We start from the raw sequence: 113,886 nt of genomic DNA, 5'->3' as shown, positions 1-113,886 counted from the left end.
CGACTGCGTAGGGGCGACCCCGCGCGCCAGGCTCAGCGGCGCCGCCCCACCGACCAGCCTGACCACCACCGCGGCCAGCAACATGACGATGATCGCTGCCGCGATCACCTTGGCGCCACTGATACCGACGAAGTCGTTCGCCGCCGTCGCCCCGGCGGAGAAGACGAACACCGCCACGTAAAACCCGCCCGGCAGCCGTGCCGCCCGTGTCGTGCGCTCCTGGTGCGCCTGCATCAGCGCGAGCGCCTCCTGTGCCTGTCGTTGATCCTCGCCCATCTCATCTCTCCCATCGACTACTTGCCTGATTGGAAACTACACACTTCTTTCCGTAGAGGCAAGCAGTAAACCGGCATGCGCGCCCATGCTCATCGATGTCGAGGCGTTGCCGGATGGCTGCGAGACAGAGTTCGTGGAGCCGGGTGAGCGTGGTCGGGCCGGGATTGGCGAAGGGGGCAGACACCTCGGATGCGCTTGGTTGGCTGCGGCCTCGGAGCCACCCGCCGCAGTCTGAACCGAGCCGGGGTACGCACGAGTGCTGGGCCGCGGTGGCCACGCTGAGCGGCCTGTTCGAGGACCTGTTCGCCGGTACGGGCCGCTGCCACCGAGGACGAGCATCAGTCACGAGGGTTGCTCCGCGGTCGGTTCGGGGTTCAGGCGGCGGTCGCGCGGTCGGCGATGGCGGCGGCGAGTTCGCGGGCCCGGTCGTGGGCGCTGGCCATGGAGGCTTCATGTTTCGGCAGCAGCGCGGCCAGGGCCGGGGCGTGGGGCACCATGGTCAGCTCGGGGATCACGGTGGTGACGTCGAGGCCGAGCATGTCCTGGCGGCCGAGCACGGCTTCGAGGGTGGGCACGACGTAGTCCAGGCCGTGCTTGGGTGCGCCGGGACCGTAGCCGCCGCCGCGCGCGGAGATCACCACGGCGGGACGACCGGCAGACGGCGCGGGCCCCTCGTGGCTCATGGTGCGACCGAAGACCATGAGCTGGTCCAGCCATGCCTTGAACACCGACGGCATCGTCAGGTTGTACATCGGCACGGTGAAGAGATAGGCGCTCGCGCCGAGGAACTCCTCGATCAGCGCGTCTTGCATCGCGGCCGCCTCGGCCTGTTCGGTCGTGTGCTGAGCGGGGTCGGTGCCACGTGCGCTGATACCGGCCGCGGACAGATGAGGCACGGGCGAAACAGCCAGGTCGCGGTGGACGACCTTGCCGCTCCAGCCGTCGAGGAAAGACTGCGCGACCTGACGCGAGACCGAGGCCTCGCCGAGCGAGGAGGAGTCGATGTGAAGCAGGTACGACATGGTTGGGTCCTTTTCTGAGTGGTTGAGGGCGTGCTCGGGTGATTCGAGAGCGGGCCTGTGCCATGGGGGTTGTTGTCGTGGATTGGTGTGGTCGCCGGAAGGGTGTTACATACTGGTAGTGCGGTTGCACCCCGGATGAGAGGTATTTGTGATGGCGTCAGCGCGACAGATCGCTGGTCCGTGCCAGACATGGCCGCAGGACAGCGCGTTCATCCGCGAAGTCCTCGACCGCATCGGCGACAAGTGGACCGTGCTGATCGTCAGCACCCTGAGCAGCGGTCCGTTGCGCTACTCGGACTTGCAGGCGAGCGTCCCGGGGATCTCCCAGCGGATGCTGACCCAGACGCTCAAGCACCTCGAACGTGATGGGCTGATCACCCGGACCGCGTACCCCGAGGTCCCGCCAAGGGTGGAGTACGAGCTGACCGATCTGGGCCGGTCGCTGATGGACGCGGTCATGGCGATGGCCGGCTGGGCCGCCGCCCACCACCGCGAGATCGCCGCCCACCGGGCCGCCAGCGAGCTGACCGGAGTCGGCCGAGACAAGACCCCGGTCAGCGCGTAGACGAACCGCGGAGGTGGTGTTCACCGCGCGTCGTGCGTGGCCGTCTCGTCGAGAGCCGCAGCGCCGACTGCCTCGTCGGTGGGGTCGATGTGGCAGACCCCGGTGTCGGGCTCGCACCACCCACCGGCAGGGGCCGCCACGATCTGCAGGGCATTCTTCGGCTCGGCTGTATCCACTGTTCGCTCGCTCATGACACACGCTCGCCCGGCACTGGCCCGGCCACCTGCTCCAGCAACTGGCCGTAGACCGGAACCTTCTGGGCCCCAGGGGCGGCAACCCGCCGGTCGAGCACAACGAACGGGACACCGGTCGCGCCCAGCTGCACACCTTCGGTCCGGTCAGCGCGCACACGGTCGGCGTACTCACCGCTCGCGAGGATCGCGTGCACTCGCTCACCGTCCAGCCCGACCGACTCCGCGACCCCGGCCAGGGCGTCAGGGTCGTAAGGGTTGAGGGTGCCGGCGAAGAAGCCGTCCTGGACAGCCGAGAAGAACTCGAATCCCAGCCCCTCGTCGTTGGCGTACTGCACCACGCGGTGCAGGTCGAAGGTGTTGGCACTGAGACGGTCCAGCGTGAATTCGAGGCCCTCCTTGGGGGCGATCGCCTGGATCCGGCGCTCTGCCGCCAGGAAGTGGGCGGCGGTTCCGCCGTGGGCACGAAGGAAGGCTTCCTGGACCGTTTCCGGCTGCTTCGGCGCGGCCGGGTTCAGCTCGAATGACCGCATCACGACCGTGAACCGATTCGCGTCCGGGCGCTGCGCGATCGCGGTCCGGAGCCGGTGCTTACCGACATAGCACCACGGGCAACCCAGGTCGGACCACATCTCGATGACGATCTGCGCTCCCTCGGGGTGCGCTAGCTGCTCAACCATCTTCCTTCCTCACCTCACTACTAGTGCGTAACACCATCATGAGTGAGTAACAGAGGGCTTACAAAAGGCACTTTCAAGTGCGTGAGCATCACCCGACAGGCACTACACCCTGATCTGCGAAGAGCCGGCAAAGATTGCTCGTCATTGCCACCGCTATGGGAACCGGCTGGTACGACATGACCAATCGCCTGAGCGCCCAGGTTTATGCGGCCGGGATCCTGGAGAGAAGTCACAATGCCGGTGCGGTGGCGGCGTAATTCAGTATCCGCCACGGGGGTCGCAGCTGGACCGTTCACACCGTCGGCGGTGCCGCTGTCGGCGGCTCGGGGGACTGCTTCCGGGAGGGCTCCAGCAACGCGCTGATCATCGCTGCGGCATGCCAGCGTTCGAACGCGCGGTGGCTCCAGCCGCGCTCGGTGACCAGGCGGCGATAGTTCGTCGGCTGGATCTGCAGCCACAGCACGTCGGCGCAGTCACGGCGGGAGAGGTCGTGGCGCAATGACCCTATCGCCTCCACAGCCGCGACGACGCTGCGCGCGCACGTGAGCACCTCCTGCTGGCTGGACTCCAGCAGTTGCGCCAGTTCGGGATCGGTCTGGGCGGCGTGTTCGAGGACAAGTTGCAACGGCCCGAGCCGACGCGACATGGCAGCGGTGAACGCAGCGAACTCCTCGAGCAGTCGGTGTGGATCCGCTATCGCCAGCAGCGTGTTGAAGCGGTCGTCCTTGACGGTCAAGTTACCGCCGGTAGTCGCGTCTTGATGGGCGAGCGCGAACAACCGGGCCTTGTTCCCGACACCGAAGACCGTCGCGCGTGAGACACCGGCCCGCGCCGCTATCTGCTCGCTCGTGGCGCCGGCGTATCCCTGCTCCACGAACACCACCGCGGCGGCCTCGACCACGGCCGCCTGGGTGCGCCGTGCGGCTTCCTCGCGCATCGGCGAACGGTATGTGCGTTCGGATCTTTTGACGTCGGCCATATTTTTGGCGACACTCCCAGTCTATTCATTCGGCTGCTGGTCGAATAAACTATATAGGAGCACGTAGCCCAGGAACCGTGTTGATCTTGAAAGAAGCCCGTGGCTGATGATTCTTCCTGCTACGGAACGAATCTCACACAGCTAAGGGCCGAAGGCTGCCACCAAGTTCCTCAACCGGGATGGCCTGGTGCTGTCATGTCGCATCGACCGGCGGTAGTTTCAGCGCGGCGGCGGGGCGGGGTGGATCTCGAAAACCGCGACCCGGTCGGCGGCCGCGGCGAAGGCGTCGGGATCGGGGCTGCTGACGATGCCGACCTGGGCGAACATCGGTGCTCCTCTCGGAACCTCCCGCGGATAGGCGCGCATGACCTGCTCTTTCAGCGCGCTGTCGGTGACCTCGACGAGCGTCACGGGCTCGCGGCGGCGTCCCCGGGACAGGTGGCCGTGCCCGGCGGCCCGGACGTTGCGGGCCCAGTCGGAATCCGGCAGCCCGGCCACGACATACCGACGGCCGCCGAACGTCAGCGGCGAGACCGCGGTGGAACGCGGCTTGCCGGTGCGCCGTCCCGGCACCGTGAGCACACAGACCGGCCCCATCGTGAACCCGAAGCGCGACAGGACGCCGACCGCGCGGTTGGCGGTGCGGAACCAGCGCGGCAGGGGCTTGACGTCTGGCATGGTAAAGATCCCTTCGATCGCTGGATCGGCGGCATGGACGTGGGGCCGCCGGACCCGGATAACGTCGTCGGGCCGCATATGAGGTCAGGGGGCCACGGTCAGCGGTTCTCCGGGGCTGATGACCGTGACCGGGACGTCGGTGACGAGGCGGCGGACGGCCTCGACGAAATGAGCGGGATCCTTGTCGCTCATGAGGAACAGCCTGTCGCCCATCGCGCCGCCGGTGAAGGCGTAGTGCTGCGGCACCGCCAGCTTCGGGCGCAGGGCGGCGGTGAGCTCGGCCGCCTCTTCGGCGTTCATGACGACCTGCTTGTTGCCCGCCATCCGGATGCGCAGGCCGTTGACGGGAAGCAGCGCCACGTCCAGCGGGCCGTACCGCTCGGTCAGAGTACGCAGCTCCGGGACGAGCAGGGTGTCCCCGGCGAAGTAGACGCGACGCCCACCGCCGCTGATCACATACGTCACCTCGTAGCAGCCGTGCTTGCCGGGGGCAGCGGCGATGGTCAGGTCGCCGACCTGGGCCGACTGCCATGGCTCCAGCGCGCGGACGTTGGTGAATCCCGCCTTGCGGGCCAACTCGACCACCGGTCCCGCGACGAGGAAGGGCACGTCCTTGTCGGGGTAGCGGCGGAAGGCGTCGAGGTCGCAGTGATCGTAGTGCTCGTGGCTGATCACGACCGCGTCCAGGTGCGGCAGGGTCTCCGGCTGGAAGGCGATGGGCTCGCCCGGGTAGTAGAAGAGCTTCTGGCTGAACCAGGGGTCGGTGAGCACGGTCAGGTCGCCGAACTGGATCAGGTGGCAACTGTGGGTGACCCGGGTGATGACGAGCGGCTCGGTCATGACTGTTTCCCTAAGTTTGTAGGTGTCCGGGGTTGGTGCCCCGGATGCCCGGGGTGGTGGGGTGTAGCTGATGACTGTTTGCCTGCTGGTGAGGCTTGAAAGGACTGGCTGCCCCACCGCCTGGGACGCTCCGGCCGCTGATTGAGAGCTGATGCGGATCGTCGCTGTTTAGGGATCTGACGGCGGGGTTGTCCAGGGGATCGAAGCGCAGTGGCAGGAGTGTGTGGGTGGTAGAGCGCCCGGAGATCTGGATCGGGATCGATGTCGGGAAGCAGGCCCATCACGCCTGTGCGGTCGATAGCGCGGGCAAGAAGGTGTTCAGCCAGAAACTGCTCAACGACCAGGCCGCGATCGAACAGCTGATCGTCCGCGCCCGCGATGCCGCGCAGCAGGTGCGGTGGGCGATCGATTTGACCAGTCCGATGGCGTTGCTGCTGATCACGGTGCTGCTGTCCGCTGGTCAGGACGTCACTTATGTGCCCGGCCGGGTGGTGAACACGATGACCCACGGATTTCGCGGGGAGGGTAAGACCGACGCCCGCGATGCGCGGGTGATCGCCGAAACAGCCCGCATGCGCACCGATTTCACGCAGGTCAGGATGCCCGACGAACTGATCGCTGGGCTCAGGACGCTGACCAGCTACCGTGCCGACCTGATGGACGACTGGGTCGCGGGCGTCAACCGGCTGCGGGCACTGCGCGGATCGATCTTCCCGGCGCTCGAGGCCGCGTCCTATCGCATGTTGAGCCTGTGGATGACTGATCGCGGGTTCACCGTCCCGGACGATCGCCACGGCGTCGACCGGCCCGCCGAGCTCATCGCGTTGTACGACGCCGTCCACGCCTGGGCCGGTCTGTCACCCACAGGCGACCTGCCACACCGGGAGGACCCTGAAGGAGAGACGATGCGGGAATTCATCGTCGAACTCGTCACCACCGTCCCCGAGGACACCGCGCAGCCCGAAGTGGACGCCCGCCGGGCAGCCGAGAATCTGCGCGTCAGGGAACTCACCGCGGCCGGGCACCTGGGCCGGCTGTGGTGGCAGGCCGGTGAGTGGCCGACGGGTCAGCGGCGCAGCATCGGCGTGTGGCGGGCCGCCGACGAGGCGGACCTGCTCACCAACGTGCTCGGCACCCTGCCACTACGGCCGTGGATGGACGTCAAGGTCACCGCGTTGCGGACCCACCACAACGACCCGGGCCGGGCCTGAACGCATCGGTGGGCCGCCCCTCCCAATGAGTCGGCTGTGGAGTCGGCCTGGGGCGCGGTTCCGGTGTTGCCACCGGTCCGTTTCCCCACGCCTCGCCGCCCTCGGATTGGTAGAGAGCAGGCGCTCGGCGGCTTCGAGGTCCTCAAGGCGCCCATGTGAACACCGTCTCGCCGGCGCGCACCGACTGTGAATCGATCACCGCCGCAGTCGGATCCGGATCCCGGCCCTCGGCGATACGGACCAGATCGCGCAGATCGCTGTGCACGGCCAGGACATCCCCGGAGGTCCACCAGCGGGTGAACGCGGCGTGCACGGTGTGCCAGGGCGGGAAATCCGCAGGCAGGTTGCGCCATTTGCAGCCGTTATCGGCCAGGTAGAAGATCTCGTCGATCACCTGCCGGCGGCACTCCTCGGGGCGGCCCCCGCCGCCGTCGAGTCACACCGGCCACGGCAACACCGGCCCGAGCACCGCCCACTGCTCATCGGTAGTGTCGGAGGTGTAACGACGCTGGTGCGGCAGGGTGTTTCGTGCCGTGGCCGAACCGGCCCGCGACACATCCTCAACAGGTGCCGGTGGTTTCGCTGCCAACCTCGGCAGCACAAGGGTGCAACGACATACGGCACCTTCTGGTGCAACAAGTGGATCGGAAACTCCGTTGCTACCAGAGGTCTCCCCTTTCCAGCCCCGACACGCAGGCCCATCCGGCAAGCTCACCGCAAGCCCCTGGCCCGTCCCCAATGAATGAGACCGCTCGGTATTAGAGTCCTGTTGGCCCTGGTAGGGGCCAGAAGGGACGATTGGGATCATGGCTGGAGGACGGAAGCGGCATTCCGCGGAGGAGATCGTGCGGAAGCTGCGCCGTGCCGATGAGCTGGCCGCGGCCGGTAAGTCGGGCGAGGAGATCGCCGCAGAGCTGGAAGTGTCGGCGGCGACGTTGTACAACTGGCGCCGCTCTTCGGTATGGATACCGATGCGGCGAAGGAGCTCAAGGAGCTGCGGGAGCAGAATTCCCGGCTCAAGCGGCTGCTGGCCGAGGCGGAGCTGGAAAAGGACGCCCTGCGGGAGATCAGCCGGGGAAAATTCTGAGCCCAGCGTCCAAGCGCCGTGCCGTCGACATGCTCACAGCAGTGAAGGGCGTGTCGGAACGGTTCGCGTGCAAGGTCGTTGGGCTTGCTCGTTCGACGTATCGGCGGCTGCCCCTCGCGCAGACCCCGGATGATCCGGACGCCGGTTTGCGGGCCTGGCTGCGCTCGTATGCTACGAAGAACCCGTGTCACGGGTTCCGGCGGGCGTGGGCGCGGTTGCGGTTCGACGAGGGCAGCTCGGTGAACAAGAAGAAGGTGCATCGGCTCTGGCGGGAGGAAGGGCTGCAGGTGCGTGAGCACCAGCCGCGTAAACGGGCCGGCGTTTCGTCGATGCCGCCGGTCGATGCGGATGCACCGAAGGTGGTGTGGGCGTTGGATTTTCAGTTCGATTCCACCATCGACGGCAGAGCGGTGAAGATCGCGTCGATGGTCGATGAACACACCCGTGAATCACTATTGCATCTGGTTGAACGCTCGATCACCGCCGAGCGGCTCGTCACCGAGCTCGAGAAGGTCTTCACCACTCATGGTGGTGGCCCGTCCCCAATGAATGAGACCGCTCGGTATTAGAGTCCTGTTGGCCCTGGTAGGGGCCAGAAGGGACGATTGGGATCATGGCTGGAGGACGGAAGCGGCATTCCGCGGAGGAGATCGTGCGGAAGCTGCGCCGTGCCGATGAGCTGGCCGCGGCCGGTAAGTCGGGCGAGGAGATCGCCGCAGAGCTGGAAGTGTCGGCGGCGACGTTGTACAACTGGCGCCGCTCTTACGGCGGTATGGATACCGATGCGGCGAAGGAGCTCAAGGAGCTGCGGGAGCAGAATTCCCGGCTCAAGCGGCTGCTGGCCGAGGCGGAGCTGGAAAAGGACGCCCTGCGGGAGATCAGCCGGGGAAAATTCTGAGCCCAGCGTCCAAGCGCCGTGCCGTCGACATGCTCACAGCAGTGAAGGGCGTGTCGGAACGGTTCGCGTGCAAGGTCGTTGGGCTTGCTCGTTCGACGTATCGGCGGCTGCCCCTCGCGCAGACCCCGGATGATCCGGACGCCGGTTTGCGGGCCTGGCTGCGCTCGTATGCTACGAAGAACCCGTGTCACGGGTTCCGGCGGGCGTGGGCGCGGTTGCGGTTCGACGAGGGCAGCTCGGTGAACAAGAAGAAGGTGCATCGGCTCTGGCGGGAGGAAGGGCTGCAGGTGCGTGAGCACCAGCCGCGTAAACGGGCCGGCGTTTCGTCGATGCCGCCGGTCGATGCGGATGCACCGAAGGTGGTGTGGGCGTTGGATTTTCAGTTCGATTCCACCATCGACGGCAGAGCGGTGAAGATCGCGTCGATGGTCGATGAACACACCCGTGAATCACTATTGCATCTGGTTGAACGCTCGATCACCGCCGAGCGGCTCGTCACCGAGCTCGAGAAGGTCTTCACCACTCATGGTGGGTCGCCGACGGTGTTGCGGATGGACAACGGGCCGGAAATGATTTCCCATGCGCTGCAACAGTTTTGCGCAAACCGGGTCGGGATCATCTACATCCCACCGGGCACGCCGTGGAATAACGGATTCGTCGAATCGTTCAACCGTCGGCTGCGCAAAGAATGCCTCGACCGGAACCACTGGACAAGCCTGCTCGAAGCCCGCGTCGTCATCGGCGACTACAAGGTAGACCACAACCGACGACATCGACATTCGGCGCTGGGCTATCTGACCCCGGCCGAGTACGCTGCCCGCTGCAGCCACAGCCACCACCCGGTGGCCTGCGGCATCAACTGAATACGGATCGAAAACAACCTGGCTCTAAAACCGGGTGGTTCCGTCATCGGGGACCGGTCAGTGGGTCGCCGACGGTGTTGCGGATGGACAACGGGCCGGAAATGATTTCCCATGCGCTGCAACAGTTTTGCGCAAACCGGGTCGGGATCATCTACATCCCACCGGGCACGCCGTGGAATAACGGATTCGTCGAATCGTTCAACCGTCGGCTGCGCAAAGAATGCCTCGACCGGAACCACTGGACAAGCCTGCTCGAAGCCCGCGTCGTCATCGGCGACTACAAGGTAGACCACAACCGACGACATCGACATTCGGCGCTGGGCTATCTGACCCCGGCCGAGTACGCTGCCCGCTGCAGCCACAGCCACCACCCGGTGGCCTGCGGCATCAACTGAATACGGATCGAAAACAACCTGGCTCTAAAACCGGGTGGTTCCGTCATCGGGGACCGGTCACCCCCTACGCACCAGCGATCAGTTTGTAGACGGGTACTCAGCACCACAGCCCAACCGACTTGTGTCGCCTCGCGGTCTTTGCGAGCTCGGCCATCAGCTGTTCGCGCTGGACCGCGCGGCCTTCTAATTACCGTGACTCTAATAGTTGTTTTTTGGTACTGGTCAGCCCGTGTGGCCCGGGATCACTCGGATGACGCCGGTGGTGCGCGCTGCGCGGCTCTGGGTCTTTACTTATCGGGATAGGAAGAGGTCCGGGCGGGATTCGTGCGGTGCGATCAGCAGGGGGGTGTCGCGGAGTTCGTCCAGGGTGCGGGGCAGCCCGGCAAGGGCGCAGATCATCCGCATCGTGATCCCGTCGTCGAGATCGGTATCGATGGTGCCAGCGGCCTCGGCTGCGGCCCGCACCTGTGGCGGTAGGTCGTCGTCGAGGTCGGCTAAGTCGAAGTCGAAGCCGGTGTCGGAGTGTGACACCAGGAGTTGCCCGTCGACCGCGTAGGCGAAACCGATGGGCCCGGTTATCGCGACGCTTCCGGTGGCGGCCACTGTCCCCGTGGCGGACAGGGCGGCGGTCGTGTCGACCGGTGGCTCCTGCTCGAGGTGCCACAGACAGCCGGTCTCGCCCAGATCGTCGTAGATGAACGTCCACTCACCGATGCGTCCGGCGATGAGCACCACGATGGGGTACAGCGGGGCGATGGCCATCCTGGCCAGGGAGGTCTGGTCGCCGGGAGCCTTGGTGGGCAGGACACAAGGCCTGATCATCTGCCGGTCCACGCCCAGCACCTCGAGCGCATCAATCGGGTCGAGATCGCGCACGACGTGCACCATATGGTTCGGATCGTGTTCCTCCCCGGCGAGTACGGTGAGCCAGGCGGGACTGCCGAGTTCGTCCAGGTGATGCAGGGAGAAATAGAGCTCGGGCATGGCATCTCCGATGAGCTGGTGTAGTGGTCGGCTGCGCTGCCGGTACGTCCGTTGATCCTCAGCGAAGATACGGGAAACGGGCCCTGCCGCGCACGGGGATACACACGCCGGAACCGGGGGAAGTCATCCCGGCGAGAGTGCGGTGTGATTCGGTCCCGGGCGTGATCGGGGAAATGGGCGAAGAAAATAGACGGCGAACCGCAGAACAACGAACACACCACTGGCCACCGAAGCCCACAACGGACAGCTCGAGTTTCCAGGATGGACACCGCTGTATGATCGGGTGACAGGTTCGGTCACTAGGGCAGCGAGGCCATGAACACTGAGGACCGTGAGGCCATTACCCGTCTCATCAATCAGCACGGTTATCTGATCGACACGGGCCAGCTCGATCACCTGCACGAGATCTTCACCGCAGGCGTTGCGTACGACGTGAGGGACTTCGGCGGCGGAGTAATCAACGGGCTGGATGCCATGCGAGAATGGGTCCTGGCCCTTGGCGACAGGAACCCGGTAGGCCACCACGTCACCAACATCGTCCTGGACGAGATCACCGATGACGTCGTGCACTGCCTCTCGAAAGGGATCGGCATCACCGTCGAAGGGACTGTGCGCAGCGTCACCTTTGACGATCACATCGAGCGATCTGACGCAGGGTGGCGCATCACCCGCCGCGCTGTCAAGGCCCGACGATCGCCCCTACACCCATAAATTCCATTGTCGGACTTCCGGTACGACACCGGCTTTGCCGTCGTGTGCTGTCGACTTGCCGTGGATGACCGAGAAATGATCAGGACCTGTGGATGGCCGGGAAGCGTACCTTCCCGGATGATCTACGAAGCCATAGGTATTTGATCAAGTCCAGCGCGCCAACGCTGGCGGGAAGGTACGCCGGTGCTCAAGGTAGTTCACGATGCGGCGGAGTCCAACGATCCCGGTGTGTCCTGCGCCCGGTCGTTGCTCGATGAGATTGTTCGCGACGGTGCCCGCAAGATGCTCGCCGCAGCGTTGCAGGCCGAGGTCGCGGCCTATATCGAGCGGTTCGCCGACCAGGTCGACGACGAAGGCCGGCGGCTGGTGGTCCGCAACGGCTACCACGTCGAGCGGGAGGTCCTGACCGCCGCGGGTGCGGTGACGGTGAAGGCACCGCGTGTCAACGACAAGCGTGTCGACCCCGAATCCGGTGAGCGGCAGCGGTTTTCCTCGGCGATCCTGCCCGCGTGGGCACGAAAATCGCCGCAGATGACGGAGGTTCTGCCGTTGTTGTACCTGCATGGGCTGTCCAGCGGCGATTTCGGGCCGGCGTTGGAGCAGTTCCTCGGCACGGGCGCGGGCCTGTCGGCGGCCTCGATCACCCGGCTCACGACGCAGTGGCAGGACGAAGCCCGCACCTTCGCCGCCCGCGACCTCTCAGGCACCGACTACGTGTACCTGTGGGTCGACGGCATCCACCTCAAAATCCGGCTCGACCAGCAGAAACTATGCCTGCTGGTGATGATCGGGGTTCGCGCCGACGGCCGCAAGGAGCTCGTCGCATTGACCGACGGCTATCGCGAGTCGACCGAGTCGTGGGCCGATCTGCTGCGTGACTGCCGCCGCCGCGGCATGACCGCGCCGGTGCTCGCCGTCGGTGACGGCGCGCTCGGATTCTGGAAGGCGCTGCGTGAGGTATTCCCCCTGACCCGAGAGCAGCGTTGCTGGTTCCACAAATCCGCGAATGTCCTTGCAGCGCTGCCGAAGTCGGCGCATCCTGGCGCGTTGGCGGCGATGAAGGAAATCTACATGGCCGAGGACATTGACAAGGCACAAGTCGCGATCAAGGCCTTCGAGATCGACTACGGCGCGAAATACCCGAAAGCGGTCGCCAAGATCGTCGATGACGCCGACGTGCTGCTCGAGTTCTACAAATACCCGGCCGAACACTGGATCCACCTACGCACCACAAACCCGATCGAAAGTACTTTCGCCACAGTGCGTTTGAGGACGAAGGTCACCAAGGGGCCGGGTTCCCGCGCGGCCGGGCTCGCCATGGCCTTCAAGCTGATCGAGGCCGCTCAAACGCGCTGGCGGGCCGTCAACGCCCCACACCTAGTCGCACTCGTCCGGGCCGGGGCCGTATTCCACAAGGGCAAACTCCTGGAACGGCCCGCCGACATCACCCCGAACACACCGACCAGCCCGTCATCAGCCGAGGCGGAGGAGGTCGCCTGAAACTTGCTGATCCACAGGTCTTGACAATATCTCTGGATGACGCCGGGTATATGCCGGGTGCGGTAGTGAATCCGTCAGCGCAGTGTCATTCGAACTGCCCGGCTGTCGTCTGCGGCCGTGTGACGCCTTCGCGCCGACGAACCGCAGTGTCGAACAATCGCACTGAAAGTGTCTGCCTGTCCTGGTCTTTATCAATGCGTGAGAACATCAATCATCCCAGTTCAGCAGGCACTTTATGCATTTCAGCACACCCCAACCCCGGATTTCATTCGGTGGATCGAGGCTAAACTCGAATGGCCCGAACAGCTTTCAGGTTTCCTCGACGCACCCGAAGAATCATACCGGCATCTCGTCGACGAATATACCGCCGTCGCATTGAACGCGAAATCCGGGCTGTTCGGCCCCAACGAAACCTTGACCGAGCGGCTACAGGCCGCGGGCGCGAACTCGATCCTCGATCTGGCCACCCACGAAATCTTCCACAGCCCATGGGCGCTATACCGGCTGCGGCGGGTCTACTTCGCTCCCGCCACCGCCGCACGATCGGTCGACGTCGCACTCCGAGGCACCCCCGAACACAACCAGCAGATGCTGGATCGACTGAGCACGGCCCTCGAGATCCCGGCTATCACCGATGCCCGCCACCACACCCGCCTGTGGCTGGCCCAACGCCCACCCGAATCGACCACCTACCCGCAGGTGGAGCACTTCTTCGTCGCCGCCCCCGCCCTCGTGGTGGACAAACAACAGCCCGGATTCGAAAAGAGCTGGGTCACAAACACATCCGACCAATTGCGCGAACTCGATCTGGCCGCCGCCGACCACCTGCACCACCTCATGAATCGGTCCACCAACCCGCCGCCCGCAGCCCTGATATCCGCTCGCGCGTAACGCTGCATCCGCGACGCGACCCGACCCGCGGCGCGCATCGGCGTGCGCCGCGACCATCTGCGTTACCGCGTGAACCGACGCCCTGAATCCCCTCGATCCAAGGAACCCCGTGTGAATTCCACCCGCGACCACCAGTGCGGCCGCGAGCCCACCACCGATCCCCATCGACTCGCGTGGGCGCTATTGTCCGTGGCCGCCCACGGCCCCTCGAACGCGTTGTGGCAGCTGGTCGCCGCGCACGGCGTCACCGACACCGCCGCGGCGCTCGCGTGCAAGACCGCGCGCGTCGACCGTTCAATCCTGCTACGCGCCAACGCCAGCCACACGGCACAGCTCCTGGCAGACCATTACACGGCCGGGGGCCGCCTCATCACTCCCGACGACCCGAGTGGCCCACCACCATGCTGCCCCCGTCCCCCATCGCCGGCCAGGACACCGAGCTCGTGCCGCCGCTGGCGCTGTGGGTTCGCGGGCAACCGTCCCTGCCTGAACTAGCCGCCCGCACGATCGCCGTGGTCGGTACGCACCTGCCTCCCGACGTCGAGGTCATCGACGCGACGGTCGAGCACCTGCACCGCCAAGGCTGGGGCATCAGTTGCACCGGCGCATTCGGCACCGGGGTGCGTGCCCTGACCACAGCGCTGCGCGTCGGCGCACCGACACTGATCATCCAAGCCAGCGGCGCGAACCATCCGCACCCCCACCAACACCGAGCACTATTCGACAACCAGCTCGCAGCAGGTGGGCTGCTCGTGAGCGCCTACCCTCCCGACACACGATTCGAGGGCCTCATAAAGAACAACCAAGCCCAACTCATCGCCGCACTGTCACAGGCCACCGTGCTCATCGCCTCCCGAGAAGGCGGCGGCGCGTACGCCACTGCCCAATGGTCCCGGCGACTCTCGCGTCCGGTGTTCGCCTACCCGGGCCCAGACACCGAGCCCGCCTGCAAAGGCAGCAACCAGATGATCGGCGACCGCACCGCCACCCGCGTCAGCGCCCCCGCCGACATCACCATCACCCCCTCCGATCATCCATTCGCCTCCACCGGGGCGACCGTCGCATCGAGTCCTGTCGGCAACGACTCCCCTTCCGAACCTCGAGGCCACGACGCGCCTGCGCCTGGCTCGCCAGCGAAATGCGAGGAATTCCAGGTGTCCTGGACCGCCGCCGTCACCGCCGAGAACCCGCGCGCCGCAGCCCGCGAGGCGCTGCGCATCCAGCGGAGCGCTGCGCTGATGGCCCCGGTGTTCGACGTCTTCGACGCCCATGGCACACCCCATCGAATCGACCTCCGCGAAGACGACGACCCGGCCACCGGCCCTCGATGACCACGCCACTCGTACCCGCTGCCTACACACGGCAACGAATCCGACCGAGGCAACTCGCGGCACCCCCGCCCCTCCACCGTTTCGACCGCACCGCAGCGGGTTCGACACATCTTTCGACAGCGCCGACGGGCGATGTCGCGCAACGCCTTTCATGGCCCAGCCGTCGCGCTCGGGCCGACGGACTCAGGTTCACCACTACAGCTCGAGGATATTGCTGATGCCCACACTGCTTTACGACCGCGACCACGTCACCGCTGACCTCCAGCACGGCGGCAAGATGGCCGAGATCGCCGAACGCCTCCAGCAGTGGCAACCCACCGACGACGGCAACGGACTTCGTCCTCGTGCGCGACCTCGTGGATGCCGCTGGTGGTGAGAATGCCCTGTGGCGGCTGGACGTCGACAACGCCGACGTCACGGTCCTGGCCGCGTTCAGCTGTGACGAGGACGGCTTCTTGGTCTGCAACGGCGAGTTGACGGACCCCACCTCGATGATCAACATCCTCTGCGAAGACCACGCCACCATCGTCGTCACCGTCCACCACCGCAACGGCGCGGTCAGCGAGATCCGCATCCACGACGTGCCCGACCCAGCTCGAGGTCGTCGCCGACATCGCCCAATCGGTCTCAGCCGTCGTCACTGTCGAGGACACGACCCACGTCCTCGACGCCGACCGTTGACACCGCAGTGCAGCAACCGGTCGCGGCTCGAACGGTTGCCACCGTAGTCGCCGGCAGACCGGCCTCACCGATCTCGACCACTCCCACATCGACAGCCAAATCCACAATCGACAGGGACCGTGCAATCTCTCGGAGGAAGCGGGACACGAAGCCGTGCCCTGCATCTGAAACCTCCTCGCACACACGGTTATTCGAGAGTGCCACCCCTCGTGGCTCGTCGCGTGATCGCAACCGCCGGACCCGGACCCAGCCGTTGACACCGTTCGATGCCAGCCATCGACGTCTCCGTTCTCGCGCACCGAACACCTCAGGCTTCGTCCCGACGCCTGCCCCAACCCGCATCTATGCCGGTCGAACGAGGGGCAGACCGCACGCATCCATCCGCCGGCCGTCTCGACGGCTACCGACCCTGTCCCGAAGGAGAGAACACGCTCATGATCACCACCGAACTCGATCCCGCCGATCTCGAACAGATCGTCGAGCTGACCGAGCCGCGCAGCTCCGCGGACGTGCTCGCCGAGCTCGAACTGGCCTACCCCACCTATTTCGCTCCCTCGACGTTGCTCGTGCGCGGCCCCAACCGACCCGAGAAGCCCGATGATCCCGACTTCGACGCCGATCTGGCCAAGAACGGCAACGACGTCCCGATCATCGTCACCGTCATCGACGGGAAACTCGTCGTGGAGGACGGCTGGCACCGCACGCGCGCATTGCAGGCCGCGAGTCGCACGGCCTGGATCATCGCGCTGCCCGAGGACACCGAGGCCGACGAGAAGCAGCGGGTCATCGCCCGGGTCCGGCGCCAGTTCTCCACCGGCAAGTACCGCTTCACCCAGACCGACGCCGACCGCCTCACCGCGGCCGCAACGCTGTTCGAGGCCAGCGTCGGCGAGATCCGCGAGCACCTCGGATTGACCACCGACCAAGTCAAGGCGTATCGGAAGGTCGCGAAATCGGCGACCGCGACCGCGGCGGTCATCGCCCACCAGTTCGACATCTTCCACGCCGCCGATGCCGACCGCTACGCCCACGACCCCGAGGCCACGGCCCGGCTCGTCCAGGCCGAACTCGACGGACAGTTCGAGTACGTCTTCGCTGAGATGGCCGCCGAAGACCAAGCGCGTGCCGCCGAAGAGCAGGCACGCGCGCAGGCCGAGGCCGCTGCGGTCCGGGTGGCCGCGGCCTACGACGCCGCCGTCACCGAATACACCGCGCGGGGCTTCCACGTGTTCGAGGATCCGCCGGAGGGACTCGATGTCTGCTGGCCGCTGGATCACCTGGTCACCGCCACAGGCGCGCCCGCCACCGACGCCGACGCCACCGCCCGCTCGGACGCGTTCGTGGTCGTGCTCACCCAGCGGCTGGTGCATGTCGATACCGGGGAGTTCGTCGACCCCGATGACGTCGACCCCTTCACCCGCGCACACCCCGATGCGCAGGCCATTGCCGGGCAGGTACACGCGCAGAAGGTCCGCGCGGAGGAAAGCTTCGATCCGAGCTACTTCTGCATCGATCTCGACGCCGCCGGCCTGAGCGTCGATCCTGCCAGCATCACCGAAGCCGACGACAGCGACGACACCGACAGCCAGACGCCCGCGGCCCCGGCCGAATCGATCGAAGAACGCTACGCACGCCACGAGCGTGACGCCGAAGCCGACCGCAAACGGTTGGCCGACAGCAACCAGACCTGGGCGATGAACGTCAAATCTGTTGCCTCAGCGCAGCGGCGGCGCAATTGGGGCATGAACAACTGGTTCACCGGCAAGAAGACCATCCCGGCAGGGATGGGAGAACTGATCGGGCAGGCCCAAGCGGTGCCGGGCCTGCTCGACCGTTACGCCGCCCGAGTGCTGACCAACGAACTGGGTAAGAACATTCCGACCGCGCCGGTCGGCGACGGAGTCAAGGCTCGTGACAACCATGGCCTGCTCTACACCGCCTTGCGGGTCGTCGCCGCGCTCGAGGCCGATATTCTGCCCAACCCTGAGCTTGATTTTTAACCTCTAACTGGCAGCCGTGGTGGTCTTACCGACCGCCTGGTGTGGTGCGCGTCGGATGTTTTTTGCGCCGGGCGGGCGTCCGGGACCCGGCCGTGAGGGTTTCGGCGCGCGGGCCGGAAGAGCGGTTGTCGGGCGGAGGTGGCGAAATCCCCTGCGGACGCGGGCTGGGGTGAGGCGGCTGGGGCTGGTTGGTTTTCTCTCCCAGGGGTGGCGGAGGTCTTCGGTGAGTCCTCGGGCGAGGCGGAGTTGGGTGTGTGCGGCGATGATGAGCCAGGTCCAGCGGTCGGCGGCGGCGGAGTCGCGGATACGCGGCTTGGTCCACCCGAGGGTCTGTTTCAGGAACCGGAAGGTGTGCTCGATGTCGAAGCGCCGCAGGAAGGTTCGCCAGATTCGGTCGATAATGGCGGGGTCGGCGATGTCGGGTTGCGAACACCATAGCCACAGTGGTTTCGGGTTGCGGTCGCCGGGTAGCCGGTCCACCCGAAGCCCGATGACGACGCCCTCGATGATCGGCAGTTCCCCGTCGTGGTAGGCCCAGGATCCTCGGCGGGCGAGTTTGGGGTGCAGACGGTTCCATGCCGTCGCACGCACGGCGCCGTAGCGGTCGGTGTCGGTGGTGGTGACGACAGCGGGCTCGGGATGGGTCCCGGTGTCGGACAACGCGAAGTCGGGGCCGTGCTTGGCGGGACGGCCCCTCTTGCCCGCACGGGGTTCGGCGGGGAAGGCCAGGACGCGGTCGGAGCGTATTCGCCCGATCAGGACCACGGGCAGATCCGCGAGCTCGTATGCCAGGCATGTGATGTCGTAGCCCGCATCGAACACGATCTTGATGTGCGGGTCGCCGGGAACATGGAGGTCGGCGGCTTGCAGGCGTTGCACGACTTCCCGGATCTGGGCGGCGGTGACCTCGGTCGCGTCGTCGTCGGGGTGCAGCCGTATCGCGTCGAGGATCGTGGTCCAAGAGGTCCGGCCGGGCTCCAGCGCGGCGACGTAGGAGAACAGCCAGCCCGGGATCATCTGCGCTTGCCCCCTGCCACGGCCATAGACATGGCAGAACGATCGATCGGGGCTGGTCGCCGCGTCGGGACGCAGCCACGGACTGGCATCGACGGCCAGCATGATCGCACCTTCGTCGTCTCGCCCGACCGTGGTCGTGGCGGTGATCGCGCGCCGGAGCCGGGCGATGTCGATACTTCCGGCGTTCAGACCGTCGTAGAGGGCGCCGTGGCCGCGTCGATATTCCCCGGTCAGACACAGTCCGACCAGCGTGGTGACCGGTCCGTCGTCGCACAGCACCGCGTCGGTGAGTTCGAACAGCGCGTCGGCGCGCGCGGTCAGGCTTTCATAGAACGAATTGCGGAACGCCGCAAGCGATTCCGGTCCCGACGGGCGCGCCGACTCGACCGGACGAAATACTTCGGGCACACTGACAGGCACGGCCACCACAACTTCTCATCAGGCTCTTTAGCGGGAACCCGACGATGATGATGCGGTGGCCGCTCCATGTCACGGCGACACGCCGAAATTCGTCCCTAAATCAACACGGCAGCAACACGTTTCGATGATCGAACCGCTCCAACACCGACCCGGACGGTCGGCGGGCAGTGACCCGGAGGTTAAAAATCAAGCTGAGGCCAGTGAGGCCAAGGCGAAGAGCTGGCGCGGCAGCGTGTGTGCCGCAGCCAGCGCATTCGCTGACTGTGTCGCCGCCATCATCGACGTATCGCTGGTACAACCGTGCGCCGACTCCGAACCGCCGACCACTGCGGCGTTGACCGCGGCCGCCATGAAGGAGTTGCCAGCGTGACTTCCGAGGTGCAGATTGAACAGCTGTCGTGGATCGTCCAACGCGGGGACGTGTCGGAAGCCTCGGTTTCCGGCGCGCTGCGGGCGACGGTGACCGCGGTCGATATCGCCAAACATCCATCGTTGTATGTCCTGGTCGTCGACGATGAGCGCAGCCGACGCAGCCACGCGTATTTCCACGCGCGCCCGGCTGCGTTGTGGCGTGTCGCCGAGTCGATCCTCATATTCGGGTTTGCACCGAGCATGCAACCCGAGCAGGACCTTCGATGCGCTGGGGCCCTCGCCGTTGCCAGCGCCTATGCGGCCCAACGCCACCCTGACGAGTTGAGCGACCTGTATGTCGCGATGGTCCTTGCGCGGTGGATCCACCGCGGCCACGGCGCCGAACCGTTGGACGGTTCGACGATTGCGACGAGCTGGTGTGCGCCATGGATGGCTGCGAAGTCGATCCGAATTGCGGAGACGGCTACGACGGCTACTGCGCCTCCCACGCCGACCAACTCGACCAGGCAGGCCACTGGGACCAAGGGGCTGTAATGCCCGAAACAATCTGCCCGACATAGCATTACCTGAGGGGATGTTTACCATGGCGATCGAGTTCAAACCGATCCCACGCGACCTGTACCGCAGCGTCGAATCAGAGGCTGGAACCGTGCTGCCGGCGTTGACCGGCCGCATGAAGGCCAGCCGCCCGACTGAGCCCGAGAGGCGGTTGGTCGGCAGACGGACAGCGCGCGACCGGAGAGGACCGGCAGGCGCTGCTGGATGATCTGCTCACGATTCTTACCGACCCGCAGATCCCCGACGAGGACATCGGCGGGTTGATCCGGGGCGAGGGCATCGGGTGGGAGCGGCTGCGTGCCGCGATCGCCCAGGCCCGTCCGCGGCTGCCGCGCGATCATGGGCACCTGGCTGCCCTGGATGCGTCGTATACGTATCTGCGGCGGTTCACTCCGGCGGTGTTGTCGGCGGTGCGGTTCGCTGGCGGCACTTCGGCGACCGAGCTACTGATCGCGGTGGACATGCTGCGCGAGCTGAACGCGACCAGTCGCCGGAAGGTGTTCGACGCCGCGCCGATGGGGTTCGTGCCGACCAAGTGGCGTGGATACCTGGACGAGGCCAGCAAGACCGGGAATGCCGTTGCCTACCGGCATTTTTGGGAGCTGTGTGTGCTGGTCGGACTGCGGGACGGGCTACTGACCGGTCCCCGATGACGGAACCACCCGGTTTTAGAGCCAGGTTGTTTTCGATCCGTATTCAGTTGATGCCGCAGGCCACCGGGTGGTTGACCGGTCCCCGATGACGGAACCACCCGGTTTTAGAGCCAGGTTGTTTTCGATCCGTATTCAGTTGATGCCGCAGGCCACCGGGTGGTGGCTGTGGCTGCAGCGGGCAGCGTACTCGGCCGGGGTCAGATAGCCCAGCGCCGAATGTCGATGTCGTCGGTTGTGGTCTACCTTGTAGTCGCCGATGACGACGCGGGCTTCGAGCAGGCTTGTCCAGTGGTTCCGGTCGAGGCATTCTTTGCGCAGCCGACGGTTGAACGATTCGACGAATCCGTTATTCCACGGCGTGCCCGGTGGGATGTAGATGATCCCGACCCGGTTTGCGCAAAACTGTTGCAGCGCATGGGAAATCATTTCCGGCCCGTTGTCCATCCGCAACACCGTCGGCGACCCACCATGAGTGGTGAAGACCTTCTCGAGCTCGGTGACGAGCCGCTCGGCGGTGATCGAGCGTTCAACCAGATGCAATAGTGATTCACGGGTGTGTTCATCGACCATCGACGCGATCTTCACCGCTCTGCCGTCGATGGTGGAATCGAACTGAAAATCCAACGCCCACACCACCTTCGGTGCATCCGCATCGACCGGCGGCATCGACGAAACGCCGGCCCGTTTACGCGGCTGGTGCTCACGCACCTGCAGCCCTTCCTCCCGCCAGAGCCGATGCACCTTCTTCTTGTTCACCGAGCTGCCCTCGTCGAACCGCAACCGCGCCCACGCCCGCCGGAACCCGTGACACGGGTTCTTCGTAGCATACGAGCGCAGCCAGGCCCGCAAACCGGCGTCCGGATCATCCGGGGTCTGCGCGAGGGGCAGCCGCCGATACGTCGAACGAGCAAGCCCAACGACCTTGCACGCGAACCGTTCCGACACGCCCTTCACTGCTGTGAGCATGTCGACGGCACGGCGCTTGGACGCTGGGCTCAGAATTTTCCCCGGCTGATCTCCCGCAGGGCGTCCTTTTCCAGCTCCGCCTCGGCCAGCAGCCGCTTGAGCCGGGAATTCTGCTCCCGCAGCTCCTTGAGCTCCTTCGCCGCATCGGTATCCATACCGCCGTAAGAGCGGCGCCAGTTGTACAACGTCGCCGCCGACACTTCCAGCTCTGCGGCGATCTCCTCGCCCGACTTACCGGCCGCGGCCAGCTCATCGGCACGGCGCAGCTTCCGCACGATCTCCTCCGCGGAATGCCGCTTCCGTCCTCCAGCCATGATCCCAATCGTCCCTTCTGGCCCCTACCAGGGCCAACAGGACTCTAATACCGAGCGGTCTCATTCATTGGGGACGGGCCACTACGCACCGGGGACGTGTTCGTGCCGGGGTCGCGCCGCTACGCCGACCCGGCCGCCTATCTGCTCACCCGCGAGCAGTGGGAGCCTGCGCGCGCCGAATTCTGCCGTCTGGTCGACAAAGCGGCTGATCCGGCTCGCGCGCTGGCCACGATCATCGACGAGTGGCATGAGGCGGTCGGCGAGCTGGAAAAGGTCCTGGCCACCGGCGACGGCCCGGTCCGCCTCGACGAGGAGGGTGATCTGGTGATCTCGCCGTTGTCGGCCGAAGACATCCCGTCCGAAGCGACGGCGCTCAAGGCCGAGCTGACCGAGATGCTGCCGTTCGCGCCGATCGTGTCACTGCTGATCGAGCTGGACAAACGCACCGGCTACCTGGACTGCTTCACCCACGCCGGTGGCAAGCAAGCTCGCAGCCCCGAGTTGAAACGGAACCTGATCGCGGTCCTTTTGGCCTACTCCACCAACCTCGGACTGACGAATATGGCCGAAGCGTCCGGTATCTCCTACGACATCCTGGCCTGGACAGCGGAGTGGCATATGCGGGAGGAGACGCTGCGGGCGGCGAATCTGGCGATCATCGGCTACCACCAGCGGCTACCTCTGACCAGTGCTTTCGGTACCGGAACGCTGTCGTCGTCGGACGGGCAACGGTTCCCTACGCGCGGCAAGTCCACCACTGCTCGCGTGGCCAATCAGTGGTTCGCGGACGAGGGGCTGTCGACCTACACCCATGTCACCGATCAGCACACCACCTACGGCACGAAGGTCATCGTCACCACCCGCCGCGAAGCCCACTACGTGCTGGACGAAATCCTGGGCAACGCAACGGATCTGCCGATCACCGAGCACGCCACCGACACTCATGGCGTGACGCTGGTGAACTTCGCGTTGTTCGATCTGCTCGGGATGCAGCTCTCGCCCCGTATCCGGGATCTGGGCCGGATCACGCTGTATCGGCCGGGCTCGCGCGCCGACGCCGAGGCCCGGTTCCCTTGCGCGGGGCCGTTGCTGACCCGCAAGCTGAATTTGGACCTGATCGCCGAGCACTATGACGATCTGCTGCGGCTGGCCGGGTCACTGAAGTTCGGGCACGCGACCGCGTCGCTGCGGGTTGGCAAGCTGTCCGCGTCGACCCGTCAGAACGCTCTGGCCGCGGCGCTGAAGGAGTACGGCGCGATGCGCAGGACCATCTACGTGGCCCGTTACCTGTCGGATCCGGACTATCGGCGCAAGATCTCCCGCCAGCTCAACAAGGGCGAGTCGATCCACGCGCTCAAACGTGACCTCATCTACGCCCACGAGGGAGCGTTCCGGGCCCGGCACCTGGAAGCCCAGACCGAACAGGCGTGGTGTCTGACCCTGGCCACCAACGCGGTGATCGCGTGGACCACAGAATATTACGGGCTCGCGGTCGAGCAGATGCGCCGCGAGGGCCGCCGCATCGACGACGACGTGCTGTCCCACATCTCCCCGGCGCACAGCGAGAACATCAACTTCTTCGGCGCCATCGAGGTCGACATCGACGCCGAACTCGCCGCACTCGGCCCGACCGGATACCGGCCGCTGCGGGTCCGCGACACGCTGTTCTGACCTCGCTCACCTGCGGTTGCCAGCCCCTCGTGGACACCTGGGTGAGGACCTGTTCGATGGGCATTCGTCAGCGCAGCGGAGAGGTCTAGTTGTTGCGGGGCAGGACGTTGATGACGCGGATCAAGCTGAATCGCAGTCTGCATTGTCATGCCGTCCGGGCTGACTCGATGGTCCCTGCCAACAGAGTTCCTGCGCGCAGAAGAGCGAGTGCGCGTTGGGCGATGGCCTCCAGCCGTGTGTCGAGCGCGGCGATCGAGTGGCTCACTTCGTTGAGGTCGCGGACCGCTGTGATCGTCGTCTGGACCTCTGGGATGCGGTAGTTACCGGCTCGGAGGGCTGCGGTGATGCGTGCTTCCCGGATGGCGGTCAGGGTGTAGCACCGCGCTGTTCCCGCTCGCGTGGTGACCCGCTCAGGCGCCACCAGACCGACCTTTTCCCAGTAGCGGAGCGTGGACGCCCTGACTCCGAGGGCGTGGGACAGTTCGGTGATGGTCATCGAGTCCCCTTCGACCGGCTTCGCATCGGTTGTCGCCTCGGCTCGGATCGACTCCAGCGCAAAGCGTGCTGCGAGTGCCTGCTGCCGTTCGTCGTTGAGCCTGGTGTGGAACCCGCAGATCAGCGCCGCCCCTTTGTCGCGCGGCAGGAGGCGAATCTCTCGCATTGCCCGTCGCGCCTCGACAGGCCCCACAGCATGAGCGAGGTTACGGTACGCGCGAAGGGCGTGGACGTGCTCTGTTGAGAATCGTCGGTACCCGTTGCGTGACCTGGCTGCAGCGGGGATCACGCCCAGAGCCTCCAGATCACGCACCTGTTGCGCGGAGTATTTCGACGCTGCCGCGACGGCAGCGGTGTTCATGGGTGGCGCCGCTTCGTTCGCTCGGGTCATCCGAACCCTCCATAAGCACTTCAACTACACACTTGAACCATGAGTATGGACCGACTTCTTGAAACGATCCGAGCGTTCGACGGGTTACTTGAACTTGCCCCCGGCGAGGGCAGCGCGTTCCCGGAGATCGCTTTGGGCGACCACTTCTTCTATTACGCTCCCGACGGCCAAGTGCCACAGCGCGAGCAGCCCTACGCCACGATCGTGACGAAGAACTACCCCGACGATGCCTCGTGCGATCTTGACCGTCCCGATCGTTGGCGACTGAACATCCACGTCGGCACGGACGCATTCGTTGAACTCACAGGTGAGAACCCCCGGGCCGAGGCGATACCTCGTGACTACGCCGCTACCGACGTCGTCCTTCCTCACCCGGTATATCGCAGGCAAGGTTGGGTGTCGATCACCAACCCAGGCGTAAGCACACACGTGCTGGCGGCCCGCCTTCTTCGTCAGGCACACGAGGACGCCAAGCGCCGAGCAGAGCGCCGGAGAGCCAACAGGCAGCCAGGTGGTGATGTGCGCCCAGTCGGTGAGCGGTGACGCACCGCAACGCACCCCTCTCGGCCGAAGGCAGACGCCGACTTGTCCAGCGCCCTGGACATGGCCGACGGCACGCTACAAGGCATCGTGTCCGGTACTCGGTCATTCACACTTCACCACAGGACATGCCTTCGTACTTCGCCGAGTTCCGTCGCGTTCTCGCGCCCGGCGGCCACCTCTTGCTCGCCTTCTTCGAGTCGGAGAATGACCCGGTGACAGAGTTCGACCACAAAGTGACAGCAGCCTACCGGTGGCCGATCGACGACCTCGCGACGCTGGCCGGCGAAGCCGGATTCATCGAAGTCGGACGGATGCTGCGCGAGCCGCGCGAGAGGGAGCGGTTCCGTCGGGGACGTCTGCTGATGCGCCAAGGCACGCAAGTCGAGTGATCGCCGCCCGCCGACAAAGGTTGTCGGGCAGTCGATCAGGCCGTAGTCGTATCCGTCGAGTTTGTCGAGCTGGCGCGCGAGACATTTGCGCGAGCCTGATTGCACTGGGCCTGTGTGGGTCGAAAACGAACGTTATCTAGAGCCTTCAGGGCTGTGTCGTTGGTGTTGAGCACGAGGGTCTCGGCTCCCTGGATTCGTGTGGTGGACGTGGTTACCTACAGCTCGTCCATCTCGCGGATTGCTTTGGAGGAGCGATGCATGTGGTGCGTGTGCTGTCCCCGATCTCGCGGCGTGAGTCGTGGACGGTCCTCGGCGACGACGGGCCGGTGGCTCCGGTCGAGCGGTATCTGGCGTATTTGGCCGATATCGAGCGATCGCCGAACACCGTCAAGGCGTATGCGCATGATCTGAAGGACTGGTTCGTCTTCCTCGGTCGACGTGAGCTGGACTGGCAGGCGGTCCATCTGGAGGACGTCGCGGAATTCGTGTCCTGGCTGCGTCGCCCGCCACTGGCCCGGGACGGGGCGGTGGCCGTGCTGCCGTCGGTGGAGCATCACTGCGCGGAATCGACAGTGAACAGGAAGCTGTCGGCGGTGAGCGCTTTCTACCAGCACGCCGCCCGAAACGGTGTGGACCTGGGCGAATTGATGGTGACGTGGCAACCGGGCGGGCGGCGCGGAACCGGCTGGAAGCCGTTTCTGCACCACATCACCAAAGGCGAGCCGCACGCACGGCGGGCGATCGCACTGAAGGCTCCGCGGAAGCTTCCACGGGTGCTGACCGTCAACGAGATTCAGGCGATTCTCGACGCGTGTGACCGGTTGCGGGACCGGTTCCTGTTTGCCCTGCTGCACGAGACCGGCATGCGGGTCGGTGAAGCTCTCGGCCTGCGCCATGAGGACCTGGCCGCCGCCGAACGGGAGGTCGTGGTGGTGCCGCGAGACAACGACAACGGCGCACGAACCAAATCGCAACGGCGACGGTCCATTCCGGTCAGCGCCGAGCTGATCCGCCTCTACGCCGACTACCTGCACACCGAATATGGAGACCTGGACTCGGACTATGTGTTCGTCAACCTCTGGGCCGCACCGCACGGACACCCTTGGTCGTATCCAGCGGTCTACGACCTGGTTCGTCGACTGCGCCGGCGGACCGGCATCGACTTCGATCCGCATTGGTGTCGACACACCGCTGCCACCCGGATGCTGCGCGACGGAGTGCCGATCGAGGTCGTCTCCAAGATCCTCGGTCACGCTGATCTGACCGTCACCTCGACCGTTTACGGGCACCTCACCATCGAAGACGCTCGGCGAGTTCTGGAACAGGCTGGCTGGTTCACCGGAAACGAGGTGAAGCTGTGAATCCCGTCGCCGAGGTCACCAGCATCACCGTGGCCAGCGGGGCACGGCGAACCCCGCTGGCCGGTACCGGCCGCCAGCACGATGACCCCTGGGTGGATGAATACAGCCGCGATATCTGGGATCTGCGTCGCCTCGGAGCCCGCCGCCAACCCAGCCACCAGTCTTACCTCCATTTCGACGTGATTCCCCAGCCCTGGCTGAAAGAGCTGGCCAAGCGCTGGGCTCGGTGGCGAATATCGACTGGGAAGACCGCAGCGACAGCAGCATTGGGAACCAACGCTGTCACGCAATTCGCCGTGTTCCTCGCCTCGCAACCGACTCCGGTCGACTGCTTGGCCGATGTCGACCGGCCCCTTCTCGAGCGCTATCTGGCCTTTCTGCACGCGACCTGCGGCGGGCGCGTCATGCACCGGCACCTGATCGGTCAGCTCAATCAGTTCCTGACCGCGATCCGTCAACACGGCTGGGACACAACACTCCCGGTCAACGCCATGTTCTTCCCCGAGGACTATCCCAAAGAAGGTGAATGGCTGCCCCGCGCGCTCAGCGACCATGTCATGGCGCAGCTGGAGCGCCCCGACAACCTCGACCGCTGGAACATCCCCGCCTATCGGCTGGTGACCCTGATCCTCATGCGCTGCGGACTCCGGGTCATCGACGCACTCGGACTGACCGTCGACTGCGTGGTCCGCGGCAGCGACGGCGCACCCTACCTGCGGTATTTCAACCACAAGATGCGCCGTGAAGCGCTGGTGCCGATCGACGACGAACTGGAGCAGTCCATCACCGGACACCTGCAACAGTTGAAAACCCAATGGCCGCAGGGCGTTTCGAGGTTGTTCCCGAAACCTCGGAACAACCCCGACGGCCGACTGCCGATGGACGGGTCGGCATACCGCCGCGCCCTGCAGCGCTGGCTGGCCAGCTGCGCCATTCAAGACGAGCACGGTCAGCGAATTCGGATCACGCCCCACCAATGGCGGCACACCCTGGGGACGCAGCTGATCAACCGTGACGTTCCGCAAGAGGTTGTCCGGCGGATCCTCGATCACGACTCCCACATGATGACCGCCCGCTATGCGCGGCTGTCCGACACCACCATCCGCCGGCACTGGGAAGCCGCCCGCAAGGTCGGAATCACCGGCGAGACAGTCACTCTCGACCCCGACGGCCCACTCGCCGAAGCGGCCTGGGCCAAACAACGCGTCGGACGAGCAACCCAGGCTCTTCCCAACGGATATTGCTCATTGCCGCTGGTGAAGACCTGTCCGCACGCCAACGCTTGTTTGACGTGTCCGATGTTCGTCACGACCGCCGAGTTCCTTCCCCAGCACCGGCACCAACAGCAGCAGGTCATCGAGCTGATCTCATCGGCCGAGGCGCGCGGTCAACAGCGCCTCGCCGAGATGAACCGGCAGGTGCTGGGCAACCTGACCAACATCATCACCACGCTTGAAACTGAACCCGACCCAGCAGCGCAGGGAACGCCGAATGCGAGCTGACAACACCCGTCACCTTCTCGCCGCCGCCCGCCACCGGCACGAACTGGCCCGCAGCAAGGCGATCCGAGCCATCCGTGAACTCGACGCCGCTGGAGCGGCCGTGACGTTTCAGACCGTTGCCGCCGCAGCCGAGGTGTCACGGTCCTGGCTCTACTCCCAGCCCGATATCCGAACCGAAGTCCAACGCCTTCGTGAGCTGAATCGCCGCGCACCGGCCACATCGGTGCCAGCGCATCACCGCAGCAGCGATTCCTCGCTAATCCGCCGCCTGGAAGTCGCCAACGCCCGCAACCGGGAACTGGCCGAGGACAACCAGCGGCTACGCCGACAACTCGCCCAGGCTCTTGGGCAACTACGGCATGCGGGCATTCGCCCCGTCCCGGAAGCCACCGCGCCCCCACCGACCCGCAGCCGACATCGCACTTCCATAACGATCAGGCCCTGCTGACCAACCCTCTTCACGCCTGGCATCTGTTCGTCGGAGACACCGTCTCCGACGAACAGAGCCAGGTCAGCAGTCCACGACCGCAGAAGGCTCTAGATAACGATCGTTTTCGACCCACACCAGCCGAGGCGACACCCGTCGGGAAACCGGCAGCTCACACCCAGCCCGCCTTGCGTCATAACCCGTGGGCGAAATCTGCGGGACGAAACCCGAGGTGTCGGCCCTTTATGGGACAGTTCCGCGCATGGGACGGTTCGGATGCGCGCGAGTGTCCACGCGCGGGCAGAAGGACGACTCCCAGATCGACGCACTGCACACCGCGGGGTGCGAACGGATCTGGGTCGACAAAGCATCCGGCAAGCTGGCGCGCCGTCAGGAGTGGGACAAATGCTTCGAGCACTTGCGACGCGGCGACGAACTGGTGATCACCCGCCTGTCGCGGCCGTTCCGGTCGGTGCGGAACCCAACAGTACCTGTGGCGCGCGGTCGATCAGGACGGCATGCTTGACATCCTGGTGCAGTCCCGCCGAAATGCGAAGGCGGCGAAGCGGTCCTCAGCCGCTATGCGTTCGCCGGGTTCAATCCGGCGGCGTTCGGCTCGCCCGGTGGTGTATCGACTACGGCGGCGACATCGGCCACGCCTCCAGATTGAGTGCGCTGCTTGCAAATCGGGTGTTCGAGCAATCCAATTTTCGGCTGTAGGCTCTCCGATTATGATCATGCGCACCTTGACCGCAGCGGTCCTCGCCGCCGCAACGCTAACTGTCTCTGTCGTCGGCACAGCGAGCGCGGACCCGCAGCCGTTGGGCTCGGACGCGCCCTCGGGCGCACAGCGGCGAGGCGGCGGTGCCCTTGGTTTCATAGCAACGTGGGAGCCGGAGAACATTTGCATGACGTTCGATTTTCGCTACCAAGGTGACGGGCGACTCGGATCAGTCACTGAATGCAACGCTGGCAAGATTACGCAGGATTTCGTCGACATCCCGGGCGAGGTCGTTGGGATGTGGCCCGTGTCGATACCTCCTGGGGTAAATGCGTTGGTTTGCGGAACGTATGACAAGGTGACTGCAATCGATGTGGCCCATGAGTCGTGGGAACGTGGCGCGTCGACTCGCATGCCGAATTGTTTGGCGCAGCTATAACGCTCACCCTCCGCCCGAATCACGAATAGGTACCCCTGTCCTGGACACAGCATGTCCGGGGCGGCGCGGAAGAGACGTGGAGCCCATGGCGAACAGCTGACCGATACTGCGCGAACGCGGTGCGGATGTCCGAGACCATTCGTACCGCGTTCGCGTTTTCGCCCGTGTCGCATGCCTCGGGGGCACTGCCACCATCCGCACGCCGCAGGCCGCCCTCGAGCAATCGTTGACCGGAAATCAAGTTGCCGAGTGCCCGTCACCACACGAAGTGGTTGCTGAATTTGGCTATATAGAGTCAAGGGCGGCGCTGGCGCGCCGCCGAGCGGCGCCGCCACGCGGCGCCGCGCAACCGCTCGCTGAAAGGACGTCGCTCGCGGCGCGTCGGGCGCGTCGGCGCCGCTCTGGCGACGTGGTAGAACGCCGCCTGTTCCTCTCTGGCCACTTCATGCAACGACGTGGCAGTGCTGGGCACGACGTCTGCCGTACCCGGCCGGGCCTCCCGCAGCCGGGGACCGAATCGGCCGGCTTCCAGCTCAGTCGACCGGCTGTGGTCGCCCTCGGTAGCTGATCCCCGAGGAAGCTCACCTGGATCTCGGTGCCGGGGTCGACGCGGTTCGGTGGCGCACCAGCATGTTCCGGCGCTCACCGATCCTTCCCCATTGCTACGGCCTGGGGATCGTCGGCTTCGGCTTCGGCGGCGAGCTGGAACCAGGTTTCGGCTTCGGCGGTCTCGCCCCGCTCGTGCAGCAGGACTCCGAGGTTGTGCATGGCGGTTGCTGCGCCGGTGTCGGCGGCGCGGCGGTACCAGGTTTCGGCTTCGGCGGTCTCGCCCCGCTCGTGCAGCAGGACTCCGAGGTTGTGCATGGCGGGTCTCGCATCCATGGCGGGCTGTCCAGATGCGGGCCCGCCGAAGTCGAAAGTGCCCGCAGGTGAGGACTAGCGACCCATGCGCTGCGGCCTGTTGTTGATCGACTTGGCGGACGATGGCCGTCTGCCCGGCGCCCTGCAACCAAGTTGCGGGAGTGGTGAGCGCCGAGCGCGCCGCCGTCCGGCAGGCCGCCGATGCCGGCGACCTGATCATCAAGATCGGTACAGATGATTGCCCGCGATGCCAAAGTGTCGGAAGGCACGATCAGGGGCTGGTTCGCCAAGGACCCGCAGAAGCGGATGGTCCCGCGCACCGACGCCCAACTCGAACGGGTATTGCTGTTCCTGCTGCACCGCGCTGGCAGGCTACCTGCGGGCAGGACGCTCGATCGTCGCGAACGCGAGGAGTGGTCGGAGCTGAGACGACGAGCCGAGGAGGACAGCGGCACCGACGCCAGCCCGCAGCCTGTGTGGGCCGGCCTGGTGGAACAGCTCGATGCCGACGGCGGGCTACCGAGGGTGGACGAGTTGGATCCGTACCGGCTGGGCGCGACAGCAACGCGGTTCGGGCAGGTGGGCCGCTCCGGAAGCGGTGAGGACCCGTACGTGCCCCGCACCGCGGGCGACGTAGATGCCCGGGTGGCCGCAGTGTTGACCGGTCACCGGAGGGTGCTCGTCACCGGGCCGTCGAAGGCTGGAAAGACCCGCACCCTGTTCGAAGCTGTCCGTCGCGAACTGCCGGGCGCCCGCGTGCTGGTTCCGGCCCGGGAGGCCCTGCACCGGATCCCGGACCACCAGGGATTCGTCGGGAGCACCGAGCCGATCGTCATATGGCTGGAGAACCTGCAGGACTTCCTCACCACAGACCACCCGCTCACCCCCGCGCTGCTCGCGCACCTGACCGCGCGCCCGGCACTGACTGTGGTGGCGGCCACGCTGCGTAGCGAGGCCCTCGAACGGTTACGAGACGTTACCGGCGAACTCACCCACGACACCCGCACCGTGTTGCAGCAGACAGTCCAGATCGTGCTGGCACCGACCAGCCACGACCCCGTCGAGCAGGCAGCCGCGGCCGCGGCCTACCCAGCGTTGAACCTCGACCAGTACGGGCTAGCCGAAGTGCTGGCCAGTGCGCCCGAGCTCCTGCGCCACTACGACGTCGCCCGCCGTACCGACCCCGTCCTGCATGCCGTCATAGAGACCGCCATCGACTGGGCTCGAATCGGGCACCCCGACCCGATCCCCGAACCCACCCTGACCAAACTCACCCTGACCGCCATCGAAGACCATCGACCCGACCTGGACATCAGCCCCGCTGACGTCCGCACCGCGATCGTGACCGCCCGCACCCCACCCGACGGCGCAGGGCGCGTCGCCGCGCTACGCACCGACCGGCTGCCCGACCGGTCCCGCGGCTACCTGCCCTTCGACTACCTGATCGCCGCCGACGACGGACAACACCATTCCCCCCGACCTGTCCCGGACGTCTATTGGCACGCAGCTACCAAGGACGCCGAACCCCGGGTTCTGATCCCCATCGGTTTCAATGCCTACCTCCGCGGTCAGAGCGGCGCAGCCGAAATTCTGTGGCGCCGCGCCGCCGACACCGGCGACCCAGCCGCCATGCACAACCTCGGAGTCCTGCTGCACGAGCGGGGCGAGACCGCCGAAGCCGAAACCTGGTACCGCCGCGCCGCCGACACCGGCGCAGCAACCGCCATGACCATTCTTGGAGTCCTGCTGCACGAGCGGGGCGAGACCGCCGAAGCCGAAACCTGGTACCGCCGCGCCGCCGACACCGGCGCAGCAACCGCCATGACCATTCTTGGAGTCCTGCTGCACAAGCGGGGCGAGACCGCCGAAGCCGAAACCTGGTGGCGCCGCGCCGCCGACACCGGCGACCCAGTCGCCATGCACAACCTTGGAGTCCTGCTGCACAAGCAGGGCGAGACCGCCGAAGCCGAAACCTGGTACCGCCGCGCCGCCGACACCGGTGCAGCAACCCGCACGAGAATGTCAGTGGTCAAGCCGCACGAAAATGTCAGTGAATCCAGCGAATCTGGCTGGCGCGCCGACAGTGACGTGGTCGAATACCACGCGGTGCTCGCCGTCGGCGCCGCCGCCGGCCTGCCCGGCCTGCGCCCGCACACCCTGCGCCACACCTACGGCACCCGGCTGCGCCAAGGCGGCGCCGACGTCGCCCAGGTGCAGGCCCTGCTTCACCACGCCTCCATCGAACCCAGCGCCCGCTACTTCCGCGTCGGTACTGCCGAACAGGCCGCTGTCATCGAAACCGTCTTCGAGCAGTAGATCGGAAGAACCCATGAACGACGATCCCCACACCGGAATCCCCCAGATCGACGCGCTGATCGACGCCGCCGACCATAGGCGCTCATCGGACCTCACCAGGCGGGCGATCTCGGAACCCCGAGTAGTTGAGGTACAGGAAATCCCGGTCAGATTGATCTTGCTGGGGTTTTCCGCTGGGGTTTTCCTACTCCGCAGCAGGTTCGGGCTTGCTGTACCCGTGGTCGGCACTCTCCGCGGGTCGGACCAGGGGCCGAAGGGACCATGTTCTCCGGGGCCGGCGGCTTACGCAGTGTCCATCGCGGCTTCCGCCGGACCGACTGGCGAATGCCCGGCCGACTTCCGGCTGCGCGCGCCGCACCTGGGAGCGGCCGGCCGGCGTATGCCCAGGTCCCAACCGTGTCGCCGTTAACGGGCTCCTCTGGAGGGGAATTCGCGATCACCCGGCACGTTGCCGAGCGGGACCCGGCCGTCTGTGCTGACGTCGGTGAATCCTCGCCGTTTGCGGTTGGTGACAGAGTCCTTTACCAGTGCCCCGGATTACATCGCGGAGTCGGGGGAGGCCGGGGCGATGCCCTGGAAGAGATTGGCGATCAGCTGGTCGATGAACTCCGTGGTCAGCGGTTTCGCGGGCAGCAGCAGCCGGTGGTAGACGGCGCCCCAGAGTTGGTCGACGATCGTCTCCAGGTCGACTTCCGCGCGGATCTGGCCGGCCTGCTGCGCGCGCGTGAGGCGTTCGACGGCGAGGGCGCGGCGCTGTGTGACGTAGTGCGTCGAGAGCGCCTGCGCCAGGTCGGAGTCGCCTTGAGCGGCTCCGATGATCCCGGCGATGACGGAGCCGTTGCGGTTCAGAAGGTTGACGAACACGCGCAACTGCGTGGCCAGGTCGCGCCGGACATCGCCGGTGTCGGGGAAGGCGAGGGTCTCCTGGAAGGCGTTGAAGTAGGCGTCGAAGGCCAGAGCCCCGGGAGAGGGCCACCACTTGTAGAGGGTCATCTTGCTGACGCCCGCGCGGGCGGAGACCTTGGAGAAGGACAAGGCGTGGACTCCCTCGGCGAGCAGTAGCTCGGCTGCCGCGGTCAGCGTCGCGTGGCGGACGTCCTCCGCCCGGCGGCGTCCGCGCCCCGGCTTGAGCGGGCCGGGCTTCTCAGCGTCTGTTCGCTCCACCTGTCTCCTCCTCGTCCGGCGCGACCGGCCTGATTGGCGCGGCGTCCACCAACAATTATATAGACCCAATGGCCACATATATATGGACCATCTGTCCATGTAGTGCTAGTGTACTCATCGTCCACAAAGATGAGAGGGAGGTCGCTATGACCACCGTTGAGCAGTCCGCCGCCCGTGTAGCGATCGTGACCGGGGGTTCGGGCGGGATCGGCAGTGCGGTCGCGCACGCGCTGGCCGTCGACGGCATGTCCGTGGTCGTGCACTACTCCGGCAGCGCCGAGCGTGCCGAGAAGGTCGTCGCCTCGATCCAAGAGACAGGCGGCGCGGCCGTTGCCGTATCCGGCGACGTCGCGGACGAGGCAGCGATGACGGCCCTGTTCGACACCGCCCAGGAGCGCTTCGGCGGTGTCGACGTGGTGGTGAACACCGCCGGGATCATGCTGCTGGCCCCGCTGGCAGAGATGGACCTCGACGCCTTCGACCGGATGCACCGGGTCAACGTGCGCGGCACGTTCGTCGTCTCCCAGCTCGCGGCCCGGCGGCTGCGCCCCGGTGGCGCGCTGGTCAACTTCTCCACGTCCATCACCCGGCTCCAGCAGCCGACCTACGCCGCCTACGCGGCGAGCAAGGGCGCGGTCGAAGCGATGACCCTGATCCTCGCCCGCGAGCTGCGCGGCCGGGACGTCACCGTCAACGCCGTGGCCCCCGGGCCGACCGCGACCCCGCTCTTCCTGGACGGCAAGAGCCCCGAGCTGGTCGAGCGGATCGCCGCCGCCTCCCCACTGGAGCGGCTCGGCACGCCCGAGGACATCGCAAGCGCTGTCGCCTTCCTGGCCGGTCCCGGCGGCCGGTGGGTCAACGGCCAGGTCCTGTTCGCCAACGGCGGCGTCGCCTGACCGCCGGGCTCTCGTCCACCCGCAACCGACAAGAACACGCACCGCACGACGGAGAGATCCCATGTCCACTGTTCTCATCACCGGCGCCGCCACCGGCATCGGCAACCTCACCGCCAAGGCGCTCGCCCGCGCCGGGCACCGCGTCTACGCGACGATGCGCGCCCCCGAGGGCCGTAACGCCCCTCGGGCCCAGGAACTGCGCGACTTCGCCGCCGCGGAAGGTGCCGACATCCGCGTCGTTGAACTCGACGTCGCCTCCCAGGAGTCAGCCGACGACGCCGTCCACGCGGTGGTCACCGACTGCGGCGAGCTCGACGTGGTCATCCACAACGCCGGCCACCTACTGGTCGGATACGTGGAGGCGTTCACCGCCGAGGAGATCGCCCACCTCATCGACGTGAACACCCTGGGCGTCCAGCGGCTCAACCGCGCCGCCCTGCCGCACCTGCGCGAACGCGGCCGCGGCACCCTGCTCTATGTCGGCAGCACCATCCCGATCACCACGCCGCCCTTCCTCGGCCCTTACGTGGTCTCCAAGGCCGCGATGGACTCGCTGGCCCTGGTCACCTCCTACGAGGTCTCCCAGCTCGGCATCGAGACCGTGATCGTCATGCCCGGCGCCTTCACCCAGGGCACCGACCACTTCCCCAAGGCCGGCCGCGCCGCCGACACCGCCGTCGCCGAGGCGTACAAGATCCTGGACCCGCTGGTCGCCCGCAACGAGGAGGCCACCGCGAGCCTGTTCACCCCCGGCACCGAGGCCGACCCCGTGGTCGTCGCCGAGGGCCAGCGCCCCTTCCGCAGCGTCGTCGACCTCACCAACTCGAAGGTCGAACAGGCCAACGCCGCCGTCACCGAGGCCCGCACCGACTTCGTCCGCCGCATGGGCTTCGGCGAAGTCCTCGAACTGCGCCACGCCTGACACCCCTTCCCTTGCGAACCTGTTGAGAAAGCGAGACCACCATGGCTGAGTCCCAGCTCGCCGCGATCACCGACCTGCTGCGCACCTCCCCGCTCGACATGGGCGGCGACCCACACAAGATGCGCATCGTCTTCGACGAGACGATGGGCTCCCACCCCGTCCCCAAGGACGTGCGCACCACAGCCGTCGAACTCGGCGGCGTGAGCGCCATCGAGGTCACCGCAGGCGACGGCGAGGCGTCGGGAACAGTGCTGTACTTCCACGGCGGCGGCTACGCCCTCGGATCCGCCGCAACCAGCGTCAACCTAGCCGCCGACGTCGCCCGCCGCTCCAGCACCACCGCCTACACCGTGGACTACCGCCTCGCGCCGGAGGACCCGTTCCCGGCAGCGGTCGACGACGCCCTCGCGGCCTACCGCGGGCTGCTCGACCACGGCATCCCGGCAGAGACGATCGCCGTCAGCGGCGAGTCCGCCGGCGGTGGACTCGCTCTGGCCCTCCTGGCCGCGATCAAGGACGCCGGCCTCCCCCAGCCGGCAGCGGCCGCTGTCCTCTCCCCCTGGGCGGACCTCACCCAGTCCGGGCGCAGCTACGAGACCAAGGCCGCCGTCGACCCGGCCCTCACGCGGCAGGCGCTGTCCACCCGCGCCGACGACTACCTCGCGGGCGCGGACCCCCGCTCCCCCCTCGCCAGCCCCCTGTTCGCCGACCTTCGCGGACTGCCCCCGCTGCTCATCCAAGCCGGAACCTACGAGATCCTCCTCGACGACGCCGTCCGGCTGGCCGCGAAGGCCGCCGACGACGACGTGGCGGCCACCTTGCAGACGTTCCCAGGTGCCCCCCACGTCTTCCAGGGGTTCTCCGCCGTCCTCCCCGAGGGCGCCCGGGCCCTGGACCAGCTCGGAGCCTTCCTCCGCACCCACCTCGACCGGCAGGCCGTCTAACGGCCGTCTAACGGACCGGGCGGCACACGGGAGACAGGCCGTTGCGTCCGCCGACGGCCTCCCCTTCCCGCCCCGCCCGACAGCGGCCACCGCACAACGGGGCCTGCCGGGATATGAGCGAAAGGGGCGATGAGCTCCCACAGCTGCTGGTCGAGGATGCACTCCGAGGTTCTCAGGCAGCAGGTGATCAGCTCGGTGTAGCGAAACCCACGCGGCACCGGACTGCGATTGCTGGATAGGCTTCCGCCGCGTTACGTCGGTTTCTTGTTCGGGGTCTGGGTTGTGACGGCGATCGGTCGCACCGCGCATCCGCGGTTCAAAAGAGTGGTTCCCGCGCGGGAACTGGCCGAGGCGCTCACACCGACGGTCGCCGAGCTCATGCGGGCGCGAGAGAAGCCAGCAGAGCGATCAGCATCTGCTGGCCCTGGTTGTGTAGCTGAACTCGTATCAGCGGCTGGGGTACTTCCCGAAGCTGGATGAGGTTCCCGTGGTAGTGGTCGAGCATGTGCGCGGTCTGCTGGATCTGTCCGGCGTGATGGCCGAGCATGATGCCGACCGGACCGCGAAGTGGCATCGCGGGCTGGCACTCCGGTGACAACTAGCCCGCAGGGGGCGAGCCGTCACCGTGTTGTCACATCCCGGTGACAACCTGATGATCCACGCCTCCATCGAACAGTGCCGCGCTGGGGATGTACTCGTGGTGGCAACGACGTCGCGCTCTACGGACGGGATGTTCGGCGAGTTGTTCGCAACCCAGTTACGCCGGCGCGGGGTGCGCGGCCTGGTCATCGATGCCGGGGTACGGGACGTCGCGGACCTGACCGACATGGACTTTCCCGTGTGGTCGCGCTCGATTCACGCCCAGGGCACGGCCAAGGCCGTTCCGGGGTCTGTGAATGTCCCCGTCGTTGTGGCGGGCCAGCTCGTCAACCCCGGCGACATCATCGTCGCGGATGACGATGGGGTGCTGTGCATTCCGCTCGCCGCAGGTGAGCGCGTCGTCGAAGCTTCGGCGAACCGCGAGTCGAACGAGCAGGCCAAACGCGATCGATTCCATGCCGGAGAGATCGGTCTCGACGTGTACGGAATGCGGCCACTTCTGGAGCGCCTCGGCGTGCGCTACGTCGACGATCCGAACAGCAACTAGCACCTGTTGCCCTGTCTTCGAAAGGTTTTGAATGAGCACCTTCGTCCTGGTCCACGGCGCGTGGCATGGTGGTTGGGCGTGGCAGAGGTTGGTCCCTCATCTGCGCTCCGCTCGCCACGACGTCTACACTCCGACGCTGACGGGGGTGAGTGATCGCGCACATCAACTGCACCCACAGGTCGGACTGTCGACCCACATTCAGGATGTGGTATCGCTCCTCGAGGCATACGACCTGCACGACGTTGTTCTGGTGGGCCATAGCTACGCAGGCCAAGTCATCGGCGGTGTCACCGATCGCGTTCCGGACCGTATCGCCAAACGCATTCATCTCGACGCCTTTGTCGGCGGCGACGACGAGGCGGCGATCGATCTGCTGCCGGAGACCATCGCCGGGCACTATCGGGAGTCAGTCGCCGGACCGGGCTTCGGTTGGCTGATTCCGGTCCGGTCACTCGAAAAGCTCGGAGTGACGGACGCGGTTGACATCGACTGGCTCGCGCCTCGCCTGACACCACATCCGTGGCTTACCTACACCGAGCCGCTGCGGCTCACCGGCAAGGGCAATCGAGTGCCCGCCGCGTTCATCGAATGCGTGGACTGGATGCGTGTGTTCACGCCGCAAGCCAAGCGTGCCGCCGATCGGGGCTGGCCGGTATTCGAGATCGCCACCGGCCACGAGGCCATGGTGACCGCACCCGACGAGCTCGCGGCGCTATTGCTGGATATCGCGTCTGCTTGACCACTCGGAATCTATGAGAGGAAACACGATGGAGTTCTTGGTCCGCACCGAAAACGTGGTGCCGCACGATTTCTCGGCTTCGTTCGTCGACCAGGGGCGTTCCCGGAAGATGCTGTACCGGTCTGATGGTCCTACGGCCTCGGGGTGGAGAGCACCGCGGCGATCGTGCGGACATTGTTGGATCCAGGGTTCCGGCCGCCGAAGTTGCAGGAGGATCTGTCGAATCTGATCGTGATGGTCGCCCAAATCGGTGATGAGTGGTCCAGCACCTGTGATCTGGTCGCCGAGCATGTCCTGCCGCTGCTGGCCGAACGGCGGGTGCGGCTGGTCGAAGTCGCCCGAGCAGGTCCGAGCGCCGCGGACGGGATCGTGGTTTTGCTGGACACTCGCGCACCGACGCGGCTGCATCCCGACCCGGACGAACACGGCCTCTACCCCATCAGTGCCGAGCACCGCCGCAACGGCGTCATGCCGACCCTCGGTGGACAGCGCACGTGTTCAGCCAAGGCAAAAGGTCAACCGCTCGATGCCTGGCGCGCAACACATTTGGGTCACCAACCCTACGTCCACGCGGTCGGGTTCAATGTCGAGGAGACCGGGCGGATCGCCCGAGATACCTCGGTCACGATAAGCGGGCGGCGGCGCCCGATCTATCCGCTTGCCGCCGCAACGTGGTCCCGCGCACGGTGTCAGGGCTATCTGTTCGGGCTGTTCGGGGTTTGGTGGCCGAAATCGTGTTGCCGCCAGTGCTTTATGTGGAATCTGACGCGACGTTGCTAGTCCATGGTCATAGTGCGCTGGGAGCACTTTCCCATGGTCGAGCAGCACGCCGAGGCGCGGCGCTGGCTACAGTTCACCGCCAACCTCGGCCGAGCCGCGAATACCGTCGATGCCTACGGTCGCGCGGTGCAGGACCATTTGGTCTTCTGCCTGATGGTCGGCTCGGACCCGGCAACTGCGCGACCCGATACCGTCGCCGCGTGGATCGGTGATCTGCTCCAGCGGCCGAATCATCGGTCCGGCACAATCGGTTTGGCGAACGCCACGATTCAGCAACGTGTCGTCGCGGTCCGCAGCTTCTACGACTACCTGGTCGAGGAGCAGATCCGCGAGCGCAACCCGGTCCGTCGAGGACAAGCCGGTCGAGGCGCTCACCGATCGAGACAAGGACTGATACGTCGGATCGAGAGAGCTCCGTGGATTCCGAGCGAAAACGCTTGGGATCGGATACTGACCGCGTGCGAGCCCGAGCCGCTGCGGAACCGATTGATGGTGGCGATTGCCTATGACGGCGCGCTGCGTCGTGAGGAGTTGGTGTCGTTGGAGATCGACGACTTGGAGCCTGCATGGTCGCTGATTCACCTTCGCGCTGAGACAACTAAATCTCAACGTGGGCGCGCAGGCGATCCTGTTCGAGCAGCGACGCCAGGCGCCGACTCACCTTGCCGAGTTCGTCCGCGGTATCCGTGGCGGATGTGGTTCCGGCACGCAGCATCTCATCGACCGCGGCGTTGCGCGGCCCCTGGCCGTCGAAGAACTCGTCCCGCTTTTCCTTGCGCCCCAGATTGGCGGCCACCATCCCGAAGCCTTCCGATATGGAAAGCTTTGTCACACCGAGAGACTCGACGAGGTTCCCATCCGGCGGGTGGATATGCCGAGCCGATAGCAGGTCGCCACCACCGAGGTCAGGGCGCGTTCGGCGCGTTTGCGGCGTTCGAGCAGCCAGTCCGGGAAATAGGAGCCGAACCGCAGTTTCGGGATGGACACTTCGATCGTGGCAACGCGGGTGTCGAAGTCGCGCTGCCGGTAACCGTTGCGGGAGTTGACCGCTCGCTGCTGCGTCACCCCCGAGCCAGGCGTAGAGCCCCGTCGCCACAAGGGTGACGAGGCCACTTGCAACCAAGGTTCTTCTTGGTCGTCAAACCAGCTATCGAAAACCTCGCCCACACCCGGCCACTGACACGCCAACGCGGCCAACATCTTTCAACGAGCCAGCGGTGCTACCCACCCAGACTTCGAAACACTCTCAAGCAGTCGAATCGTGTTGCGACGGTAGGGTTTTGCTTGAGCTGGTTGATTCCGCGTTCGACGGTGTTGCGTTGCGGGTATGTGTCGGGGTCGAAAGCCGGTGGCCGCCCACCGTGGCAGCCGCGGTTGCGGCGGTGAGCGGCTTGATTCGACGAGTTTCTCTGTCCGCCGCGTCGCGACCCGAGTAGGTAGCCCTAATGAGATGTAGCGGGTCGGTCGATCGGGCAGACTCGCTACTGGTAGCGGCTGGTAGGTGAGCACTGATTGGCCCCGGACTTCGAGTCCTGCTTTGAGATCGTGCCCCTGCCGGTCGGCCGGGAGAAATGGATCGCTGATGGGATGTCGTGCCTGCCGCATGACGGCGTGAGCACCGATTCATTAGGTCGCCGACGTTCTCCCGCACGCTGCCGGATTTGGTGTCCGACAACGATGAAGAGGGAACAGCTGTGCTGCTGGTCGGTGATGACTGGGCCGAGGACCACCACGATGTCGAGCTGATGGATGAGGCCGGGAAACGGCTGGCCAAGGCTCGATTACCGGAAGGGATCGCCGGGATCACCCGGCTGCACGCCATGATCGGTGAACACCTCGGCGACGACGCCGATGCCGCGCAGGTACGGATCGGGATCGAAACCGATCGTGGCCCGTGGGTCGCGGCGTTGATCGCGGCCGGCTACACGGTGTACGCGGTGAACCCGTTGCAGGCGGCCCGGTTCCGGGAACGCCGCAGCGTTTCGGGTGCGAAGAGCGATGCCGCCGACGCGCATACCCTTGCCGACATGGTCCGTACCGACGCGCACCAGTTGCGTCCGGTCGCCGGGGACAGTCCCGCCGCAGAAGCGGTGAAAGTTGTTGCGCGAGCACATAAAACGTTGATCTGGGAACGCACCCGCCACACGCAGCGGTTACGGTACGCGTTGCGGGAGTACTTCCCCGCCGCTTTGGAAGCGTTCGACGACCTCGACGCTCCCGACGCCCTGGAGCTGCTCGGCAAGGCACCCGACCCGGCCGCCGCGGCGCGGTTGTCGCTCAACCAGATCCGGGCCGCGCTGAAGCGGGCCGGCCGCCGCGGCGACCTCGACGCTAGAGCCGCCCGTATCCAGGCAATCCTGCGCAGCGAGCAGCTGGGCCGCAACCAGGTCATCGCGGCGGCCTACGCGGCAGGGACCCGCGCCGCGGTCGCGGTCCTGGCCACCCTCGACGAGCAGGTGAAAGTCCTGCAAGGGGAGGTCGAGGCCCATTTTGGCCGGCACCCGGCCGCTGAGATCATCTTGTCCCAGCCAGGACTGGGCAAGATCCTCGGCGCCCGGGTGCTCGCCGAGTTCGGGGACGACCCCACCCGCTACGCCAGCGCCAAGGCCCGCAAGAACTATGCCGCGACCAGCCCCATCACCCGCGCCTCGGGGAAAATGAAGGTCGTCGCGGCCCGGTTCGTGCACCAGGACCGGCTCGTCGACGCGCTGATGGCCCAAGCATTCAGTGCGCTCAACGTATCGCCGGGAGCCCGCGCCTACTACGACAAGCAACGCGCCCGCGGCCTAGCCCACCGTGCCGCCCTGCGTCAGGTCGCCAACCGGCTCGTGGGCATCCTCCACGGCTGCCTCAAATCCGGAACCCTCTACAACGAGACCACCGCCTGGACACACCACACCCAAGATCAACAAGCCGCAGCTTGACAAGCTAAGCCCTGGGATGTCTCAAAGCTTGACCAAGCCACACCGGCAGCGCGGTTGTTTACTCTGGCTTACCCATGAATTGCAGGACGTGCACCGCAAGCGCCCATAGAGCGTAAGTACCGAGTTGACAAATGCCCGTGTGTCCGCAGCGGACAAGTTCCACGACAGCGGATCGGAGTGCACGGTCAGATTTCGGATAGCTTTATGGGCGTCGATCTCCCGCACTTCTTCTCTTGCGGCCGTGTCAGCCAGTCGTTGGGACAAAGGGGGCCACAAATCGCGCAGGGTGTACCGGTCGTCGTCGTTCCTGCAGACCGGCAGTCGCAACTTGCGTGTCGCGTAGTCGCAGATCGTCTCCAAGAGTTGTCCGGCGAGCGCACCGATACTACGCGGCTGACCTGAGACCATTATCGCATGGAGATCCTCGGTCAGTTCGTCGAAGTCGGCCGGAGCCATCTTAGCTTGTGATTTAAGGTGTTGGGTCGCGGTTGCGTGAGAACTGTTGTGTTCGTGTGTGTTTCGGTGGCAGTGGCTCGGCGTGTCCGCGTGACATGAAGGCGGCCACCGCTTCATGATCTTCGGGTTCCTGCGAAAGATCCTGAAGAAGAAGACGGTGGCCGTGGCTCAGATTGTGCCCGAGGCGGCGGGTTGTGGCGAGCGGACACGCTCGCCAGGACCGGATTGCCTTGCGGGATTTCGTTGTTCGTTCTACGACAGCCTCGCGGTGCGCGGTGATGCGTTGTTCGATTTGACCGATGCGGTGCTGTGTGCCGACGGGCCGGTGACCACGCTGGTCGGGCTGTCGTTGGCCCCGGAGCACCGTCGGGGGCACGGCGGGCTCTACGACGGTCTGGCTGCCGGGCAGATCCGCGTGGACCGGCTGCGTACGGCGCTGGCGGGTCCGCCGCTGCCCCGCGACACCCACGGCCGGCTGGTGCTGGCCGTGGATGTGAGCCCGTGGCTGCGGCCCGACGCGGTGACCAGCGCCGACCGGTCGTTCTGCCACACCTACTGCCGTGGTAAGGGCCAGGCACAGTTGATTCCCGGCTGGCCGTACTCGTTCGTCGCGGCGCTGGAAACCGGCCGGTCGAGCTGGACGGCGCTGCTCGACGCCCAGCGTATCGGCCGCGCCGACGACGTCACCGAGGTCACCGCCGCGCAACTGCGTGAGGTGATAACCCGGCTGCGGGCCGCCGGGCAGCACAACCCGGGCGAGGCGGACATTCTGATCGTGTTCGACGCCGGCTACGACATCATCCGCCTAACTTGGCTGCTCGCCGACTTGCCCGTCGAGTTGCTCGGCCGGGTCCGCTCCGACCGCGTATTCTGCCTGCCTGCTCCACTGCGGCGGGCCGGCACCAACGGCCGTCCCCGCCGGCACGGCCGGGAAGTCACGCTGAACCAGCCCGACACGCATCCCGAACCTTCCGCCGAAACACGCACCAACACAACCCATTACGGTCAAGCGCGAGCCCGATCATTCAATCGGCTGCACCCTCGCCTGCCCCACCGCGGCGCCTGGGCCGGCCATGACGGCCCGACCCCGGTCATCGAGGGCTCACTCATCGAACTGCGTGTCGAGCACCTTCCCGGCGACCGCAACCCGAAACCGGTGTGGCTGTGGCACTCCCGACCCGACACCACCGCCGACACCATCGACCGGTACTGGCAGGCGTTCCTACGCAGATTCGATCTCGAGCACACGTTCAGATTCTTGAAGCAAACCCTCGGTTGGACCCGCCCCAGGATCCGTACCCCCGACCAAGGCGACCGGTGGACCTGGCTCATCCTCGCCGCTTACACTCAACTCCGCCTCGCCCGCGGCCACACCACAGATCTGCGCCGACCCTGGGAAAAACCCGTCACGGACCCGGCCCGGCTCACTCCCGCCCGCGTCCGCCGCGGGTTTCGCCACCTCCGCCGGAAGACCACTCTGCCCGCCAGCGCGCCGAAACCCTCCCGGCCAGGACCCGGCCGCCCACCCGGGACCAAAAACCAGCATCGCGCCACCCACCCCGACGTCGGCAAACCCACCAAAAAAGGTGCCGCCGCTGACGCGGCGGCACCTTAAAGCAAAACCAGTCACGCCACGCCAGCGAGTACCTGACCAGTTACCGCTTGTTCAGCGGTTTGTATGTACTTCATGTGTATCTCTCCGAATTACCTTGATGCCCTGCGACATTCCGATGTTCCCATATAATCTCAATCCACCGACGAGTCTGGGTGTACAGCTCTTCGAGACTCGACATCGCAGGGCTGAGGCAAAGTCGATTTCTGGTGGGATGACCAGCTGAAACGCTTTGCGACACACCGATGTTTCGGTGTTGCGGGGCGGGCACGACATGGCGATCGATCATGAAGGTTCCTTACGCCTGAATGACCTGGAGCCTCGTCGTGCCCGCTGTGCCATCTTCGCCTATCGCCGTGCTCTCGAGCCAGTTGGGGGTGGTCGGGCCGGTTGACGCGGCGTCGGCTCCGAGCCTGCTACAGGTACTGGAACAGGTTCCTGATCCACGGGCCAAGCGAGGTGTGCGGCATCGGTTCTCGGCGATCCTGTTCATCTCGGTGTGCGCGATACTCACGGGCGCGAAGTCGTTCGCCGCGATCGCCGAATGGGCCGCCGATCGGGTGGAGGACACCCTCGCGGGCGTGGGCATTGCTACCGCGCCGGACGCGTCCACGATCCGGCGGGCGTTGACTGCGTTCACCGGGGACGGGTTCGACACGGCGATCGGTGCATGGCTGGCCGATCGGGTAGCCGTGACCAGAACCGGCACACGACGCCGCGGCGAACGCGCGGCGATCGCGGTGGACGGCAAAGCTCTGCGGGGTTCGCGCAGTGGCGCGGGGCGAGCGCGGATGGTGATGGCCGCCGTGGACCAGGACACGACGGTGACGCTCGGCCAGGTCGAGATCGATGAGAAGACCAACGAGATCCCGAATTTCTCGGTGGTTCTCGACCAGGTCCAGGACCTGTCCGGTGTCGTGGTCACCGCCGATGCCCAGCACACCCAAGACGAGCACGCTGTCTACCTTCGTGGACGCGGCGCCTACTAGGTGCTCACGGTGAAGGGCATCCGCAAGAAACTCCGCAAACAGTTGGCGAGCCTGCCCTGGGCTCAGGTCCCCGTCGGCACACCGAGAACGACCTGCGGCACGGCCGCGTCGTGACCCGCCGCTACAAAGTCGTCACGATCGCGGCGAGAATCCCGTTTCCCGATGCCGCCCAGGCCATCCAGATCACCCGCACCCGCAAGCGACGCGGCAGCAGCACACGCGCCCGCACCGAGACCGTCTACGCGATCACATCGCTGAGGGCCGAACAGGCCCAGCCGGACGAACTCGCCGGCTACATCCGCGGCCACTGGTCGATCGAGAACAGGTTGCATTGGGTTCGCGACGTCGTCTTCGGTGAGGACCTGTCCCGGGTCCGCACCGGCGGCGCGCCGCGGATGATGGCCGGCCTACCTCGCGATCAGTCTGCTCCGCCTTGCCGGTCACACAAACATCGCAAAAGCCTTACGCCGCAACCCCAACCACCCGAAACAAGCTATGAAACTGGTCATGATCAGCTGAAATGCGACTTTGCCTCAGCCCTGGGGTATATCCAAGACTCGCCATATCGGTACGCAGTGTGCCGTAGCGCTTGGCGATCTCGAGTGCAGTACCGGCGGTGCCGCCCGTGCTCGACGAGTTGTGCGCGCCCAGCCTGCGCGTTCCGCTACCGTCGCGGTGGATGCCTGATCCGGTAGACCTCCAGGATCAGCAGTTTCGACTGCTACTACACCGGCCACGATGTCTCCGGGCGGCCGCCGGTTACCCTCGGCCGCCGAACCACCCTGCGTAGTCATCGTCCATAACCACAACGGGAAACGTGTTTCACTCTGCAGAGGGTCGGTGGCACCACACAGCAGTGCCACCTCTCCCCTTTTACGCAGACCCCGATTGCCCTTGCACACGGGCCGCCGCCTTCCGACGAACGGCTACCGCAGAGCTACATCATCAGTATTCCATGAGATCTGTTGCGAGACTGGTCAATTCATTCTTATACGTCGAAATGATGCCGACCAGCGATTCGGATTGGGATTCCAGCGTTTGGATGATGGTTTCGAGGACCATAACCTTCCGCCGAAGTTTCGCGATGATCCGCGCCTGATCATTGATCGTCGTCGCTTGGTCGTGGATGATCGCCGCCGCACCGTCACCGGCGGCGGGCACGTTCCCGTCGGACACATGCTCGACCTCACCGACGGCTTTCCCCTCGACTACCTCCTCACTTTCCACAACGGCTATCTCTGCCACGGCCACCGGCTCTTCCTCCGGCTCCGCTGCCTCCTCAACCGCGGGGTCTTCTTCAGCTGCCGCTGACACTTCGGCCACTTCCGCCTCGACAGACTCGGGCTCGCCCACTTCTTCAGCTACGTCGACCACACCCACCTCGGCGACGGTCTCGTCCGCAGCGGATGCCTCGCTTTCGGCAGCCTCCACCTCGGCTTCTGCTTCGGTCTCGGCATCCTTTTCGCCGTCGGCTGTTGCTTCTTCCTCGGCGTCGACCGCCTCCACAACCACCGCCGACTCCGACTCCGACTCGGCCAGTTCGTCTTCGGCCACGACCTGCTCGTCGTCGAGCACCGACTCGGCTTCGACGACCTGCTCGCCCTCGGCAACGGGTGACTCAGCCGCCTCAGCTGCTACAGCTTCGGCCGTCTCCTCTCCTTCAGCGGATGCCTCGCTTTCGGCAGCCTCCACCTCGGCGACTGCTTCGCTCGCGGCATCCTCCCCGGCTTCAGCTGCTGGTTCTTCCTCGAAGACCGCCTCCACGCTCACCACCACGGACTCGGTAGCGGCTTCGGTCTCGGCCAGTTCGCCTTCGGTCCCCAGCTGCTCCTCGTCGAGCACCGACTCGGCTTCGACGACCTCTTCACCCTCGGCAACAGGCGGCTCCGTCATCCCCGCCTCAGCCACCGGCCCCCCGTCCGGCTCCGAAGCCTCCTCGACCGCAGCGACTTCCACGGCGGCCGCCTCTGCTTCGGCCACTTCCAACTCGAGGGGCTCGGTCTGCCCCTCTTCCTCAGCCACCTCAACCGCACCCACCTCGGCCTCGTCCGCGGCGAGCGCCTCGCTGTCAGCAGCCGCCTCGGCAATAGGTGACTCCGCCATCGCAGCAGCCTCGACCTCAGCTGCTTCGGCCTCGGCGACAACCTCATCGCCCTGTTCTGCGACGACATCCACCTCGGCCGATGTATCGGACTCGATGTCCGAACCGCCTTCAGCTACCGCCTCCGCATCCGAGGCGCCGTCCGTGACCGACTCCTCGTCAGCCACCCCGGACTCGTTTTCGCCGCTGTCGACGTCTTCCGTGATCTCCACGGCGGCCTCGACATCGGCCTCGCCCTCGGCGACAGCCTCGCCTCCAGCAGCCGCCACCTCCGATTCCTCGGCATCCTCTTCGGTGTCGACAGCCGACCCGGCTTGCGGCACTTCACCTTCGGCCGCCGTTTCCGCTTCAGCGTCGACGGCAACATCACCTGCATCTTCTGCAACAACCTCAGTCTCAGCAGCAGCCTCGCCCTCGACAGCCACCGCCTCCGTTTCCTCGGCTGCGTCCACAGTCTCGACTGCGGCTTCCGGGCCGACAGCCGACTCGGCTTGCGGCACTTCACCTTCGCCCGCGGGCTCGGCATCGGATGTTGCCGCTTCCCGCTCCGCGGTGTCCCCTTCTGCTCCGGCCTCAGCGGCAGTTGCTTCGACAGCCGGCTCCTCGGCACCCTCGACTGCCGCGGCTTCGACCTCGTCCTCGGCCACCGCTACCGAAACCTCCTTCGCTACTTCACCTTCAGCAGCCGTCATGCCTTCCTCAGCTGCCGGTTCGCCCTCAGCTGACCCCGTGTCGCCCACTGCGACACACGCTTCGACCTCGGTCGCGGTGAGCGTCTCCTGCTCGGCTACCGCCTCGCCTGCGTTAGCCGTCGTCGTCTCCTCGGCGGCGGCCGCGTCATCGGTGATAGTCGCCCGGTCGTCGGGAGTTGTCATATTTGCCTGGCCTTTCGAAAAAATGGGATCGATCCCCGGCTCGATATCCCCGGGGCTACACCTTCGTACGTAATCGAGATGGTCGCTGTCCGAATCCTGCTGTGTTGGCGTGTCATTCAGCGGAGACGCGTGGACATCGGTCGGCGCCCGGGAGCCCTGATCACCAACCGTCGGCCCCTCTCGAGCGGCTTCACCCGGTCGCGGCACTACACCAAGGCGCTGCGCTGCCCATCTGGTGAGACTCCACAACCCGAACCGACCGCCGAGCATGCGTTTCTCCGACGAAACTTTCTCTGCCACACCACATCCCAGATATCCAACCAGCCCGAACGTAGGTACTGTAGCGATAGTGCGCGAAGTCGGCGAGACGAACCGCCAAGGCTTCAGACAGCCGTGACCTGCCCGAGATCCGACACTGTGCGTAGCACGGAATCGCATGGGCGATGCAGCTGTAACCCGTTGCAGGCGTGTGTAATTCGATCCGGAGTGTCGGTGAACGGTGTTGTGGTAGGTGCCTGGTCGACGCACGGGCATGACCCGGGCCAGGCGCTGCTCAGTCCACGTGGTTAATCGGGCCGCCCGCCGCGCACCGACCGGGCTGCACTCGCCACCGTCAAGAACCTCGGCACACAGCTGCCATTCGACACCAGCCACCTGATATGTAGGCCGGTTTGTCAAGAGGCATGGGGAAGCGGCGTCCGGGACCGTCGTCGTGGACGCCGCTTCGTTTGCCGGATCGGTCCGTGTCGGGGGTGGCGAGCGTGTCGGTGTCGACGCGTTGTCAGTCTGATATGCGCGGGTTGGTTACCGCAGGGCGGACTGTTTCGGCTGGAGCGGGATCGCGGGTCTAGCGTCGAGCGTCCCCCCATAGGTGGCTCGCGGGTCGCTCCCAGACGCTTGTCGTCACCACCGAATCGGATCGGCCGGACATCGTGTGCCCCTTCCGTTTTGCGCCCCTCCCTGATCCTTGCCTGTTGGTCGTGGCGGGTTCGGGGTCAAGGTGGAGTCCCCGCAGCGCAGCGAGGAGAACCGACCTTGACGCCGGGCCCGACGGCGGCCGACGATCAGCCAGGTCAGGGCAGGGGGCTTCGCCGCGGGGAAGCCCTCAGTCGAGCACGGCGAGCGACCAGCACCAGCCGGCGAGTTCGCGGGCGATGGCGGTGTTGGCGACGGTGGCGCGTTTACGCCGTTCGTCGAAGCCGTGCCAGCGGGCGTGCAGGCGCCGGTTGCCCTGGTGCCCGCGGGCGCGTGCGGGGCGGACTCGCCTGGTCCCAGCGCCGCCGCAGCGCCACTCCGGGCCGGTAGGGGGCGCGGTGGTGCCAGGCGGCCTCGACCAGTAACCGACGCACATAACCGTTGCCGGTCTTGGTGATCGAGCCCTGCGAGCGCGAGGCACCCGAGGACGACTCGGTGGGCACCAACCCCAGATACGCGCCGATCGAGCGGCCGGTCAGCCGATGCCAGTCCCCGATCTCGGTGGCCAACCCGAACGCGGTCAACACCGAGATCCCGCGCAGGCACCCGAGCCTGGTCACCACCGGCGCGTAATCGCCCTCGGCGGCCATCTCCGCGATCGCCGCATCGAGGCGGTCCCTGCGATCCACACACGCGAGCATCGCGTCGAACGCGGTGTCGTAGGCCAGCTGCACACCGGGCAGGTCGAATCGTTGCGACCGTAACCACACCTCGTGCTTACCCGTCCACGCATTCCCGCCGTGATACACGATCCCTTGCCGCAGAAGCAGTTTCGACACTCGATGCCGCACCGACATCAAATCGCCGCGCACATCCTCGCGCGCACGAACCAGATCTCGCGCGGCTTCGCGCGCCACCGTCGGGATCGTCACCGCCACGATCTCACCCAGGTGCAGCAACCGGGCCAGATGCCGCGCATCACGTACGTCGGTCTTCACCCGATCCCCCGCCGGGCGCTGCAACTTCGACGGCGCCGCGACCTGACAGTCGATCCCGGCCTCGATCAGTCGCCGGGCCAGCCCGTAACCGGTCGGACCGGCCTCATAGGTCATCGCCACCGGCGGCGCCAACCCACCGATCCAGGCCAGGATCTCACCGTGATCCGGCGTGAGCCGACGCTCGAACAACTCACCGGTCTCACCGTCCAGACCACACGCCACCACCGACCGTGCGTGCACATCCAGCCCGACACTCGTACGCTGATTCCTCACTGGGCCTCCCACATCTTGTGGCTCTACCGCCAGGACCAACCCCTGTCGGCAACCCACGGTTACATGTGAGAGAGGCCCCAGCCTCCTCATACCGTCTAGCACGGGTGCGTATGGGCAATTGGCAGCGTGGTGACACGATCGGGCGCGGGCGATACTCTTCTGTTGCATTGTGGCCCGGCACTTACCGGACCCCTATATCGATGCGAGCCGACGCCGATCGTCACCGTCTGGTCCCTGTTCACCGCTTGACTCGTCCGGTCAGCCGCGCCAGCACGTCCGTTCGTTCGCTGCCTTCGGTTGTGTCGCCTGTCTTTTCGGGAGAACCCTCGACCCGCACGCCGTTCCAGAACGCGACGTGATTCTTGATCTTGCGGGCCAGTGGGCTCGGTTTCGGGTAGTACCACGCCGCGTCCGGGTTGACCTCGTCGCCGACGGTCACGGTGTAGTAGGAGGCGAGGCCCTTCCACGGGCACAACGTCTTGGTCCGGCTGACGCTGAAGTACTCCCCGCGCAGCGACTCCGGCGGGAAGTAGTCATTTCCTTCCACCCGGACCGTATGCGGTGCCTCGGCGATCACCATCCCGTTCCATATCGCGCGCATCATCTGTTCCGTACCTCCTCCACATCGAGTGTCCACGTCCATCGAACTGCACTGATAGGGCGGCAGGCCTGTGAATTGTCAGCGCGATAACACGATCGAGTCCCAACGCTCGGTCAGGATCTATGCGCCAGGATCCGCGCCCACCGGATCCCCGTGGCGGTCCCGGGCCGCGTCCGATCGTCTGCCGGCCTGGCGTATCGGCATCACCTCCGGCCTGGTCGGGATTCTGTGCTGCGTGGGCCCCACCGTGCTGGCGCTGCTCGGCATCATCGGCGGCGCCACCGCCCTCGCGTGGGCGAACAACCTCTACGACAACTACAGCTGGTGGTTCCGGCTCGGCGGTCTGGCCGTCCTGGTCGGCCTCGTGTGGTGGTCGCTGCGCCGCCGCAACCAGTGCAGCGTCGACGGTGTGCAGAAGCTGAAGTGGCGGCTGCTCACCGTCGCCGCGATCGCGGTCGGCACCTACGTCGTGCTGTACGCGGTGACCACCTGGCTCGGCACCTTCGCATGACTCTCATGACGACCAAGCCACATAGCGGCTGAGCCCCCGTGACGACATCCGACATCACCCAGCTTGATTTTTAACGCCTGGGTGTGATCGGTGGCACCCCTGTTGATCATGGGCGAGGCCCTTGGTTGATCATGTCTTCTTGCGACAGAAAGACTTTCACAACCGAGGGCTTCGATGAATAGTGTGCACGACATCGGCCGGACCGGTGTCGATGGGGATCTGTCCGGATTCCGTCAGGAGTTCTACCGGCGCGCGCTGGCCGGGGTACCACTGCCCAAGGCTGGCGATGGCCGGGTGGTGCTGGCGGTGGACATCACCAGTTGGCTTCGGCCCGAAGCACACACCTCACCGCAGCGGATCATGTGCCACACCTACGGCCGCGCCAAGGACTCCCACCTGATGATCCCGGGATGGCCGTATTCGGTGGTCAGCGCCCTGGAAACCGGCCGCAGTTCCTGGACCGCGCCGCTGGATGCGGTCCGGCTGGCCCCTGGTGACGACGCCGCCACCGTCACAGCCCAGCAGTTGCGCACGGTGATCGCCGACCTGATCGACGCCGGGCACTGGCAGCCCGGCGAACCGTACATCTGGATCGTGACCGATGCCGGCTACGACGCGCCTCGGCTGGCCTACAAATTTATCGCGCCGACATGATTTCATGCGGTTCGAGAACGGTGCAGGACAGCGTGTAGGGCCCGGCTCAGTTCGTCGGTCGCTTGCGCGGCGGTACTCGGGGCGGATTCTCGTCGCCAGGCGATGTAGCCGTCGGGTCGGACGAGTAGACATCCGTCCTCGGCGATTTCCCGGAGCCTGGCCCATTCGCCGTAGGCGTCGCGCAGCCCGGCGGCATCGAGCCGCCCGACCCGCAGATCGATGCCCAGTGCGCCACCCACCTCGCGCGCCGCCGGCAGCCAGCGGGTACCGCTCACCCCGGTGAGGATGGTGAAGCGGCCGTGGCCGATCACATCCAGCGTCGACACGCGCTGTCCGTGCTCGTCCGCCAGCCACGCGTGCGGAAGCTTCGCGCCGGGCCGGGTCGAGGGTTGATAGTACAGCTCGGGATCGCGGTCCCAGAGTTCGGCCGCCGCACCGTCGTCGAGGACCGCGGTGGAGCGATAGCGCTGATTCAATTCCACACCGTGAGTATTGAATTCGTAATTCTTCAGCTCGATGGCGTCCTGTAATGCCTGGCGATGCTTGGCACCGTCGCTGGTCTCGGCGCGGCAGGCCGCCAGCCCGGCCAGGATGCCGTGATCGTCGGCTCCGCCCGCGATGCCGAGCGCCTCGAAGATCGGCCCGAACTGGTCCCGGCTGAGGTTGGCCCGGTCCACGATCTGCTTGCCCACCGTAACGCGTTCGGCACTGTAGGTTTCGAGCAGGCCGGGGCCGGCTTCGCCGCGCACCACCATCGCCAGCTTCCACGCCAGGTTGTAGGCGTCCTGAATGGAGGTGTTGGAGCGAGCCCGTTCGACGGCGGATGCCGGTGCACCGCATCGCCGGCGCAGAACACGCGGCCGCGAGCGTAGGCGGTGGCGTAACTGTGGTTCACCGTCCACAACGAGGTCGAGGTGATCTCGACCGGGAGATCGGGCACCCCGACCAGATCCCGGACGATCGCCGCGGCGGCCGCCTCGTCAACCTCCGGCGGAGGCTGATCGATGTCGTAGCCCCATGTGAGCAACCACTCGTTCCACGGGCGGACCATACGCACCAAACCCATTCCGATACCGCCGGTTTCGGCGCCGGACCGCAGCACCCAGTACAAGACGCTGGGCCGGTGTGCGACGTAAGAGCGCATCTGAGAACTTGGTAGCTGTTCGGCGTGTGATGCCAGATATGTAGAGGGACTCCCGGTACGACTGAGGTTTCCATACCAAAACGTCGTCACCGAGAGTCCCTGTGCCAGTGTCGCTTACCTGCTCGTGTTCGTTGTGCCCGGCCCACGGCGAGTCCCCGATCACCTCGCCGGAATGCCCGTTCTACCCATCCTCGTCGCTGACCGACCCCGAGTGGGCGCTGCTCGAGCCGCTGCTGCCACCCCCGGGCAACCGCGGCGGCAAGGGCGGACGCGCGGAGAAGTGGCCGCGGCGGCTGGTCTGCGACGCGATCTTCTACCTGGTCCGCGGCGGCATCGCGTGGGCGCAGCTGCCACACGATTTCCCGCCAGCGAAGACCATCTACGACATCTACCGGAGGTGGACGAAAGCTGGTGTGTGGCAACGCATCCACGACGCACTTCGAGACCGGGCGCGGGTGCACGCCGGGCGTGACCCGCACCCGACGGCGGCGATCATCGACTCCCAGACCGTGCGCGGCGCCGACACCGTGGCCGCCGCCACGGCCGGTTACGACGCGGGTAAAAAGACCAAAGGCCGCAAACGCCACATCGCAACCGACTCGGCCGGGCTGCTGCTGGCGGTGGTGGTCACCGCCGCCAGTATCCAGGACCGTGACGGCGCCCACCGGCTGCTGACCGCAATGCGTGCCCGATTCGCCACGATCACGCTCGTGTGGGCCGACGGCGGCTACGCCGGACGGCTCGTCGAATGGGCGAAATCCGTTCTCGCACTGACAGTTCAGATAGTCAAACGCTGCGACAGCAGGTAGTCCGAGGAGTTGGCGGCGCGGTGGGCGTGGGATTCCCCGCGTGCGTCGAGAACTTATTGGGCGTGGTCGAAGGTGGCGGTGTCGATGATCGCGGGGTGGGTGTCGGTGACGGTGGCACCGCGGAACGTCAACTCGCCGAGGTAGGTTCGGTTGGGCAGGATGCGCAGGACGTGGTGGCCCGACCATTCGCGGCCGGTTGGCGCGGTGCCCAACCCACCGGACAGGAACCCGACACGCCTGATACCCGCCTCCTGCCGCAGCGGCCTTCGGGCACGCCAACGCACGAGGAACCGGCAACCCGCGACGCCCTCGCGGCTTGCTTGAGCCGTGTGCGGTGCCAAGTCGCAAGCACGGTTTTGAGGGGGACCCGCCCTTTCCCCAGAGTTCGTGCGAACTGAAGGGTCTTCGGGATGAACCGGGGTTGGTCCAGGGCTCCGGCGTTGTCGGTCTGCAAGCCGGTGAGCTGCGGTAATTAGCTGTGCGACACGCCGTTTCGGATGCGAGGCGGACACGGGTGGCTCGAGGAGGATGAAGGTTCCTTAGGCCAGAATCTTCCCCGGAGTCGCCCGTGTCCGTCTGTTCAGTATCCCTTGTCGAGCCCGTTGTGGAGGTGTTGGATCGACGGCGCGTCGAACCGGAAACCCACACGGTCGCACCGTGTTTGCTGGAGGTGCTGAAGACGGTTCCCGACCCGCGTGATCCCCGTGGAATCCGGTACCCGTTGGTGGGGTTGCTGGCGATCATGATCCTGGCCACGGCGGCGGGGATGCAGTCGGTGGCCGGGTTCGCCACCTGGGTGCGTACCGCGCCACCGGAAGTGTTGGCAGAACTGGGCATCCGAGTGCGTCGCCCGAGCGAGAAGACGTTGCGAACCCTCATCGCCAGACTCGACGCCGCGGATCTGGATCGCCGGTTGGGTGACTATTTCGCCGCCGTGGCCGCTGCCGCGGACTCCGGCGGACTGATGGCGGTGGCCCTGGATGGCAAAACCGTGCGCGGGGCGCGCCTGGGCGGGGGCCGCGCACCGCACCTGGTGTCGATCTTCGCCCACCACGCGCGATTGGTCCTCGGCCAGCTGGCAGTCGCCGCGAAGTCCAACGAAATCCCCACGGTGCGAAAGCTTCTGAAGGCAATGAACCGGACCGGGCTCATCGCCACGATCAATGCGATGCACACGCAGGTCGCCACGGCGAAACTGATCTGCGGGCAGCTCAAGTCGCACTATTTGATGACGGTGAAGGCGAATCAGCCCAAGCTGTTGGCTCGCATTATCGCCCAGCCGTGGGCCGAGGTCCCCATCGCCCACCGTGACGCCGACGCCAAGCCATCGCACGGCAGGATCGAGACCCGCACCATGAAGGTGCTGAGCGTGCCGCGCGGGATCGGGTTTCCCTACGCCCGCCAGATCATGCAGATCACCCGCGAACGCGTCCAGGTCACCACCGGGAAACTGACGGTCGAGACCGTATACGCCATCTGCAGTGTCACCTTCGAGCAAGCCAAACCCCGACAGTTAGCCGAATGGTTGCGAAACCATTGGGGAATTGAGAATGCGATCCACTGGGTCCGTGATGTGACCTACGACGAAGACCGCAGCACCCTGCGGACCGGCACCGCTCCGCAAGTCGCCGCGACGCTCCGAAACACGGCGATAAGCCTTCACCGCATCGATGGTGCCGCCAACATCGCCGAGGCCTGCCGGACGACAGCCTTCTCACCGAACAGAGGCCTCCACCTGCTGACGAACACCCAAAACCCTTGGTCGCAGGCTAGTTAGGCGACAACGCCGGAGCCCTGCGGGGTTGGTCATGGTTTATGGGTGGTTCGGGCCCTTGGGTTCGTGGGAACCGGCGGCGTCGTGTTGCTCGGCGGGGGTCTGCAGGAGTTGTCGTGCGATGGTGGCGTAGCGGATGGCGGTGGTGTCGTCGATGCCGAACACGGCGGCCAGGTGCAGGGGGTCGGGGCCGTGGGTGAGGGCTTCCTCGAGTTGGCGGTCGACTCGCAGGCGCTCGAGGGTGGCGGTGAGTCCGCGGCAGTTCTCGGTCAGCCAGTTCTCGCTGACCGCCCTGGTGGTCATGGCGGTCTGCTGGTTGACCGATCAGGTGCGGGTTGGCGGTGACGGGCCATCGACGGCTGCGGTGCTGCAGCCAAGCCAACAGCAGGGTCCTGGTTAGATCGTCGAGTGGGCGGGTCTTGCCGGCGAGAGTCAGACGCCGGTTGCCGAGGTCGATGTCGTCGAGGTGGAGCTCGCGGATGGTCTTGGGGCGAGCCGCGTGGACGGCGGCCAGAGCAAGCGCGAGGCGGGCGGCCGGTGTGATGGCTGCGGCCGTGGCCTGGCCTATCTCCTGCGGCAACAACGGCACGATGAGGTGCAACGGTCGCTGGCCGATACTGATGCCCCGGGTGGGGTCATTGAAGATCCTGCCGGTCTTCTTGCAGTGGCGAAACAGGGAACGAAGGGCCGTGAAGGTCTGGTTGCGCAGGCTTCCGGTCAGGACCTCGGTCGCGGCGGTGACGTCGGCGGCGGTGATCTCGCGCAGGTGCACATAACGTTGCGCCCATATCAGCAGGAGCGGAAGCACACGGTTGAGGTTCATCCGGACGGTGTGCTCATCGCGGGGCAGGCTGCGAGCCCCGCCCTGTCCTCGGATGCGTAACCAGTGCTCGACGTCGGCGGCCATCGGTGACGGCAGAACCGCGAGGCGGCTCCGCTTGAGGGCATCGAAGGAGGAGACGCGGTCATCGTTCAAAAGTCCTGCCAGGCCGAGGATTTCAGCGGTACGGGTGACGCTCAGGTCCCGGGAACGCAACGCCGGCGACAGCTGGGACCAGGCGATCAAATCCCCGGCCTGATGCGCGGCGAGCACGACCGCCAGCGCCCGGTTGGTCTCGACGACGATCCGGGTGTTCCAGCCTCGGGTCTCGGCCAGTTCCCCGGCGATGCGCCTGGTCCGCGACAGCGCCTCGTTGGTGATGTTGGATGCCACCCAGTGACGCTTGTCGAACAATCGTGACTCACCGGGTGCGCACAGCTCCAACTGGATCCCGTCCGGCGGGAGGCGCGGCGCGAGGGGTTCGGCAGACGGAATCGGGGCGACGGGATGGATATGGCCCAGACGGGTCATACCCGACAGTGACAGCTGCCAGTATCCCGTTGGGGCGAAGTCCCGCGCGGTGATCCGACGCCCGCCCGGGGCAGCCATTCCCGCTTGCAGCCAGCAGAGCCGACAGTGCCCTTTCTTCACCGCGATGTCGCGACCGCAATGGGCGCATCGGCCGGGCTGGTAGCGGCGGACGAAGTCGTAGCAGGCCCGGCAGTAGGACTGCGATCGGTAGGACGGTCCCCAGGACAGGCAGTCCGGGCAACTCCCCGATCGGGGTGTCGGCACGGGTTCGGCCCGCCATCAGGCGGGCGGGAGCGTGCGGGCGCCCCGGCGTCGGGGTGTGACGGCCGGTCCGCTCGACACCGCAGGGTGGCCCCTGCGTTGTTGATCAACGGCACCATGCGTTCGCGGGGACCGGATCCGCGGGCGCCCTTGCCTTTTCGGACATGAAGCTTCCCGAACCGGCCCAAATCCCACTTGATATCGGCCAGATCGAGGTGGCTGGCCTCGTTCACGCGTAGTCCGACCTCGGCCATCAATCGGGCCGCCGCATAGTTGCGGGCGGCAGGGGCGAACTTCCGACACGTCGCCAACTCCTGGCGCCAGCCGGCGAACAACACCTCCATCTGCACCGCCGACGGCGGGATCCGTAACGCCGCCGCGCCCACACCCCGGGGCCGGTTGATCTCATCGATCGGGCATTCCACGACCCGCCCGGTCACTTGGTGGATCTCCACCTTGTGTCGGATCTCCAGGAACAGGAAGTAGACACGCAGTGCTCGCGAACGTGCCTGTCTGGTGCCCTTGGCCGCACTCCGCAGCACCGTGCCGAAATACGCGTTGGCGTCGGGCGGTTCCATCTCCCACAACGGCCGACCGAACCAGACTCGGATCTGCTCGAGATTGACCACGTCGGAGACGATGGTGGCGTCGGCCAACCCGGCCGCTGCCCGAGCCAAGACGAACCCGGCGAAGACGTCGGTCTCCAGCGCGGCCAGCTCGTCCGGTCCGGCCGCAGCACGCGCCTCACGCAGATCTCGTACGACCGCCAGGCTCAACCTGGGCCCCCTCGCCTTCACTGATCCAGCAAGACCAGCGACGGCAACGATAGAGCTTCAGGAATCCTGAGACACCCTCAATCGACAAACCCATCCCAAACCCAAGGAGTAGCCCCAGGTCCTGGGGCTACACAGCCAGCAGAGACCCCAGCGAACTCTAGGGATATTTAATAGGAAAAGGACCCGCAAACCGCAGGCACCTCGCTGCACGGCCTACCCAACTGTGGGACGAGGGTGGTTCAGACGAGATCTTGGGGGTGCAGCACGATGCGCCCGTGGGTCTTGCGGTCGGCTAGGGCCTGATAGGCGTCGCGCACGGCGGTGAGTGGGTACGTTGCGGCGATGGGGATGTGCAGGTCGCCGGTAGCGGCGAGGGTGGCCAGTTCGGTCAGCGCCGGGGGGCCGCCGGCATCGGTCGTTCCGAGAGATTTGACGCCCTTCTCTTTCGCTCCGCGATAGTCGACGACGGTGTCGATGCGGTCTATCGGAACGCCGAGGTTGATGGCGAGGTCGATGTAGCCGCCACCGACGGCGTCGATGAAGGCATCGGCTCGGTCGGTCGTGGCGAGGATCCGTTCCTGTTCGCCGTCGCCGTATTGGACGGGCTGGATGCCATGTTGCCGGAGCAGGTCGAAATGTGCGTCGCTGGTCAGACCGATCACCGTCGCTCCGGCACGGAGTGCGAGCTGGGCGGCGGTGAACCCGACGCCGCCCGATGCGCCCGAGATCACGATGGTCTCGCCCGGCTGGGGGTCAACCGCCCGGATGGCACCGAGACCCGCCATCGGTGTGGTGTAGAGCGAGCCCGCCACGTCCCAGGAGAGGGCTCGAGGCTTGCTCACTAGCTGGACTGCGGGGATGGCGACGAACTGGGCGTGGGCGTCCCAGCTCTGGAGCCAGCCCAGCACCGCGTCACCGACGGTGACGCCGAGCACGTCGGCACCGACCGCGACGACTTCACCGGCGAGATCGCGACCCGGCGTGTACGAACTGCCGTGCAGCGCCGGTAACGCCCCGGGGTTGAGCGCACCGGCCTCGACCCGGACCACCACCTCGCCCGGGCTGGCCACGGGCTCGGGGACGTCCGCGAGGTAAATCCCGTCGATGCCCGAAAAACGGTCATAGCGTACTGCTTTCATCATGTCTCCCAGTTTGCGAGTGATTCGAATCGGCCGGATCGCGCGAGAGGACGCTCAGGTACGGCGCAGGAGTGGCAAGAGGATGTCGTCGACGAGATGCGCAACAAAGGCGGCATCGCACGGCTCGCCCACGACCACGATGCGATGCACGATCACCGCGGCAGCGACCTCGGCAAAGAGCGTTGCCGCCCCGGGCGCCAGTCGCTCGGCCGCTTGGCGAACAAGTCCGTCCGTCATCGAGGTCTCGTCCCGCCGCAGGATCCGCCGCATCGCCTGGGCGAGCCGCGCGTCGTTGCGCATGCCGGCGAACAGGGCCCCGAGCAGACCCACGTCCTGTTCGGAGATGCTCCGCGCGAGCCATGCCGCCAGGGAATGCACGTCCTCCCGGAGACTCTCTCCCGCAGGCTGTGGGGGCTTCGCGGGCGCGCGGCGCTCGACCGCTGCGGCGACCAGCGCCGCCTTGTCGCGGTACCGGCGGTAGATCGTCGTCTTCGCTGCCCCGGAACGCCCAGCCACCGCCTCCATCGAGAGCTGCTCGTATCCCACCTCGGTCAGCAGTGACAGTGTCGCGTCAAGAATGGCCAGGTCACGGCTGGAATCCCGCGGCCGTCCCATCACCGAGGGCTGAGTCATGCCGCTGGACTCCGAAGTAACCACCCCGCACCTCACTTCCGCTACGCTACCGTTTCGTATCGAAAATACCCTGGTTCGATCCAACCTGCAAGCTACGGCTTTCCGCGCCAGCCCAAGGTCAGGTGTCCGCTCATCGGCAGAAGAGTGCGTTCGGCAGACAAGCCTCGTCATCCAGACATGCGGTCCGGCGCGCAGATTTCGCCGATGCCAACGGATTCCAAGCTGCGGATCGACGTCGCAGTTCGCCGAGGATCGACGTCGCAATCACCTGCCGGATGTCTCATTACGGTGCGAGCGCCCGGATCGTCGGCCAGGCACTTCAAACACCGTTCGTGATCATTTGGACGTTGGACACGCGACATGGGCATAGCCACTCATCTGGCGTGTTGGATGCCCAGACTCCTTCGTGGCCGCGTTCAGCAGCTCAGGCTGGGCCGCAGATCCAGGCTGGCGTGGTCAGCTTCCGCTCCCGCCGCCGGTGTACGCGCCGCCCAGGAGGCGACGCCGACGGCGGCGCTTGACTTCCTGGTCGGGTCGAGGCTGCGCCGCTGCGGGCTGCTGCTCGGCCAGCTGTTCGGGGTCACGCTTGGTCTTGCGGAAGATTCCCATGTCGAGCTCCTGTTAGGTAGGGCGATTCGAAGCGATCGGCGGCGGATCCCGGCCTCCGCCGAGGGTTTCGAATCAGGACGGTGTGGCCGGGTTCACAGGTGTCGCGGCGGCCACGATTTCCTGCAGGGCGGCGATATGGCCGGTGAAGGCGTCCCGTCCGCGCTCGGTCAGGTGGGCGCGGACCTTGCGGCGGCTGCCGTCCAGACGGCGTTCGGTGGTGACATAGCCGGCGTCCTCGAGGGTCGCGAGCTGCTTGGACAGGGCCGAATCCGACAGCCCCAGGCGGTCTTTGAGGAAGGCGAACTCCGCCCAGTCGGCGGCTGCGAGCGTCGCGACCAGCGAGAGCCGGGTGCTGGGGTGGATGAGTTCGTCGAAGCGGGCCTGCGTCACGCGCGGAACCAATGCCGCAGGACGCGAAGGATTTCCGGGCCGCCGAAGCCGATGATCGCCGCCACCACCACTCCCGCCCAGATTCCGGGGTTGCGGTCGCCGTCCGCGTCCAGCACCATCGCCACGCCGATGGTGAGGGCGACGAGCGCAAACAGCATGCCCACAACCACGATCGGGGTGCGGCGTCCGGCCACGGCCGCGCTGACCTGCACCTGATCGGTCCGGCGACGCCCGTTGAGCAGCCGCGAGGCGACGAACGAGTGCCCGGCGCCGAAGATCAGCGTCGCGGCGATGATCAGCCATTGCGGCCCGAGGTCCCCGATCAGGCCGAGCACGACCCAGCCGGCGGCCATTGCCCACCAGTATCCGCGCGGCAGTCCGACCTCCTCGGCCACTCGGCGGCGCGCCCGCTCGACTGCATCCAGCGCGGCGCGTGCCTGATCCGGAGCGACGTTTTCCATGGTGCCCTCACTTTCCTGCTTGGAAAGTAAGATTCCACTTTCCCATCAGGAAAGTCAAGAGGCCTGCGCGAATCGATACCTGCCTCTGAACGGCGCTCGCCTGACTGCGGCGAGCCAGAAACTGGCCGAACAGCATCACTGAAGGACGATCGGCCAAAAAGGATGAACGACATGGCTTCTCCGTAGCCCGTCGCTGATTCTCCCACCCTCCATGTAAGCCGAATCTTGCAGCTTTCGCCACCCTCGCTGACCCCAGCTCCGCCCGACCATCACCCCCGGACCCAATCATGATGCGATTCAAGGGAAGTGGACGCGATGCCATGGAAGCGAGTCGCGACCGCCAAGTCACGGCTGTCACAGGTCCGCTCCAGCCATAGACCTCGAGTCGATCCTCAAGGGATGGGATCAACTGCCACCACTCATAGAATCGAAATTCCGCCTCCGATGTCAGGCTGCAAAGCTGACACCGTGATGACTGCCCTACCAGGACGAGAGGGTTGACGATGAGCACCGATTCGAACACCCCGTTGCGCGAGTTGGAGCAACCCGCACCCGGTGGTCCGCACGAGCCGACCTACCCGATCGCCACCGGTGCGCGTGCACTGGGAAAATCAGAGCGCTGGTACGTCCAGCAACTCAAGGCCGGCCGCTTCCCGGAACACAAGGCAGGCCGCACATGGTTCCTCACAACCACCGACATCGCCGAAGCTATCGAAGCCACCCGCCGCCCAGCGACCGCGCCAACCATTCCCCCAGCTCCGAAACAACCAGCAAGCCAGACACGCCGATCTGGACAGCACCGCACTCGTCGTCGCCGTCCAATACCTCCACAGAACCGATGACGAGCAGCTACGCGACTCTTACCTGCAGTCAAGCAGCTCCCGCCACCTGACCGTACAGATCAAAGTCGCTTCGCTCCCTGACAGTGCGATGATTCGCAAGTCCCCGGCGGCCACCGAACATACCGAACCTGGCATCGGAAATACATGAGGCACAGCACGATTCCGCAATAGCCACGCGAATCACCTTGAACCCCAGGCTCTATAGCCAGTAGAAATGCGAATTGGGCGTACACCCGGAAGAATGATTGGCTAAGCGCGTGAGCCGCGGCCGCCCTAGTGGATTTAAGGGGACTCGAACCCCCGACCCCTTCGTCACAGAAAACCGCAGGTCAGCGACCTATCGATATCGACATCCGCCCGGCCGATCGATATTTCACGACACTTCACGTCATTTCGTGACACTGAGCCGCAGTTCCTGGTGACCTGCGAGGAACTGTTCGATCATGAGGCGGCCCAACTCGCCCTTGGTGGCGAACTCCACCTCACCGGGAACGCCCGCCTCGGCATGATCCGATCGCCGTCGAGGCGGCCCTGGTTGACGTATACGCCGACTGCCGGCCCGGGCAACGGCCGCGGGACGGGCGCTGCTGAGCCATGGCCCGCCTGGACGGTCGCGTCCAAGAGCCGTGTGGCCCCGGCTACACCGGAGCCCAAACCTTAAATCACAAGCTCAGGCCGAGAGGGTGAGCGTGTCGGCGAGCGCCGCGTCGTAGCGGTCGCACACGACCTCGGCGAGTCCAGTGTGAGCGCCGATGACGTCGGCGTGGATGAGGTCTGGTGCGGCCGCCGTAAGTCGATCGGTCAGCAGGCCGGGGGCCAGGAACCAGGGGGCCACGAGGATGCGGTCGGCGCCGCGGTAGCGCAGACGCGAAACGGCCTCTGCCACAGTCGGTTCAGTTGTGGCGAAGCAGATCTCGGTATGCCAGCTGGTGACGGCGGCAAGCTGTCGTGCGACCTCCGCGGTGCGCGCATTCGCCGCCTGAGACGACGAGCCCACAGCCGCGACCGCGATCCCGGCACGGCCGGAATCTCGTTGCGGCGACCAGGCTTCCGAATGGGTGCTGAGTGGCGCACCATTGAGGGACGTCCCGCGTGTCACCGCAGCCATGTGCCACTCGTGCGAGCCGCGCCCGGCGGCGGGCGTATCGGCCTGGGGAGCGAGGGCATCCAGCACGCGGTCGCGGAGGGCGGTGATCAGGCGGGGGTCTGGGCCGAGGACGTCGGCTTGGGTGAGGTACAGGCGTGGGTGGCGGGTGCGGGCGGCGGCCAGTAGCCCCGGCAGGTCGATGCGGGCGTGGAAGGCGTTGCCCAGCAGCAGTGGCGCCACCACCGCATGCGTGTGGCCCTGTGCCGCAGCGGCATCCACGACTTGCTCGACCGAGGGTGTGTTCAGATCGAGAAAAGCCAGCCGCACGTCGAGGTCTGGGCGTGTGGCCGCGATTCGTGCGACAACCGCGGACATCGTTGCCGCCGACCGCGGATCGCGGCTGCCGTGTGCGACGGCGATCAGCGCGGGTCGGGCCGATGCGGTGCCCGCCAGCGCTGAGAAGCCCACGGCAGGCGAGGCCGGGGGTGTGGCACTGGTGCGTGCTGGCACACCGAAGTCGAGCGCAACTGGAACAGTCGCAGCGGTCCGCGCCGGCGCGGGGGCGGAACGTGCTGGCGCGGACCACATGTCAGACTCCGACCTCGACCATTGAGAAGTAGCCTTCTCGTTTGCGGTCTTCCAGCCCTTCTCGGCGATCGCCCGCAGCTCGTCCTGCGCCAACTTGGTGGGCAGCAACGTCTCCGTTTGATTCGTTGTCATGTCAGATCTCCCGTACCGAGCCGGGGCTCATTTCAGGTCGGCTTCGTCGGCGCGAACCGCCCACTGGGCGAATCGTTCGCCGTCCTCGCGGTGCTTGATGAAATTGCGCACCACCCGCTCGATGTAGTCACCGAGTTCGTTGCTGGTCACCTTGTGCTGGCGCAACTTACGACCGAACGCGCTGTCGAATCCGAGGCTGCCACCGAGGTGAACCTGGAATCCCTCGACATGATTCCCGGTGCCGTCATCGACCAGCTGACCCTTGAACCCGATGTCCGCGATCTGCGAGCGCGCGCACGAGTTCGGGCAGCCGTTGATGTTGATGGTCACCGGAACATCCAGCTGCGCATTGAGATCCGCGAGCCGCTCCTCGAGTTCCGGCACCAGCGCCTGGGATCGCTTGCGGGTCTCGGCGAAGGACAGCTTGCAGAACTCGATCCCACTGCACGCCATCAGGTTGCGCCGCCACAGCGACGGACGTGCCTGCAGGCCAAGCGGTTCCAGCTCGTCGATCAGCGCATCGACCTTGTCGTCGGCGACGTCGAGCACGATCAGCTTCTGGTACGGGGTGAACCGGATGCGATCGGAGCCGATCTCGGCCGCCGCGTCCGCGACCTTGGACAGGACGGTGCCCGACACCCGGCCCGCGATGGGGGAGAAGCCGACCGCGTTGAGCCCGTTGCGCAGCTTCTGCACGCCGACGTGGTCGATCGGCTTGGTCGGCTGCACTGGCGCGGGACCGTCGATCAGCTTGCGCTTCAGGAACTCCTCCTCGAGCACCTGGCGGAACTTCTCGATGCCCCAGTCCTTGACCAGGAACTTCAGACGGGCCTTTGTCCGCAGCCGCCGGTAGCCGTAGTCACGGAACAGGCAGACAACGGCCTCCCACACGTCGGGCACCTCCTCGAGCGGCACCCACACGCCGACCCGTTGCGCCAGCATCGGATTGGTCGAAAGCCCGCCGCCGACCCACAGATCCAGGCCGGGTCCGTGCTCGGGATGGTTCACCCCGACGAACGCGATGTCGTTGATCTCGTGCACCACGTCCTGCTGGCCCGAGATCGCGGTCTTGAACTTGCGCGGCAGGTTGGAGTACTCCTTCTTGCCGATGTAGCGGCGCACGATCTCCTCGATCGCGGGTGTCGGGTCGATGATCTCGCTGCGCGACTCACCGGCCAGCGGCGAGCCGAGCACCACCCGCGGGCAGTCGCCGCACGCCTCGGTGGTCTTCAGTCCGACCGCCTCGATCCGCTTCCAGATCTCGGGGACGTTCTCCACCTCGATCCAGTGGAACTGGACGTTCTCGCGGTCGGACAGGTCGGCGGTGTCGCGGCCGAACTCGGTCGAGATCTGGCCGAGGGTCCGCAACTGTTCGACATTCAATGCGCCCGCGTCGCAGCGGATGCGCATCATGAAGTACTCGGCCTCGAGAATGTCGATGTTCTCGTCGCCGGTCCAGCTGCCGTCGTAGCCCTGTTCGCGCTGGGTGTAGAGACCCCACCAGCGGAACCGGCCGCGCAGATCGCCCTTGTCGATGCTGTCGAAGCCCTGCTTGGAGTAGATGTTCTCGATCCGCGCGCGGACGTTGAGGGGGTTGTCGTCCTTCTTGGACTGTTCGTCCGGGTTCAGCGGCTCGCGGTAGCCCAGCGCCCACTGGCCCTCCGCCTTACGACGTACAGGCTTGCCGGTGCGGGCGCGCGGCGCGGTGGTTGCTTCGGTGCGTGGGCGGTCCGGTCGAACGCGCCCTTCGGAAGCCGGTCGGTCCAGGCGCGCGGGACGCTCGGGCCGGGACTGCGGCGAAGGCTGATCGGTCGGACCGGCGTCAGTGCTCGACGTCATAGGGTCGCTCCTGCGGGGTGGGTGAACATCCATGCTGAAGGCGCGAAGAGGCTGACTCGCACCTGCGGTATCAACGGGCCGAGTTCGTTGCCGTCCAGAAACATGCCCACCGACATCAGCCGCACGCCGCACGCGGTTGGCGGAGCCCCCAGCATGGCGGGAATCGAATGGCCGTGGATGTCCGCGTCGAGAATGCCGACCCGCATACCCCGCTGCGCCATCGCGACCGACAGATTGACCGTGACACTGGACCTTCCGACACCGCCCTTGCCGGAGGCGACGCAGAGCACCCGGGTGCGCGAGCCTGGCTCGGCGAAGGGAATGTCGTCGTCGCCGAGGATCTGCTTGCGCAGGGCGCTGCGTTGCTCCTCGGACATGACACCGAAATCGACGGTGACCGAGGCGATATCCGGCAGTTCGAGCACGGCCGCGCGGACGTCGTGCACGATCCTGTCCCGCAGTGGGCAGGTGGACACGGTGAGCAGGATCTCGACGGTCACCCGCCGCGCGTCGTCGATGGTGATACGGCCGACCATGTTCAGTACGGTGATCAGACGGTGGATCTCTGGGTCTTCGACGCGGCTCATGGCCGCGCGAATCTGATCGACCGTCGCCGACGTACTCATCATGGATAGACCAACTTTCGTAGAGAGGAGTCGGGTCGAAGCTGGCTCAGTGCAGGCTGGCGCGGAGCATGTCTTCCCGCTCGACGACCTTGACCCGCTCGCGGCCCTCGGGCTCGCCGAGCGCCCGCTCATGGGCGTCCAGGCGGTACCAGCCCTGCCAGGTGGTGAACGGAATGCCCTTGTCTTCCAGGAACGCAATGACCGATTCGGGCGCAGGGTCGATGGCACCGGCGAAGGCTGATCGGTCGTCGAGCAGGCAGGCCACGGTCTCGTTGGCGTCGCCCTTGGTGTGGCCGATCAGGCCGATCGGGCCACGCTTGATCCACCCGGTGACATATGTCGCGGGCAGGTAGCGGGCAGCCCCGGACGCGGCGTCGTCCAGCAGGACCCGCCCCGCCTCGTTCGGTATGGTGCCCGACCGGTCGTCGAAGGGCAGTTCCCCGACGCTCGAGGAGAGGTAACCTACGGCGCGGTATACCGCCTGGACCTCCCAATCCCGGAATATCCCGGTGTGTTTCACGTTGCCGGTGCCGTCGAGTTGGGTCCGCTCGGTGCGCAGGCCCACGACTCTGCCGTCGTCGCCCAGAATTTCGTGCGGCGATTCGAAGAAATGGAGATGGAGCCGATGCGGCCGGTCGCCAGGATCGCGAATCGCCCAGCCCTCCAGCGTCGTCGCGACCATGTCGACCTGCTTGGAGTGCCTGCGTGCGGCTTCGGAGCCTTCGTCGTAGTCGATGTCCTCAGGGTCGACGATGACCTCGATGGTCGGAGAGTGGTCGAGTTCGCGCAGTTCCAGCGGGGTGAACTTCGCCTGAGCGGGGCCGCGGCGGCCGAAGACGTGCACCTCGATCGCCTTATTGGCCTTCAACCCCTTGTGGACGTTCGGCGGGATCTCGGTGGGCAACAGTTCGTCGCCGGTCTTGGCCAGCATGCGCGCGACGTCGAGGGCGACGTTGCCGACGCCGAGGACGGCGACCTTCTGCGCGTCCAGCGGCCAGGCGCGTGGCACGTCGGGATGTCCGTCGTACCAGGACACGAAATCCGCGGCGCCGAAGGAGCCGTCGAGGCCGATGCCGGGGATGTCCAGGGCGCGGTCGGCCTTGGCGCCGGTGGAGAAGATCACCGCGTCGTAGAAGCTGCGCAGGTCATCGAGGGTGATGTCGGTGCCGTAGTCGATGTTGCCCAGCAACCGCACCTGCGGCTTGTCGAGGACTGTGTGCAGGGCGGCGATGATGCCCTTGATCCGCGGATGGTCCGGCGCGACGCCGTAGCGAATCAGCCCGAACGGCGCGGGCATGCGCTCGAACAGGTCGATACTCACCTCGGCGCCGGATTTCATCAACGCGTCGGCGGCGTAGATCCCGGCCGGTCCGGCGCCCACGATCGCCACTCGCAGTGGACGTTTCGCTGCGGTCATTTCGAGAACGCCTCCACGAATGGGGTGTCCCCACCCAACTCACCGAATTTGGCCGCGCTGCCGGGAGACCCGAGCGCCTCGGTTCGCCCCGGTAGCGGCTCGGCGAAGAACCGGGCGTTCTCCGCGACGAACTGCTGCTGGTCGTCGGGCACATCCGCGTCGAGATAGATCGCCTCGACCGGGCAGACCGGCTCGCACGCACCGCAATCCACGCATTCGGTGGGTTGGATGTAGGCCATGCGGCCGCCGACGTAGATGCAGTCCACCGGGCACTCCTCTACACAGGCCCGATCCATGATGTCGACGCAGGACGCGCCGATGACGAAGGTCATAGTGTGCTCCTCACTTGTTTCACGTGTTCGGGCCTGCGCCGGCGGCCGTTTCCAGCTCATCGGCCTCGGTGATTTCGCCGAGGGCCTCGGTGGTTTCGCCGAGGGCGGCCAGGATCTCGTATCGCCTGCGGGCGAACTCGGGTTCGAACCGCACGCCCAGCGCGCGCGGGTTCTCGATGGTGATGACGCGCTGAAAGCGTGCGGGGCGCGGTGTCAGCAGAACGATGCGGTCGGCGAGCAACAGCGCCTCGTCAACGTCGTGGGTGACGAACAGGACGGTGGTCTTGTGAATACCATCGCGCACCGCGCACCCGCCGCACCGACGGCCCGTCCGTCCACCTCGGCGGTTCCGCTCACCGGGTCGAGCAGACCAGCCAACGCCATTTATGCGCTACCGGAGCTACCGGAGCCCCAGCCCTCGCCCCAGCCGCCGTGATGGCCCCAGCCGCCGAAACGGACGCGGTCGAAATGGCCGGCCACAGCCGTCGGCGCGGTGGCGATCACCGCCGGCCGCGCCGGAGGGGGATCGGCCGCGGCGTCGGTGCGACAGCGACAGCTAACGCGGCAGCGCCCGCCGCCAATGCCGATGTGATGTAGGTCAGTCTGGTTCGCATAGCAGCTCTCCTTCGACGGCCCTATCTGAATGCGTTCCAGCGTCGCACTCCAACGAACCCCATGTCATTGCCGCTGATACCCATCATTGCTCCCCGCCACCTGGAATCCGCCCTTACCGCTAGCATGCAGCAGCCGAGTCCCGCTAGCTGTCAATGGCCATTGGTAGGTGGCTCTGGCGCAGCTGCTTCGATGCGGTCGCGGGTGGGGATGGATGTGCTCGCACCGAGCGTGGTGGTGGCGAGCGCTCCGGCGGTGACCGCCCAAGTCAGCGCGCGTTCGGGGCCGAGATGCCAGGCGGCGGCGAGTGCGCCGGTGAACGTGTCGCCCGCGCCGGTGGTATCGACGACCTCGACGCGCGCACTCGGTTGCGACAGCTCCCGACCACCGGGACCGCGGTAGGTCGCACCCTCCGCGGCCTGGGTGATCACCAGGTGCGCGACAGGATCGAGATCCGAGCCGAGTTGTTCGGCCTCGCCCGAATTCACCACCGCGACATCGACATGCGCCCACAGGACGGCCGAAAGATATTGTGCCGGAGAAGGATTGATCACGACGATGGTCCCGTTCGCGATCGCGTGCCGGACCGCCGCCGTTACGGTTTCGATGAACGACGACCTGATGTCGCGTTCGGTGCGACCTGGTTGAACTCGACGTCGGTGCCGTATCGACCTATCCCGCGATATATTCCGGCAAGCAGGTCACCCTAAATGGGCAGCCGCTTGGTGTCTCAGCTTGCGCCGCAAGGAAGCTGACCGAGTCGCGGCCAGTACCGCGGTATGCGGCCTGCGCGGACAGTGTTGGCGCAATGTTGCGGGAATGTCCCTTGTGAGGCGAAATTATCCGTATAGGCCGTGGACTCAGCTTGTGATTTAAGGTTTGGGCCCTGGTAGGTTGCCCGGTTGGGCTGTGGTGTGTCTAAAGATGCTGTAGCAGTGAATGTTTCGTTGCTGATGTTCGGCGTGCCGTAGACATGGTGCGGTCACCGGGTTCTATCTTCGGATTCCTACCAAAGAAGACGAAGAGAAGAACAGCGGTGACCGTGTCTGTCAGTGTGCCCGATGTGTTCGCCGGGGTCGAGCGGACACGCTCATCCGGGTTGGATTGTGTTGCGGCGTTTCGTTATTCGTTCCACGGTTGTCTGACTCGTCGTCCGGATGCGTTGTTCGAACTCACCGACGCAGTGTTGTGCGCCGAGGGGCCGGTGTCCACGCTGGTCGGGTTGTCGCTGGTGCCCGAGCATCGGCGTGGTCACGGCCGGCTGTAGGACGGGCTGGCGGCCGGGCGGATCGAGGTGGCCCGGCTGCGGCGCACTCTGGCGGGTCTGCCGCTGGCGCGTGAGCGTGATGGACGCATCATGCTGGCGGTGGATGTGAGCCCATGGCTGCGTTCGGATGCCGTGACCAGCGACGACCGATCGTTCTGTCACGTCTACGGGCGCGGCAAGGGGAACGCGCAGCTGATCCCGGGCTGGCCGTATTCGTTCGTCGCAGCCCTCGAGCCCGACGCTACCAGCTGGTGCGCGCTGCTGGATGTCGGGCGTCTGGGCCGTGACGACGACGCCACCGCGGTGACCGCCATTCAGATCCGTGAGGTGATCGCTCGGTTGATCGACGCCGGGCAGTATCACCCCCGGCGACCCCGACATTGTGATCGTGTTCGACGCCGGCTACGACGTCTGCAGGCTGGCCTGGCTGCTGGGGGATCTGCCCGTGGAACTGCTGGGCCGGGTGCGGTCAGACCGCGTGTATTGTTTCCCGGCCGCCCAGCGGGCCCGCACCGGCCGCCCGCCGCGGCACGGGCCGGTGTTCGCCCTCGCCGATGCGGGCACTCATCCCGCCCCCGCGGTCACCACCAGCACCGACACCACCCGCTACGGCACTGCGGTCGCCCAGACCTGGTCGCGGCTGCACCCACGGCTTGTCCATCAAGTCCGCTGGGCCGACCACGACGGCGAGTTGCCGATCATCGAAGGCAGCTTGATCCGGCTCAGCGTGGATCGGCTGCCCGGTGACCGTATCCCGAAACCGTTGTGGCTGTGGGCATCTCGTACCGATTTGACCGCCGAGCAGACCGATCGGTACTGGCAGGCGTTCTTGCGCCGCTTCGACCTGGAACACACCTTCAGGTTTCTCAAGCAAACCCTGGGCTGGACCCGGCCCCGCATCCGCACCGCCGACCAGGGCGACCGGTGGACCTGGTTGATGTGCGCCACGAGGCTCTGCTGTTATTTCCGGATGGAGGTGAGAGACCGTCCATTTCGATGCCGCCGTAGCGGCAGAGTAAAGCTGGAGGCAGCCTAACCCGGGGATCGCAGGGAAGGGTGGGAGCAGCCTCGACAAAGTCGCGTCGGTCCAGCACTGCCGGATGGGCCGGGCGCGGTGAGCGAGACGGGAAGGTATACGCGAGAAACCGGTGTTGTTACGCCCCTTGAAGGTCCGCCAGCTCTAACCCGGTGGATTCGGGCTGGTTTGCCTCGATACTTCATCGAGGTTGGTTGCTTGAGGGTGACCGAATAGCGAAAGGTGCTCTGCTTCAACGATAATCGGAGTTGCTAAGACAACGATTCCGAAGAGAACAGGCGCACCTTTCAGATGCAGGCTACCGCAGCATGGTCCCGCACCCTCGCCGTAGAGGTCCGCGGCGATGATGTCGTGTCCCACACCGGGTGCGTGCTCACCCGCATGCTCGCCGACAACACCGGCCTGACCAGGGAACTGTCGACGGCACTGGCCCGCGACGGGGTCATCCACGATCGAGGCGGGCTGCTGCGCGATGTCGCGGTCGCCATCGCCGACGGCGCGGAAGCCATCAGCGACACCCGCACCCCGGCCGACCAGGCACGGCTGTTGGGCCCAGTCGCCTCGCCGGTGACGACATGGCGGGCACTCGGCGAGATCGGAAAGACCGCAGTGAAACGAATCACCGTGGCCCGCAACCGGACCCGGCGCACAGTGTGGGACCTGATCGCGGACCGCCACGGGGGTATCCCCCCGATCCGCACCGCCGTCGGCGACATCGACGGTGTGATCGGTATCCGTGTCGATGCCTCGCTCACCACCTGCCACTCGAACAAGCAGGACGCGGCCGGGAACTTCAAGGGCGGGTTCGGCCACCACTCGCTGACCGCCTGGTGCGACAACACCGGCGAGTCCCTGGCCATCATGCCCAGACCCGGGAACGCGGGCTCCAATACCGCCGCCGATCACATCCAGGTCATCGACGCCGCGGTCGCCGCGATCCCCTTCCGGTTCCGCCGGCACCTGCTGATCACCATCGACGGCGCCGGATCCAGCCATGAGGTCCTCGACCACCTCACCGCCCTCAATCAGCGCAAGGGCCTGACCGTGGAGTACTCGGTCGGGTTCAACCTCGACGCCCGCGTCCGAGGCGCCCTGGCCCTGCTGCCCGAAGCGGCGTGGCAGCCCGCCCTCGACCCGGAAGCCCGGCCACGCGAGGACCCCGACGTCGCCGAACTCACCGGCCTGCTGCGTGAGGGTGCCGGCGGTGACCGCCTCGATGGCTGGCCGAAAGACATGCGGATCCTGGTACGCCGCGAGAAGATCGAAAACGGCACCCAACTGTCACTGTTCGAACAACACAACGGCTACCGCTACCAGCCCCTAGCTACCAACACCAAAGGCGGTGTCCCCCAACGACTCGAAGCCCGCCACCGGGTCCACGCCCGAGTGGAAGGCTTCATCAGAACAGCCAAAGCCACCGGGTTCGCGAAATGGCCCTCACAATCGCAAACCATCAACACCGCCTGGCTCGCCGCGGTCGCCCTCGCGATCGACCTCCTCGCCTGGACCCGGCTGCTGCTACTCGACGGCCCCCTCGCCGCCGCCGAACCGAAAACCCTGCGCTACCAGCTGCTCCACACCGCCGCCCGCCTGATCAAACACTCACGCAAACTCATCATCCGCATCCCCGAAACCTGGCCCTGGGCAACACAACTCGAAACAGCATTCCACCGCGTCCGCGCCATCCTCACCTGACCCACCAGCGACAACCCCAGGAAGGAGCAGCCGAAAACCCACCCCCGCAGAAGTGGAAACCGGGCGCCACCGCAGCCGTCACGCGGCGAACCCGGCTACCCCGCACCCACCACCACCGGCCTCACCACCCGGCACACACCAACCCGCCACCCCGCGAAAATTCGAGGTCAGCGCTCGCCCGGTCGCATCAGCGCGCGGGCGGCGCCGCGCGCAGCGGCAGTGAATTCTTCCCTTCGCACCCGCATCCGGTCGACCGGCGCAGTGACTGAAACCGCCGCCACGAGGTCGCCGCGACCGTAGACCCCGGTAGCCACGCAAGCGAGACCCAATGCGTGCTCCTCGTATTCGTACGCGATACCGGTCCGGCGGACCGATTCCAATTGTCGCTCGAACATCGCGGCATCCCGGACGGTCATCGCCGTATAGCGCGGCAAACCGTAGCGGTCGATGATGCTCGCCGCCGTCTCCCATGGCAGGCTCGATACCAGCAGTTTTCCCAAAGCAGTGGCATGTCCGGGTAGGACGGTCCCTGCGGGGACCGAGTATCCGTCGGGGCGGCCGGGTGCGCCGGCAACGCAGACGACATGCAAGCCGTCCCACGCGCCGATAGTCATGGTCTCGCCGACGTGGACCGCGACCTCGTCAACGATACGTTGCGCGCGCGCTTCGAATCCGGACCCCTTCAGCAGATCGGAACTGATCGTCAGTAGTCGCCATCCCAGCCGGTAACGACCCGACGGGGTACGGCGGAGCAATCCGATCCTGCTGAGACTCGTCAAGAGTTCGTGCACATTGGATTTCGGCATCCTCAAGGCCGCAGCAGCCTCCCGCACGCCCCACTCGGGCGTGTCGGGGGTGAACAGGTTCAGCACCCGGCTGGTGCGGGCGACAGTGACGAGCATGGCGATGACCTTCCGTTCCGGCGGGACTTTGCCGGCTCGTGGGCATGAGTTGCGATCTCAACATTATAATCTACATTCGATTAGAATAATGTGGGTATCATCCAAGCCGATATCGCCGCCGACCCCTACCACCCTCTCGCCGTCAACCCCGCGACCAGGGACGAGGCGCAGTTGACCTCACACACGGCGGTTCCACGAAAGTTGCTTATGTTAAACCACTTTCGCGCCCTGTACATGTTCACCGTACCCGGCCCGGCCCCGGGTGGAATCGAACTGTGGAGATGGATCACCATCGCTCGTGCCGGCGTACGTGACACATCGACCCGGGACCTCACCGTCGCTGTCGCAGGACCAACCGATTGCGTGGTGGCAACCAACCACCCAGGTCACCCCGTTCAGGCGCCGCCGATACTGCGGTCCTGTCCGCGCCAGTAGGCTTTCTTGACCTCACGACGCAGGATCTTGCCGACGCCGGACTTCGGGAGCGCGTCGACGAACTCGACGGAGGTGATCTTCTTGACGGAACCGACCGCTGCGCGCGTAATGTCAATCAGCTCCTGTTCGGTCACCTCCACTCCGGGCTCCAGCACGACGAACGCCTTCGGGGTCTCACCCCACTTCTCGTGTGGGACGCCGACGACGCACACCTCACGGACCGCCTCGTGCGCCGCGAGAGCGTTCTCCAACTCGGCCGGCCAGATGTTGTAACCGCCGGAGATGATCATGTCCTCCTTGCGGTCGGCGAGGAAAAGGAAACCGTCCTCGTCGAGGTATCCCATATCCCGCGTGAGCAAGCGGCCATCGGGCAGGTGGCGTTCCGCGTCGGCTTCCGGGTTCTTCCACAGCGAGTTCATCAAACCCGGCGCTCGTACCGCGACCTCGCCGATCTGCCCCGCGGGCAAGGTGTTTCCGTCGGAATCGACGATCGTGACCTCGGCATTGGGTGTCGCGCGGCCGACGGAACGCAGGTACTTGTCGGTGTGCTGGTGCGGTTGCAGCATGGTGATCGTGATGCATTCGCTTTGCGCGTACAGCTGGTACAGCACCGGCCCGAACTTGTCGAGCGCGCGCTCGAGAGTGCGTGCGGCAATCGGGGACGCCGCGTAGTTGAGGCAGCGCAGGCTCGACAGGTCACGGGTTTCGATATCGGGGTGGGCGAGCAGGGCGGAGATCATTGTCGGCACGACCAATGTGCACGTCGCACGCTGCTGCTCGATGAGTTCGAGCGCGCGCCCCGCCTCGAAGGCAGGCATGACGATGATGCGGCCACCCACCTGCAGGATCGGCCACAGCCATAATGACGCCGCATGGGTGAGCTGGCCCGCCGCGAGGTAGGCATCACGCTCATCGATTTGCGGAGTGACCCAACGGTATTCGTTGTCGCTGGCCAGCCAGCGCTCGACCGTGTGGACAATGCCCTTGGGGCGGCCGGTCGTGCCGGCGGAGAATCGTATGACATGGATGTCGTCCGGGCGCGTGACAATGGCCGGCACCCGGGACGAGGCGGCGGCAAGCGCGTCCTCGTAGGAGTGCGCACCCGCGGGCACGTCGCCGCCGAATACCAATACTCGTTCGAGTTTCGGCAGTTCCGGTAATCGAGGAGCGATTCCCGCGTATAGCTGCGCATGGACGATGAGCACCCGAGCGTCGATATGCTCGGTGAGATACGCGTTGACCTCCCCGGTTTCGTGCGAGTACAAGCCGGCACGGACGAAGCCACCGAGCGCACAGCCGGCGATCAGTTCGACCGTTTCAAAGGCGTTCGGGCTCAGCAGCGCGACCCGGTCTCCCTGCGCCAGGCCTAGATCGCCCAACGCGTTCGCCAGGCGGCTGGTGCGTTCGTACAGCTCGGCGTAGGTCTGCTGACGCCCGTCGCACCACACCGCGACTTTCCCTGAGAACTGGGAGGCAGATTTCGAAAGCAGAGTCGAGAAGTCCATTCCGGAATCGTTACGACTGCGCGCGACCTGTGTCACCAGCCGTCCGGGTATGCCGGACACGGCCGGGGTGCCCGCATTCACCTGCCGTCGGCGGTATCGACAACCACGGTTCGGATCGCGACCGAAAACCGGGCACGGTCAGGGGCCGCCAGGATCCCTGGCTTATCGGCTCTTTCGGCCGACTTCTGCGCTTACACGATCAGTGTTCCGCACGCGCCAGCGCCGAGGGCCGGACACCGTCGGGGCACCCTCGTCAACCGACAGCGCGGACGTGCGGATCAACGGCACCGGTCTTTCCCGTGAATCACCAGAAAGCGTCATCCTGCCCGCGGCATTGTTCGCCCTGTGGGGCCCAAGAGCGCGTGCTTACCTAGGCTGAAGGAGTTGCTTCATCGCCGGCGCCGGTGACCCGACCGACGGTTGAGCGTTTCCGCCCCTGCTCGGATTCGGCCACGTGGCCGGAGTGAGACGCAGCACCGCCATCAAATCGACGAGCTACGCGAAGCACTCGCACAAGCCCACGGCGAGAACCTCGACCTACGCCGCGAACTCGCCCGCCGTGGCTGGACCGACCACCACATATGACGGGCCCACACCACGTGGTCACGCGTCATTCCCAAGTGCCTCAACCAGATTGGTGACTCACGGCCAGCTTGCTACCGTTCATCGAGACCCGCACACTCAGCCGGGCACCGAGGGGGTCCACGAATACGCCAGAAACCTGCCGCGGCCTTTGGTAGCTGCTGGTCAGAGGCCGGTGGGCGGGTGATCGTGGCTGGTGGTTAGACATCCCAGGGCTGTAAGTTGTCAAGCGGCGTGGGGTTTTGGGGTGTTTTGTCGGTGTGCCCAGGCGGTGTCCTCGTTGTAGGGGGTGTGGTGGTGTAGGCATCCGTGGAGGATGCCGACGAGGCGGTTTCCGAGGGCGCGCAGGGCTTGGTGGTGCAGGTCTCCGGCGGTTCGGTGTTGGTCGTAGTAGGTGCGTGCGCCTGGGCTGTTGGTGAGTGCGCAGAAGGCCCATTGGTCGATGGCGTCGTAGAGGCGCCGGTTGCGGACGTGTCGGGCCAGCACGGCGCGTTTTCGGCCGGACGCGATGGTCAAGGGTGATGTTCCGGCGTAGTTTTTGCGAGACTTGGTGGTGGTGTAGCGGTTCGGGTCGTCCCCGAACTCACCGAGCACCCGGGCGCCGAGGATGACACCGAGTCCTGGCAGGGAGAGGTAGATGTCGGCGTCCGGGTGTGTCTCAAAATGTGTGGCGAGGCTGGTTTCGAGCTCTTTGATCTGGGTGTTGAGTTCGGCGATGATGGCGACCGCGGTGCGGGTGGTAGCACCGAAGGCGATGGTGACCGGATCGGATGCGGTGAGTTGCCGGGTGCGTAGCGCGGTCTGGATCTGCTGGGCTCGAGTGTCGATATTGCGTTGCCGCCCTGCTCTTTTGAGGGTGGCTTGGATCGCGGACAGGCTGAGCCGGGTGCCTTCGGCGGGGGTGGGTGCTCGTCCGAGCACGGCGATCGCGTCGCGGTCGGCGAGGTCGTCGAAGGCTTGGAGGGCTGCTGGGTAGTACTCGCGTAGCGCCGATCGTAGGGCGTTGGTGTGCCGGTTGCGGGCCCAGATCAGGTTCTGGTGTCCTCGGGTGAGGACCTTGATCGCCTCGGCGGCGGGGCTGTCTCCGGCGATGGGGCGGTGGTTGTGGCGGTCGGTACGTACCAGATCGGCGAGGAGTTTCGCGTCCGCAGCGTCGGACTTCGCGCCGGAGACGTGGTGGCGGTCGCGGTAGCGGGCCGCGGCGAGCGGGTTGATCGCGAACACTTGATATCCGGCCGCGACCAGCGCGTCGACCCACAAACCTCGGTCGGTTTCGATGCCGATCACGACCTGGGCGGGTTCTTCGGCGTGGGTGGCGACTATGTCGTGGAACCCGCCGATCCCGGCGAGGCCTTCCGGTAGTCGCCGTGCAGCCAGCCGCTTGCCGTTTTCGTCCATCACATGAATATCGTGATGATCTTCGGCCCAGTCATCGCCGACAAAGATCATCGATCACCTCCTGAGTGCTGATTGGTGTCAATCCTGTTCGAGCCCAAGGCAACCCGGCGGCGACCTAATGGATCAGTGCTCGAACGGCACGACACCCCATCAGCGCTACAGGTGGCCTCGCCGACCGGCCGGGGCACGATCTAACCCTAGGAATCGGACATCGCTCCAGGGTGTCGAAGTGCTCACCGGCCGGCGGCTCGGCGACCAGCCTGCCGCCGACTGTTCAAACCCGGTCGTAGGCTCGCTGATCAATTCCCATTAGGGTGCCGACGTCTCGATCATGATTGGTACAGGGTGTCGGGTTGGCGTCGATTGATCCGGCCCCGGGGACCTGTGTCGGCTAGTCGCCCTGGGCTGACGGCTCATCGGTTATCGAAGCTCGTTGTGGAGGAAGTTGACGATCTTGCCCATGACCAGGTCGCTGGACCAGGCCAGCCCTGTGGCGGGGTCGCCACCCATGAAGCTCATATCCCCATGGTTGGCACCGTTGAGGACGTAGCGGGTGCTGCGGATTCCCTTGGCGGTCAGGGCGTTGTGCAGGGCGACGGACTGGGTGGCGGAGACAAGATGGTCGTCACTGCCGTGCAGGATCACGAACGGCGGTGTGGTGGCCTTGTCGATGTAGGTGATGGGGCTTGCGGCCGCGACCGCCGCTGGGTCATCGAGGACTGACTTGTTCGTGCCGGGACCGAACACGTATCGGGCCGCGATATTGCCGGGGATCGTGTCCTGTCGCTGGGTCGCGGGGTCGAAGTCCTCGCCGACGGTCGCCAGGTCGGTCGGGCCGAACTCGTCCACCACGGCCTGCACATCGCTGCTCTGGTCGAGGTTGTCCCCGACGTCGAACTGCGTGTGACCGTTGGTGACGCCGGTCATCGCGGCCAGGTATCCGCCGGCCGACTGCCCCCACAGGGCCACCTTCGTACCGTTGAAGCCGTACTGGGCGGCATGGGCGCGCAGATAGCGGATCGCGGACTTCACGTCCTCGACACCGTTAACGTAGGTGGCCCCGTTCAGGATGGTCCGGTACTGAATGCTGGCAACGGCATAGCCTTGTTCGGCCAGATAGGTCCGCTGGTCGAGGTTCGCCTCCTTCGTTGAGATCGCGAATCCGCCGCCACTGGCGAAAATAACCAGCGGTTTGTCGCCACCGGTCTCGGGTACCTGTAGATCCAGCTTCAGCCCTACGGTCTGGCCGTTGGTTGTCGGCGTCGAGTAGACGATATCGCTGTAGGTAGTCAGCTGAGTTCTGCCGCACTGGATCTGCGGTCCGTCGCCGGGGTTGATGACGACGCTGGTGCTCGTATCGGCGGGCTTGACAGCCTTGGCCACGAGGCCGCTGATTGCGCCTGCGGGCAAACCTGCACTGCTGCCGAACGCCGGCGTGGCCGGTGTACTTGTCGGACAGGCTGTCGATGCAGGACCGGGCTGCGCCGCCGAGCCCTCAGCGGCTGCGCTGCCGCTGCCGGATGAGCATGCCGTGAGCACCAGCCCCGCGGCCGCTGCTGCGACCAAAATGTTCACTCCTCGCGTGATCACCGTTTCTCCTGTCTCGGGCCGCCGAAGCGAACACTTACCGGATACGTGATGTCCGGTTAGCATCTCAGGATACACCTAAACGGATACTAGATATCCGCTTAAGTTTCAGAGATCAGGAAGAGTTCTGTTCGCTCATCCGATCGTGTGCCTGTCGCGTGCTCGACGCACCCAGGGCCGCCTGGAAATCGGCAAGGTCGAGTTCAAGGCCGGGGAGTGGGGATGCCGCGCCCGGTTGGGCGCGCATGCCATCCAGCAGCAGCTGGAGATAGCGGCGCCATAGGTCGGGGTGCCCGGTGTGGTCGGTCACGGCAGCGACCATCAGCTGAATCATCGGGAAATCCAGTTCGATGATGTCCGCCCGCAGCGTGCCCTGCTGCTTGGCCCGCGAGACCAACAAACCGACGGCAGGCCGGACTCTTTCCTGGATCTGAGCCCGACGCTCGGGGCCGGACCCAGTGCCGAGCATCACCTCACGCAGACCACGATCGAACGACTGGATTTCGCAGACCTTCTCCAAGCCGGTCGCCAATCCATGCCACGGGTCCGGATCGGCCAAAGCGTCACTCGCGAGCGCCTCGATGGTGTCGATGATGTCATCGAACAGTGCGTCGACCAGCTCCTCTTTGTTGGCGAAACGGCGATACACGGTACCCACGCCCACCCCGGCATGCGCGGCGATGTCGTTGAGAGTCGCTGCCACCCCTCGCTCACGAAAAACCTCCCGAGCCGCGGCAATGATCCGGCGACGATTGGCAAGGGCATCTGCGCGTAACGCACGGCCAGCTGCCCGGCCGAACTCGGGATCGGAAGTCATCAAGTCGCCTGCCCAGGAAAGTTTAGTGGAGATAGTTTATCCGCTTCGCTCGGCAGGGTATGCGTCGTTGACCCCGGACGGCCCGACCGATCGGGAAACCCCGAAGTCAACAATGCAACCGCGTGGTTATCGCCAAGGGCAAGAAAAAAGGCAAGCACCCATCACCGGCCACCGTCCTGCGCATGCTCCGCGAGCACGACGAGCCGGCCACCGCGCAGGCATAGGCGCAGAGCCACAGACCAGGCGCTACACGGGCACGCTACCGGCACCCGGCCTCAAGATCATCTCGTTGCCGGTTTCTGGCTTACCGTGGAACCGCCGAGGGGAACCGTGGGAAACACGAGCAAGATTGGCAGCCACCAGCGATCCGCATTCACCCTGATCTGCGACGACACGAGGAAGGGGTTCTCCGAGGTCATCGACTTGATACTGATTCACAACGAGAGGCACGTGTCCGGCATACAACCGCGGACAACGTTGAATCCACTCATCGCGATGCTGAGCGTCGCGGCCGGGGAGCGACTCGTATCCGACATCGGCTGCCTGGCTCGCTCACTCGACCCGTCCGACGTCTTTCCGGGCCAATCAGACAGCCGACGTTTCAACCGTCTCGGCGCGGACACCAGTGGCGGACCATCCAAGGCCATCAGCACCCTGACCACGGCATCAGGCCGCCAACTCCCCCATACCTGGCGGATCCGTATCACAAGCTACAGCCAGGGCAAGCACTTGAAATTCGGCTACACGGCCGATGGTCTCGATCCGCTGATGACGGAACTCGTCGACTGGTGGATCGATATCCGGCACAAAGTCGCCCATCGCGCGCTGCCTCAGCTGCTCAACTGGCTCGAGACAACGGATGCCAAAGACGGCAAGACCATCAATACGACGACAGCGCGCTCCGCGTTCACGCTGTTCTTACAGCTTGGACAGCAGCAGGCCCCAGCCGCCGCCGGTCACGTCGACGTCCTTGCCTCCGATCCGGTACAGGATGGGCGGTTGTGGCTGGCGGATGTCGAATTTCGCGCCGACCTCGTCGAAGGTCTCCTCGGTGATGCCACCTACCTCGATCACGATGCCGCCGTTGTTGACCTTGAAGCCGTCGACTTCATCGGTGGATGCGCGTCCGCCGACCTTGTCCAGGCGTTCGACGACGAGGGTCTTGCAGCCCAGGAGCGAGAGCCGGGCAGCGGCGCACAGGCCGCCCGCGCCCGCGCCGATCATCAGTGCGTCCCAGTTGTTTTCGGTGATGGCAGATTCCTCGATTCAGCCGAGCGGGTTGCTGCCGGGCTCCGCGCCTGACATGTCGGTGATCTGGCTCCACTGCGCCGCGACCTCGTCGATGCTCGGTGGAGTGGCGAAGACGGCGCCCTTGTTCTGGAACTGCTGGACGCGGTACACCCGGCCGCCGCCGGCGACAACAACCGTTGCGGTGTCAGTGCATTCGTCGCTCATGAGGTAGCCGACGACACCGGCGACGTGCACGGGCGGCAGCTTGTCGAGCATCTCCTTGGGCGCGATGTCCTCGGTCATGCGGGTCGCGGCCAGCGGCGCGATGGCATTGGCGAGGATGTTGTTCCTGCCGCCCTCGATGGCAAGAGTGTTGATCAGACCCACCAGGCCAAGCTTCGCGGCGCCATAGTTGGCCTGGCCGAAGTTCCCGAACAGGCCGCTCGTGGAGGCGGCCATGACGATGCGACCGTGGCTCTGCTCGCGGAAGTATGGCCAGGCGGCGCGGGTGACGAAGTAGCCGCCCCACAAGTGGACCTTCTGCACCGACTCCCAGTTGTCGGCGGTCATCTTCGGGAATGATCCGTCGCGCAGGATGCCCGCGTTGTTGACCACGCCGTGCACGGTGCCGAAGGCGTCGACGGCGGTCTTGATGAGGTTGGCCGCGCCCTCCTCGGTGGCGACGCTGTCGTAGTTGGCCACGGCGGTGCCGCCCGCGTCCCGGATCTCCTGGACCACGGCGTCGGCCATGGACTCACCGGAGCCGGAGCCGTCGCGGGCGCCGCCGAGGTCGTTCACCACAACCTGGGCTCCCTCTTGGGCCAACAGCAGCGCGTATTCGCGACCGAGGCCGCCACCGGCTCCGGTGACGACGATGACACGATCGGTTACTCCGGGCATTGCGTTGTCTCCCTCGACTTTACAGAGCTCGTATTTCAGTAGGACGCGGGCAGCTTCAGGCTGGTCTGTGCGATGAAGTTGAGGACCATCTCCCGGCTCACCGGCGCGGTCTTGAGCAGGCGTGCGGAGAACCAGAGTTCGGCCAGGCCGTATTCGAGCGAGAGGCCGTTGCCGCCGTGGGTCTGGATGGCCTGGTCCAGGGCCTTCAACGAGGCGTCGGCGGCGGCGAATTTGGCGATATTGGCGGCCTCGGCGGCGGGCAGTCCGGCGTCGAACAACTCGGCCGCGCGATAGGCGGCCATGCGGGCGAGTTCGACCGCGATGTGCGCCTCGGCGAGCGGGTGGGAAATCCCCTGGTGCGCACCGATCGGCACCGACCACACCTGGCGGTTCTGGGCATAGGCGACTGCCTTGGCGATGGCGTAGCGGCCGATCCCGGTGCTGATGCCCGAGGCAACAATGCGCTCAGGATTCAGTCCGGCGAACACCTGCTTCAGACCGTTGCCCGCGGTGCCGATCAAAGCCTCCGGTCCGACCCGGACCTCGTCGAGGAACACGGTGAATTGGCGGTCGGGCGACACCACCGCGGTCTGCAGCGACTGCAGCGTCAGCCCCGGAGCATCGGTGGGCACCACGAACATCGACAGCGGCGAGCGTGAGGTGCCCACGAAATCCTGGTCCCGGGTGATGAGCAGGATCGCCTCGCACTCATCGATCGCGGAGATGAAGTACTTCCCGCCGGAGATCACCCAGCCGTCGCCGTCACGGCGCGCGGTGGTGCTCACCTTGTGACTATTGGACCCGGCGTCGGGTTCGGTGAGGCCGAAGGCCATCTTCCGGCTGCCGTCGGCGATGCCGGGCAGCCATTCGGCCTTCATCTCCGCCGAGCCGTGCGCGGCCAGGATCGAACCGCAGATCGCGGGCGAGACCACCGCGAGCAGCAGCGGAAAACCGTTCGCGGCAAGCTCTTCGATGACGATGAGCATCTCCGACAAGCCCGCGCCACCGCCGCCGTACTCCTCGGGCAGGTGCACGCCGAGCAGTCCGGCCTGGCCGAGATCGCGCCACAGCTCATCGACCTTGGCACCCGAACGGGAGCGTTCCAGGAAGTACTCCTGACCGTACTTGGTGGCCAGCTTGGCGACGCTCTCACGCAGCATTGCGCGTTCTTCGGTGTCGATAATGAAGGCGGACAATGGTTTATCTCACTTTCCGGTAAAAGTCGGCTGCTGCTTGGCGAGAAAGCTCTCGATAGCGGCGGGAGCATCGGCCGTGTGGGCGACGCGACGCAGGGCCGCCGTCTCCTCCGACAGCGCGTGATCGAGGGTGGCAGTCCAGGAACTGTGCAGCAGGCGGCGCATTTCACCGTAGCCACGGGTGGCGCCGGCAGCCAGCTTGCGGGCCGTCGCCTCCGCCTCGGCCTGGAGATGGTCGGCCGGGACGACGCGGTTGATCAGCCCCCAGTCGGCGGCGGTGTCGGCATCGATGACCCGATCCTCGAACAGCATTTCGCTCGCCCGCCGGATACCGATAAATTTCGGCAGATACCAGGTGTTTCCGGAATCCGCGGTAATTCCGATGCGCCCGAAGCCGGTCGCGAACTTGGTGCCGGCCGCGGCGATCGTGACGTCGGCCGGGTATAGGAACCCTAGCGCTCCCCCGGCGCACGCCCCGTGCACGGCTGTCACGATCGGAACGGCCGCACGAGCGAGCAGCCGGATCGCCTCATGCATGAGCAGCGCCATTCGGCTGAGCGTGTCCGGCAGATCCGCCACCCCGTCGGCGAACGCATCGATATCACCGCCGACGCTGAACACCGGCCCGTTCCCGGTGATCAACACCGCCCGCAGCTCGTCGTCATTCGCGATCCGCGTCGCCACCTCCAGCAGCGCCTCCCCCATCGCCTTGTTCAGTGCATTGCGCGCCTCGGACCTATCCAGCCGGACAAACGCGATGCTATCGACGACTTGGTACGCGATCAACTTTACCTCCGTTTTGAATTTAATATAAATTCAGAAAAGGCGCAGAGTCAAGTCCGAGGCATGAACAAAGCCACGACACCGACCCTGCCGGACGCCGGTTCAGCCGAGTTCAGGGCCGACGACGGAGACGAAGGAGACGCAGGCGCCCGGACGGCCGCCGAGGTTGTGGGTCAGGGCTTTGCGCGGGCTGGGGAGTTGGCGCTGGCCGGCCTCGCCGCGGAATTGGAGCCAGCATTCGTAAAGCATGCGCAGGCCGCTCGCACCGACCGGGTGACCGAAGGATTTGAGGCCGCCGTCGGGGTTGACCGGGAGGCGACCTTCGAGGTCGAAATCGCCTGTGACGCTGTCCTTCCAGGCTTGGCCGCGATCGGTGAAGCCGAGGTCCTCCATGAGGACCAGTTCGGTCGCGGTGAAGCAGTCGTGGACCTCGGCGAAAGAGATCTCGGCGCGGGGATCGGTGATACCAGCCTGGGCGTAGGCGTCCTTGGCGCTGGCGACCACCTCCGGGAAGGTCGTGAAGTCGTAGTCCGGATCGACGGCCCCTCGCCCCGGACCGGCGGTCAGCGACAGTCCCTTCACGTACAGCGGTGTATCGGTGTAGTTCAGGGCGTCCTCGGCGCGGACGATGACCGCGCAGGCCGCGCCGTCGGAGACGCCGGAGCAGTCGAAGATGCCCAGGCGTCCAGCGACCAGTGGAGCATTGACGATCTTTTCCTTCGGCACCTCGGATCGGAATTGCGCCTTGGAGTTCCGGGCGCCGTTGCGGTGGTTCTTCCAGGCAACGTGGGTCATGGCGTCGCGCATGGCGGCCGGGTCCACGCCATACTTGGCGCAGTAGGCAGGATCCAGGAGGGAGAAGGCGGCGGGGGCACTGAAGGACAGTTCCGAGGCGGTACCGTCGCTGGGCGGGTCGCCGCGCAGGAGGCCGGAGAAGCCGGAGTCCTTGAGCTTCTCCACGCCGATGGCGACGACGATGTCGTAGGCGCCGGAGGCGACGGCGTAGCAGGCGTTGCGGAAGGCTTCTGAGCCGCTGGCGCAATAGTTTTCGACGCGGGTCACCGGTGTGTACTCCAGGCCCAGCGGCTTGCTGACGGTCAGGCCGCTCTGGCCGGTGCCGAGGGTGCCGAGCCAGTAGGCGTCGATATCGGAGCGGTTGAGTTTCGGGTTGCTGTCGAAGCATTCGGCCATGGCCTCGAGCAGCAGGTCGTCGGCCGAGCTTTCCCAGCGTTCGCCGAAGCGGGTGCAGCCCATGCCGACAATGGCCACCTTGTCACGAATTCCGTTGCTGCTCATAGCAGTTGCGCCTTCCAGAAGTAGTTGTGCACGCCCGAAGCGCTGTGCAGGCGGCGGAAGGTGGTACGGACGCGGGAGCCGACGGCCAGGCGGTCGGCCGCGCCGTCGGCGACCTCGAGGGTGTAGCGTCCGCCGTCGTCGAAGTCGACCACCGCCCCCACCACCGGCGGAGCCGGGGAGAAGGACTGCCGATCCACGGTGAAGCTGGTGACCTTGCCTTCGCGGTGGGCCATCGAGACCTCGGTCATGGTGTCGATCGCGCCGCAACGCTTGCAGACGCGGGCTGGGGGCAGATGCACCAGGCCACAGGATGTGCAGCGGCTGCCGGTGAAGGAGAACTTCCAGTGGATCGCCCGGGCCGATGGCGGGGCGGCAACCCGGTCGGGTTCCGGCCGGCGCGGCGGCTCGCGGTCCAGCAGTCCGCGCCAGTTCAGGTAGGTGGCGTACGGGACCGGGGTGCCCTGTGCGAGCTGGGTGGCGACCGGAACCGCCTGCCGGGCTTCGGTTATCCGATCGGTGGCGCGCAGCACTATGGCGTCGCAGCCGTCGGCGGCGGATAGCACCAGCACCGTCTCCCCCGGCTCCGCCTGATCGAGCACGGTGGCCAGAGCGAGCCCGACATCGGCCGTACCGGCGTGGCCGATGGGCGAGTTCCACGTGGACAGCTTGCCGGCCACCGCTGTCGCGGCCCGCTTGGCGAACGTGAGATTCGGTGAGACGAGCACGACGTGGTCGGCCTCGCTCAGCCCCGCCTCGGCCAGCGCTGCTGCCGCGGCACCGTCGAGCAGCGGCTGATACCGGGCGATCCCGAACCGCTCCTCCCACTGCTCCCCCGTCACCGAGTGCGGATCACGCCAGCGATCGACGAATTCGGCGGTGACCGAGGCGCGGGCGACGACTTCGGCAATCGGATCAGGGCCGAACAGGAAGGCGGCGGCCCCATCGCCCCCGCTGCGCTCATCGGCGGACCCGGGCCGACCGATCCGCATATCCGCGAGCACCGCGAGCCCGCCGGTCTCCGCTGCGGTGAGCAGTGCGGCGACGCCGCTACGGGCCGAGCCGCCCAGATCCGCCGCGAACGCCGTTGCCGGAAGACCCAGTGCGGCATGGATGGCCGTCGCATTGGCCTTGTCGGCGTACGCCGGAGTCGTCGTCGCGAAATAGAGCGCCAGCGTCGGGTGATCCTGCGGCGAACGGTGGGCGAGGGCGATGGCGGCGGCCGCGACCCCCATTGTTGTGCTGTCCTCGTCGAAGGCGGCCGAGACGCGAAAGCCTTTGCCCGCATTGGTGTTCAGCGTCGCGCCGATATCAGCCAGAGACACGCGGTGCATCGGAAGGTACGTGCCGTAGGCCGCGATTCCGTAGCGTGCCATCACGGCGCCTCGAAGAGTGCCGCCATGCCCTGCCCGCCGCCGATGCACATCGACTCGAGTGCGTATCGTCCACCGCGCCTGTGTAACTCGTGCAGCATCGTGGTGAGCATCCGGACTCCGGTGGCGCCGATCGGGTGGCCGAGGGAGATGCCTGAGCCGTTGACATTGAGCCGGTCGTGATCGTCGAAGCCCCAGCCCTTCAGCACGGCCAGCACCTGGACGGCGAATGCCTCGTTGAGTTCGACCAGGTCGATGTCGTCGAAGGTGCGTCCGGTGCGCTGGAACAGCCGCGCCACTGCGGGAACTGGGCCTATGCCCATTTCCGCGGGTTCGCACCCGGCGGCGGCCCAGCCGACCAAGAAGCCCAGGGGTTCGAGCCCGAGTTCGTCGAGTTTGTCCTCGGCCACGACCAGGCAGGCCGCGGCGGCGTCGTTCTGCTGGCAGGAATTGCCCGCGGTCACCGTGCCGTCCGGCATGATGGTGCGCAATCGGCCGAGGGTGTCAGCGGTGGAGTCCGCCCGAACGCCTTCGTCCCTGCCGAACTCGATCAGGTCACCCTTTCGCTGCGGCACCTGAATGGGCACCACCTCGTCGGCGAACTTCCCCGATTCCCATGCGGCGGTGGCCTTCTGGTGGCTGCGGGCAGCGAACTCGTCGGCGGCCTCGCGGGTAATCGAATAACTCCGGGCCAGATTCTCAGCGGTTTCGACCATGCCGCTGATCCGACCGAACCGCTCCACCGGCTGGGACAGTTCCCGGCCGCGATCGAGGCGATCGTACAAGGAGACATTGCCGGAGCGCGCTCCCCATCGCATGTCCTGGGTGTAGTACTCGATATTGCTCATGCTCTCGACACCGCCCGCGAGCACCACGTCGGCGGCGCCGGTCTGGACCATCATGGCGGCGGTGACGACGGCTTGCAGGCCGCCGCCGCAGCGGCGGTCGATCTGGAAGCCGGGCACCTCGATGGGCAGGCCCGCCGCGAGCGCGGCCCAGCGGCCGATACACGGCGCTTCGGAGTTGGTGTAGGACTGCGCGAACGAGACATCGTCGATGCGCGCGGGGTCGATGCCCGACCGGTCGACGACGGTCTTGATGATCTGAGCCGCCAGACGCTCGGCGGGGATAGGACGCAGTGTGCCGCCGAAGGTTCCGACGGGGGTGCGCAGCGGGTTGACGATCGCCGCTCTCTTCATGGATTCCACCTCAATGCTGACTTCTCTTGGTCCGCTGTACGTTTCGGGATCATGGGTGCGATGATCGACCGGGTCGACGCCATGTCAAAACCTGGCTCCGGCAGCTTGCAGGGCGGCTCGATGATCCGGGTGCGCGATAGCCAGCATCCGCTCACGCCGCTCGCACAATGTCAGACCGCGCAGGTCGGCGATTCCGTATTCGGTGACCACGACGCCCGCATCGCTGCGTGCGATGCTCACTGGCCCGGACAGCCGGTCGACGATGCGGCTGCGCGTACCCGCGGTGGCAGGCAAGGCGATGATCGGCACGCCACCGGCCGATCGCGCCGCGGCGCGCAGGAATTCCCCGCCGCCGCCCACGGCACCGACATAGCGTCCACCCGCCACTTCGGCATTGACCTGGCCGGTCAGGTCGACTTCGATAGCGGAGTTGATGGCGACGAATCGATATTGGGCGGCCAGACGTTCCGGATCGTGGGTGTAGCCGATCGGCCGCAGAGACACTGCCGGGTTGTGGTGCACGTGCTCGAACAGCCTGCGGGTGCCGATGAGAACCGCCGCCACCGAGACGCCGAGGTCAGTGGTCTTGCAGGCGTTGGTCACCACACCTTTCTCGATGAGTTCGACCGCGGCGTCGGTGAGGATGCCGGAGTGGATGCCGAGGTCGTTGTGTTCGCCGAGCGCGCCGAGCACCACCTCCGGCACCGAGCCGATCCCGAATTGCAGTGTGGCACCGTCGGGTACGAGGCTCGCGATATGAGCGCCGATGGTCGTCATCTCCGGTGTCGGCGCGGCTGCGGGACTCGCCGCCACCGGACGTGAGGTGTGCACCACGACAGTGATGTCGCGGTCGGTCAGATAGCGCGCCCCGGGTGTGGCCGGCGTCCGGTCGTTCACCTCCGCGACCACCGTACGGGCGGCGTCGATGGCGGCGGTGAGGTAGTCATCGGCCAGGCCGAGGCTGTAGCGGCCGTGTGCATCGGGCGGGGCAACCTGCACCAGCACTACGTCGGCGCGGGCGACGAAGTTCGGCAGCGTCGAGTAGTGGCCCGGGTACACCTCGAGTGCCCCGGCCACAGCCAGCGCGCGATTACTGCCGGATCCGCAGTAGCTGACGAACCGGATGTGATCGGCGTGTTCCGGTTTGACCGTGTCGGCTGCGGGGATGCCGAGGAAGCAGGTGATGCCGCCGAGATCCGCCCGCTGTTCGAGCAGCCGCTCGGTCAGGGTCACCGGTTCCGCGCAGGATTGCCCCCAGACCACGAAGTCGCCGGGGTTGATGAATGCGCGGAAGTCGAGATCTACTGCGGCCACGGCAGCGGGCGGCATCGCATTCGGCATGTCAGTCCTCGCGCCAGCGATCGGCGGACGGGTCGAGCAGCCGTTGCAGATGCCCTTCCGGCAGCCACACGATGGCCTCTAGTTCCAGCGCGTCCAGGAACCGCACTTTTCCTGACTTCAGATCTTCCAACCGCAGCCGCGGCCCGTTGCCGTCGTGATCGATTCCGACTGCCACATGGGCGAATTCGCTGCCGACTACCTCACGCATGGTCGCTCCTCAGATCAGGAAGCCGAGCGTCGGGATGGCCTCGGCATTGTTGACGAGCAGCACTGTCTTGGTGGCCAGCTTGACTTCGCCGTCCACCCGGCGCAGCCGATAGGTGTAGCGGCCTGCCCAGGTGACGAGGCCACGCGGCTTCGATTCCAGCAGTACGAAATTCGCGCCAACCAAGGCGTCGCCGCTCTCGTCGCCGAGGAGTTCGACGTTCGATATGGTGCGGCGAAGGTTCGACGGTGGCGACTGCGCGTACCGCTTGCCGGTGCGCAGCTGGGCGAGCCGGGTGGAGATGCGGCGGCGGTTGTCGTAGATTACCGACACCCTCCGCTCCGGGTCGTCCACGGAGTCGCCGACGGGCACCCAGTACAGCGCGTCGTCGGTCCACAGCGCTTCCCACGAGTCGTAGTCGTGTTCGTCGGCAAAGCGGGCCTCGCGGTAGAGGAACTGTTCGATCTCGCGCAAATCGGTCACCGGCGAGTCGACGACAGTGTGTGATCCCGTGGTGGTCATCATTTCTCCATCAGGCTCTTGTAGTGCTGCCAGAATGCGCGCATCGCCGTCTCGTCGGTGGCGCCGCCGATCTGGAATCCGTCGGCGTCGATGGATTCCCGGCTGACACCGCGCCGGATGTCCAGCCATTCAGGCAGCAGCTGTGCGACGCCGCGCTGGTTTCGTTCGTACATCTCCGTGTCGTCGGCCAGCAGCATGCCCGCCGGACCGACCGATCCAATGGACTGCGAGAGCATCCGCTTGTTTAGTTCGGGCGCGCCGTCGAGCTGGACGGCGGTGGAGAACTGGATGCACTCGGATTCCGATATCGGCTGGATATTGAACACCTGGATCTCGGCCACAAAGAGGTTCGGGAAGATCATCACGTGCGGCGCGCCCTCGATGAGGATCTCCTCCGCCGCCTCGCCGTGCTTGGCGCGCATGGCCGCCACGTATTCCGGCACCCGGTCGGCAGTGGTGCCGAACCAGCGCATCGGCTCGGCGAACTTGCGGAACTCCGGGCGCAGATCGTTCTCGCTGTGACCGTTGCCGAGCGCACGGGTCACGGCCGTGGAGCCGTCGCTGTACAGCGGGCCGATGGTGGACCCGGTGACGGAGAAGATCGACCCGTGCACGAACTGCGGGTGGTAGCCGTCGGTTTCGTTCTCCGCCAAGAGTTTCCAGTTGGCGTGCGTGCGGTGCCTGAGCCAGCCCGCATCCAGTGCCACGGTCCCCTTCGGGGACAGCCGGGCCAGCCGGTCGAGTTCGCCGGCCGCCGCGCCCAGATGTTCTTTCAGCGACGGCACGTCGGGGTTGAAGCTGCCGAACACGAACCCGTGGTAGGACTCGACGCGCGGCACCACACCGAGTTTCAGGTCCAGTTTGCCCTTGCCGCCGTAGCCCTTGTTGTAGGGGTAGCCGAGCAGTTCGCCGGTATTGCGGTAGGTCCAGCCGTGGTAGGGGCAGCGGAACGAACTCGAATTCCCGCTCGGCGCATCACACACCAGGTTGCCGCGGTGTGCGCAGCGGTTCACCAGCAGGTGCACTTCGCCGGCGCTGTCGCGGGTCATGATGATGTCCTGCGGACCGATGTTCTTGCGCACGTAGTCGTTCGGCTGTGGCACCTCCGTAGCGTGGCCGACAAAGACCCAGCCGCCGTACCAGATGCGTTCCAGCTCGTCGGCGAAGACCGCCTGGTCGGTGTACAGCGAGCCGTGCACTCGCTCTGGTTGGATGAGTGCCGAATAGTCGACCCGCGGGGCCGTAGTCGCGGCCGTCATGCCTGCTCCAATCTCTGCTTCAGTTGCGCCATGAGCTTGAACTTCTGGACCTTGCCGGTCGGTGTGGTCGGAAGTTCGGAAGCATCCAGGAACACAACGTGTTTGGGAACCTTGAATCGGGCGAGGTGCTGTTTGCACAGCGCGATCACCCCAACGGCGTCGATCGTGCTGCCCGGTGCCGGCACGACACACGCGCACCCGGCCTCGCCCCAGCGTTCGTCGGGGATGGCGACCGCGTATGCCTGGCTGATGTCCGGGTGGGCGGTGAGCAGTTCCTCGATCTCCTTGGGCATCACCAGTTCTCCGCCGCTCTTGTAGAGCTCCTTGCTGCGGCCGGTGATCTCCAGGTAGCCGTCGGGGCGGACGCGACCGAGGTCGCCGGAGTACACCCACCCGTCACGCAGTCCTTTGGCGGTCTCTTCCGGTTTGTCCCAGAACCCGAGCATGCTCGTCGGGCCGCGCGACACCAGTTCACCCTCTTCACCTTCGGGCAAAGGCTCCCCGGTGAGTGGGTCGACAGTGCGGTAGGCCACCAACGCCCCGTCGTCGAGTCCGCCCACCCCGGCCGTTTTCGGTCGGCCGACGGTGGTGGCGGTGAGTTCGAAGGAATCGCCGGGCCGGGTAAGGGTCATCGCGCCACCACATTCGGTCATGCCGTATCCGGTGACGATTTCGGCCGCGCCCAGTTCCTCGCGGACCCGCTCCCACAGCCAGACCGGTGCGGGGGCGGCCCCTGACAGCACCGCCGACAGCGATGACAGGTCGTAGCGGTGCCGATCCGGATGCTCCAGCAGCGCCACCGTCATGGTGGGAACGCACAGGATGTCGTTGGCCCGGTGTCGTTCGATCCCGGCGAGGTACTTCGTGGGATCGAACGCGGGAAGCATGATCACTGCGCCGCCCACCATCATCGCCGCGATCAAGCCCTCGACATAGCCGAACATGTGATAACAGGGCAGCGAGAACAGGATTCGGCGGCCGTCGCCGAAGGCGCGGGTCAGCGCGGAGGCGTATCCGGTGCGCAGGACCGCGTCGTGGGTGAGGAGCACGCCCTTTGGCGAACCGGTGGTGCCGGAGGTGTAGAGAATATCGCCGACGGACGATGGATCGACCCGAATAACCCCGGCTGCACCGGCTTTCGCGGTGTCGAGCGCATCCAGGTCGTCCAGCGTGCGCACGCCCGGCCGCGCCGGATTGTCGGTGGGTAGCTGGATCACCTCCCGCAGCAGCGGCAACTGCTCGGCGGGACCGGATTCCCAACCGGGCGCGATGGCGTCCAGCATTCCGAGGTAGTCGAGTCCGGCGAACCCGGTCATGGTGATCAGCGTCCGAACCTGCGACTGCGCCAGCACATACGCCAGTTCCTCGGTGCGGTACAGGTAATTCAGCGGCACCGCGACCGCGCCCGCCAAAGCGATGGCGAACTTCACCGGCACGAATTCCGGATAGTTCGCCATCAACACCCCCACATGCTCGCCCGGCTGCACGCCCTGGGCGACGAGTCCGTCCGCGAGGCGGATCGCCCAGTCCGCCGCCTCCCGGTAGGTGAGCGTGCGCTCATCGGTGATGACCAGCGGGCGCTCGCCGAACTCGTCGGCGCACCGGATCAGCCAGTCCCCCAGCGACCGCGGTTGCCAGCTCGGGAACCGCTCGGCCAGCAACTGTCGTCGGGTGTCGAAATCACTGTCACTCATGGCTATTCACTCGATCTCGTCGACAGCGCCGTCGAGGATGGCCTCGCGCAGCTTGAATTTCTGGATCTTTCCCGACGCCGTGGCCGGGAGCGCTTCGGCGACGAACCAGCGCCGGGGCGTCTTGAACGGCGCGAGCGTCGCGCTCAGCTGCTTTTTCACCGAGGCCAGCAGATCGTCCGGCCGCGGGTCCCGCAGCACGAGCACGGCAGCGACGGTCTCGCCCCACTTCTCGTGCGGCACGCCGACGACGGCGGCCTGCGCGATCGCGTCGTGTTCGACCAGACGCGATTCCACCTCGGCGGGCGCGATGTTCTCGCCACCGCTGATGATCAGATCCTTCAGCCGCCCGGTCACGGTGATGAAACCGCGCGCGTCCATCGCGCCGAGATCGCCGGTATGCAACCAGCCTTCGGAGTCTGTGGTGGCCGCGGTAGCGGCCGGGTCGCGGTAATACTCGATCATCTGCTGGTAGCCGCGCGCGCAGACCTCACCGATGACGCCCAGCGGCGCCACCCCGGTGCCGTCCGCTTCGGCGATCTTCACCTCGACCTGCGGGACCGGGAGGCCGACGGTGGTGAGCTGGTCTTCGATCGAGTCGGTTTTACGGGTCAGGGTCAGCACCGGCGCGAGTTCGGTCTGGCCGAACAGGTTGTGCACCGCGGCTCCGAACACCCGGGCCGCACCCTCGATCATCACTCGCGGCACATTGGCCGCGCCGCCGACGATGCTGGTGAATTGTGGTGCGGCGGACTGGTTTCCGCGGGTTGTCTCGAGCAGAGCGCCGAGGATGGTGGGCACGAAGAACAGCACATCGGCGTGCTCGGCGGCGGCCCATTCGAGGACATCGGCGGGGACGAACGGCTCCACCAGCAGCACTGTGCCCGCCTTCCAAACCGGCCCGAGCGTGCCGATCACACAGGCGGCGGTGTGGAACATGGGCAGCGGGTTGACGAACACCGACCCGTCGGCGATCTCAGCGGCCGCCATCGTCATCCTCGCGACGTTGACCAGCGAGCGATGTCGCAGCAGTACGCCTTTGGGGTTGCCGGTGGTACCCGAGGTGTACTGCAGCATGGCCGGATCGTCAGGATCGATTGCCCGCGTACCGAATTCCGGTGTGCGCCCCTGCCAACGGGTGGTCTCGGTCAGGCTGATCCGCCGCACGCCGGCAACCCGCTCGACCGCCGCAGCGGCGACGCCAGCCATGTCGTAACCCCGGTGCTCGTCAGCGTGAATGAGCACCGTCGCGCCGGAATGCTCCAGCGTGTAGACCAGTTCACCTTCCCGGAAGGACGGATTGACCGCGACGAGCACTCGACCCGCGAGCGCGGCACCGAACTCGATGATCGGCCACTCCACCACATTGGGCGCCCACAGCGCCACGAACTCGCCCGGTTCGGTGAGCTCGGTCAGCGCCGCCGCCACCCGCAGCGCCGCATCGTAGAGTTCACCGTAGGTGAACCGGCGCAGCTCGGAGGCGCCGTGCGGAGTGCCGACCAGAGCCACCATGCCGGGGTGATTCCGAGCTCGGTCGGCCAGCAGCGAGCCAACGGTGTGATCCGAGAGCGGCACGCTGTCATCAGCCGCCCAGTAGGACTCGCTGAGGTTGCGTTCTGCCACGACTGTCATAAGCATGTGCTTCCGTTATTTCCCGCGAAACGCGGGAGTTCTCTTTGCGTGGAACGCCGAGACACCCTCGGCGAAATCTTCGCTGTCGAACAGCCGCACCTGGGCGTCGACTTCGTTGTCCAGCACCGCCATCGGGTCACGAGGCCACTGCGCGAGCATCGATTTCAGGGCGGCGACCGCCAGCGGCGGGGCGGTAGCGATGCGTTCGGCATCGGCGAGCGCCGACGCCAGGGCGGCGCCCGGAGCCACGACCGCGTCGGCGAGACCGAGTCCGGCGGCCTCCGTGCCCGTGAGCCGGGTGGGAAGGAGCATGAGCTGGCGGGCTTTGGCCGGACCTACGCGAGCCGGCAGTGAGGCGAAAATGCCCATGTCCCCAGCCAGACCGACGCCGGTGAACGCGGTGCTGAACACGGCATCCGCCGCGGCGACGACCCGATCGCACGCCAGTGCAAGGGATACGCCCGCCCCGAACGCCGCGCCTTCCACCGCTGCGATGACCGCCTTGTCGCCCTGCCAGATGGCTCGCACCACCCGCTGCGCGGCCTCGGCGCGCGGCCGGGCCTCCACCTCATCCATGCGCCGCATAGTCGAAATATCGCCGCCGGCGCAGAATCCCGCGCCCGCACCGGTCAGCACGATCACCCGCACGCCCGGATCGGCCATGGCTTCCTCGAGCCGCTCGGCCAGTGCGTATCGCAGCGGCAGGTCAATCGCATTGCGCCGCTGCGGCCGGTTCAGCGTGATGATCCGGATCGGTCCTCGGTCCTCGGTCAGGACGGGGACTTCATTGCCGGACACTGTCATTCACCCCGGAACATCGGTTCGCGGCGTTCGATGACAGCGGCCAGGCCCTCGCGGGAGTCCGCGGTGCCCGACAGTTCGGACACGGTGCGGGCCTCCTCGGGCAGCCGGTCGGCCAGGGTCGCACCCAGTCCACCCCACAGCAGCCGCTTCGTGGCGCCGATCGCCTTCGGGGCGGTGGTAGTGAACTGGCGCGCGTACGCCAACGATTCGGCTTCCAGATCGGCGGCGGGCACGACCTTGGTCAGCAATCCGATGTCGAGGGCCTCTGCGGCGTCGAGCACCGCGTTGGTGAGCAGGATGTGCATGGCCTTGCGCAGACCTACCAGCTGGGTCAGAGTCACCGAAACGCCCGCGTCGGGCGCCATGCCCACCCGTACCGCGCCGGACATGAACTTCGCGGTGTCGGCGGCGATCACGAAGTCGGCGGCGCAGACCAGGCCGAAACCACCACCGCCGGCGGCGAATCCGTGAACGGATGCGATGACCGGGACGTTCAGCTGGGTAAGGGCGGCCACGGCTATCTGCAACCAGGCGGTGGCCTCGCGCAGATAGTCGGGCAGCTGTTCGCCCTTAGATGCGAACACCTTCACATTGCCGCCGGCGCAAAAGTTTTTACCCGCGCCGGACAGCAGCACCGACCGCACTCGCGGGTCGCCATGGATACGCAGGATCGCGGCGTGCAGCGCCTGGAGGAACGGCACGTCCATGCCGTTCGAGGTGTCGGGGCTGTTCAGCAGCAGCCGGGCGATACCGTCGGCGTCGACGTCGAGGCGAACCAGGTCGGTCATCGGTTGCTCCCTGTGGTGAACGAGGCGATTCCATCCCCCGCCGACGGACCGCTCAGATGGTCGAGGACGGAGTCGAACTCGAGGTTCAGTCCCTCGGCGAGCGACAGCCCAAGACCCACGTTGACGAGTCGTTTGCTGGTTGCCAGTGCAGCGGGGTTCTTGGCGGCCAGCTTCTGCGCGAAAGTACGCACACCGGAGTCGAATTCGGCGGCCGGGAACTTCCGGTAGGCCAGTCCCCACGCCACCGCTTCGTCGGCGGTGAGCCGGTCGCCGGTCAGGATGTGCGCTAGCGCGCGCTGTCGTCCGACCAGGCGCGGAAGCCGCTGGGTGCTGCCGCCGCCGGGGACCTGCCCGTACCGCGAGTGGGTGTCGGCAAGCACCGCGTTCTCGTGCACGAGCACGATATCGGCGGCCTGGGTGAGTTCGAATCCGCCGGCCATGGCGTAGCCCTCGACCGCGCAGACCACCGGCACGGGCAGCGCGGCGATCGCATCGCAGGCGGCCCGGAAGTTTGCGAACAGCGGCGCCATGGCGTCGCCGCCCTGTTCCCGCAGCCCCTCCAGTTCGCGGAAATCGCCACCGGCGCAGAAGTTTCCACCGCTTCCCCGGATGACGATCACCTGTGCCTGCGCGGACAGCGTGGTAAGTGCCGCATGCAGCCGCGCGCCCAGCTCCACCGTGATGGCGTTCATCCGCTCGGGCCGATTCAGCGTAATGGTGCCGACGCCGCCTGCGACCTCGGCCAGCACCACCTCGGATGCGTTCGCATCACTCGTGGGCTGCACGCCCGAGGGCGCATCCGATCCACTCACATCAACCGTCCTCCGCCGACCTCGAGCACCGCTCCGGTCATGTAGCTGGACAGGTCGGAGGCGAGAAAGAGTGCAGCGCTGGCTACTTCGCGCGGATCACCGGCCCGCTTCATGGGGATGGCGGCCTCGCGTTCGGCGAACACCTCCGGCGGCATGGCCTCGGTCATGGCCGTGCGGATGAGACCGGGCTGGATGGCGTTGACGCGAACGTTCTTGTGCGCCAGCTCCTTCGCGCTCGCCTTGGTCATGCCGACGATCCCGGCCTTGGCGGCACTGTAGTTGGTCTGCCCCGGGTTCCCCGACTTGCCCGATAACGAGGACATATTGATGATCGACCCGCTGCCCGCGTCGCGCATGATCGCGGACGCGGCCCGCACGCCAAGCCAGGTGCCGCGCAGGTGCACCGCCATCACGGTGTCGAAGTCGGCGACGGTCATCTTGCGCAGCGACGCATCCCGGGTGACCCCGGCATTGTTGACGAACACATCGAGCCCGCCGGCCCAGCGCGCCGTCTCGTCGACCAGCCGCTGCACCGAATCCTCGTCGGTCACGTCGCAGCCCAGGCCGATGGACCGCCCGCCGACCGATTCGGCCGCCGCGCGCGCCCCCTCCTCGTTCACATCCGCCAGCACCACCGCGGCGCCGTGCTCGTGGAACAGCTGGGCGATGGCCAGTCCGATCCCTCCAGCGGCGCCGGTGACGACCGCCGTCTTCCCGTCGAGCAGCCCGGCCATCACGCGACGAACCGTGCGATGGACTCGGCGACACAGGCCGGCTTGGCCAAACCCTCCACCTCGACGGTGGTGATCATTTTCGCCTGGATGCCGCCGGGCACCTCGGTGACGGAATCGATGGTGGTGGTGGCCCGCAGCCGCGAGTCCACTGGCACCGGCGAGATGAACCGCACCTTGTCGAAGCCGTAGTTCACGGCCATGGACAGCTTTTCGATGGTGTAGAGCTGGTGGTTGAGCACCGGCAGCAACGACAGGGTCAACAGGCCGTGCGCGATGGTGCCGCCGAACGGCCCACCGGCCGCCCGTTCGGGATCGACGTGAATCCACTGGTGATCGCCGGTCGCGTCGGCGAAGGTGTCGATCCGCTTCTGATCGACCTCCATCCACTCGGTGGTTCCCAAGGACGTCCCCGCAGCGGCGGCGAACTCCTCGACGGTTGCGAAAACTCGCACGTCAACACTCCTCACTAGACTTTGAATTTAATATAGATTCGAATCGACGATTGGTCAATGCCGGAGTGCCGGGTTCGTTCCCTGGGGCAGGTCACATGGCCCTCGGCCCGGGTCACCGAGCCAGCGCGCAATACCAGCGCTCGGCGGTTTCCTGGGACATCCCTGTTCGGAGCATCGTGCAGGTCGCCGTCACCATCGGCCGATGCTGGTTCGACTGGTGGACGACGGCGTTCAGGACACCCACGCGTTCCACGGTGACGACGGACGAGCTGCGTCCCGACTTCGACCCGGGCACCGCCCGCATGCTGATGCTCGGCGCCTTGAATTGGCCGTCGAGTGGTGAACTCCCGACGCCGGACGACTCGACATCGTGGCGCGGACAGCCCAGTCATCATCCGCAACGGGCCGACCACAGAGAGATCCTGACCAGCCGACCCACCCGAGGAACAGACCGGCTCCACCTCGGCCGTTCGGGTCGAAGCGTCCGCGCATACACCTGCGCGGCCAGGTCCTCCAGCACGACGAACGAACGGAACGATCGTGGCTCGATTGCGCGTAATAGGCACGCGGACTGCGTAATTGGACGCTCGGACGCGCATCGGTATAGAACTGGGACTCGCCCTCCCCGATCTCGGTGAGCCCGAGAAGCAGACGAGACGCGAGGGTCGCAGTCGACTTGGTGAACAGTGATTCGGGAACCCGATTTCATGTCAACCTCTCGAGGGCGGGTTAATCTGAGGGTTCGGCGGCGAGTTCCATAACTGCTTTGCCGACAATTGCTCCCTGTTCGAGAGCGATGAGTGCCGTGGCAGCATCATCCAGTGGATATCGTGCACTGATGTGTGGTCGTAGACCGCGTGTGACCAGTGCGGTCAGATCAGCCATCGATTCTGTGAATGCCGAAGGACGGGAGCGGAGGTACTCGCCCCATGCCACCCCGGTGACCGACGCGTTGCGCAGCAACAGCCGGTTGACCTTGACCGAGGGAATCTCGGGACTGGAGGCGAATCCGACGACAAGAAGTTGCCCCTCGCTCGCGAGAGTCCGGATCGCGTCGTCGAATGCCGTTCCACCGATCGGGTCCAGGACATAGTCCACGCCCCCGCCGCGGGTGATGTCGCGGACCTGTTCTGCCCAACCGGGGGCCAGTCGGACCACATGGTCGGCACCGAGCGCCGCGAGTCGTTGAGTGGCTCCCGAGCGATGAACGACGGCAATCACGTTGGCGCCGAGCGCCTTGGCAATCTGGATCGCGGCGGTCCCGACCCCTCCGGCTGCGCCAAGGACGAGGACGGTCTGCCCGGCACGGACATGGGCTCTCCGGGTCATCGCGAAGTGGACCGTCTGGAAGTTCGCCAGCATCGCGGACGCCTCCCCGAAATCGAGTTCCTCCGGTTTGGGTGCGACCGTCGCCGGATCCACCGAGACGAATTCCGCGTAACCGCCCAGCTGCGGGCAGAACGCCACAACTTCGTCGCCCGCGGATACCGCACTGTCGGCCGGTGCGGCGACGACCACTCCGGACACTTCGACGCCGGGTACGAACGGCGGCGGCGTCCGCGTCTGGTACTTCCCGTATGTCATCAGCAGATCCGGAAAATTGATGCCGACGGCGCGGACCGCTATGAGGACCCGGCTGTCATCGACCGGGACAGGCAGCCGGGTGCTGTGCAGCGCCGAGGGACCCGTTAGCGCCGACACCTGCACGGCTTGCATCAGCCGGGGTTCCACAGTTGATGGCGGTTCTGGGTAGCAGGTTCGACCGTCGGCGCTGTTCAGGGTGTTGCGGTCTGGTGGAAGATCCGAAATCTGCTAGTGACACGAATTAGTGATGAAGTGATCTTTGTCATGCGTATATGACATTCTTCCCTGGTAGGCGCTAGGGTGCGGTCGTGTTCGTGAAGGCCTCGACCCGTAGAAACAAGGACGGCCGGGTGGTCCGGTATCTGCAGCTTGCCCACAACGAGTGGGACTCGGTGGCGGGGACGTCGCGGACGAAGGTGCTGTACTCGTTCGGGCGTGAGGATCAGCTGGATCGGGCCGGGATCGAGCGGCTGATCGGGTCGTTGTCGCGGCTGCTGGACCCGTCGGCGGCCGTGTCGGCCGCCGACCGGGGAGGGCTGGCGTTCACCGAGGCTCGCCCGTTGGGCGGCACGCATGTGCTTGACGGGTTGTGGCGGCAGTTGGGCATCGATGCCGCGATGCGGCAAGCCCTTCAAGGGCGTCGGATCGATCCGCGGGTGGAGCGGGTGCTGTTCGCTCTGACCGCCAACCGCGCCCTGGCCGCCTCCAGCAAGCTCGCCGCGACCGAATGGGTCGCCGCCGACGTGCACATCGACGGGCTCACCGAGGTGATCGACGAGACCTGCTATCGGGCGATGGATTGGCTGCTGGAAATCGAGCCCGTGCTGGCCGAGTCGATCTACTTCCGGGTCGCCGATCTGCTCAACCTTGAAGTGGATTTGCTTTTCTTCGACACCACCTCAACGTATTTCGAGACCGAGGACGCCGACATGCCGGACCCGCGCGACGCGCGCGGCGAGGTCACCGACGAGCAGAACGCGGTGCGTCACAGCGGGTTCCGTGCCTACGGCAAGTCCAAAGACTCCCGCGACGACCTGCCGCAGGTGGTGGTCGGGCTGGCGGTCACCCGCGACGGTATCCCGGTGCGGGTATGGTCGTGGCCGGGCAACACCACCGACACCACCCTGATCACCCAGGTCCGCAACGACATCCGGTCCTGGACGCTGTCGCGGGTGGTGTGGGTGTGCGACCGCGGATTCACCTCGACCGGCAATCGGCGCGAGTTGATGCGCGGCGGCGGGGGCTACATCATCGGTGAGAAGCTGCGCTCGGGCTCGGCCGAGGTGCAAGCCGCCCTGTCGCGGCAGGGACGCTACAAGACGGTGCGAGACAACCTGCAGGTCAAGGAAGTCCGCATCGGCAGCGACGACCGGTTCGTGCTGTGCTACAACCCCGATCAAGCCGACCGTGATGCCGCGATCCGCACCCGCCTGATCACCCAGCTGGAACAGATCATCGCCGACACCGACGAACTCCCGGCCACCGAACGCGCCAAGCTCGAAGGCCAACTGTCGGCCAAGCCCGGTCTCAAACGATTCCTGCGCGTTACCGGCAGCGGGCTGCTGCGCGTGAACAAGACCAAGATCGCCGAGGAGGAAAACCTCGACGGCAAGTACCTGCTGCGCTGCAGCGACCCACACCTGTCGGCCGAGGACATCGCACTGGGCTACAAGCAACTCCTCGAGGTCGAACGCGGCTGGCGAGACATGAAACAGGTCATCGACCTGCGTCCGGTCTACCACCGCCGCGAGGACCGAATCCGCGCACACGTGCTGCTGTGTTGGCTGGCGCTGTTACTCATCCGCGTCGCCGAGAACCGCACCCGACACACCTGGAACCGCATCCGCACCGAACTACAACGCGTCCAAGCCGTCACCTTCACCGGCCCCGCCGGCACCTTCCGGCAGACCACCGAACTGTCCAAGCCCCAACGCGACCTGTTCACCGCCCTCGCCGTCGACCAACCCAAGAAGATCCTCGATCTGACACCACCAGCCTGACCAGCCACGATCCGAGCGCCTAGTGACACACCCGTCACCAGGCCCATCACCATACCCGCAGGTCAAACCACCAAAACACCGACTAGACCATCAACTCAACTGTGGAACCCCGGATCAGAGCTTGCGGCTCATACATCGAGGCCGACAGGCTTGTCGTCGATGATTTGATCCAGATACTCGCTCATGCCGAACAATTCGGTTCCGTCGTCGCCGATCCACCGGGTCTGGCCCTCGAGGATCCGGGTCAGCTGTTCGTCTCCCGATCCATCCCGTTTCCGATGCCGCAATGGCACCGTCGCGCTGACGTCTCCGATGAAACGCCAGCTCTGATCATCGGCGACGAGTTCGACCGAAATGCGATCCGGGCCGTGGTCCTCGCAACGGTCGGTGCTTACCCGCACTTCGGTGCAGTGGTGCACATCCTCGCCGTCCCAGACGAAGCCCCCGGTCAACGGCGCGCCGTCCTCGACCCCGAAGTAGGCGCCCATGAACCCGAAATTCGGACTGGACCCGTGCAACCACCGATAGAACCAAGGCGCCTGCCACGACCGCGGGCCCCACGAGTGATCGCGCAATCCCGTCCCATCAATCGCAAACGTGTTGCCGCCCACGCTGATCGATCCAGTGACAGCCATGAATTGTTCGTAGTGATTCGGAGCGAACGCCGGACCGTCCCCGTCGAAGCTGTGGGCATACGGTTCGGAGAGCCGGGTAAAGGTCAGGTCCGCGGAGCACCCGACGAGTGGGGTTCCGGCCAGTTTGCGCGGCTCCAATAGGATTGCCGGATCGTCGAGGACATTGACCTCGCCCTCGAAGGTAGCGTGCAGCTTCCTGAACGGTTCCTCGACGCGGAACTCGAGCCCCGCTCCCGCGAAACCCTCGTTGGTCGCCACTTCCGGCCGCGCAAATCCGAACGCCGCTGTACCATCGGGAAGATAGAGGCAGACGGTGCGCTCGCCCCTGCCCTCGTTCGGGCGGTTGGCCAACCGCACGAACTCGCTGATCCGATTCACCGGATCGTGGAAATGGAAGTACATGGACTCGTTGAAATCGGGTTCGCTGCCGACCAGATGTGTGTAGTCGTCCTCGAGGTTCATTCCACGCCCCTACTCGTATCTCGTGCCCGGCTGTCGCTCTCATCCCGGACGAGTTCTACCGCTTCGTCGAGCAGAAAACCGATCGTCGCGTCGAGTTCGTCGAGGTCGAGCGAACCGTGCTCACCCATAGCCCCGGACCGGCGGCGCACCAGCACGCCCTGCAGCAGCGTCGCCGCCCGCCAGTGCGTGAAGGCGCGGTAGTAGCCGATGCGGTCGACGTCCAGGCCGGTCGCCATGCAGTACGCGCCGACCAATTCCGCCCGGCCCGGAAACCCGCCGGCGCGGGTCGGGCTCGGCATGGATATTTTCGGCTCGTCCGCGCTGCGCCAGTCATCGAGCAGCCAGGCCAAGTCGGCCAACGGATCGCCCAACGTCGCCAGTTCCCAATCGAGCACGGCGGTGATCCGGCCGGCGTCGACCAGCAGATTGGACAGCCGGTAATCGCCATGCGTGATGACCACTCGCTGCTGCGTCGGCACATCGCGCTCGAGCAGCGACCGGACGTGCTGCCATACCCGGTCGTGCCCTGACTGCTCACTCCATTGCGACCAACTCCGGGCCGCCCGCCGCATCTGCCGGGGCAAATATTCGGTATCCGGCCCCAGATCGCCCAACCCGACCGCGGCCGGATCGATCGAATGCAGGCGTGCGAACACCTCGATTACCTGCTGACCCAACCCGTAGCGCTGCTCCGGGCTGAGCGCGGACGCGTCCGCCTCCGATTCCAGTGGCGCACCGGCCATCCGGGTCATGACGTAGAAGGCAGCGGATTCTCCGGCCCCAACCACCGTTGGAAGCGGAATTCCCGACTCGGCCAAGGCTTTCAGAATCCGCGCCTCGCGCAGCACGTTGTGCGCCGTCGGATCGTGCAGGCCCGGCGGCGGCTCACGAAGGATCCAGCTGGCGCCCGCCTCGTCGCGAACCAGATTCGTAATATTCGACTGGCCGTATCCGATCCGCGAGATACGCAGCGCACCGATAACCTCGGTGCGCTGCGACAGCCAACGCCGAAGCTCTTCTGTCCGAGCGACTTCCGTCGTAGGCATGACTCAGGCGGCGGTCGAAATCGGGAAACGCTGCGACACCTGTTCCACGACAATCTTGGCGGTCTCCGCACACGCGGTGGTGCCACCATTGGCGTATTCCTTCACGCCGTCGCCGACGTTCCACAGGTTGGCGATCGGTGTCGTGTTCGGCAGGTCGAAACCGGCGACCGCGCGCTGCGGCGGCCACCCGTCCCTGGTGACCTCGATGGACAGGATGCGCGCCCGATCGAACCCGGGAAACTCCGCACGCAGGTCGGCCATCAGCAGTTCGGTTTCGACCTGTTCGTCGAAGTCACCGACCGCGGGCTTGGGAACCGACGTGCCGACATACAGGTTCCAGCCTTCCGGTGCCATTTCCGGGCAGGTGTCGGTGAAGTTCGCGACATAGCACAACCGCTCGGTCTTGGCGAAACTCAACATGCCGGGCACATCGATGAGCCGCTCCTGGCTGGCGAAGTTCACCGCGATCATCGAACAGGGCCGGTCGCCCTTGCCGACGAGCTCGAGGTACTCGCCGGGCAGGTTGTTCTCGCCGACGAGCGCGACGGTGGCCGCAGGCCCCACATCGCTGATCGCGAAGCGGACACCCACCTCGTAAGTCTGCTCGTCGCGCTCGATTACCGCACCGGCCACCTGGCCATCCGCGACAGTGAGCGACCGAACCTCGCTGGACAACCAGATCTGCCCACCACCGGCGGTGATCGTCTCGGCCAACGACTCCCAGATCCCGATCGTGCCCTCGGGACAGAACCCGAACTTCTTGAAAGCACTCTTACGAGTGAAGTAGGTCAGGAACACCCGCGCCGGAAGCTCCTCGGAGCTCACCGCGAACACCGAACCGCACATGTTGCGGAAGATGCCGTGCACGCCCTCGTTTTTCGTGTACTTGGCCACCCACTCCGCAGTGGACAGCTGCTCCTCCGGCAACCCGTCGTCCTTGCGCGCGGCGCCCAACCCATTGACCAGTTTGGCACCCTGCCTGGTCAGCTTCGAGAGTAGGAAACCCCAGCCACCACCGGTGACATCGACATTCTTCCCACCGACGCGGTACAGGATCGGCGGATTGGGGCGGCGCACATCGAATTTGGCACCGACCTCCTCAAAGGTCTCCTCGGTGATGCCACCGACCTCGATGACGATCGCCCCGTTGTTCACCTTGAATCCGTCGATGTCACGCGTCGAGGCGCGGCCGCCCACGAATTCCAGCCGCTCGACGACGAGGGTCCGGTAACCCAGGTGAGTCAACCGTGCCGCCGTGAACAGACCACCCGCGCCTGCCCCGACCACGAGCGCATCGAAATCCAGTGTGTTGTCACTCATTATCTTCCCAATCAATAGCGTTCACTATCGATGACCAATCCCGTCACCGTCCTTCGAACGTGGCCTTGGTTTTCGTGATGAAACTGCGCGCGGCGCGTGCCGCGTCCACCGTGGCGCCGGTGCGAGTCAGCGCCTCGATCTCCGCGGACAACTGCTCCGACAGCGTGGAGGACGATGAATCGCGAAGCAGATTCCGGATTTCCGCGTACGCACGGGTCGGACCCGCAGCCAGGGCTTCGGCCCGGTTCACCGCGAGCTCCTCGAGCCGGTCCTTGGCAACGACTTCCGAGATCAATCCCCATTCGCGGGCTTCGCGCGCGTCGAGGACGCGCCCGAGGTAGAGCTCCTGCGCCCGGCGCAGCCCGACCAGCCGCGGCAGATACCACGAGGTCCCGCCGTCACCCGACAGTCCGAGCGCAGTGAACCCGGTCGCGAATTTCGTTCCCTCCGCGGCGAGCGCGACATCAGCGCAATAGAGCAGGCCCAGCCCACCACCACCGACAGAACCGTGCACCGCGGTCACGATCGGCACGGGCAGCTCACTGAAGATGCGAAGCGCCTCGTGGTACGGAGTCACCATGCGCCGCAAGGTCGTCGACAACTCCTCCGGCTCGGTCTCGGCGAAGATCGTGATGTCTCCACCGACCGTGAAGGCTGGGCCGTTGCCCAGCAGCACCAGTGCCCGCAGATCCGATCGCACCGCACACCGCTGCGCGATCTCATACAGATCGTCCGCCATCGTCCGATCAATCGCATTACGCTGGGCCGGTCGGTTCAGCCGCACGACCGCGATTCCGTCCGTGACAGAGAATTCGACGGTGCGCAGCCCGCTGTCCGGGATCAACGCCTGCCGCCACCGTTCGCTGTCCGTGAGCTGGGCCAGCCCGATGATCCGGTCTTGCGAGAACGTCAGAATATGCACGAACTCGGCGTCCAAGACACCCTCCCCGGCCCGGGCGGTACCGGTGTACCGACCGATGACGGCAAGTCGACCATCGTCGAGCCAGCTGAACTGCGCCGGCACCGCGCGCGCCCGGTAGTGCTTGGCGATGCGGCCCCAGAAGTCACGTCGCATGGCGTCCGGCCCGTGATACACCCCGCCGAGATCGAACGGAAGCCCCTCGGTCGTGCGCCCCTCGAACCGGGAGTGCAGGATACCGTCGAGCCGCTCCCGATCCCCCCGAGCCAGCGCGTCGTACAGATCAGCCGCCAGACTCTGCGCGACGGCCCGGTCGGGCTCCCGCACCGGCAAGGTCGCTGCTTCTTCGCATGCCACAGCATCGCCTCCAAGGTTCATCGTTGAATCCAGCTCACCCGCGCAATCGAATGGCTCTGTCGCCGGGTCGCGTTCAGCCTCGCCTATGCACGTTTACGGCCGCCGGCCTACCAGAAATTTCTTCTAATATAGATTAGAAGTTAGCTCACCAGTGGGTCCCTGGTCAAGCAGTCCAATCCCCGCTCGGCGGGGCCCGGTCGGCCCGTACAACCGTGGGTCAAGCACCTGATAGCGCTGTCTGAAAAGAGGGCAGGTTGGGTCTGATGCGGTGACCGCCGATCACCCGCCTCAGGCCCCGAGGTCCAGTCGACCTGGACCGAGACCTGTCGCGCGAGGTGGGATCAGCGGACATGGTTTGCGGGGTCCAGCGCAGCGGTCGGCTGGTCGTCTACTCGCTCGAGCTCGTCGCGATCGCAGTCTGGGCCGCGTGCGGCAGCGTGTGCATGATTTCGCGGACCCGCGCCTGGCGCCGCTGGACTGCCTGACGGACCGGCATGCCCGGGGTGGCCCGCATCTGCGGGATGATCCCCTCGACCTCCTCCGCGCCACCGTGATGGTGACCGGCGTCCACGAGCGCCTGCTCGCGCGCCATCTGCGCCTCGCCCTTCTCCTCGGACATACCGATCGGACCGATCATGCGGCCGTTGAGGAACTGCTTGACCACCGGCTCCTCCGAGGTGAGCAGCACCTCGCGCGGGCCGAACATGACCAGCTGGCGGCGGAAAAGCATGCCGATGTTGTCCGGCACCGTACGGGCCAGGTTGATGTTGTGCGTGACGATCAGGATCGTGGCGTCGATCTGCGCGTTGATGTCGATCAGCAGCTGGCTCAGATACTTCGGCGATCGGTCTGCCGCCGCGGACGTGACTCAACCCACCCAGGCTTCGGGATGTTTCTAATTTAGAGTAGATACTGCTTGGAGGTCGGTTATAGAGAGGGAGTAGTGCAGATGCCGCTGGTTGCGGAACAACCCGAGGACTGGACAGAGCCCGGCGCGCATTTGGTAGCGCGCGGAATCCACCGCATCCCGCTGCCCCTCCCCCTCGACGGGCTCAGCACTGTCAACGCCTACGTCATGGAAAGCGCGGACGGGCTGATTGTCATCGATCCCGGCTGGTCCGGGCCGAAGACCGAGCGCGCCATGGCGTCCGCGCTACGTCGGCTCGGCTACCAGCTGGACGACATCGTCACGTGCCTGGCGACGCACCACCACTGGGATCACTACTCCCAGGCATACGACTGGCGCGCGACACTCGGTTGCAGACTCTTTGTAGGGCAGGAGGAACGCCACAGCATCGTGGGGTTCCGTACCGATGCCGGGCGGTTCCCGAATCATGCCGCGCTGCTCACCCGATGCGGAGCAACCGAACTCGCCCAGCAACTCGCCCGCACCGCTACACCCGAGCACGAGACGGGTCTCTCGCTCGGCCCGCCCGACGGCTGGCTCGAGCACGGCGATCGGATCGCGCTCCGCACCGGGGAACTCGAGGTGATCGCGACGCCTGGACACACCCGAGGCCATGTGGTCTTCCATCGCCCCGACAGCCGAATACTGTTCTCGGGCGACCACATTCTGCCGCACATCACGCCATCGATCGGCTTCGAATGGGCGCCGGAAGCACATCCGCTGCGTTCCTACCTCGCCTCCCTCGAGCTCGTGCACGGACTGCCTGACGCAGCCCTACTGCCCTCCCACGGTCCCGTGACCACCAGCAGCCATGCCCGTATCGAGGAGCTCCTGCGTCACCACGGGCACCGGCTGAACGAAGTCTGCGATGAGGTCGCCGCTGGCGCCACTACCGCCTACCAGGTGGCACAGGCGCTACGGTGGACCCGTCGGGCCCGGCAACTCGATGAACTACCGGTCGAACACCAGCTTTCCGCCGTCACCGAAATCCATGCCCACCTGGATGTACTGACCCTCCTCGGCAGGTTGGGCCACGACGACGACCACGGCAACGTACGCTGCTACGCGCTCACTGCATAGACCGCAGCGCCAACGACGCCGCCCCCGCGATTGGGGCCCGGCATACTTCGTCGCTCAGGCGTTCACCTATGCCAATGCCGTGATGCGGTCCACGGCATCCCCGTACTCGGCCCGCATGCGGGCGACAATCGCTGCGGTGCTCTCGACCTTGTCGACCACGCCTATCCCCAGACCCGAACCCCAGATCTCACTCCACGCCTTCGGTTTCGAGTCGCCGGTCGCCGAGCCCAGCTGCTGCCCAAAACTAGCAGGCAGATTGTCGGGATCCAGTCCGGCGGCGGCAATGCTCGTGCGCAGGAAGTTGCCGTGCACACCGGTGAAGTAGTTCGAATACCCGATGTCGGACGCCGAACAGTCGACCACGCCCTGTTTGTACGCCGCGAAGGCATTCGCTTCCCGGGCCGCGATGAACGCCGAACCCTGAACAAGTCCTATCATCCCAGGCCACAAGGCATTTCGCCTACTCAACACCTACACGCCGTGGAAACCAACCGGTGGATCCGGGCTCAGTGGCCGGGCAGCGTCACAGCACAGGTTCGCCCGAGCCCGCCCGGTACGCGGCCGAGGGGACTGCCGATGAACGCTTCGTCGCGTTGCGCATTGATGCTTCCTCCGGATCGGAGGCCCGGTCTCAACTCTGACAGGCCGACACATTGACATATAACGTAGATTCAAAACTGGACACGAAACCGATCGGCCCAGCGAGATCTTGGGGTGTGTCCCGAGAGCCGGCGCGACAGAGCTGAATTATAATTGAACTGTGGCTAGAAAAACGAGGGTGGAGCCGACGCTTGACGAGGACCAGTCATCGGACTCGAAGGCGGCTAGGACGCGCCAGCGCATTCTCGATGCGGCGGCGCATGTGCTGAGCATGAAAGGCTACTCGGGAACGCGGCTGAGCGATGTGGCGGAGTACGCCGAACTGCAGGCGCCGGCGATCTATTACTACTTCCCCTCCCGTGAGGACCTCATCGAGGAGGTCATGTGGAGCGGGATCGCCGAGATGGTCAAGCACCTGCAGGCCGTCATGGACGAGGTGCCCAGCGATGTCTCGCCGATCGAGCGGATCATGATCGCCATCGACGCGCACCTGCGCCACGAACTGGAGCTGTCCGACTATGCGACGGCAGCCATCCGGAACAGCGGGCAGGTACCTGAACACCTGCGCGCCCGGCAACTCGCCGAGGAGGCCAACTATGGCTCCATCTGGCGGAAGTTGATCAAGGATGCCGCCGCGGAGGGGCAGATCAGGAACGATCTGGACCTACATGTCACGCAGATGCTCATTATGGGTTCACTGAACTGGGCCGCGGAGTGGTGGACGCCCCGTCGAGGGTCGCTGGAAACCGTCATCCGGACGGCACAGTCGTTGATTCGCAACGGAATTGCGACAACCGATTCGACCGCGGCCACGTCACCGCCGCGGCGCAGGCGCGCGCCGCGGAAGGCAACCATCCGAACCGAATCGGCCTAGCGGAGCAGGGTCAGCGCTCGATCCGAAGCGCCTCGGTCGGGCACCCCTGCACCGCTTCCTCGACGGCGGCGAGCTCGTCGTCGGCGATGTCCTCCTCGAGCAGGACGAGGTCGCCGCTGTCGTCGACCTGGAAGAACGCCGGCGCGAGCGACTCGCAGATACCCAGACCCGTGCACTTGCTCCGGTCAACGACAACCTTCATCACTGCCTCCTCTGTCAGGCTCGACCGAGATGTCGCCTGCCCGGCCGATGCCAGTGCCCGGCACCGCCTCGGGTGCTATTCTTTTGAATCGAAGATAAATTAGATTCCCTGCACGGTCAACATGCGGGAACCTCGACGAGGGAGGGTGTAGACATGGACCTGGGACTCTCCGACGCACGTGTGCTGGTCACGGGCGGCGGATCGAATATCGGGCGCGGCATCGTCCATGGCTTCGCGGCCGAAGGCAGCCGGATTGTCATCTGCGATATCGATGGCGAGCAGGCCGAAAAGGTTCGCACCGAAGCGCTCGGAATGGGCGCGGCGGCAGTCGAGGTGGTCGCGGCCGACCTCACGCTGCCCGGCGCCGCGGAGCAGGCCGTCCGGCGCGCAGTGGACTCCTGGGGCGGCCTGGATGTCCTGGTCAACAATGCGGGCTGGAGCCGGCCGGGATTCCTCACCGACGACACCGACCGCGACCTGTGGCAGCGCACGGTGGAGGTGAATCTGTTCACCGCCATCGCCGCCACGCAGGCCGCGCTCGGCCCGATGATCGAAGCGCGCCGGGGATCGATCGTTTTCATCGCCAGCGACGCAGCGTTCGGGCAGATCCGGCAAGCCGTCTACGGCGCAACGAAGGCGGGGCTGATCGCACTGGCCCGCACCACCGCAAAGGAACAGGGCCGCAACGGGATCCGATCGAACATCATCTGCCCCGGCCTGGTCATGCCTGAGGGCCCGGAGGCAGTCGGCCGCGACAGCCTCTGGGCCGTGGGCAATGACGCCGTTTTCAACGAGAGGCAGATCGAGTTCCTGCTCAAGGACATTCCGTTGCGACGGCTCACCAATGCCGCCGATATCGCCAACTCGGTGCTGTGGATCTCCTCGGAAAACGTGGCGCGGCAGGTGACGGGGCAGATGTTCTCCGTGAGCGGCGGCTACACGATGCCATGACCATGGCGGCCTCCTCCCCCGCAGGTTCGCCGATGAATGCGACTCGCGAGCGCATTCTCGCCGCGGCCGCCCACGTGCTCAGCCGACGCGGCGTCGCGGGCACCCGCCTGTCCGACATCGCCGCGCACGCGCAGTTGCGGACCCCTGCGGTCTACTACTACTTCCGATCCCGCGATGACCTGATCGCCGAGGTGATGCGCGAGGGACAGTGCCGCGTGCGCAGGCATGTCCAGCGGGCGCTCTCCGCTCAGCCGCCGGGTACCCCCGTGGTCGAGCTGATCGATGCCGCGGTCGAGGCACACCTGCGCATCGAGTTGGGTCTGTCGGATTTCGCATCCGCTGTGACCCGAAATGCCGGTCAGCTGCCGCCGGCGATCACCGAGTCACTCCACACGGAGAGTGCGGCGTACCACGCGATCTGGCGCAGCCTGCTCGAACAACTGGCCGAGTCTGGAGCGCTACGACCCGGGCTCGACATCGGGATAGCCCGCATGCTCGTCGTCGGGGCGCTCAACTGGACGGCGGAATGGTGGAACCCCGAACACGATTCACTCGAACACTTGGTCGCGACCGCGCAGTCGGTCGTGCGCAACAGCCTCGTGGACTCCAACGGCGGTCCGTCCGCGTCCGATTGAACCGGCCGCGACGCAGGTCGACGGCGGTTCGACAGTGTACAAATTTGAGTCTATATTAAATTAATTGAATCCAACCTGGTAGGAGAAATCAATGCCCGAGGCGTACATCATCGATGCCGTTCGCACCGCGGTAGGCAAGCGCGGCGGCGGCTTCGCCCAGTCGCATCCGGCGGATATGGCGGCGCACGTCATCAAGACCATGGTCGGTCGCAACGAATTCGACCCGGTCGACATCGATGACGTGATCCTGGGTTGCCTCGACAACATCGGCTCCCAGGCAGGCGATATCGCCCGCACCGCGGCCCTGGCCGCGGGCCTGCCGGAGTCGGTCCCGGGCGTCACCATCGACCGCCAGTGCGGCTCGGCGCAGCAGGCTGTGCACTTCGCGGCACAGGCGGTGATGAGCGGGACCAGCGACCTCATCGTGGCCGGCGGCGTGCAGAAGATGAGCCAGTTCCCCATCCTGAGCGCGTTCCAGGCGGGCGGAACCGTACGGATCGACCGATCCGTGGACCGGCAGCGAAGGCTGGGAGGCCCGCTACGGCACGCAGGAGATCTCCCAGTTCCGGGGCGCGGAGATGATGGCCGAACAGTGGAACCTGAGCCGGGAAGCCAATGAGGCCTTCGCCTTCGAGAGCCACCGCCGCGCGCTGCACGCGATCGCTGAGGGCTACTTCACTCGTGAGGTCACCGAGTTCGCCGGCGTCTCGGTCGACGAGGGGCCGCGCACCGACACCTCCCTCGAGAAGATGGCGCAGCTGAAGACCCTCACCGAGGGCTGTCGGCTCACCGCCGCGGTCGCCAGCCAGATCTCCGACGGTACGGCCGCACTGCTCGTCGCGTCGAAGGCCGCGGTCGACCGCTACGGCTTCACACCCCGCGCGCGTATTCACCACATCTCGGTGCGTGGCGCGGATCCGGTGATGATGCTCAGCGCCCCGATTCCCGCCACCCTGCATACACTCAAACGAGCCGGCCTGTCCATCGACGATATCGACGTGGTCGAGATCAACGAGGCGTTCGCGCCGGTCGTGCTCGCCTGGCTGGCCGAGACCGGAGCCGACCCGACCACGGTCAACCCCAACGGTGGCGCCATTGCCCTCGGGCATCCGATCGGCGCCACCGGCGCCCGCCTGATGACCACACTGCTGCACGAACTCGAACGCACCGGCGGCCGCTACGGCCTGCAGACCATGTGCGAGGGCGGTGGCCAGGCGAACGTGACCGTCATCGAGAGGCTCTGAAATGCTCCGCACCCTGTACGACGCCGACCACGAGGCCTACCGCGAGACCGTGCGCGGGTTCCTCGAACGTGAGGTCGCGCCCTACAAGGACAAGTGGGACGAGGACCGCT

The 113,886-nt window shown here is 66.0% G+C and carries 107 protein-coding genes and 16 pseudogenes (2 of these 123 only partly in view); 54 read left to right on the top strand and 69 right to left on the bottom strand.

Annotated elements, in window-relative coordinates:
- Both ACV7NQ_RS39375 and ACV7NQ_RS39370 read right to left on the bottom strand, forming a co-directional pair.
- Positions 1-276: the 5' portion of a hypothetical protein gene (locus ACV7NQ_RS39375; protein ID WP_463364164.1), read on the bottom strand. It extends 216 nt beyond the left edge of the window; the window shows 276 of its 492 coding nt (coding positions 1-276); its start codon is at positions 274-276; its stop codon lies off the left edge, out of view.
- 374 nt (positions 277-650) lie between these two features.
- Positions 651-1,298 carry an FMN-dependent NADH-azoreductase gene (locus ACV7NQ_RS39370; protein ID WP_463364163.1) on the bottom strand — a complete coding sequence of 216 codons (648 nt, stop codon included), beginning with the start codon at positions 1,296-1,298 and terminating at the stop codon, positions 651-653.
- A gap of 151 nt (positions 1,299-1,449) precedes the next feature.
- Between ACV7NQ_RS39370 and ACV7NQ_RS39365 the strand changes: the two genes are divergently transcribed.
- Positions 1,450-1,863: a winged helix-turn-helix transcriptional regulator gene (locus ACV7NQ_RS39365; protein ID WP_463364162.1), complete on the top strand. Its 414-nt coding sequence runs from the start codon at positions 1,450-1,452 to the stop codon at positions 1,861-1,863.
- Positions 1,864-1,883: 20 nt separating this feature from the next.
- On the opposite strand, the gene ACV7NQ_RS39360 is transcribed toward ACV7NQ_RS39365, so the two are convergent.
- From ACV7NQ_RS39360 to ACV7NQ_RS39340, 5 genes are all read right to left on the bottom strand, one after another.
- Entirely contained in the window at positions 1,884-2,039 is a 156-nt protein-coding gene (locus ACV7NQ_RS39360) for a hypothetical protein (protein ID WP_463364161.1), read from the bottom strand.
- Between the two features lie 11 nt (positions 2,040-2,050).
- Complete coding sequence (locus ACV7NQ_RS39355; RefSeq protein WP_463364160.1) at positions 2,051-2,734, bottom strand: DsbA family oxidoreductase; 684 nt, start codon at positions 2,732-2,734, stop codon at positions 2,051-2,053.
- 292 nt (positions 2,735-3,026) lie between these two features.
- Positions 3,027-3,671: a TetR/AcrR family transcriptional regulator gene (locus ACV7NQ_RS39350; RefSeq protein ID WP_463364159.1), complete on the bottom strand. Its 645-nt coding sequence runs from the start codon at positions 3,669-3,671 to the stop codon at positions 3,027-3,029.
- A gap of 261 nt (positions 3,672-3,932) precedes the next feature.
- The gene (locus ACV7NQ_RS39345) at positions 3,933-4,391 is read right to left on the bottom strand and encodes a nitroreductase family deazaflavin-dependent oxidoreductase (RefSeq protein ID WP_463364158.1); all 459 of its coding nucleotides are present in this window, start codon (positions 4,389-4,391) and stop codon (positions 3,933-3,935) included.
- Between the two features lie 84 nt (positions 4,392-4,475).
- Positions 4,476-5,231: an MBL fold metallo-hydrolase gene (locus tag ACV7NQ_RS39340; protein ID WP_463364157.1), complete on the bottom strand. Its 756-nt coding sequence runs from the start codon at positions 5,229-5,231 to the stop codon at positions 4,476-4,478.
- A 227-nt stretch (positions 5,232-5,458) separates the two neighbouring features.
- Here ACV7NQ_RS39340 and ACV7NQ_RS39335 point away from each other — a divergent pair.
- Both ACV7NQ_RS39335 and ACV7NQ_RS39330 read left to right on the top strand, forming a co-directional pair.
- Positions 5,459-5,962: pseudogene (locus tag ACV7NQ_RS39335) on the top strand (IS110 family transposase); the annotation flags it as partial.
- A gap of 9 nt (positions 5,963-5,971) precedes the next feature.
- Entirely contained in the window at positions 5,972-6,442 is a 471-nt protein-coding gene (locus tag ACV7NQ_RS39330) for a muconolactone Delta-isomerase family protein (protein ID WP_463365995.1), read from the top strand.
- A 142-nt stretch (positions 6,443-6,584) separates the two neighbouring features.
- On the opposite strand, the pseudogene ACV7NQ_RS39325 reads toward ACV7NQ_RS39330, so the two are convergent.
- Positions 6,585-6,851: pseudogene (locus ACV7NQ_RS39325) on the bottom strand (transposase); the annotation flags it as partial.
- Positions 6,852-7,248: 397 nt separating this feature from the next.
- Here ACV7NQ_RS39325 and ACV7NQ_RS39320 point away from each other — a divergent pair.
- The 5 genes and pseudogenes from ACV7NQ_RS39320 to ACV7NQ_RS39300 all read left to right on the top strand — a co-directional run.
- A pseudogene (locus ACV7NQ_RS39320) lies at positions 7,249-7,383 on the top strand (hypothetical protein); the annotation flags it as partial.
- 20 nt (positions 7,384-7,403) lie between these two features.
- Entirely contained in the window at positions 7,404-7,529 is a 126-nt protein-coding gene (locus tag ACV7NQ_RS39315) for a hypothetical protein (RefSeq protein ID WP_463366139.1), read from the top strand.
- 29 nt (positions 7,530-7,558) lie between these two features.
- Positions 7,559-8,098, top strand: coding sequence for an IS3 family transposase (locus tag ACV7NQ_RS39310; RefSeq protein WP_463364156.1), 540 nt, complete (start codon positions 7,559-7,561; stop codon positions 8,096-8,098).
- A 44-nt stretch (positions 8,099-8,142) separates the two neighbouring features.
- Positions 8,143-9,290 (top strand): IS3 family transposase gene (locus ACV7NQ_RS39305; RefSeq protein ID WP_463358517.1). Its coding sequence is split into 2 segments (ribosomal slippage): positions 8,143-8,413 and positions 8,413-9,290, totalling 1,149 coding nucleotides; the frame shifts between segments, so codons are not numbered across the junction.
- A 56-nt stretch (positions 9,291-9,346) separates the two neighbouring features.
- Positions 9,347-9,685 (top strand): annotated as a pseudogene (locus tag ACV7NQ_RS39300) (integrase core domain-containing protein); the annotation flags it as partial.
- 291 nt (positions 9,686-9,976) lie between these two features.
- On the opposite strand, the gene ACV7NQ_RS39295 reads toward ACV7NQ_RS39300, so the two are convergent.
- Positions 9,977-10,669, bottom strand: a complete 693-nt coding sequence (locus ACV7NQ_RS39295; protein WP_463364155.1) for a DUF6461 domain-containing protein — start codon at positions 10,667-10,669, stop codon at positions 9,977-9,979.
- 315 nt (positions 10,670-10,984) lie between these two features.
- Here ACV7NQ_RS39295 and ACV7NQ_RS39290 point away from each other — a divergent pair, with 315 nt between their 5' ends.
- The 7 genes from ACV7NQ_RS39290 to ACV7NQ_RS39260 all read left to right on the top strand — a co-directional run bounded on the left by ACV7NQ_RS39290 (position 10,985) and on the right by ACV7NQ_RS39260 (position 17,783).
- Positions 10,985-11,380, top strand: coding sequence for a nuclear transport factor 2 family protein (locus ACV7NQ_RS39290; RefSeq protein ID WP_463364154.1), 396 nt, complete (start codon positions 10,985-10,987; stop codon positions 11,378-11,380).
- A gap of 183 nt (positions 11,381-11,563) precedes the next feature.
- Positions 11,564-12,880: an IS256 family transposase gene (locus tag ACV7NQ_RS39285; protein WP_463358454.1), complete on the top strand. Its 1,317-nt coding sequence runs from the start codon at positions 11,564-11,566 to the stop codon at positions 12,878-12,880.
- A 375-nt stretch (positions 12,881-13,255) separates the two neighbouring features.
- Positions 13,256-13,771 carry a hypothetical protein gene (locus ACV7NQ_RS39280; RefSeq protein ID WP_463364153.1) on the top strand — a complete coding sequence of 172 codons (516 nt, stop codon included), beginning with the start codon at positions 13,256-13,258 and terminating at the stop codon, positions 13,769-13,771.
- A 401-nt stretch (positions 13,772-14,172) separates the two neighbouring features.
- Entirely contained in the window at positions 14,173-15,102 is a 930-nt protein-coding gene (locus ACV7NQ_RS39275) for a DNA-processing protein DprA (protein WP_463364152.1), read from the top strand.
- Positions 15,103-15,319: 217 nt separating this feature from the next.
- Positions 15,320-15,478, top strand: coding sequence for a hypothetical protein (locus ACV7NQ_RS39270; RefSeq protein ID WP_463364151.1), 159 nt, complete (start codon positions 15,320-15,322; stop codon positions 15,476-15,478).
- A complete protein-coding gene (locus ACV7NQ_RS39265; RefSeq protein ID WP_463364150.1) occupies positions 15,447-15,830 on the top strand; it encodes a hypothetical protein in 384 nt (127 codons plus the stop codon). Before ACV7NQ_RS39270 ends, ACV7NQ_RS39265 begins: the two co-directional genes overlap by 32 nt.
- 387 nt (positions 15,831-16,217) lie before the next feature.
- Positions 16,218-17,783 carry a hypothetical protein gene (locus ACV7NQ_RS39260; protein ID WP_463364149.1) on the top strand — a complete coding sequence of 522 codons (1,566 nt, stop codon included), beginning with the start codon at positions 16,218-16,220 and terminating at the stop codon, positions 17,781-17,783.
- A 3-nt stretch (positions 17,784-17,786) separates the two neighbouring features.
- Here the strand turns inward: ACV7NQ_RS39260 and ACV7NQ_RS39255 are convergent, their stop codons facing one another.
- Complete coding sequence (locus ACV7NQ_RS39255; protein WP_463358523.1) at positions 17,787-19,226, bottom strand: NF041680 family putative transposase; 1,440 nt, start codon at positions 19,224-19,226, stop codon at positions 17,787-17,789.
- Positions 19,227-19,344: 118 nt separating this feature from the next.
- Here ACV7NQ_RS39255 and ACV7NQ_RS39250 point away from each other — a divergent pair, with 118 nt between their 5' ends.
- The 3 genes and pseudogenes from ACV7NQ_RS39250 to ACV7NQ_RS39240 all read left to right on the top strand — a co-directional run.
- Positions 19,345-19,590: a hypothetical protein gene (locus ACV7NQ_RS39250; RefSeq protein ID WP_463364148.1), complete on the top strand. Its 246-nt coding sequence runs from the start codon at positions 19,345-19,347 to the stop codon at positions 19,588-19,590.
- On the top strand, positions 19,587-20,126 hold the full coding sequence (locus tag ACV7NQ_RS39245; RefSeq protein WP_463364147.1) for a hypothetical protein: 540 nt from the start codon (positions 19,587-19,589) through the stop codon (positions 20,124-20,126). The genes ACV7NQ_RS39250 and ACV7NQ_RS39245 overlap by 4 nt, the downstream gene beginning before the upstream one ends.
- 200 nt (positions 20,127-20,326) lie before the next feature.
- Positions 20,327-20,794, top strand: a pseudogene (locus ACV7NQ_RS39240) (Tn3 family transposase); the annotation flags it as partial.
- Between the two features lie 141 nt (positions 20,795-20,935).
- Here the strand turns inward: ACV7NQ_RS39240 and ACV7NQ_RS39235 are convergent.
- A protein-coding gene (locus tag ACV7NQ_RS39235) for an IS3 family transposase (protein ID WP_463358517.1) occupies positions 20,936-22,083 on the bottom strand; the annotation gives its coding sequence in 2 pieces (ribosomal slippage) (positions 20,936-21,813 and positions 21,813-22,083; 1,149 coding nt in all).
- An 81-nt stretch (positions 22,084-22,164) separates the two neighbouring features.
- Here ACV7NQ_RS39235 and ACV7NQ_RS39230 point away from each other — a divergent pair.
- Positions 22,165-23,754 (top strand): annotated as a pseudogene (locus ACV7NQ_RS39230) (Tn3 family transposase); the annotation flags it as partial.
- A 145-nt stretch (positions 23,755-23,899) separates the two neighbouring features.
- Here ACV7NQ_RS39230 and ACV7NQ_RS39225 read toward each other — a convergent pair.
- Positions 23,900-24,640 (bottom strand): MerR family transcriptional regulator, encoded by a 741-nt coding sequence (locus ACV7NQ_RS39225; RefSeq protein ID WP_463364146.1) that lies wholly within the window; start codon positions 24,638-24,640, stop codon positions 23,900-23,902.
- A gap of 39 nt (positions 24,641-24,679) precedes the next feature.
- Here ACV7NQ_RS39225 and ACV7NQ_RS39220 point away from each other — a divergent pair, with 39 nt between their 5' ends.
- The 7 genes and pseudogenes from ACV7NQ_RS39220 to ACV7NQ_RS39190 form a co-directional block, all read left to right on the top strand.
- Positions 24,680-25,183 carry a DUF6194 family protein gene (locus ACV7NQ_RS39220; protein WP_463364145.1) on the top strand — a complete coding sequence of 168 codons (504 nt, stop codon included), beginning with the start codon at positions 24,680-24,682 and terminating at the stop codon, positions 25,181-25,183.
- A gap of 125 nt (positions 25,184-25,308) precedes the next feature.
- The gene (locus ACV7NQ_RS39215; RefSeq protein ID WP_463364144.1) at positions 25,309-25,572 is read left to right on the top strand and encodes a hypothetical protein; all 264 of its coding nucleotides are present in this window, start codon (positions 25,309-25,311) and stop codon (positions 25,570-25,572) included.
- Between the two features lie 254 nt (positions 25,573-25,826).
- Complete coding sequence (locus tag ACV7NQ_RS39210; protein ID WP_463364143.1) at positions 25,827-26,933, top strand: site-specific integrase; 1,107 nt, start codon at positions 25,827-25,829, stop codon at positions 26,931-26,933.
- Entirely contained in the window at positions 26,930-28,435 is a 1,506-nt protein-coding gene (locus ACV7NQ_RS39205; RefSeq protein WP_463362865.1) for a tyrosine-type recombinase/integrase, read from the top strand. The genes ACV7NQ_RS39210 and ACV7NQ_RS39205 overlap by 4 nt, the downstream gene beginning before the upstream one ends.
- A complete protein-coding gene (locus tag ACV7NQ_RS39200) occupies positions 28,425-28,883 on the top strand; it encodes a DUF6262 family protein (protein WP_463362866.1) in 459 nt (152 codons plus the stop codon). Before ACV7NQ_RS39205 ends, ACV7NQ_RS39200 begins: the two co-directional genes overlap by 11 nt.
- Before the next feature lie 241 nt (positions 28,884-29,124).
- Complete coding sequence (locus ACV7NQ_RS39195) at positions 29,125-29,388, top strand: recombinase family protein (RefSeq protein WP_463364142.1); 264 nt, start codon at positions 29,125-29,127, stop codon at positions 29,386-29,388.
- Positions 29,339-29,446 (top strand): annotated as a pseudogene (locus ACV7NQ_RS39190) (DDE-type integrase/transposase/recombinase); the annotation flags it as partial. The gene ACV7NQ_RS39195 and the pseudogene ACV7NQ_RS39190, both read left to right, overlap by 50 nt.
- 1,218 nt (positions 29,447-30,664) lie before the next feature.
- Here the strand turns inward: ACV7NQ_RS39190 and ACV7NQ_RS39185 are convergent.
- Positions 30,665-30,904, bottom strand: coding sequence for a tetratricopeptide repeat protein (locus tag ACV7NQ_RS39185; protein ID WP_463364141.1), 240 nt, complete (start codon positions 30,902-30,904; stop codon positions 30,665-30,667).
- Between the two features lie 213 nt (positions 30,905-31,117).
- On the opposite strand from ACV7NQ_RS39185, the gene ACV7NQ_RS39180 reads away from it, so the two are divergent.
- Positions 31,118-33,199: a tetratricopeptide repeat protein gene (locus ACV7NQ_RS39180; protein WP_463364140.1), complete on the top strand. Its 2,082-nt coding sequence runs from the start codon at positions 31,118-31,120 to the stop codon at positions 33,197-33,199.
- 537 nt (positions 33,200-33,736) lie between these two features.
- Here ACV7NQ_RS39180 and ACV7NQ_RS39175 read toward each other — a convergent pair.
- Positions 33,737-34,279: a TetR/AcrR family transcriptional regulator gene (locus ACV7NQ_RS39175; protein ID WP_463365994.1), complete on the bottom strand. Its 543-nt coding sequence runs from the start codon at positions 34,277-34,279 to the stop codon at positions 33,737-33,739.
- A 230-nt stretch (positions 34,280-34,509) separates the two neighbouring features.
- Between ACV7NQ_RS39175 and ACV7NQ_RS39170 the strand changes: the two genes are divergently transcribed.
- The 3 genes from ACV7NQ_RS39170 (at position 34,510) to ACV7NQ_RS39160 (ending at position 37,125) form a co-directional block, all read left to right on the top strand.
- Positions 34,510-35,259, top strand: coding sequence for an SDR family oxidoreductase (locus ACV7NQ_RS39170; protein WP_463364139.1), 750 nt, complete (start codon positions 34,510-34,512; stop codon positions 35,257-35,259).
- Between the two features lie 61 nt (positions 35,260-35,320).
- Positions 35,321-36,181, top strand: a complete 861-nt coding sequence (locus tag ACV7NQ_RS39165; protein WP_463364138.1) for an SDR family NAD(P)-dependent oxidoreductase — start codon at positions 35,321-35,323, stop codon at positions 36,179-36,181.
- A 41-nt stretch (positions 36,182-36,222) separates the two neighbouring features.
- Complete coding sequence (locus ACV7NQ_RS39160; protein WP_463364137.1) at positions 36,223-37,125, top strand: alpha/beta hydrolase; 903 nt, start codon at positions 36,223-36,225, stop codon at positions 37,123-37,125.
- Between the two features lie 376 nt (positions 37,126-37,501).
- Here the strand turns inward: ACV7NQ_RS39160 and ACV7NQ_RS39155 are convergent, their stop codons facing one another.
- Positions 37,502-37,699, bottom strand: a complete 198-nt coding sequence (locus tag ACV7NQ_RS39155) for a hypothetical protein (RefSeq protein ID WP_463364136.1) — start codon at positions 37,697-37,699, stop codon at positions 37,502-37,504.
- Between the two features lie 45 nt (positions 37,700-37,744).
- Between ACV7NQ_RS39155 and ACV7NQ_RS39150 the strand changes: the two are divergent.
- The 4 genes and pseudogenes from ACV7NQ_RS39150 to ACV7NQ_RS39135 form a co-directional block, all read left to right on the top strand.
- Positions 37,745-38,272, top strand: a pseudogene (locus tag ACV7NQ_RS39150) (4-carboxy-4-hydroxy-2-oxoadipate aldolase/oxaloacetate decarboxylase); the annotation flags it as partial.
- Between the two features lie 31 nt (positions 38,273-38,303).
- A complete protein-coding gene (locus tag ACV7NQ_RS39145) occupies positions 38,304-39,011 on the top strand; it encodes an alpha/beta fold hydrolase (protein WP_463364135.1) in 708 nt (235 codons plus the stop codon).
- A 144-nt stretch (positions 39,012-39,155) separates the two neighbouring features.
- Complete coding sequence (locus ACV7NQ_RS39140; RefSeq protein WP_463364134.1) at positions 39,156-39,791, top strand: hypothetical protein; 636 nt, start codon at positions 39,156-39,158, stop codon at positions 39,789-39,791.
- A gap of 3 nt (positions 39,792-39,794) precedes the next feature.
- Positions 39,795-40,055 (top strand): annotated as a pseudogene (locus tag ACV7NQ_RS39135) (hypothetical protein); the annotation flags it as partial.
- A gap of 334 nt (positions 40,056-40,389) precedes the next feature.
- Here the strand turns inward: ACV7NQ_RS39135 and ACV7NQ_RS39130 are convergent.
- Complete coding sequence (locus tag ACV7NQ_RS39130) at positions 40,390-40,623, bottom strand: hypothetical protein (protein ID WP_463366138.1); 234 nt, start codon at positions 40,621-40,623, stop codon at positions 40,390-40,392.
- Positions 40,600-40,835, bottom strand: a pseudogene (locus ACV7NQ_RS39125) (transposase); the annotation flags it as partial. The pseudogene ACV7NQ_RS39125 and the gene ACV7NQ_RS39130, both read right to left, overlap by 24 nt.
- A 650-nt stretch (positions 40,836-41,485) precedes the next feature.
- Between ACV7NQ_RS39125 and ACV7NQ_RS39120 the strand changes: the two are divergent.
- The 4 genes from ACV7NQ_RS39120 (at position 41,486) to ACV7NQ_RS39105 (ending at position 46,467) form a co-directional block, all read left to right on the top strand.
- Entirely contained in the window at positions 41,486-42,715 is a 1,230-nt protein-coding gene (locus ACV7NQ_RS39120; protein ID WP_463365473.1) for an IS110 family RNA-guided transposase, read from the top strand.
- Positions 42,716-43,286: 571 nt separating this feature from the next.
- On the top strand, positions 43,287-44,786 hold the full coding sequence (locus ACV7NQ_RS39115) for an NF041680 family putative transposase (protein ID WP_463364133.1): 1,500 nt from the start codon (positions 43,287-43,289) through the stop codon (positions 44,784-44,786).
- A 332-nt stretch (positions 44,787-45,118) separates the two neighbouring features.
- Positions 45,119-45,772, top strand: a complete 654-nt coding sequence (locus tag ACV7NQ_RS39110; protein ID WP_463364132.1) for an ISAs1 family transposase — start codon at positions 45,119-45,121, stop codon at positions 45,770-45,772.
- Positions 45,773-45,828: 56 nt separating this feature from the next.
- Positions 45,829-46,467: an ISAs1 family transposase gene (locus ACV7NQ_RS39105; protein WP_463365993.1), complete on the top strand. Its 639-nt coding sequence runs from the start codon at positions 45,829-45,831 to the stop codon at positions 46,465-46,467.
- A 250-nt stretch (positions 46,468-46,717) separates the two neighbouring features.
- Here ACV7NQ_RS39105 and ACV7NQ_RS39100 read toward each other — a convergent pair whose 3' ends face one another.
- From ACV7NQ_RS39100 to ACV7NQ_RS39090, 3 genes and pseudogenes are all read right to left on the bottom strand, one after another.
- Positions 46,718-49,048: a hypothetical protein gene (locus tag ACV7NQ_RS39100; RefSeq protein ID WP_463364131.1), complete on the bottom strand. Its 2,331-nt coding sequence runs from the start codon at positions 49,046-49,048 to the stop codon at positions 46,718-46,720.
- Positions 49,049-49,853: 805 nt separating this feature from the next.
- Positions 49,854-50,934, bottom strand: a pseudogene (locus ACV7NQ_RS39095) (IS110 family RNA-guided transposase).
- 238 nt (positions 50,935-51,172) lie between these two features.
- Complete coding sequence (locus tag ACV7NQ_RS39090) at positions 51,173-51,538, bottom strand: DUF427 domain-containing protein (protein WP_463364130.1); 366 nt, start codon at positions 51,536-51,538, stop codon at positions 51,173-51,175.
- Positions 51,539-51,653: 115 nt separating this feature from the next.
- Here ACV7NQ_RS39090 and ACV7NQ_RS39085 point away from each other — a divergent pair, with 115 nt between their 5' ends.
- Both ACV7NQ_RS39085 and ACV7NQ_RS39080 read left to right on the top strand, forming a co-directional pair.
- A complete protein-coding gene (locus ACV7NQ_RS39085) occupies positions 51,654-52,046 on the top strand; it encodes a hypothetical protein (protein WP_463365992.1) in 393 nt (130 codons plus the stop codon).
- A 174-nt stretch (positions 52,047-52,220) separates the two neighbouring features.
- Positions 52,221-52,700 carry a transposase gene (locus ACV7NQ_RS39080; protein ID WP_463364129.1) on the top strand — a complete coding sequence of 160 codons (480 nt, stop codon included), beginning with the start codon at positions 52,221-52,223 and terminating at the stop codon, positions 52,698-52,700.
- A 2-nt stretch (positions 52,701-52,702) separates the two neighbouring features.
- On the opposite strand, the gene ACV7NQ_RS39075 is transcribed toward ACV7NQ_RS39080, so the two are convergent.
- Complete coding sequence (locus tag ACV7NQ_RS39075; RefSeq protein WP_463364128.1) at positions 52,703-53,602, bottom strand: aromatic-ring hydroxylase C-terminal domain-containing protein; 900 nt, start codon at positions 53,600-53,602, stop codon at positions 52,703-52,705.
- A pseudogene (locus ACV7NQ_RS39070) lies at positions 53,518-53,934 on the bottom strand (FAD-dependent monooxygenase); the annotation flags it as partial. The pseudogene ACV7NQ_RS39070 and the gene ACV7NQ_RS39075, both read right to left, overlap by 85 nt.
- A gap of 11 nt (positions 53,935-53,945) precedes the next feature.
- Here ACV7NQ_RS39070 and ACV7NQ_RS39065 point away from each other — a divergent pair.
- Positions 53,946-54,653: an IS5 family transposase gene (locus ACV7NQ_RS39065; protein WP_463364127.1), complete on the top strand. Its 708-nt coding sequence runs from the start codon at positions 53,946-53,948 to the stop codon at positions 54,651-54,653.
- Between the two features lie 53 nt (positions 54,654-54,706).
- Here the strand turns inward: ACV7NQ_RS39065 and ACV7NQ_RS39060 are convergent, their stop codons facing one another.
- Complete coding sequence (locus tag ACV7NQ_RS39060) at positions 54,707-54,994, bottom strand: recombinase family protein (RefSeq protein ID WP_463364126.1); 288 nt, start codon at positions 54,992-54,994, stop codon at positions 54,707-54,709.
- A 227-nt stretch (positions 54,995-55,221) separates the two neighbouring features.
- Between ACV7NQ_RS39060 and ACV7NQ_RS39055 the strand changes: the two genes are divergently transcribed.
- Positions 55,222-56,430 carry an ISAs1 family transposase gene (locus ACV7NQ_RS39055; protein ID WP_463360829.1) on the top strand — a complete coding sequence of 403 codons (1,209 nt, stop codon included), beginning with the start codon at positions 55,222-55,224 and terminating at the stop codon, positions 56,428-56,430.
- A gap of 36 nt (positions 56,431-56,466) precedes the next feature.
- On the opposite strand, the gene ACV7NQ_RS39050 is transcribed toward ACV7NQ_RS39055, so the two are convergent.
- Positions 56,467-56,730: a hypothetical protein gene (locus tag ACV7NQ_RS39050; protein WP_463364125.1), complete on the bottom strand. Its 264-nt coding sequence runs from the start codon at positions 56,728-56,730 to the stop codon at positions 56,467-56,469.
- Between the two features lie 163 nt (positions 56,731-56,893).
- On the opposite strand from ACV7NQ_RS39050, the gene ACV7NQ_RS39045 reads away from it, so the two are divergent.
- A complete protein-coding gene (locus tag ACV7NQ_RS39045; protein ID WP_463364124.1) occupies positions 56,894-57,310 on the top strand; it encodes a hypothetical protein in 417 nt (138 codons plus the stop codon).
- A gap of 584 nt (positions 57,311-57,894) precedes the next feature.
- Here ACV7NQ_RS39045 and ACV7NQ_RS39040 read toward each other — a convergent pair.
- The 13 genes from ACV7NQ_RS39040 to ACV7NQ_RS38980 all read right to left on the bottom strand — a co-directional run bounded on the left by ACV7NQ_RS39040 (position 57,895) and on the right by ACV7NQ_RS38980 (position 70,130).
- Complete coding sequence (locus ACV7NQ_RS39040) at positions 57,895-58,815, bottom strand: hypothetical protein (protein WP_463364123.1); 921 nt, start codon at positions 58,813-58,815, stop codon at positions 57,895-57,897.
- A 239-nt stretch (positions 58,816-59,054) separates the two neighbouring features.
- Complete coding sequence (locus ACV7NQ_RS39035) at positions 59,055-59,957, bottom strand: NADP-dependent oxidoreductase (RefSeq protein ID WP_463364122.1); 903 nt, start codon at positions 59,955-59,957, stop codon at positions 59,055-59,057.
- A 51-nt stretch (positions 59,958-60,008) separates the two neighbouring features.
- A complete protein-coding gene (locus tag ACV7NQ_RS39030; protein ID WP_463364121.1) occupies positions 60,009-60,587 on the bottom strand; it encodes a TetR/AcrR family transcriptional regulator in 579 nt (192 codons plus the stop codon).
- A gap of 456 nt (positions 60,588-61,043) precedes the next feature.
- Complete coding sequence (locus tag ACV7NQ_RS39025; protein ID WP_463364120.1) at positions 61,044-61,196, bottom strand: hypothetical protein; 153 nt, start codon at positions 61,194-61,196, stop codon at positions 61,044-61,046.
- 72 nt (positions 61,197-61,268) lie between these two features.
- Positions 61,269-61,586, bottom strand: a complete 318-nt coding sequence (locus ACV7NQ_RS39020) for a transcriptional regulator (protein ID WP_463364119.1) — start codon at positions 61,584-61,586, stop codon at positions 61,269-61,271.
- Positions 61,583-62,047 (bottom strand): hypothetical protein, encoded by a 465-nt coding sequence (locus ACV7NQ_RS39015; protein WP_463364118.1) that lies wholly within the window; start codon positions 62,045-62,047, stop codon positions 61,583-61,585. The genes ACV7NQ_RS39020 and ACV7NQ_RS39015 overlap by 4 nt, the downstream gene beginning before the upstream one ends.
- A 1,512-nt stretch (positions 62,048-63,559) precedes the next feature.
- On the bottom strand, positions 63,560-64,429 hold the full coding sequence (locus ACV7NQ_RS39010) for a sirohydrochlorin chelatase (RefSeq protein ID WP_463365991.1): 870 nt from the start codon (positions 64,427-64,429) through the stop codon (positions 63,560-63,562).
- A gap of 294 nt (positions 64,430-64,723) precedes the next feature.
- Positions 64,724-66,535 carry a nitrite/sulfite reductase gene (locus ACV7NQ_RS39005; protein WP_463364117.1) on the bottom strand — a complete coding sequence of 604 codons (1,812 nt, stop codon included), beginning with the start codon at positions 66,533-66,535 and terminating at the stop codon, positions 64,724-64,726.
- Entirely contained in the window at positions 66,532-67,164 is a 633-nt protein-coding gene (locus ACV7NQ_RS39000) for a metal-sulfur cluster assembly factor (RefSeq protein ID WP_463364116.1), read from the bottom strand. The genes ACV7NQ_RS39005 and ACV7NQ_RS39000 overlap by 4 nt, the downstream gene beginning before the upstream one ends.
- Positions 67,165-67,207: 43 nt before the next feature.
- On the bottom strand, positions 67,208-68,578 hold the full coding sequence (locus ACV7NQ_RS38995) for an FAD-dependent oxidoreductase (RefSeq protein ID WP_463364115.1): 1,371 nt from the start codon (positions 68,576-68,578) through the stop codon (positions 67,208-67,210).
- Positions 68,575-68,910 carry a ferredoxin gene (fdxA, locus tag ACV7NQ_RS38990; RefSeq protein WP_463364114.1) on the bottom strand — a complete coding sequence of 112 codons (336 nt, stop codon included), beginning with the start codon at positions 68,908-68,910 and terminating at the stop codon, positions 68,575-68,577. The genes ACV7NQ_RS38995 and fdxA overlap by 4 nt, the downstream gene beginning before the upstream one ends.
- Before the next feature lie 19 nt (positions 68,911-68,929).
- Positions 68,930-69,214, bottom strand: a complete 285-nt coding sequence (locus tag ACV7NQ_RS38985) for a hypothetical protein (protein ID WP_463364113.1) — start codon at positions 69,212-69,214, stop codon at positions 68,930-68,932.
- Between the two features lie 460 nt (positions 69,215-69,674).
- Positions 69,675-70,130, bottom strand: coding sequence for a PfkB family carbohydrate kinase (locus ACV7NQ_RS38980; RefSeq protein WP_463365990.1), 456 nt, complete (start codon positions 70,128-70,130; stop codon positions 69,675-69,677).
- Positions 70,131-70,558: 428 nt separating this feature from the next.
- On the opposite strand from ACV7NQ_RS38980, the gene ACV7NQ_RS38975 reads away from it, so the two are divergent.
- The 4 genes and pseudogenes from ACV7NQ_RS38975 (at position 70,559) to ACV7NQ_RS38960 (ending at position 73,520) form a co-directional block, all read left to right on the top strand.
- The gene (locus ACV7NQ_RS38975; RefSeq protein WP_463364112.1) at positions 70,559-70,789 is read left to right on the top strand and encodes a hypothetical protein; all 231 of its coding nucleotides are present in this window, start codon (positions 70,559-70,561) and stop codon (positions 70,787-70,789) included.
- Between the two features lie 27 nt (positions 70,790-70,816).
- A pseudogene (locus ACV7NQ_RS38970) lies at positions 70,817-71,095 on the top strand (transposase); the annotation flags it as partial.
- 82 nt (positions 71,096-71,177) lie between these two features.
- Positions 71,178-71,825 (top strand): transposase, encoded by a 648-nt coding sequence (locus tag ACV7NQ_RS38965; protein ID WP_463364111.1) that lies wholly within the window; start codon positions 71,178-71,180, stop codon positions 71,823-71,825.
- Positions 71,826-72,116: 291 nt separating this feature from the next.
- Entirely contained in the window at positions 72,117-73,520 is a 1,404-nt protein-coding gene (locus ACV7NQ_RS38960; protein ID WP_463364110.1) for an IS1380 family transposase, read from the top strand.
- A 167-nt stretch (positions 73,521-73,687) separates the two neighbouring features.
- Here the strand turns inward: ACV7NQ_RS38960 and ACV7NQ_RS38955 are convergent, their stop codons facing one another.
- From ACV7NQ_RS38955 to ACV7NQ_RS38835, 25 genes and pseudogenes are all read right to left on the bottom strand, one after another.
- Positions 73,688-74,422: an IclR family transcriptional regulator gene (locus ACV7NQ_RS38955; protein ID WP_463364109.1), complete on the bottom strand. Its 735-nt coding sequence runs from the start codon at positions 74,420-74,422 to the stop codon at positions 73,688-73,690.
- A gap of 395 nt (positions 74,423-74,817) precedes the next feature.
- Positions 74,818-76,362, bottom strand: coding sequence for a class I adenylate-forming enzyme family protein (locus ACV7NQ_RS38950; protein WP_463364108.1), 1,545 nt, complete (start codon positions 76,360-76,362; stop codon positions 74,818-74,820).
- Between the two features lie 807 nt (positions 76,363-77,169).
- Complete coding sequence (locus tag ACV7NQ_RS38945; protein WP_463364107.1) at positions 77,170-78,393, bottom strand: IS110 family RNA-guided transposase; 1,224 nt, start codon at positions 78,391-78,393, stop codon at positions 77,170-77,172.
- A gap of 369 nt (positions 78,394-78,762) precedes the next feature.
- Positions 78,763-79,752: an alpha/beta hydrolase fold domain-containing protein gene (locus tag ACV7NQ_RS38940; protein ID WP_463364106.1), complete on the bottom strand. Its 990-nt coding sequence runs from the start codon at positions 79,750-79,752 to the stop codon at positions 78,763-78,765.
- 292 nt (positions 79,753-80,044) lie between these two features.
- Positions 80,045-80,746, bottom strand: a complete 702-nt coding sequence (locus tag ACV7NQ_RS38935) for a TetR/AcrR family transcriptional regulator (protein ID WP_463364105.1) — start codon at positions 80,744-80,746, stop codon at positions 80,045-80,047.
- Positions 80,747-81,412: 666 nt separating this feature from the next.
- Positions 81,413-81,565 carry a hypothetical protein gene (locus tag ACV7NQ_RS38930; RefSeq protein WP_463364104.1) on the bottom strand — a complete coding sequence of 51 codons (153 nt, stop codon included), beginning with the start codon at positions 81,563-81,565 and terminating at the stop codon, positions 81,413-81,415.
- A 102-nt stretch (positions 81,566-81,667) separates the two neighbouring features.
- A pseudogene (locus ACV7NQ_RS38925) lies at positions 81,668-81,970 on the bottom strand (NAD(P)-binding protein); the annotation flags it as partial.
- A 42-nt stretch (positions 81,971-82,012) separates the two neighbouring features.
- On the bottom strand, positions 82,013-82,876 hold the full coding sequence (locus ACV7NQ_RS38920) for an SDR family oxidoreductase (protein WP_463364103.1): 864 nt from the start codon (positions 82,874-82,876) through the stop codon (positions 82,013-82,015).
- A 35-nt stretch (positions 82,877-82,911) separates the two neighbouring features.
- Positions 82,912-84,072, bottom strand: a complete 1,161-nt coding sequence (locus ACV7NQ_RS38915; RefSeq protein WP_463364102.1) for an acyl-CoA dehydrogenase family protein — start codon at positions 84,070-84,072, stop codon at positions 82,912-82,914.
- 9 nt (positions 84,073-84,081) lie between these two features.
- On the bottom strand, positions 84,082-84,858 hold the full coding sequence (locus ACV7NQ_RS38910; protein WP_463364101.1) for an enoyl-CoA hydratase/isomerase family protein: 777 nt from the start codon (positions 84,856-84,858) through the stop codon (positions 84,082-84,084).
- Positions 84,859-84,957: 99 nt separating this feature from the next.
- Positions 84,958-86,151: an acetyl-CoA acetyltransferase gene (locus ACV7NQ_RS38905; protein WP_463364100.1), complete on the bottom strand. Its 1,194-nt coding sequence runs from the start codon at positions 86,149-86,151 to the stop codon at positions 84,958-84,960.
- A complete protein-coding gene (locus ACV7NQ_RS38900; RefSeq protein WP_463364099.1) occupies positions 86,148-87,524 on the bottom strand; it encodes an OB-fold domain-containing protein in 1,377 nt (458 codons plus the stop codon). The genes ACV7NQ_RS38905 and ACV7NQ_RS38900 overlap by 4 nt, the downstream gene beginning before the upstream one ends.
- The gene (locus ACV7NQ_RS38895; protein ID WP_463364098.1) at positions 87,524-88,720 is read right to left on the bottom strand and encodes an acetyl-CoA C-acetyltransferase; all 1,197 of its coding nucleotides are present in this window, start codon (positions 88,718-88,720) and stop codon (positions 87,524-87,526) included. Before ACV7NQ_RS38895 ends, ACV7NQ_RS38900 begins: the two co-directional genes overlap by 1 nt.
- A gap of 84 nt (positions 88,721-88,804) precedes the next feature.
- On the bottom strand, positions 88,805-90,061 hold the full coding sequence (locus ACV7NQ_RS38890) for an acetyl-CoA hydrolase/transferase family protein (protein WP_463364097.1): 1,257 nt from the start codon (positions 90,059-90,061) through the stop codon (positions 88,805-88,807).
- 1 nt (position 90,062) lies between these two features.
- Positions 90,063-90,269 (bottom strand): hypothetical protein, encoded by a 207-nt coding sequence (locus ACV7NQ_RS38885; protein WP_463364096.1) that lies wholly within the window; start codon positions 90,267-90,269, stop codon positions 90,063-90,065.
- A gap of 9 nt (positions 90,270-90,278) precedes the next feature.
- On the bottom strand, positions 90,279-90,788 hold the full coding sequence (locus tag ACV7NQ_RS38880; RefSeq protein WP_463364095.1) for an aromatic-ring-hydroxylating dioxygenase subunit beta: 510 nt from the start codon (positions 90,786-90,788) through the stop codon (positions 90,279-90,281).
- On the bottom strand, positions 90,788-92,047 hold the full coding sequence (locus ACV7NQ_RS38875; protein WP_463364094.1) for an aromatic ring-hydroxylating oxygenase subunit alpha: 1,260 nt from the start codon (positions 92,045-92,047) through the stop codon (positions 90,788-90,790). The genes ACV7NQ_RS38880 and ACV7NQ_RS38875 overlap by 1 nt, the downstream gene beginning before the upstream one ends.
- Positions 92,044-93,741 (bottom strand): class I adenylate-forming enzyme family protein, encoded by a 1,698-nt coding sequence (locus tag ACV7NQ_RS38870; protein ID WP_463364093.1) that lies wholly within the window; start codon positions 93,739-93,741, stop codon positions 92,044-92,046. The genes ACV7NQ_RS38875 and ACV7NQ_RS38870 overlap by 4 nt, the downstream gene beginning before the upstream one ends.
- 6 nt (positions 93,742-93,747) lie before the next feature.
- On the bottom strand, positions 93,748-95,370 hold the full coding sequence (locus ACV7NQ_RS38865) for a class I adenylate-forming enzyme family protein (RefSeq protein WP_463364092.1): 1,623 nt from the start codon (positions 95,368-95,370) through the stop codon (positions 93,748-93,750).
- Positions 95,371-95,385: 15 nt separating this feature from the next.
- Complete coding sequence (locus ACV7NQ_RS38860; RefSeq protein WP_463364091.1) at positions 95,386-96,168, bottom strand: enoyl-CoA hydratase/isomerase family protein; 783 nt, start codon at positions 96,166-96,168, stop codon at positions 95,386-95,388.
- Between the two features lie 2 nt (positions 96,169-96,170).
- Complete coding sequence (locus ACV7NQ_RS38855) at positions 96,171-96,962, bottom strand: enoyl-CoA hydratase/isomerase family protein (RefSeq protein WP_463364090.1); 792 nt, start codon at positions 96,960-96,962, stop codon at positions 96,171-96,173.
- Positions 96,959-97,714: an enoyl-CoA hydratase/isomerase family protein gene (locus ACV7NQ_RS38850; RefSeq protein WP_463365989.1), complete on the bottom strand. Its 756-nt coding sequence runs from the start codon at positions 97,712-97,714 to the stop codon at positions 96,959-96,961. The genes ACV7NQ_RS38855 and ACV7NQ_RS38850 overlap by 4 nt, the downstream gene beginning before the upstream one ends.
- A gap of 56 nt (positions 97,715-97,770) precedes the next feature.
- Positions 97,771-98,511: a 3-oxoacyl-ACP reductase FabG gene (gene fabG / locus ACV7NQ_RS38845; RefSeq protein WP_463364089.1), complete on the bottom strand. Its 741-nt coding sequence runs from the start codon at positions 98,509-98,511 to the stop codon at positions 97,771-97,773.
- Positions 98,508-98,960 carry a MaoC family dehydratase gene (locus tag ACV7NQ_RS38840; RefSeq protein ID WP_463364088.1) on the bottom strand — a complete coding sequence of 151 codons (453 nt, stop codon included), beginning with the start codon at positions 98,958-98,960 and terminating at the stop codon, positions 98,508-98,510. The genes fabG and ACV7NQ_RS38840 overlap by 4 nt, the downstream gene beginning before the upstream one ends.
- Positions 98,961-99,689: 729 nt before the next feature.
- On the bottom strand, positions 99,690-100,676 hold the full coding sequence (locus ACV7NQ_RS38835; protein WP_463364087.1) for an NADPH:quinone oxidoreductase family protein: 987 nt from the start codon (positions 100,674-100,676) through the stop codon (positions 99,690-99,692).
- 176 nt (positions 100,677-100,852) lie between these two features.
- Here ACV7NQ_RS38835 and ACV7NQ_RS38830 point away from each other — a divergent pair, with 176 nt between their 5' ends.
- Positions 100,853-102,544, top strand: coding sequence for an IS1634 family transposase (locus ACV7NQ_RS38830; RefSeq protein WP_463357866.1), 1,692 nt, complete (start codon positions 100,853-100,855; stop codon positions 102,542-102,544).
- Between the two features lie 128 nt (positions 102,545-102,672).
- Here ACV7NQ_RS38830 and ACV7NQ_RS38825 read toward each other — a convergent pair whose 3' ends face one another.
- The 5 genes and pseudogenes from ACV7NQ_RS38825 to ACV7NQ_RS38805 all read right to left on the bottom strand — a co-directional run.
- Positions 102,673-103,641 carry a DUF7065 domain-containing protein gene (locus ACV7NQ_RS38825; RefSeq protein WP_463364086.1) on the bottom strand — a complete coding sequence of 323 codons (969 nt, stop codon included), beginning with the start codon at positions 103,639-103,641 and terminating at the stop codon, positions 102,673-102,675.
- On the bottom strand, positions 103,638-104,687 hold the full coding sequence (locus ACV7NQ_RS38820; RefSeq protein ID WP_463364085.1) for a phosphotransferase family protein: 1,050 nt from the start codon (positions 104,685-104,687) through the stop codon (positions 103,638-103,640). Before ACV7NQ_RS38820 ends, ACV7NQ_RS38825 begins: the two co-directional genes overlap by 4 nt.
- 3 nt (positions 104,688-104,690) lie before the next feature.
- A complete protein-coding gene (locus ACV7NQ_RS38815; protein ID WP_463364084.1) occupies positions 104,691-106,007 on the bottom strand; it encodes a phytoene desaturase family protein in 1,317 nt (438 codons plus the stop codon).
- Positions 106,008-106,050: 43 nt separating this feature from the next.
- Positions 106,051-107,253 (bottom strand): enoyl-CoA hydratase-related protein, encoded by a 1,203-nt coding sequence (locus tag ACV7NQ_RS38810; RefSeq protein ID WP_463365988.1) that lies wholly within the window; start codon positions 107,251-107,253, stop codon positions 106,051-106,053.
- A gap of 418 nt (positions 107,254-107,671) precedes the next feature.
- Positions 107,672-108,118 (bottom strand): annotated as a pseudogene (locus ACV7NQ_RS38805) (ABC transporter ATP-binding protein); the annotation flags it as partial.
- A 114-nt stretch (positions 108,119-108,232) separates the two neighbouring features.
- Between ACV7NQ_RS38805 and ACV7NQ_RS38800 the strand changes: the two are divergent.
- Positions 108,233-109,270, top strand: coding sequence for an MBL fold metallo-hydrolase (locus ACV7NQ_RS38800; RefSeq protein ID WP_463364083.1), 1,038 nt, complete (start codon positions 108,233-108,235; stop codon positions 109,268-109,270).
- A 66-nt stretch (positions 109,271-109,336) separates the two neighbouring features.
- On the opposite strand, the gene ACV7NQ_RS38795 is transcribed toward ACV7NQ_RS38800, so the two are convergent.
- On the bottom strand, positions 109,337-109,708 hold the full coding sequence (locus tag ACV7NQ_RS38795) for a nitronate monooxygenase family protein (RefSeq protein WP_463364082.1): 372 nt from the start codon (positions 109,706-109,708) through the stop codon (positions 109,337-109,339).
- Between the two features lie 340 nt (positions 109,709-110,048).
- Here ACV7NQ_RS38795 and ACV7NQ_RS38790 point away from each other — a divergent pair, with 340 nt between their 5' ends.
- Entirely contained in the window at positions 110,049-110,744 is a 696-nt protein-coding gene (locus ACV7NQ_RS38790; protein ID WP_463364081.1) for a TetR/AcrR family transcriptional regulator, read from the top strand.
- A gap of 10 nt (positions 110,745-110,754) precedes the next feature.
- Here the strand turns inward: ACV7NQ_RS38790 and ACV7NQ_RS38785 are convergent, their stop codons facing one another.
- Positions 110,755-110,946, bottom strand: a complete 192-nt coding sequence (locus ACV7NQ_RS38785) for a ferredoxin (protein WP_463365987.1) — start codon at positions 110,944-110,946, stop codon at positions 110,755-110,757.
- 153 nt (positions 110,947-111,099) lie between these two features.
- Between ACV7NQ_RS38785 and ACV7NQ_RS38780 the strand changes: the two genes are divergently transcribed.
- The 4 genes and pseudogenes from ACV7NQ_RS38780 to ACV7NQ_RS38765 all read left to right on the top strand — a co-directional run.
- On the top strand, positions 111,100-111,897 hold the full coding sequence (locus tag ACV7NQ_RS38780; protein WP_463364080.1) for an SDR family NAD(P)-dependent oxidoreductase: 798 nt from the start codon (positions 111,100-111,102) through the stop codon (positions 111,895-111,897).
- Between the two features lie 32 nt (positions 111,898-111,929).
- Positions 111,930-112,532 carry a TetR/AcrR family transcriptional regulator gene (locus tag ACV7NQ_RS38775; RefSeq protein ID WP_463364079.1) on the top strand — a complete coding sequence of 201 codons (603 nt, stop codon included), beginning with the start codon at positions 111,930-111,932 and terminating at the stop codon, positions 112,530-112,532.
- Positions 112,533-112,623: 91 nt separating this feature from the next.
- Positions 112,624-113,776: pseudogene (locus ACV7NQ_RS38770) on the top strand (acetyl-CoA C-acetyltransferase).
- A gap of 1 nt (position 113,777) precedes the next feature.
- Positions 113,778-113,886: the 5' portion of an acyl-CoA dehydrogenase family protein gene (locus ACV7NQ_RS38765; RefSeq protein ID WP_463364078.1), read on the top strand. 1,037 nt of this gene lie beyond the right edge of the window; the window shows 109 of its 1,146 coding nt (coding positions 1-109); it begins with the start codon at positions 113,778-113,780; the stop codon falls past the right edge of the window.

This window comes from Nocardia sp. Tas62D01 (genome assembly GCF_055232035.1).
The sequence above is the reverse complement of the archived record's forward strand: the minus strand, read 5'-3'. Positions and strand labels throughout refer to the sequence as shown.

Excerpts from the sequence above, each read along its gene's own strand:
- ACV7NQ_RS39370 (WP_463364163.1), bottom strand. The coding sequence starts at position 1,298 with ATGTCGTACCTGCTTCACATCGACTCCTCCTCGCTCGGCGAGGCCTCG.
- ACV7NQ_RS39365 (WP_463364162.1), top strand. The coding sequence starts at position 1,450 with ATGGCGTCAGCGCGACAGATCGCTGGTCCGTGCCAGACATGGCCGCAG.
- ACV7NQ_RS39355 (WP_463364160.1), bottom strand. The coding sequence starts at position 2,734 with ATGGTTGAGCAGCTAGCGCACCCCGAGGGAGCGCAGATCGTCATCGAG.
- ACV7NQ_RS39350 (WP_463364159.1), bottom strand. The coding sequence starts at position 3,671 with ATGCGCGAGGAAGCCGCACGGCGCACCCAGGCGGCCGTGGTCGAGGCC.
- ACV7NQ_RS39345 (WP_463364158.1), bottom strand. The coding sequence starts at position 4,391 with ATGCCAGACGTCAAGCCCCTGCCGCGCTGGTTCCGCACCGCCAACCGC.
- ACV7NQ_RS39340 (WP_463364157.1), bottom strand. The coding sequence starts at position 5,231 with ATGACCGAGCCGCTCGTCATCACCCGGGTCACCCACAGTTGCCACCTG.
- ACV7NQ_RS39330 (WP_463365995.1), top strand. The coding sequence starts at position 5,972 with ATGTTGAGCCTGTGGATGACTGATCGCGGGTTCACCGTCCCGGACGAT.
- ACV7NQ_RS39315 (WP_463366139.1), top strand. The coding sequence starts at position 7,404 with ATGGATACCGATGCGGCGAAGGAGCTCAAGGAGCTGCGGGAGCAGAAT.
- ACV7NQ_RS39310 (WP_463364156.1), top strand. The coding sequence starts at position 7,559 with ATGCTCACAGCAGTGAAGGGCGTGTCGGAACGGTTCGCGTGCAAGGTC.
- ACV7NQ_RS39295 (WP_463364155.1), bottom strand. The coding sequence starts at position 10,669 with ATGCCCGAGCTCTATTTCTCCCTGCATCACCTGGACGAACTCGGCAGT.
- ACV7NQ_RS39290 (WP_463364154.1), top strand. The coding sequence starts at position 10,985 with ATGAACACTGAGGACCGTGAGGCCATTACCCGTCTCATCAATCAGCAC.
- ACV7NQ_RS39275 (WP_463364152.1), top strand. The coding sequence starts at position 14,173 with ATGCTGCCCCCGTCCCCCATCGCCGGCCAGGACACCGAGCTCGTGCCG.
- ACV7NQ_RS39270 (WP_463364151.1), top strand. The coding sequence starts at position 15,320 with ATGCCCACACTGCTTTACGACCGCGACCACGTCACCGCTGACCTCCAG.
- ACV7NQ_RS39260 (WP_463364149.1), top strand. The coding sequence starts at position 16,218 with ATGATCACCACCGAACTCGATCCCGCCGATCTCGAACAGATCGTCGAG.
- ACV7NQ_RS39250 (WP_463364148.1), top strand. The coding sequence starts at position 19,345 with ATGATCGAACCGCTCCAACACCGACCCGGACGGTCGGCGGGCAGTGAC.
- ACV7NQ_RS39225 (WP_463364146.1), bottom strand. The coding sequence starts at position 24,640 with ATGACCCGAGCGAACGAAGCGGCGCCACCCATGAACACCGCTGCCGTC.
- ACV7NQ_RS39220 (WP_463364145.1), top strand. The coding sequence starts at position 24,680 with ATGAGTATGGACCGACTTCTTGAAACGATCCGAGCGTTCGACGGGTTA.
- ACV7NQ_RS39215 (WP_463364144.1), top strand. The coding sequence starts at position 25,309 with ATGCCTTCGTACTTCGCCGAGTTCCGTCGCGTTCTCGCGCCCGGCGGC.
- ACV7NQ_RS39210 (WP_463364143.1), top strand. The coding sequence starts at position 25,827 with ATGCATGTGGTGCGTGTGCTGTCCCCGATCTCGCGGCGTGAGTCGTGG.
- ACV7NQ_RS39200 (WP_463362866.1), top strand. The coding sequence starts at position 28,425 with ATGCGAGCTGACAACACCCGTCACCTTCTCGCCGCCGCCCGCCACCGG.
- ACV7NQ_RS39195 (WP_463364142.1), top strand. The coding sequence starts at position 29,125 with ATGGGACGGTTCGGATGCGCGCGAGTGTCCACGCGCGGGCAGAAGGAC.
- ACV7NQ_RS39185 (WP_463364141.1), bottom strand. The coding sequence starts at position 30,904 with ATGGATGCGAGACCCGCCATGCACAACCTCGGAGTCCTGCTGCACGAG.
- ACV7NQ_RS39180 (WP_463364140.1), top strand. The coding sequence starts at position 31,118 with ATGATTGCCCGCGATGCCAAAGTGTCGGAAGGCACGATCAGGGGCTGG.
- ACV7NQ_RS39170 (WP_463364139.1), top strand. The coding sequence starts at position 34,510 with ATGACCACCGTTGAGCAGTCCGCCGCCCGTGTAGCGATCGTGACCGGG.
- ACV7NQ_RS39165 (WP_463364138.1), top strand. The coding sequence starts at position 35,321 with ATGTCCACTGTTCTCATCACCGGCGCCGCCACCGGCATCGGCAACCTC.
- ACV7NQ_RS39160 (WP_463364137.1), top strand. The coding sequence starts at position 36,223 with ATGGCTGAGTCCCAGCTCGCCGCGATCACCGACCTGCTGCGCACCTCC.
- ACV7NQ_RS39155 (WP_463364136.1), bottom strand. The coding sequence starts at position 37,699 with ATGCCACTTCGCGGTCCGGTCGGCATCATGCTCGGCCATCACGCCGGA.
- ACV7NQ_RS39145 (WP_463364135.1), top strand. The coding sequence starts at position 38,304 with ATGAGCACCTTCGTCCTGGTCCACGGCGCGTGGCATGGTGGTTGGGCG.
- ACV7NQ_RS39115 (WP_463364133.1), top strand. The coding sequence starts at position 43,287 with ATGATCTTCGGGTTCCTGCGAAAGATCCTGAAGAAGAAGACGGTGGCC.
- ACV7NQ_RS39090 (WP_463364130.1), bottom strand. The coding sequence starts at position 51,538 with ATGATGCGCGCGATATGGAACGGGATGGTGATCGCCGAGGCACCGCAT.
- ACV7NQ_RS39080 (WP_463364129.1), top strand. The coding sequence starts at position 52,221 with ATGAATAGTGTGCACGACATCGGCCGGACCGGTGTCGATGGGGATCTG.
- ACV7NQ_RS39050 (WP_463364125.1), bottom strand. The coding sequence starts at position 56,730 with ATGACCACCAGGGCGGTCAGCGAGAACTGGCTGACCGAGAACTGCCGC.
- ACV7NQ_RS39035 (WP_463364122.1), bottom strand. The coding sequence starts at position 59,957 with ATGATGAAAGCAGTACGCTATGACCGTTTTTCGGGCATCGACGGGATT.
- ACV7NQ_RS39030 (WP_463364121.1), bottom strand. The coding sequence starts at position 60,587 with ATGACTCAGCCCTCGGTGATGGGACGGCCGCGGGATTCCAGCCGTGAC.
- ACV7NQ_RS39025 (WP_463364120.1), bottom strand. The coding sequence starts at position 61,196 with ATGGGAATCTTCCGCAAGACCAAGCGTGACCCCGAACAGCTGGCCGAG.
- ACV7NQ_RS39015 (WP_463364118.1), bottom strand. The coding sequence starts at position 62,047 with ATGGAAAACGTCGCTCCGGATCAGGCACGCGCCGCGCTGGATGCAGTC.
- ACV7NQ_RS39005 (WP_463364117.1), bottom strand. The coding sequence starts at position 66,535 with ATGACGTCGAGCACTGACGCCGGTCCGACCGATCAGCCTTCGCCGCAG.
- ACV7NQ_RS39000 (WP_463364116.1), bottom strand. The coding sequence starts at position 67,164 with ATGATGAGTACGTCGGCGACGGTCGATCAGATTCGCGCGGCCATGAGC.
- ACV7NQ_RS38995 (WP_463364115.1), bottom strand. The coding sequence starts at position 68,578 with ATGACCGCAGCGAAACGTCCACTGCGAGTGGCGATCGTGGGCGCCGGA.
- fdxA (WP_463364114.1), bottom strand. The coding sequence starts at position 68,910 with ATGACCTTCGTCATCGGCGCGTCCTGCGTCGACATCATGGATCGGGCC.
- ACV7NQ_RS38960 (WP_463364110.1), top strand. The coding sequence starts at position 72,117 with ATGCAGGCTACCGCAGCATGGTCCCGCACCCTCGCCGTAGAGGTCCGC.
- ACV7NQ_RS38955 (WP_463364109.1), bottom strand. The coding sequence starts at position 74,422 with ATGCTCGTCACTGTCGCCCGCACCAGCCGGGTGCTGAACCTGTTCACC.
- ACV7NQ_RS38950 (WP_463364108.1), bottom strand. The coding sequence starts at position 76,362 with ATGGACTTCTCGACTCTGCTTTCGAAATCTGCCTCCCAGTTCTCAGGG.
- ACV7NQ_RS38945 (WP_463364107.1), bottom strand. The coding sequence starts at position 78,393 with ATGATCTTTGTCGGCGATGACTGGGCCGAAGATCATCACGATATTCAT.
- ACV7NQ_RS38935 (WP_463364105.1), bottom strand. The coding sequence starts at position 80,746 with ATGACTTCCGATCCCGAGTTCGGCCGGGCAGCTGGCCGTGCGTTACGC.
- ACV7NQ_RS38930 (WP_463364104.1), bottom strand. The coding sequence starts at position 81,565 with ATGGGCGACTTTGTGCCGGATATCGATCCACCAGTCGACGAGTTCCGT.
- ACV7NQ_RS38920 (WP_463364103.1), bottom strand. The coding sequence starts at position 82,876 with ATGCCCGGAGTAACCGATCGTGTCATCGTCGTCACCGGAGCCGGTGGC.
- ACV7NQ_RS38905 (WP_463364100.1), bottom strand. The coding sequence starts at position 86,151 with ATGAGCAGCAACGGAATTCGTGACAAGGTGGCCATTGTCGGCATGGGC.
- ACV7NQ_RS38900 (WP_463364099.1), bottom strand. The coding sequence starts at position 87,524 with ATGGCACGCTACGGAATCGCGGCCTACGGCACGTACCTTCCGATGCAC.
- ACV7NQ_RS38895 (WP_463364098.1), bottom strand. The coding sequence starts at position 88,720 with ATGAAGAGAGCGGCGATCGTCAACCCGCTGCGCACCCCCGTCGGAACC.
- ACV7NQ_RS38890 (WP_463364097.1), bottom strand. The coding sequence starts at position 90,061 with ATGCCGAATGCGATGCCGCCCGCTGCCGTGGCCGCAGTAGATCTCGAC.
- ACV7NQ_RS38885 (WP_463364096.1), bottom strand. The coding sequence starts at position 90,269 with ATGCGTGAGGTAGTCGGCAGCGAATTCGCCCATGTGGCAGTCGGAATC.
- ACV7NQ_RS38880 (WP_463364095.1), bottom strand. The coding sequence starts at position 90,788 with ATGACCACCACGGGATCACACACTGTCGTCGACTCGCCGGTGACCGAT.
- ACV7NQ_RS38875 (WP_463364094.1), bottom strand. The coding sequence starts at position 92,047 with ATGACGGCCGCGACTACGGCCCCGCGGGTCGACTATTCGGCACTCATC.
- ACV7NQ_RS38870 (WP_463364093.1), bottom strand. The coding sequence starts at position 93,741 with ATGAGTGACAGTGATTTCGACACCCGACGACAGTTGCTGGCCGAGCGG.
- ACV7NQ_RS38865 (WP_463364092.1), bottom strand. The coding sequence starts at position 95,370 with ATGACAGTCGTGGCAGAACGCAACCTCAGCGAGTCCTACTGGGCGGCT.
- ACV7NQ_RS38855 (WP_463364090.1), bottom strand. The coding sequence starts at position 96,962 with ATGACCGACCTGGTTCGCCTCGACGTCGACGCCGACGGTATCGCCCGG.
- ACV7NQ_RS38835 (WP_463364087.1), bottom strand. The coding sequence starts at position 100,676 with ATGCAAGCCGTGCAGGTGTCGGCGCTAACGGGTCCCTCGGCGCTGCAC.
- ACV7NQ_RS38825 (WP_463364086.1), bottom strand. The coding sequence starts at position 103,641 with ATGAACCTCGAGGACGACTACACACATCTGGTCGGCAGCGAACCCGAT.
- ACV7NQ_RS38820 (WP_463364085.1), bottom strand. The coding sequence starts at position 104,687 with ATGCCTACGACGGAAGTCGCTCGGACAGAAGAGCTTCGGCGTTGGCTG.
- ACV7NQ_RS38815 (WP_463364084.1), bottom strand. The coding sequence starts at position 106,007 with ATGAGTGACAACACACTGGATTTCGATGCGCTCGTGGTCGGGGCAGGC.
- ACV7NQ_RS38800 (WP_463364083.1), top strand. The coding sequence starts at position 108,233 with ATGCCGCTGGTTGCGGAACAACCCGAGGACTGGACAGAGCCCGGCGCG.
- ACV7NQ_RS38795 (WP_463364082.1), bottom strand. The coding sequence starts at position 109,708 with ATGATAGGACTTGTTCAGGGTTCGGCGTTCATCGCGGCCCGGGAAGCG.
- ACV7NQ_RS38785 (WP_463365987.1), bottom strand. The coding sequence starts at position 110,946 with ATGAAGGTTGTCGTTGACCGGAGCAAGTGCACGGGTCTGGGTATCTGC.
- ACV7NQ_RS38780 (WP_463364080.1), top strand. The coding sequence starts at position 111,100 with ATGGACCTGGGACTCTCCGACGCACGTGTGCTGGTCACGGGCGGCGGA.
- ACV7NQ_RS38775 (WP_463364079.1), top strand. The coding sequence starts at position 111,930 with ATGAATGCGACTCGCGAGCGCATTCTCGCCGCGGCCGCCCACGTGCTC.